The sequence below is a fragment of the Streptomyces sp. NPDC058086 genome (assembly GCF_042885015.1).
Classification (GTDB): Bacteria; Actinomycetota; Actinomycetes; order Streptomycetales; family Streptomycetaceae; genus Streptomyces.
In genome coordinates, this window is record NZ_JBHVST010000003.1 from 110309 (window position 1) to 223722 (window position 113414).

Consider the following 113414-nt stretch of genomic DNA (forward strand, 5'->3'; position numbering starts at 1 on the left):
GGAAAGAACCCGCTGGTCCTCGCGGCATACTCGGCGAACCCCGCACGGTCCGCCAAGTGCCGCTCCAGCAACGGCTTCCCGCTGCCGTTGATCAGCAGTCAGCTCATCACCAGCGGGGAGACGACGGACACCGCGGCCGACGCCACACCGTCCGCCGCCCGGACCTCCGCCACGAGCGACGGCATGAACAGCGGGGCGACGAGCAACGAGTCCTTCGGACCGGCCTGTTCGTCCGTGCCCAAGGAGGGCGCGGGGTCGTTCTCCGACATGGCCAAGGACCCGGTGGCCACCGCGGCCTCGAACAATCCCGCGCTGTCCACGCTGGTCACGGCGGTCAAGAAGGCCGGGCTCCTCGACACGCTCCACAACGCCCAGGCAACTCGGTAACGGCACCTTCCCGACGCTGGAGAAGGCGAGTTGAAGACGGCGGGCTCGGGCACCGCGTACACCGTGAACGACTCCGCCGAGGTCGTCTGCGGCAACGTCCCGACCGCCAACGCGACGGTCTACATCGTCGACACCGTCCTGATGCCGCCCGCGTAGCGCGCCAGTTCCCACGGGTCGTGCGCGCTGAAGACGTCCACCTCGTCACCGTGCAGCCGCACCAGTTCCCGCAGACGGGCGTGGTTGCCGAGGCGCAGCGGCCGGTCCACCTCGGTGAGCTGCTGGAGGACGTCCATGCCGGGGTGTCCCCGGGGGTGGTCGGGGTCGATCTCGTGGTGGAAGTAGTACGCGTCCCCGCAGTGCAGCAGCCGGCGGCCGCCGGCGGCGACGGCGATCGCACTGTGGCCGCGGGTGTGGCCGCCGAGCGGGACCAGCAGGATCTCGGCGTCCAGGCCCTCCAGCGGGCGCACGGCGTCGAATCCGAACCACGTCTCGCCGTGCGGCTGCGTGTACGTCACCCAGTGCGGCCGGTGCGCCCACTGGGCGGGGCGGTAGCGGACGCGGTCCTCGGGGTGAGCCCCGGGGGCCGCCATCGCCGCGCGGTGTTCGGCCTCGCTCAGATGGACCTTGGCCCACGGGAAGTCGGGCAGTCCCCCGGCATGGTCGAGGTCGAGGTGGCTGAGGACGACGTGCCGGACGTCCTCAGGACGGAAGCCGAGCGCGGTGACCTGGTGCAGCGCGGTCTCCGCGAGGTCGAGGACGGGCTGGGCCCGGCCGAGGAAGTCCGCGCCGAGGCTCTCCTCGGGCCGCGCCACGTCCTGCGTACCGATGCCGCTCTCGACGAGGACGAGCCCGTCCCGGTCGGTCTCCACGAGGAGACAGTGGCAGACCGCGGGAAGGCTCCCCTCCTCGGTGTCGATCGTCCGCATGGAACCGCAGTTCAGGTGATGGATCTTCACGGTGACTCCCTTCGGTGGGTCCGTTTCACACGCCCGGTACCGCCCGCTCACGACCCCGAGCAGATAGCTACCGAACGATCGTCAGCTAATCACGAACGGTCGTTAGGTTAAAGTGACCGCATGAGCCCCCGCAAGTCCGTTGCCGAAACTGCCGCCACGCGGAGCCGGATCATCGACAGCGCCCTGACACTGGCCTCCACGGAGGGCCTCGAAGGCCTCACCATCGGCCGCCTGGCGACCGATCTGGAGATGAGCAAGGCCGGGGTGATCGGCCACTTCGGCAGCAAGGAAGCGCTCCAACTCGCCGTTCTGGCCGCGGCCGTCGAGATGTTCCGGCTACGCGTGCCGGCCCGGGCCGTCGGCGCCAGACCCGGCACCGAACGGCTGACGCGCGCCTTCGACGAGTGGATCGACTACATGGCCGAGGGCGAGGGGCACGAGGGCTGCTTCCTCAGCTCGGTGGCGAGCGAGTTCGACGGCCGGCCCGGTCCGGTCCGCGACGCGGTGCTCGACGCGCTCGCCTCCTGGTCGGCGTATGTCGCGGCGGAGTTGGGCACGGCGGTCGAGGCCCGCGAACTGCCGCCGCGCACCGATGTGGAACAGCTCGTCTTCGAGCTCAACGGCGTGGCCCTGGCGGCCAATCAGTCCATCCAGCTCCATCGCGACCCACAGGCACCCACGCGGGCCCGCCGCGCCATCGCCCGCCTCCTCATCGCCCCCTGAGGATGGATCCCGCCCCGCTGGAGAGAAAAGCGACCTCTACACATAAAGAAGAAATAAGAGCACAATGAAAACAAGCGGCGCCAACCGCATACCACACCAGAAGCGGCCAGGCCTGCAGAGAACGAAGGAGACGACTCATGGCCAACGTCTCGCACCCCAGAGGTGACATCACGACCCACCCCGATGCATCCGAAATGCGGGAGCGGTATGACCGCATGCTCGGTGGCCGCGATGTGGCGCTCGTGGACGGACCGGTGTTCCTGCTCGGTCTGTACTGCGCCGTATCCCCGTGGATACTCCACTACACGACGAGCCAGCCCGCCCTGGCGACGCACAACCTCATCATGGGCATCGCCATAGGCCTGCTGGCCCTCGGATTCACCAGGGCCCCCGAAAGGATGTACGGCCTGAGCTGGGCCATCTGCGCGATGGGCGCGTGGCTGATCATCTCACCGTGGGTGGTCGGAACCAGCCCGGACACCGGCGTCGTGATCAACAGCATCATCATCGGCGCGTTGGCCGTGGTGCTGGGGGCGCTGTGCGCGCTCGCGACGACGAGGAGCACTCCTCGGGCGTAGGCCCGACGGACACCCTCCGGAGCGGTCCCGACGGACATCCCCGGGAGCGGCACCGGAGGCCCACACCCGGGCCCAGCCCCGCGAGTCGATGCCCGAGCTGGGCCCAGGCCCCACGAAAGGAACGAACAACCCCACAGGCCGGCCCGCCCACGCGGACCGGCCTCCCTCACGCCCGCACACATCCGGATCGAGGCAGTCGCCCGGCCACGGACAGTTGTGCAGGTGATTGCTTGCGTGTTGGCGGCCGAAGAGCCTCAGGTCTCTAGATACCCGCGCCGTGCGACCAGCTCGGGGTGCTGCCCGCGAGGCGGCAGGTGAGGAAGTACAGCGGGATCGGCGGCGTGTACGGCGAGTCGCCCTCGGGCCGGTGGATCAGACGGGGGCGAGCGGACCGTGAGTGCAGCAGGGACCGTGTCCAGGACGGGTCGGCCAGCCGCGCGCCCACCGCGTAGCTGGTGGCGGCCGGCCAGGTGACGCCTATGTGGGAGCCGGAGGGGACGATCCACCACCACCGCTCGTCGTCGGCGAAGACACAACCGACGCGGGGCAGACAGTCCATGATCCGCTGCCCGTGTTCCGGGGAGGTGCCCACCGCGTCGTATCCCAGACCGGCGGACAACTCGGCGGGTATCGCCAGTCGTGCCGGGGACTCGTGCGGCGGCGCGGTGGGGATGTACATGCGCAGGCCGAAAACGGCGGGGTACGGGCGCGGATCGACGGCGTCGGTGTGATCGCGGCCGTCGGGGGCGGGGAGACGGTCTCGGCCGTCGAGGGCGGAAAGGTAGTCGCCCGGGTGGCCGGCGAGCTGGTGATCACGCAGGTCAGGAATGTGCTGTCGTTCCATCAGTTAAAGATCCTTCGGCCGAGTGGGGGATGGGCCGGGCCATGGTCACGGTCGCCGGCGAGCCGGTCGACACGGTGTCTCCTCCCTTCGACGGCAGTACGGCCCAGACGATGCGTCCGGAGCCGTCGGCGGTGTCTCTGACGCCCCAGTCGCTGCTCAGGGCGCCGACCAGCAGGAGTCCACGTCCACCCTGGTCGTCGGGCCCCGGCCGGCGCTGGGCCGGAAGGCTCCAGCCACGGTGCTGGTCCTCGACCTCGATGTGGAGCCGCTCCTCGGCGATGTGGACTCTGCACACGATCCACTCGCTCGCCGTGTGCGTCAGCGCGTTGGTGACGAGCTCGGAGGTCACCAGGATCGCGTTGTCGCGGGTCTCGGGGTCGATGCCCCACTCGGTGAGCGACTCACGGACGTCTCTTCGGGCCATACCCACCGAGGCGGGCGCCGCGGGCAGGGCGAACACACCTGCCCGACGGGGATATTCGTCCCCTGGTGGTAGGCCTAAAGGCTGGGGGAGGGAGGGCGGGGTCATCGCCGTTCGCCTTTCGTCTGCCTTCGCACCACAAGCGGTGCCAATGCCGTCCCCCGTGGCCCCGCACTGCCGCGAGATGCGCACAACTCACCGTGCAAGGCGTCACGTCGCAGCCCCGTCTCCCCCAACTGGGCCGCACAGCCTCTCCCTTCACCGGGCCAGGGACGATAGGACCACTGTTGCAGCTGCCAACAACACCTCGCAACCGACAAGTTGAAAATTGCAATGTGCCAGGTGCATGCTTCCCCCGTCGACGGATGATCGTGACAGACTGCGACCTCGAAGCCCGCTGTGAGGGGGTAAGGCGTGTCCACGGAGACCGACTGGGGCGGCGCCCCTTCCGTCCTGCGCATGATTCTCGGCAAGCAGCTGGAGGAGCTGCGTACCCAGGCCGGGCTGACATACGAGCAGGCGGGCGAGGCGCTCGGCGTCAGCCACTCCACCATCCGCCGGATGGAGGCCGCCAAGGTGGCCCGGCTCCGGCTCACCGACGCCGAGAAGCTCCTCCAGACGTACGGCGTGACGGACCAGCAGGAGATCGACACCTTCCTGAAGTCGGTCCGCGAGGCCAACAAACGCGGCTGGTGGCACACATACCGTGATGTCCTGCCGGACTGGTTCGCGGCGTATCTGAGCCTGGAGCAGGCGGCCCTCCAGATCCGTGCGTACGAGGCGGAGTTCGTACACGGGCTGCTGCAGACGGAGGCGTACGCGCGCGCCCTGCTCGGTGCGGGCAATCCGCACGCCTCGGCCGAGGCGACCGAGCGCCGGGTCGCGCTGCGCATGCGCCGTCAGGAGCTGCTGTCCCGGCCCGCTCCACCGCGCGTCTGGGTGGTGATGGACGAGACCGTGCTGAGGTGGCCGGTCGGCGGGGCCGAGGTGATGCGCGCGCAGATCGACCATCTGATCGCGGCCAACGCGCTCCCCCATGTGACCCTGCAGATCATGCCGTTCAGGAACGGCCCGCATCCGGCCATGCGGGCCGGCGCGTTCCATCTCTTCCGGTTCAGGGCACGCGAGTTGCCGGACATCGTCTATCTGAGCGGTCTGGTGGGCGCCGTCTACCTCGACAAGGACGACGACGTCGTGGTGTACCGCGAGGCCCTGGACCGGCTGGGCGCACAGTCGACGCCCGCCAGGAAGACCGAGGAACTTCTCGGTGCGATTCGCAAGGAGCTATGAGTGCACCACCACATACGCAACGGCATGCCGTCCCGGGAACTGGGCACGCAGGGCTGGTCCAAGCCATGGAGCGACGACGCGGGCGGCGCCTGCGTCGAGGCGAAGAAACTGGGCGACGGGCGGATCGCGCTGCGTCAGTCCACCGATCCCGAAGGGCCCGCCCTGGTTTTCACGCCCCGTGAAATGACGAGCTTTCTTGCGGGCGTCAAGGCGGGGGAGGCCGACTTCCTCCTCTGACAACCTTGTCTGATTCCTATGCCCTGCTCTTTCCCCCACGAAGTTCTCGTTCCCCACGAAGTTCTTGTTCCCTACGAAGTTCTTGTTCCCTACGAAGTTCTTGTTCCCTACGAAGTTCTCTTTCCCCCACGAACACCAGCTGTGCACCGACGACTTGATGGGAGGGGCGGCGTTGCCCGACAACGGATGGCCTGCCGACCGTATCGACACCGAGAGCGCACACTCCGCGCGCATCTACGACTACATCCTGGGCGGTAAGGACTACTACCCCGCCGACAAGGAGGCGGGCGACGCGATGGCGCGGGAGTGGCCCGCCCTCCCGATCCACATGAAGGCCAACCGCGACTGGATGAACCGCGCGGTGGCCTATCTGGCCAAGGAGGCGGGGATACGCCAGTTCCTCGACATCGGCACCGGCATCCCCACCTCCCCCAACCTCCATGAGATCGCCCAGTCGGTGGCCCCCGACTCGCGGGTCGTCTACGTGGACAACGACCCCATCGTCCTCACCCTGTCGCAGGGTTTACTGTCGAGCACCCCCGAGGGCAAGACCGCGTACGTCGAGGCGGACATGCTCGACCCGGCGACGATCCTGGGCGCGGCGGAACTGCGTGACACCCTCGACCTCACCCAGCCGGTCGCCCTCACGGTGATCGCCATCGTCCACTTCGTCCTGGACGAGGACGACGCTGTCGGCATCGTCCGGCGCCTCCTGGAGCCCCTTCCCTCGGGCAGCTACCTGGCGATGTCCATCGGCACCGCCGAGTTCGCGCCCGCCGAGGTGGCCCGCGTCGCCCGTGAGTACGCGGCCCGCAACATGCCCATGCGGCTTCGCACCCACGCGGAGGCCGAGGAGTTCTTCGAGGGCCTCGAACTCGTCGAGCCCGGCGTCGTCCAGGTCCACAAGTGGCACCCGGACGGCACGGAGACGGGCATCCGCGACGAGGACATCGCGATGTACGGGGTGGTGGCCCGCAAGCCGTAGCCCGTCCGCTCCACACCATTCGTGCCGCCGGCCCCACCCGAAAGGGGCCCGGCGGCACGAGTGTCCCTACGTCCCCTGATCCGCCGGACAGGCGCTAGGCGTCCGCCGTGGAGTCCAGCAGCGCCGCGCACTCGATCGCGAGGGCCGCCATTCCGTACGCCCGGGCCACGCGCAGCGCCTCCCGCAGCAGACCGGAGGCGTGGGCGCCGGCGCCGGGGCGGCCGGACCTGCGAAGCGCGCGGGCCTGGGCCAGCCGGAGGCGGGCCAGCTGAGGCTGGGAGGAGCGGACCGGTTCGGTCGCGGTGCGGAAATGGGCGAGGGCGGTGTCCGGCTCTCCGGCGGCCAGGGCCAGCAGTCCGCGGGCCCGGGCGGTCGGCCCGATCAGCACGGTGGGCCAGCCCGCGAGGGCGATCTGCTCGCCGTCGTGGGCGGCCAGCCGCTCACGCAGTACCGGCAGGACCTGGCGCAGCTCGGCCTCGAATCCGCCCCGGGCGTCGAGCGCGGCGCTCACCTCGGCGAGCAGCACCAGGGTGGGCACCGCCCATCCGGACGGCGGGAACCGGCTGAAGTCGTCGGTGTCGTGGGCGAATCCCACGAGCCGGTCCGCCCCTTCGGCGTACTGACCCGTCTCGCACAGCGCGAGCGCGAGCCCGGCCCGCCAGACGGGGAAGTAACCGTGCCGTTCGACGGTGTCCGCCAGACCGGAGGCGAACAGATCCGCCATCCGTCCCTGTTCGCGCAGCAGCCAGTAGGCCTGGCCGAGGCGGGTCTGGTGCAGGTTGTCGGCGGGGACGGCCAGATCGGCGGGTAATCGCTCGACGAACGTCAGCGCGTCGCCGAAGATCCAGCCCGCGGCCTTGTCGAACCGGCCGTGCCACAGGTCGAGCAGGGCGTCCAGGGTGTGCTGCTGCCAAGTGGTCAGCACACCGCGGGTGTCCGCGGCGTGCTTGCGGTACTGGTTGGCCGTGGCCAGCGCGCTGTACACCTTGCCGGCCCGCAACTGGTCGAGGGCGACGGCCATGAGCGCCTCGCCGCGGAAGTAGGCCGAGCCGTGCCGGGCCGCGGCGTCCCGCAGGCGTTCGGAGAGCGTCAGGGACTCCGCGGTGGACATGAAGTCGTACAGTCCCCACCGGCATTCGGTGAGCACCTCGCAGGCCACCTCGTCGTCCTTGCCGTCCACGGACAGCCTGCGCAGCGTGCTGCGCGCCAGCCGTGCGCCCTGCTCCGGGCCCGCCTGGCCGGCGGCGGTGTCCTGGCTGACCGCCATGGAGAGCTTCTTCGCCAGGTGCGCGTTGAGCCTGAGGCGCAGTCCGGCGGCCTCGACGCTCCCGTCGTCGCCCAGCGCGGCCAGGCTCTCCCTGATCAGCTGGAGCAGTTCGTGGTCGACCTGCCCGGGATCCGACCATCGGCGGGCCATCCTGATGACGGCCTCCGCCCGGGCCGGGGGATCCCCCTCGGCGCTCGCGTACGCCGCCCGGTAGAGCCGGTCCGCCTCGCGCATGGCCCCGGCGGTGTGGCTGAGGTCGCCGCGCCGTAGCAGCCGGTCGAACTCGTCCCGTTGCCGAGCGGCGGCCGAACCACTCCTGCCCGCACCGGACTTCACCAGTTTGGCCGCCCGCTCCCCCGGGCCCGGGCCGATCGTCTTCGAGATCCGCTCGGTGGACGGATCGGGAACCAGGGCGAGCAGCGCGCCCCTCGCTTCCAGCCGCTCGTCGCACAGCTGCGCGAGCTCGTGCGTGACACGTCGCTGGCCCGTCTCGATCCTGCTCAGAAAGCTGCGGCTGCAGTGCACCTCTTCGGCCAGCTCGCTCAGTGACTTGCCGGCCGCCGTCCGACGTCGGCGCAACTCTGCGCCGAACGCGTTCTCTTCGATCGCCATCCTCCCAACGGCCCGCTCCCCGCCCTGTGTTGCCAGAAAGCATTGGCAACAGCCGACCGCTCCACGCTGCCGCGGAAACCCACCACTCTGTCTGGGAGCGAGCTTACAGCGAGCAAGGGTGCGAGCACCGGCAGACAGGAGCACTGGTCATGGGATCGGACGAAGCCAAGGTGGTGGCGGCCGTCGACTTCGGCACGCACGGCACCGGCTTCGCCTGGACGGTGCGAACGCCGCTCAACGACGATCCGCTGACCAGGCGGGTGCAGTTCTTCACCCGGTTCCCGGGTCGGCAGCTGGACAGTCCGAAGAACCTGACCGCGATCCTGGTGACGGACGGCGGGGACACTGTCGCCTGGGGCCACGAGGCGCGCGCTCGGTGGGTCGAGGCCCTGACGAAGGGGGAGTCCGAAGGGCTCGGCTATGCCTACGCCTTCAAGACGGCGCTGAAGAGCGGCGGTTCGATGGCGGACCTGCCGATCACGGGCGGCTTCGTCGACCGCACCGACCGCGGTCTGATACGGGAACTGGTCACCGCCTACCTCAAGGAGATCCGCGAACTGGCGACCGCGGAGATCAAGAGGATGACGTACACGGAACGAGAGGTCCGCTGGTGCATCACCGTCCCCGCGATCTGGGACGACGAGGACAAGGCGGTGCTGCGGCGACTTGCCGTGGACGCGGGGTTCCCCGGTGATCCGGAGCGGCTGCTGCTGGCCATCGAGCCGGAGGCGGCGGCCCTGTACTGCCATCTGCGGATGCCCGACGCCGCCTCGGATCCGCACCGGCGGGCCCGGTTGCCCCTGCACCTCGACGGCTTCCGGTCCGTAGTGGTCGACTGCGGCGGCGGCACGGTCGACATCACGGCGTACGAGTCACACGGTGACGCCGGTCCGTCCATCGCGCTGCGCGAGATCGGCCTCGCCACCGGTGGGTGGCTCGGTTCGGAATACGTCAACCAGGCCTTCCTGGACAAGACGCTCGGCGACCGCTTCGGCCCGGCGGCCTTGAAGCGGATCGAACGGGACCACCCCGGCGAGCTGCTCGAGCTGTCCGGGCAGTGGGAGCGGGCCAAGGCGACGGTGGAACCGGACCGGGAAGCGGCTGCGGTCGCCCATGTGCTGGACCCGGTGCGGATCGAGGTTCCGGTCACCGTGTGGGACCTCCTGGACGAGCCGGTGCGGGTGCGGCTGACACGCGATGCCGCCGGCCTGCCGCGGCAGATCGTGCTGCCTCCCGAGGAAGTGAAGGGGCTGCTCGACGAGAGGGTGGACGGCATCCTGGACAAGGTCGCGGAGCAGCTCGCGACCATCGGCCGGACCAGCGGCGCGGGCGCGGAGCCGGAGACCCTGGTCCTTGTCGGCGGATTCGCCCGCTCCCCGTGGCTGCGCGAGCGGATGCGGGCCCGCTTCGGCGAGCGGCACCGCATCCTCGTCCCGCCGGACCCGGCCCTCGCGGTCCTGGAGGGCGCCGTCCACTTCGCCTACCGGCCGGACGTGTTCGTCTCCCGGCAGGCGAAGTACACCTACGGCTTCGAGACGGCCAAGCCCTTCGAGGAGGGGGTCGATTCCACGATGCGCATGTACCGCGACGACGAGGGCGACCTCCTGTGCGTCGGCCGTTTCGGTGTCGCGGTCCGGCGCATGGACAGCGTGCGGGTGAACGACGCCCACCCCTTCCGGATCGTGCCGGTCCGCGAGGACCAGGACGAACTCGACGTACGCCTGTACCGCTCCGCGAAGGCCGATCCCCGGTACGTCGACGAGGAGGGGTGCGAGGAGATCGGCCGGCTGACCGTCGACCTGTCCGGCACCGTGGGCAGACCGCTGCGCGAGCGCCCGATCATGCTGCTGTTCTACTTCGGCGCCGCCGAACTGCGGGTCGAGGTGTTCGACCCCGAAACCGGGGAGACCCGCCAGGTCTCCGTCGACTTCGACCGCGTATAGCCATGGCCTACCGCCCCGAAGGAGGAGACGTGCTGTTCAACCGCGACAAGGGCAAGCGGCCGCAGGAAGTGAGCATCGGGCTGGACGGCTTGGACACCCTGGAGTCGCGGATCCGGAAGCTGGAGGCCGCCGCGGACGACCAGCGGGCCGCGCTGGCCGCGCTCGACCCGCTGGGTGACCGGCTGATCGAGTTGAGGATGCGCCAAGAACGCGCGGAGGAACGGGCCCGGACGCTGGAGACGGCCGTCGCGGACACCCGCCGTGTGCTCGAGGAGCAGAGCGAGGTACTGGACCTGGTGCGGGTCACCCAGGTCACGGAACGGGCCGATCTCACCCGTGAGGACTTTCTCGTCCACTACGAACTCGCCCAGCGGCTCCGGGCGTTGTACACCCAGCGGATGCCCGACCTGATCCAGCCGCGGCTGACGGCGGAGCGGCCCCGTGACGTCGTACGGCGCCAGGCGCAGTTGATCAGCCGGCTGTGTGTGGTGCTGTTCGGCCCCGACGAGCAGGGTGGGCTCGGCGAACCCGACCTCGCCGAACTGGCCCGCATCGCCACCGACGCCGGGGTGGTGGGGCTCGACGCGCGCCACCAGCGGCTGTTGGAGCGGGTCGGCACGGAGGCCGCCCATCTGTTCCGGGCCATGACCGTCAGTGGTCATGCCAGCCGCTTCGACTTCGCGGTGGAACCCGGAGCCCCGGCGGATCCGGAGGAACACGCCCTCTGGCCCTCGTGCGAGGCCGGGCGACCCGTCGCCTTCGTGGTGTGTCCGGGATACCGGGCGGCGGACCGCCGGCTGCTGGAGACCTTCGTCTACACCGAGGCCGAGGGCTGACTTCCGGGGGTTCGGTTCGATGTGCTGTCCCGCCCTCGGGCCGGGGTCGGACAGAAGGATTTCGGTCCGGGGCGCGCGGGGGGCGCTCCGGCCCGGAAGGCCACAGGGCCCGCGGGGGGGGACCGGGTTGGGGGACCCGGGGGAAGGGGAGCGGAGTCGCCGCATCGGCTCCGCTCCCCTTCCGATGCGCGCGTCCCGGCCGCCGATAATCGCTGGCCGGGAGCGCGTCCGGTCGTTCACACTCGCGCGGTGACAAGAACTGTGAGTGCGTGGGTGACTTCGGGTGACGAGTTCCTCGGGAGCGCGGGGCCGTTCGCCGTGGACGTTCCCTGGTGGTCCGAAGTGGGGCCGGTCGTCGAGTGGTTGGAGGGACTGCTCGGGGTGCCCGTGCTGGTACTGCGTCTGCTGGACGTGGAGGGGGGTGCGCGCGGGCGGGACGGCCATGTGACGTACCACGTCGAGGTGTTGGAGCGTCCGGCGAGTGGTCTGCTGGATCAACGTCCCGTCGAGACCGTGGTGTTGGACGGTGCGGAGGCGCTCAGATCGCCGTGGGCCCGGGCGGAGGGGCTGCGCGAACTCCTCGAATGGGCGGCCGGGGAGCTGGCTTCGGCGGGGCGGCCGGTGAGCGGTCCGGTCGTGCAGCGGCGTACCTGGAATCTGTCCGGGCTCTTTCGTCTGCCCACCGCGCGCGGTCCGGTCTGGCTCAAGGCGACACCGCACTTCGCGGCGGACGAGTCCGCCGTCATCGCCGTGTTCGCGGGGGTCGACCCGGGGCTCGTTCCTCCGCTCCTCGGCGTGGGTGAGCGGCGCGTCCTGATGGAGCACATTCCCGGTGAGGACTGCTGGGGGGCCACGCCGGAGACGGTCGGTGCGGCGGTGGAGCGGTTCGTTGCCGCGCAGTCCGCGGTCGCCTCCGGGGGTTCGGGCGAGTACGGCGTGGTGGCGGGGGTGCGGGATTGGCGTGCGCCGGTTCTTGAGGTGGCGGTTCGTGATCTGCTCGACGGGCCCCTCGCCGAGGAGTTGACCGAGCGGGAGGTGCGGGGAGCTCGGGAGTTGGCCGGGCGGTGGGAGCTTCTGTCGGAGTGTGGGCTGCCCGACACGCTGGTGCACGGTGACTTCCACCCCGGGAACTGGCGAAGCGACGGTGGGGCGCCTGTCGTGGTGGACTTCGCCGATGCCTATTGGGGCAATCCCGTGCTTGACGGGCTGCGCGTCCAGGGCTTCCTTCCCGAGCCGGGTCGTGCGGCGGCCGCCCGGGACTGGGTGGCGGCCTGGAAGTCGCGGGTGCCCGGCAGTGACCCGGCCCGGGCGCTCGATGTCGCCGGGCCGCTGGCCCATCTCACGTACGCCGTCCGGTATCAGGAGTTCCTGGACGGCATCGAGCCTTCGGAGCGGCCCTACCACCGGGGGGATCCGGCGGACGAGGTCCGGGCGGCGTTGCGTTGCGCGGGGATCGGGGGGTGACGGGCGCCGACGCGGTCGTGGGTGGGGCGGGCGCCGACGCGGCCGTGGGTGGGGCAGGCGCCTGCGCGGTCGTGGGTGGCGCGGGGCCGTGGCGGTACGTCGAACCCGTCGCCGCCGGATCAGGCGTTGCCCTGTAGGGAGCCGTTTCCAGATCCGAACGTAAGCGACGGGCTTGCGACGTACCGCCACGGCCCCTTCCGTGCGTTGGCGGGTGCGGGTCGTCGATCTCTCACGTTCCGGCGGGCGCTGTGTCCGGGGTCGGGGTGGTCAAGTACTCCTCGTTGATCTCCTTCGGGCCGAAGGGCCACACCTTTTCCAGGTTCGCCCAGACGACGAAGGCGACGCAGCCCAGGGCCACCCAGGCCAGGGACCATTCGATGGGGTGGCGGCCCGGGGAGTTCTTGTCGGCGTAACCGTAGATCGTGAGCCAGCCGACGAGGGCGAGAAGGCTGGGGATCGGGTAGAGCCACATCTTGTAGGGGCGGTGGAGGGTGGGCCGGCGCTTGCGCAGGACGGAGAGGGCGACGATCTGGGCCAGGGCCTGGACGATCACCATGACGGTGGTGAGGAGTTGGATCAGGGTGGTCAGGTCGGTGTGGCGGCCGATGAGGAAGCCGATCGCCGTGATGACACCCATGGTCGCCAGGCCCAGCATCGGGAAGCGGTGCTTGGGGTGCAGCTTGGCGTACGGGCGGAAGAAGACGCGGTCGCGGGCGGCGTCGTAGGGGACGCGCGAGCCGCCGAGGAGTCCGGTGAAGACCGAGGCGAACGCGGTGATGAGGATGAGGACCGTGACCGTGTCGGCGGCTCCCTTGCCCCAGGTCTTTTCGAGGACGGCCGAGGCGACGGAGGTGGAGGCGATGTCCGTCGGATCGGTCATGCGGTGCCAGTCGATGACGCCGAGGGTGCCGATCTGGAGGAGGAGGTAGATCGCCATGATGCCGAGGATGGAGAAGATGATGGAGCGGGGCAGGGTCCGGCCCGGATCCTTGATCTCGGCGCCCATGTACGCGGTGGTGTTGTAGCCCAGGTAGTCGTAGATGCCGATGGTCAGGCCCGCGGCGAAGCCGATCCAGAAGTGGCTGCTGGACAGTTCGAAGGCGTGCGCCGGATAGGTGAAGGCCAGGTGGGCGCTGAAGTCGGTGGCCGCGGCGATGATCACCAGGAGGACCGAGGTGATCATGACCGCCCACATGACCGCCGTGATGCGGGCGATGTGTTCGATTCCGCGCCACAGGAGCAGCACCACGAGGGCGACGACGGCCAGGCCGATGAGGTCCCCCGTCGTCTTGCCCATGTCGGGAGCCAGGTAGCCGAGGTACTGGACGAAGCCGACCACGCCGGTGGACATGATCAGGGGAATGAAGAGCATGGCCGTCCAGACGAACAGGAACGGCATGAGGCGTCCGGTGCGGTACTGGAAGGCCTGGCGGAGATACACGTAACTGCCGCCGGAGCCGGGCATGGACGCGCCCAGCTCGGCCCAGATCAGGCCGTCTGCGAGGGCCAGGATCGCACCCGCGACGAACCCGATGATCGCCTGCGGGCCGCCGAACGCGGCAACCATCAGCGGGATCGTCACGAACGGGCCGATGCCGCACATCTGGCTCATGTTGATGGCGGTGGCCTGGAACAGGCCGACTCGGCGGACGAAACCGCCGGTGGGTGGCGGGCTACCGGACATAGGGGTCTCCTGATATCGGGACGCGGGGAGGCGGGCTCCCGTTCGGCCGGCCCGGCGAGGCTGACTGGGCGATAAAGTTAAGGAGACTTACTAGATGCGTCAAGAGGGTGTCAGGCATGCGTGAGAATGGTGCGATGCCCGCCAGCGACGCCATAGCGCAGCCCGAACAGCCCTGGAACCGGCAGCGGCTGCGCAGCACCAATGAGCGGCTGCTGCTCGACCGGCTGCGCACGGGCGGTGCCGCCTCGCGGGCTCAGCTCGCGCGGGAGACGGGGCTGTCGAAGCCGACGGTCTCCAGCGCGCTCGCGGCGCTGGAGGAGGCGGGGCTGGTGCGTGAGGCGGGCACGCATGCACCCGAGCGCGGCCGGGTGGCGGTGCTCTACGCCCCGGATCCCGCGGCCGGGTACGCGCTCGGCATCGACATCGGGCGCAGCTGGCTGCGGGTGGCGGTCGCCGATCTGGACGGCGGTGTGGTCGCCCGCGCCGACGTGCGCAATCGGGCGCGCAGTTCGGGCGCCATGGCCGACCTCGTCGTTTCCACCGCCCACCAGGTCGTCGCCAACTCCGGCGTGGGAGCGCACGAGGTGGCGCACGCGGTGGTGGGCACGCCGGGCGTGTACGACGAGGAACGGCGCCGGGTGCGGTACGCGATGCATCTGCCCGGGTGGGGCCGCGCGGGCCTGTTCGACCGGATGCACGAGGAGTTGGGCATCCCGCTGGAGGTGCACAACGACGCGAACCTCGCGGCGCTCGGCGAGTACACGTACGGCGTCGGCGCGGGCAGCCGGCTGTTCACGTACATCCTGATCGGCACCGGTCTCGGCATGGGCGTGGTGAGCGAGGGACGGCTGTTCACGGGGGCGCGCGGCGGGGCCGGGGAGATCGGGTTCCTGCCGTGGCCGGGGCGGCAGAAGCCGGAGACGCTGGAGGACGCGGTGTCGGGGGAGGCCGTCGTCGAGGCCGCGCGGCAGTTCGGTATGACCGGCCAGCTCACGGCCAAGGCCGTGTTCGACGCGGCGCGCGAAGGAGACCCCGCCGCGGTGCGGGCGGTACGGCTGGAGGGTGAGCGGATCGCCTATACGGTGGCCGCGGCCGCCGCGGTGCTCGATCCCGATCTGGTCGTGCTCGGCGGCGGCGTGGGCCACAGCATCGACCTGCTGCTGCGGCCCGTGCGCGAGACCCTGCGTACGCTCACACCCCTGCGTCCGAAGATCGTGCCGAGTCGGCTGGGCGAGGACGCGGTTCTGCTGGGCGCGGTGGCGACGGCCCTCGGGACCGCGAGGGACGTGGTGTTCGAGCGACGCTCGGCGTCCTGAGCGGGGCACTCGCCTTGGGTGATTGACACCGATTGCTCGGCCGCCTAGCTTGTGCGCCAGTTAGTAAAGTTTCCTAACTTGCGGGCCCGGCTCGCAACTTCTTGCCCCTGCCTCGCTCATGCCTCGCAGTGCCGACATGCAGTCCCGTAGCGCGGATGCTCCCCACCCCCAAGGAGACCACCGTGTTCCATCGCCCTGCCCCAAGACGGCGTTCCGCCACGGCCGCCGTCGCCCTGTGCCTCCTGTGCACCCTCTCGACCAGCGCGTGGGGCGAGTCCCGGAGCGCCGGGCCCGACGCGGCCGCACGCTCACCGGTCACCCCGGTGCCCGCCACCGCGGGCAGCAGCACCGCGCTGTCCGGGTACGCGATCCAGTCGACAGCCGAGGTCACGGACGCGGCGTCCGACGTCTCGAGCCCGGGCTATCCGGCGCGCGGCTGGTACCGCGCGGGTTCCCGCTCCACCGTCCTCGCGGCGCTGCTCGCGGACGGGAAGTACGCCGACCCGTTCTACTCGACCAACCAGCAGAAGATCCCGAAGGCCGACTTCCAGGTCCCCTGGTGGTACCGCTCGGACTTCACGGTCACCGACACCACCGAGCGCAGCTACCTGGACTTCAGCGGGGTGATCTCGGCGGCGGACGTCTACGTCAACGGCCAGCAGGTCGCCACCGCCGCCGATGTCGCGGGCGCCTACACGCGGCACGAACTCGACATCACCTCGCTGGTGCGATCGGGCACGAACACGGTCGCCTTCCGCATCCGGCCCAACCAGCCCACCAAGAACCTGACCATGGGCTGGTTGGACTGGCTCCAGCCTCCGCCCGACCAGAACATGGGCATCGTGCGTGACGTTCTCGTCCGCCGGGGCGGTCCGGTCGCACTGCGCGACGCGCACGTCGTCACCGAGCTCGCCGTCCCCTCGCTCGCCTCCGCGAACCTGACGGTCAAGGCACAGGCCCGCAACGAGACGAGCGCTCCCGTCACGGCGACGGTGTCCGGCAGTGTCGGCTCGGACGCCTCCTTCAGCAAGACCGTTTCCCTCGCCGCACACGAGACGAAGACCGTCACCTTCTCCCCCACCGACACCCCCGGCCTGCATCTGAGCGCACCAAAGGTGTGGTGGCCCGCGGGCATGGGCGGACAGCCCTTGTACGGCCTCGACCTGACGGCCTCCGTCGGCGGCACCGCCTCGGACACCGCGCACGAGAACTTCGGCATCCGCGAGGTGAAGGCGCCCCTCAACTCCGACGGCGCCCGGCAGTACAGCGTCAACGGCCACAGGCTGCTCATCAAGGGCGGCGGCTGGTCCCCGGACGAGTTCCTGCGCTGGGACCGGACGTATACCGAGGACCGGCTGAAGTACGCGCTCGACCTCGGCCTCAACACCATCCGCCTCGAAGGCCATATCGAGCCGGACGAGTTCTTCGACCTCGCCGACCGGTACGGCATCCTCACGCTGCCCGGCTGGGAGTGCTGCGACAAGTGGGAGGGGAACGTCAACGGCAGCGAGGCCGGCGAGAAGTGGACCGCGGCCGACTATCCCGTCGCCAAGGCGTCGATGGCCGCCGAGGCCGCCCGGCTGCGCGACCACCCGAGCGTCATCTCCTTCCTCATCGGCAGCGACTTCGCGCCGGACGCGACGATCGAGAAGAACTACCTCGACGCGCTGGACGCCGCCGACTGGCCGAACCCCGTGGTCGCCGCCGCCTCCGACAAGTCCTCGCCGATCAGCGGCAGTTCGGGCATGAAGATGACCGGGCCCTACGACTGGATCCCGCCGAACTACTGGTACGCCAAGCGCGAGGGCGGCGCCACCGGCTTCAACTCCGAGACCAGCGCGGGCCCCGACATCCCCACCCTCGACACCCTGCGCCGCATGATGTCCCCCGCCGAGCTGGACACCCTGTGGAAGAGCCCGGCCACCAAGCAGTACCACCGCTCACCGTCGTCGACCTTCGGCACGCTCAAGCTGTACGACGACGCGCTCGCGGGACGGTACGGAGCGCCGAGCGGCCTGACCGACTACGTACGCAAGGCACAGCTCGCCCAGTACGAGAACGTGCGTGCGCAGTACGAGGCGTACGGGCGCAACGCCACCGACTCCGCCAAGCCCGCGACCGGGGTCGTCTACTGGATGTTCAACAGCGGATGGACGTCGCTGCACTGGCAGTTGATGGATCGTTACCTGGACCAGGGTGGTGCCTACTTCGGGGCCAGGAAGGCGAACGAGCCGCTGCACATCCAGTACTCCTACGACACCCGTTCGGTCGTCGTCGTGAACAACCGGCACGACTCCGCGTCCGGGCTCACGGCCCGGGTCACGCTCTTCAACACCGACGGCACACAGAAGTACGACAGGACGGCGACCGGGGTGGACGTGGACGGGGACGGCGCCCACAGCACTCCCCTCACCGTGCCGTCCTCCGTGAGCGGTCTGTCGACGACCTACCTGGCACGCCTCGTCCTCACCGACGCCGAGGGCAAGGAGGTCAGCCGCAACGTCTACTGGCTGTCCACCAAGCCCGACACCCTCGACTGGGCCAAGACCGACTGGTACTACACGCCGACGACGAGCTACGCGGACCTCAAAGGGCTCAGCTCCATGGCACAGGCGCCGGTCTCGGCGACGGCTTCGACCTCGGCCGGTATGGACGGCGCTTCTACGACGACGGTCACGCTGCGGAACACCGGGACGGGGCGGACGCCGTCGCTGCTGACCGACGTGCACCTCGTGGACTCGGCCGGGAAGCCCGTCCTGCCCGTTCAGTGGTCCGACAACCAGGTCAGCCTGTGGCCCGGCGAGTCGGCGACACTCACCGCCACCTACCGGACGGCCGATCTGCACGGTTCGGCGCCCCGAGTACGGGTCTCGGGATGGAACACGCCAGAGACGACCGTCCCGGCGGCCGACACCCGATCCACCCGACACGGAGGGTGACCCTCGCGCAGCATAAGACCTCGCTCAACGCCGACGGCGTCAAGACGCATCACGTCGCCTGACTCGGCGAACGCCCCGAACTCCGGTGCGCGACGGGCGGGCCCGTTCCCGGGCCCGCCCTCTCGCTCGTTCGCGCTCAACTCACGTTGAGCGCCGTGTCGTCGAGGACGAACGACGTCTGGAGGGTGGAGCCCTCGGTGCCGGTGAACTTGACGGTGACCGTCTGCCCGGCGTAGCCGGACAGGTCGAAGCTGCGCAGCGTGTAGCCCGACGCGGCGTTCAGGTTCGAGTACGTGGCGAGCGTCGACAGGACCGTGCCGCTGCTGTTCAGCACTTGGGCCTTGAGGGTGTCGTACGCCGTGCTGGTGGTCGTCTCGGCCGTGTCCACGTGGAGATAGAAGTTCAGGGTGGCCGCGCAGCCGGACGGGATGGTGACCGACTGGGAGAGCGTGTCCGTGTTGGCCGAACCGTAGCCGTTCAGCCAGGCCTTGTAGGAGCCCGTACGGGCCGCCTCGCCGGAGCTGTTGGTGATGACACCGCTGGTCGCCGTCCATGACGTGCTGCCGGACTCGAAGCCGGGGTTGGCGAGCAACTGGGCGGCCGTGCAGGTGCCGCCGCCCCCTCCACCGCCACCGCCGCTGCTGCTGGCGCCCGCGAGCCACTCGGTGGCGTTCAGGGCGAGGGCCGCGTTGGTGGCGCCGGTGTCGTTCCAGCCGTCGTACAGGGTGTTGCCGGACTGGCCGGTGCCGTCGTCGATCGGGGAGCTGTCGCCCCAGAACGCCACACGGCCGCTGCCGAAGGTGCTGGTGGCGAAGAAGGCGCCGGTGTTGCCGGAGTATCCGGTGCGGTAGAGCAGGCCCTTGACGGCCGAGTTGTCGGCGGGCTTGAGCGTGGCCGTCGTACCACTGGCGATCAGGCTCTTGGTGACCGTACCGAACGAGCCGTGCAGGACCGCGTTGCTGCTGTCGCTGATGGCGCTCGGGTAGTCGGAGCTGATGCTCAGCGAGTCGATGGAGAAGCCGAACGGGTCGGTGGAGTCGACGCTGTTGTTGGTCATCAGGTCGTTGAGGATCTCGACCGCGTCCTCACCGTCGTTGTTGCGGTCGGCGCCGGTGTGGTCGGAGATCATGAACAGACCGCCGCCGTTCTTCACGAACGTCATGATCGCGGTCTTCTCCGCGGTCGTGAAGAGCGTGTTGGGCTCGGGCAGCACCAGCGTGTCGAAGTTCGACAGGTCGGTGGCCGTCGAGCCGCCGTAGGCCAGGCTGGAGCCCGAAGGCAGCGTCTTCAGGCTGTAGTCGCCGGTCTTCTGCAGGGCCACACCCCAGGAGGAGAGGGCTCCGGTCCAGTCGGTCTCCGAGGACGGCGAGGAGTCCTGGCCGAGCGGGTCGGGCTGGCTGGTGGAGATGATCCAGTCGGCGTTGCCCGCGGTCTCGGCGTGGGCGTTGTCGAACAGGATGCGGTGCGGGGTCGCGGCGGCGGCCGGAGCGGCCGCGGACGCCTGGACGGCCGCACCCGCGACGAGCAGTCCGAACACGGCCGTGGCCGTGGTGAGTCTGTGGCGGGATCTTCTGAATCCGAGCATCCGGCGAACCTCCATGAGGGGTGGGGAGAGGCGGTGCGGGCGCCAAGTCTGCGCGCGTAGAACGGTGGTTGGCCGTCTACCGCGCAACAGATTATTGAACGGTACATGGCAGGAACGCGACTGAACAGGAGCCCGCCGGACCGGACACGGGACGGCCGGAAAGCCGAACGGACTGTCTTCGCCCGCAGGGGGAACACACCTAACTACGTGGGTCCTGACAAAAAGGGGCGGAGATGGAGATCTCAGGCATCATCAGTGCCATTCTCATCGGCATCATCATCGGCGTACTGGGCCGGCTCGTGGTCCCGGGACGCCAGCGCATCGGCATCCTGTGGACGATCCTCGTCGGCATCGCGGCCGCGTTCATCGGCTCGGGGATCGCCGCCGCGTTCGGCGTGGCGAACACGAAGGGCATCGACTGGATCGAGTGGATCATTCAGATCGGACTCGCGGCGGTGGGTGTCGCGGCGCTCGACCGGGTGAAGGTGCGCCGCTGACGGGGCCGTCCATCGGGCCGAGCGGCGCCGGGTGGTAGGCGGCCGTCTCCTGGACGCGGCCGTCTCGGCGGTGCGGGAGGAGGGGCGGCGGTCGCTCGCCGATGCCGATCTCGGGCAGATCGATCGGTTCGCCGAACGGCGGTATGCCGGGTGCGCATGGAAGTGCCGGATGCCGGCGACGAGTTGAAGGGCCGGGCCGGCCTACAGCCGCCTCGGCCGACCGGCGGTCAGTGACGCCATCTCCGCCCGGATGGCGTCCGGTGTCACCCGTACACGTACGGCGTTGTGGTGGTCAGGGGTTCGAAGCCCAGGCGGGCGAGGACCGGGCGGCTCTGGCTGGTGGCGTCGACCTGGACGTAGCGGTAGCCGCGCTCGGCGGCGACGCGGGCGCGATGGGCGACGAGCGCGCGGTAGATGCCGCGGCGGCGCCAGGAGTCGACGGTGCCGCCGCCCCAGAGGCCGGCGAAGCGGGTGCCGGGGACCATCTCCATGCGGGCGGCGCTGACCGGGACGTCACCGGCGAGGGCCACCACCGCGACGACGTTGTCCTCGTCGCCGGTGAGCTGGGCGAGGAGTTGGTGGCGCATCCGGGTGCTGTCCGTGCCGAAGGCCTGTTCGTGGACGTCCGCGACGAGGTCGACGCCCGCGCGGTCGGTGACGGGCAGCAGCCGTACACCCTCGGGCGGCTGGGCGTCGAGCGCGAGGTCGCCCAGCTCGGCGATCATCAGGGTCTCTTCGGGCTGGGCGACGAACCCGGCGGCGCGCAGCCGCTTCCCCAGGTCCTCGGGCTTGTCGTGCCCGTACAGCTTCCACTCGAACTCGCGGCCGAGTTCGCCGAAGTAGCGCATCTGCTCGGCGATCGCGGCGTCGGCGATCGATTCGTCAAGGTCCGACCAGATCACCCCGTTCCAGCCCTGCTCGGTGCCGACCTGGCGCACCACCTTGTCGATGCGCTCGACCCGGGCTCCTGGGCTGTCGGGCCGCGCGTCCTCCCGCATGTCCCGGTCGAACAGAGCCAGTACCGCAACGTGATCCATGGGGTCACTCCAGCACCCCGGCGCGCATAGGGCAACGGCCTTGCACCGGGGCGGAGGCGATCAGGCCACCCCGCCCCGGTGTTTCGTCCCTGGTCAGACGCGGTTCAGTTGCGGGTCCACTGCTGGTTGGATCCGCCGTTGCACGACCAGAGGTCGATCAGGGTTCCGCCCGCCGTCGCGGCGCCCAGCGCGTCCAGGCACAGGCCCGAGACGTTGTTGGTGACGGTTCCGTTGGAGTTGAAGGTCCACTTCTGGTTGGTGCCGCCGTTGCAGTCCCACAGGACGACCTTGGTGCCGTTGGCGGTGCCGCTGTTGTAGGCGTCGAGGCACTTGTTTCCGTAGACCACCAGTTCACTGCGCGAGGTGTAGGTGAACGTCTGGTTCTGGCCACCGCCGCAGTCCCACAGTTCGGCCTGGCTGTTGTTGGTGATCGTGTTCTTGAAGAAGTCCAGGCACCGTCCGGATCCGGTACCGACGACCGCCGTCCCGTTGGTGCCCGGGACGGCGCGCACGGCCACGGCGTCGATGTCGGGCGCGGTGCCCGAGGCTCCGAAGGTCAGCGTGTTGGAGCCCTTCGCCAGGGACGCGAGGACGGAGACGGTCCGGTAGGTGGTCGCCGAGCCGGTGGGCGGGAAGGCCAGCGTCTGCGCGTACTGGCCGCCCACCTGAAGCGTCGCCTTGCGGTCCGCGGCACCGCCGTTGGCGTAGGTGATGTCGATCAGCTTGGTGCCCGCGGCGGACGCCGTGACTCCGGTGAAGGCCGGGGTCGTCGCGGAGGTGGTGTCCTCGTACGTCGTCCCGGACGCCTCGGTGCCGGAGACGGTGAGCAGCACGCCCTCGCCCGCGGGGACGCTGGTGGTGTAACTCGTCGCGTACGAACCGGCGTTGGACGCCGCCCAGACGTTGCGTACGGCGGCGGAGGCGGTGGTCAGACCCATGTCCTGCCAGCGGGCGGAGATGTTCGCCGCGGCGGACGTACGGTTCAGCAGCAGGACCGCGCGCTTTCCGGTGCCGGAGAGGATCTTGCTGTAGACCTGCAGGCCGGTGCTGTCCTCGGCGACCTTGACGCCCTGGAGGCCGCGCGGGTCCTGGTCGATCGCGATGACCTCGGAGTTGGTGAGGATCGAGGCGGTCGTCGCACTCATGGTGGCCAGGTTGTTGCCCGCGAGCAGCGGGGCGCCGGAGATCGCCCACAGGCCCATGTGAGTGCGGTTCTGGGCGGCGCTCAGGCCGTTCATGCCGACCGTCATCATGTCCGGGTCGTTGTAGTAGCCGGTGTGCTGGGCGGCGGGGTGCAGCGACTTGTCGAAGTTGGCCAGGATGTTGGTCATCGTCGGGTTGTCGGGGTAGTAGACGATGTCGGTGCTGGTGCGCCACATCGCACCCGTGCCGGCGGCCCAGTTCCACGGGTTGCCCGTGCCCCACTCGCACAGTGACAGCACGAGTGAGTGGCCGGTGACGGCGGTCGCGGCGGTGTTGGCGTCACGGATCGCCTTGTATGTCGTCTCCTGGTCGAGTCCCTCGGCGTCACCGCCGCACCAGTCGATCTTCAGGAAGTCGAAGCCCCAGTTCTGGAAGGTCTCCAGGTCCTGCTGATTGTGCCCTTCCATGCCGGTGTTGGGGGCGGCGGGCGTGCCCGAGGGGGTCGGGTAGTAGTAGCCGCAGCCGTTCTTGCCCGCGTCGGTGTAGATACCGGCCTTGAGGCCCTTGCTGTGGATGTAGTCGACGATGGCCTTCATCCCGCCGGGCCACTTGGCGGTGTCGACGGTGATGTTGCCGCTGCTGTCGCGGGTGCCCAGCCACCAGCCCTCGTCGATGTTGACGTATTTGTAGCCCGCGGCGGCCATGCCGGACGACACGAGGGCGTCGGCCTGGGCCTTGATGGTGTTGTAGTCGACGACGCTGGCGAAGGTGTTCCAGGACGCCCAGCCCATCGGCGCCGGGGCGACGCCGATCTGGTTGGTGCTGACGGCGGTCGGCTCGGCGGTGAGCGGAGTGGCGGAGCGTCCGACTCCGGCCAATCCGGCGACGGCCAGGCCCAGGACGGCGCCATGAACGGCTGCGCGCTTCAGGAGGCCCCTGAGGCGCGTGGTGTGCGAATGGGGGGACATGCGGCTCTCCCTCGAGCGGTTTGTTCGCAGACTCGAACAAAAGTCAACGAGACTCGCCATATGGGAGCCGCCATTCCGCGGACGCGTCAAGTCCCTTGCCGACAGGGCCCGTTCACGTTCGGCCACGCCGCCGGTGAACGCGTCCGTGCCCCGGTGGCCGCCCGTCGCGTTGCCGCCCGCACGCGATACCTTCTGTTCGACCCGGCCCGACCCGGCCGGGAAAGATCTCAAGCATCGGGATGGTCATGCGCGAGGACGCGATCGTCGAGGTAGCGGCCGGAATCCATCTGGTTCACGGCAGCAACACCAACTGGGTGATCCTGGCCGAGGGGGACGCCGTCACCCTGATCGACACCGGATATCCGGGCGACCGCCCGGACGTCCTCGCCTCCCTCGACGCGCTCGGCCACTCCCCCGAGGCCATCAGCGCCGTACTCATCACCCACGCGCACAACGACCATGTCGGGTCGGCCGAGTACCTGAGCAGCGCCTACGGCGTCCCGGTCCATCTGCACGAGGAGGAGGTGGCGCACGCGCGCCGCGATTTCCTCCAGCAGGTGAGCGTGGGCGAGGTGATGCGCCAGGCCTGGCGCCCCGGCGTGCTGCCCTGGGCGGTGCACGCGCTCCGGTCCGGCGGCACGGCGGACGTCCGGATGACCCGGCCCTCGCCGTTCCCCGGCGAGGGGGCGCTCGATCTTCCCGGCGGTCCGGTGCCGGTGCACACCCCCGGGCACACCGCCGGACACTGCGTCTATCACCTGCCGGACGCCGGCATCGTGATCTCCGGCGACGCCCTGGTCAGCGGTCACCCCACCTCGCGGATACGGGGACCGCAACTGCTGCCCGACATGTTCCACGCCGAGCGCGCGAACGCCCTCGCGTCGTTGAAGCTCATCGAGGCACTCTCGGCGGACGTCCTGCTGCCCGGGCACGGCCCGGTGCACCACGGATCCGTGAGCGAGGCGGCCCAGCGCGCCCGGGCGCTCGCCAACTGACGGCTGCCGTGCGCCGGCCTCACGGCCGCAGTGCCTCCGGCTGAACCACGTCGAGATAGGCCCGCAGCGCGTCCCGGTTGCGGGCCAGGCAGTCGATACGGCTCTGGATGCGGTCGATCTCGCCCCGCAGGAGTGCGGCGGTCTCCTGGGTCAGGCACTCGGGATGGAGATGGATCTCGCCGGGGTCGGACAGGAACGGCAGGATGACACGGATGATCTCGGTGGTGAGCCCGGAGTCGAGCAGCCCGCGGATCTGCCGTACGCACGGGACGGCCCCCTCGCCGTACGAGCGATAGCCGTTGGCGGCCCGCTCGGGGCGCAGCAGGCCCTGTTCCTCGTAGTAGCGCAGCATCCGGGTGGGGACGCCGGTGCGGCGCGACAGCTCACCGATCCTCATGTCTCCGCCCTCCGGGGCAGGCGCGCTTGCCTTCACACTGATGTGAAGGTTTCAGCATGGTCGCATGTCGCTCGCACCGCCCGCCAACGGCACCGCCCTGCCCGTCTCCGGGCTGCCGCTCTCGGGGCTGCTCGCCCTGTCCACGGCCGCCTTCACCGCCGTACTGACCGAACTGCTGCCCGCCGGTCTGCTGCCGCGGATGGCTCCGGCCCTGGGGGTGTCCGAGGGACGGGTCGGTTTCCTGGTGACCGGTTACGCGCTCGCGTCCTTCCTCGCCGCGGTGCCCCTCACGACAGCGCTGCGCGGACTGCCGCGCCGCCGGGTACTGACCGGCACCCTCCTGGGTTTCGCCTTCTGCAACGCCGTCACCGCGGTGTCGTCCTGGTACGCGCTCACCTTCGCGGCCCGGCTCGGGGCCGGGGTCATGGGTGGCACGCTGTGGGCGATGCTCGTCGGGTACGCGGCCCGGATGGTGCCCGCCGAGCGGCGCGGCCGTGCGATCGCGATCGTCCTCGGGGGCATCACCCTCGCCCTGTCGCTGGGCGTGCCCGCGGGCACCGCGCTGGCGGACGCCGTCGGCTGGCGCGCGGCCTTCGGCGTCCTGTCCGTACTCGCCGCGCTGCTCGTTCTCTGGGTGCGGTGGCGGGTGCCGGGCCTGCCCGGCGAGCCGGCGGGCGCGCGGGTGCCCCTGCGCCGGGTCGCCGCACTCCCCGGCATCGTGACCGTCCTTTCCGTGACCCTGCTCCTGCTGCTGGGGCACCAGGTGATGTACACGTACGTCGCCCCCTTCGCCGAGCACACCGGTTTCGGCCGCACCGGTCTCGTCCTGCTGGTGTTCGGGGTGGCCACGGTCGTGGGGATCTGGATCGTCGGCGCCCTGGTGGACGCGCACCTGCGCCGCACACTGCTGACGGCCCTGGCCCTGATCGGCTGCGCGATGGCGGCGCTGGCCGTGTCCGCGGGCGACCCCCTCGTGCTCCTCGTCTCGGTCGCCCTGTGGGGCGCCGCGTTCGGCGGAGCGCCGACGCTGATCCAGACCGCGCTGGTCGACGCCTCCGGCCCCGCCCACGCCGACGTGGCCACCTCTCTGCAGACCACCGTCTACAACGCCGGCATCGCGGCCGGTTCCCTCACCGGAGGACTCGTCCTGGAGAGCGCGGGAGCCATGGCTCTTCCCTGGACGTCACTCCCGCTGATCGCCGCCGCGGTCGGTGTGGTGGCCGTGGGGCGGCGGCGGGCGTTCCCCGCGCGGCGCCCCGTCTGACACCCCGCCCGCAGAGCACCCGGACCTGTCCGGACGCCCGACCTTCAGCGGGTTTCCCGGGTGGGGGCGCCGTAGCGGAGTCCGTCGACGAGCAGGGCGATCATGCGTGGGGTGTGGCCGTTGTCGTCTTCCTGGGCGGGCAGGGTCAGATTGCGTGTGGCGACCAGGAGGTCTTCGGGGTCGACGTCGGAGCGGATCTCGCCGGCCTTCGCCGCGGTGTCGAGGAGCGCGCCGAGGACGGGCATGAAGCGCTGCTGGAAGTAGGAGGGCAGGGTGTCGTAGGCCGGGTCCCCCGAGTGCAGGGCCGCACTGAGTCCGCGTTTCGTGGCGATGAAGCCGGCGAAGCGCTGGAGCCACTTGGCGAGCGCTTCGGCCGGTTCGTATCGCGCCGCCAGGGAGGGTGCGGCGTCGGCGCAGGCGTCGACTTCGTGGCGGAAGACCGCGGCGATGAGGTCCGAGCGTTGCGGGAAGTGGCGGTAGAGGGTGCCGGCTCCCACACCCGCCTTGGCGGTGATCTCACGCACGGGTGCGTCCACTCCCGAGGTGGCGAAGACTTCCGCGGCCGCCGTGAGCAGGGCGTCGGTGCTGCGTTGCGCGTCGGCACGCAGCCGCTTACGGGGCTGCCCTTGCGCCGCGACGGCGCCGGCTTCCCGAGCCGTTTCCTCGCTCACGATAGTTCTCCTTGCTAACCGGAACACTGTTCCGTATCGTCTAGGCTGAACACTGTTCCGTTTCTGCCAGCCTAACGCGCCGCGACGGACACCGGCCGACGCACAAGGAGACTCATGAAGTACCGCACACTAGGCCGAACCGGCATCAAGGTCAGTCCGTACTGTCTGGGCGCGATGATGTTCGGCGCCATCGGCAACCCCGACCACGACGACTCCGTCCGGATCATCCACAAGGCGCTGGACGCGGGCATCAACTTCGTCGACACCGCGGACGCCTACTCACGCGGCGAGTCCGAGGAAATCGTCGGCAAGGCCCTCAAGGGCCGCCGGGACGATGTCGTGCTCGCCACCAAGGCCCACCTCCCCATGGGTGACGACCCCAACCAGCAGGGCAACTCGCGGCGCTGGCTGGTCCGCGCGCTGGAGGACTCCCTGCGCCGGCTCGGAACCGACCACGTCGACCTGTTCCAGATCCACCGGCCCGCCCCGGACACCGACGTGGAAGAGACCCTCTCGGCCCTCACCGACCTGGTGCGCGCGGGCAAGGTGCGGGCCATCGGCACCTCCTCCCTCCCCGCCTCGGACATCGTCGAGGCACAGTGGGTCGCCGAGCGGCGCGGCCTGATGCGGTTCCGCAGCGAGCAGCCGACGTACTCGATCCTCAACCGCGGCATCGAGCGCGAGGTGCTGCCCGTCTGCGAGCGCTACGGCATGGGCGCCCTGGTCTACAGCCCGCTCGCGGGCGGCCTGCTGACCGGCCGCTACCGCAAGGGCCGGCAGGCCGACAGCCACCGTGCCGCCTTCGGCTTCAAGCACCTCAGCGACGAGCGCCGGCTCGACGCCGTCGAACAGCTCATTCCCCTGGCAGAGAAGGCGGGGATGCCGCTGACACACCTGGCCGTCGCGTTCGCGATCGCCCACCCCGGCGTCACCTCCGCGATCATCGGACCGCGCACGATGGCCCACTTGGACGACCTCCTCGCAGGCGCGGAGACCACTCTGCCCGACGAGATCCTCGACCAGATCGACGCGATCGTGCCGCCCGGCACCGACATCGGGACGCTCGACATGGCCTACAACCCACCCGCCATCCAGCAGACCGCCCTGCGCCGCCGCCTGCCCGACGAACGCTCCGCCGCCTGACCCAGGGCCTGTCCGCCGGACAGGTCCTAGGCCCTGTCGTCACATTCCCGTCTGTCCCTCGACGCCATGCACGCGCCCCCAAGTTCTCGGCTTCGCTCGAACAGGGAGGGACCCCCTTGACGCCGCAGGGCCCGACCTCCGGGCGGACGACGGGAATGTGACGACAGGACCTAGCCCAGCTCCAGCGTGGTGACCCCGTAGACGCGCTCGCCGCTGAACGGCCTGACCGGGCCGGTGTACATCCGGGCCGTTTCGAAGGAGGGGGTGAGTCCGAAGTCCTCGGCGAGGGCGACGCCCGGCGCGTTCGACTCGGGGATGTCGATGGCGACCTCGCCGCCAGGAGCGTCGGCGGCCAGCGCCAGCAGGAGGGCGCGGGCGTCCTCGGCGGTGTCGGCGAACAGCGGGCCGACGCGCGGGCGGTCGAGGGCGGGCCGGATCACCGCGTAGCCGGTGAGGTGGCCGTCGGCGACGCGGACGAAGGTGCGGTGGCCGGGACCGGTGAGCCACCGCTCCAGGAAGCGGGGGCGGTCGGCCGGGCAGCAGGCGCTGTCGTACGCCGCGATGGACGCGAAGTCGGCCGCTTCCGCGGGCCGCACCCCCGGTGGCGTCTGCCCCGCCGGCACGGTTCCGGTGAACCGGACGGTGCGGTGGGCGAGTTCGAAGCCGGACTTGCGGTAGTTGTCCTGCTGCGCCACCACACCGTCCAGACCGACGGTCCGGCCGCCGGCGTGGGCGAGGGCCGTCTTCCAGGTGGTGAGGCCGTGGCCGCGGCCGCGCAGATCCGGTCGTACGAGGTAAAAGCCCAGGAAGGCGTAGTCGGCGTCGTACGTCACGACCGAGACGGCCGAGACCGGCTGCCCGTCGATCCTGCCGATGAAGAAGCCCTCGGGATCCTGGGCGAAGAAGCTCGGTGCGTCGGACAGCCCCGGATTCCATCCCTCGTCCCCCGCCCACCCGCTGATCACCGACCAGTCGTCGAGCGAGGCCCGGGCGACGACGAGATCCGCGGGACCCGGAGAAGTCATGTGTGCGCTCCATTCGCTTGCGGCCAGGGCGGGCGGCGGTCGCCCGCTCCCGCAGCATCTTTCCCGATCTCCACGGGGATTTCAGCGGGATCTGGCGCGAAACACCGGGCGTCGTTCACGCCCGGGAGGAAGCGCTTCTCTGGACTGCTCTGACCCGCAAGTTCCCACGGGTCCGCACGGTTGACCTCAGCCGGGACGCTTCTGGTTCTCGATGTACTCCTTGATGATCGACGGCTCTCAACGAACCTAATTCGTTGCTAACGGGTCCAGCATCACCCAGGTGGTTCTGCCGGGTTTGTTTGATTCCTGGGACCGTGACGTCTTCTGCCACTCCGGCCGTGGAAGGCCTCCGGTTAGACAGGTGCACGGTCCTGGTGCTTGTGGTGGTGGCGGTCACGTGGGCGCCGGGCGGATGCCTACAGCGAACCGGGCCTCGATGCCTCCGACTAGAGAGGTGGCGTCCGGCGTCCTCGGGCCGCCATCACCAGGGGTGATGGCGTGCGTCGGTCCGGGCGGATGCCTTTGTTGGGCCCGGCCTCGGAGCCTTCCGTTAGAGCGGTGTCGTCTGGGGCTGGCGAGCGTCAACACCGGTGCCTTGATCCCTCGTTGGTGTTGGTGGGGCGAGCCCACCGCACGGTGACCTCTCGTTACGCCCGAGCCTTCTGAGCTCTCGCACAGACCGAGGCCCGTGGGGTGCGCTGGTGCCACGAACACGGCTGGTGAGGTGTCGGTCCGATCCTTGTGGTCGAGACCTTGAATTAGGGAGCCGCGTGGCCCGCATGCGCTCGTGACCAGCGCAAACACCGGCACACGGAAAGAGAGCACAGTCATCTACTGCGGAATCGACTGGGCGGAGAAGACGCACGCCGTCGCCCTGGTCAACGACACCGGGGAGTTACTGGCCAAGCGGCGCATCACCGATGACGCCGCTGGCTACACCATCCTGTTGGACCTGCTCGCCGAGTTCGGCGACACCGAAGACAACCCGATCCCTATCGCCATCGAGACCTCCCGCGGCCTGCTTGTCGCAGTGCTGCGGACCGGCATACGACAGGTCTACGCGATCAATCCGATGGCCGCCGCTCGCTACCGCGACCGCACGTCCGTCTCCCGGGTGGTTCGACTTCGTCATCTGAGGTGAGCGGCGGTGTTCAGCCGGCCCAGCCCGCAGTGTGCGAATACGGCTCATAGGAGTAAAGGGTATTGCGGTCCCATTTCTCGCCCGTGATGCGCTCGTATGCATGGTCCGGTGTGTAGAGCAGGCTCTCAGCCCAGATGTTGCCGGTGGCGTACGGGACAAGATCCGCAGGGTCTCGCATGACCCTTTCGAACGCGGTGCGGCCCGCGGCAACGACCCCGCAGCGTGTGTAGCGGTCTCCGGCTTCACGCCGGCAGAGCTCGAATATGTCAGTGAGAACTGACATCGGTGCAGCAGGGCCCGTCACATCGGGAGGGAGAACAGACGCACTGGCTCTGAAGGCCAGTACGCATTGTCGCGCAGCGGCGTCACCATGGTCCGCAGTGGCATGGTCACCAAGCGGGTTTCTGGTTGTTCGACGAGGACGTCCTTGTCGAGCGGGTGCCATCCGAGGCGCTGGTAGAGCGGCACGAGGGGAGGTCGGCAGAACAGGAGCGCGTGCTGAGGACCCATCGTGCGAGCGTGGTCGAGTGCTGCTGTGACCACGAGCCGAGCCAGCCCCTGGCCTTGCATGTCGGGTGCGACGGCCACTCCACCGACGCCCACCACCTCTGTCCGGGTGTCGCCGATTGCAACGGGCAGCCGTAGCAGGCCGGCGTGTGCCACAAGCCGGTCGCCGTGGCTGATACCGAAGTGTTCTGCTTTGGGTAGCCAGGTCAGACCGGTCGCGGCAACACCGAAGGGATCATCGCCGTCACCGAGGATCTCGTCCTGCTCCGTCTTCGTGTACCGAGGGAGCCGCACTACAGTCGGTGCTGCAAAGGATTGGTTCTCGGGCATCCCCACATGATGATCTCTCCTCCGAGGACTGGCCAAGTGATTGCTCAGCCGATCATCAAAAAGGGCCTCGCACTCCAGCCGTGGACCGTGATCTTGTTGCTGGAGTGGTGCGGAGAGGGGGCTGTCGTCGGTCATCGACGAGATCGAGCTGGGCAGCAGAGGCGTCCGCTACTCGTCTCGTCCTCCAAGACGGCGGGCATCTTTGATTTCGTGGAGTCTGGCAGCCGTCATCGGGGTCCACTCCCTCCTCTGTCCAGCGGCATGGAGGGCTTCTCCAACCTCGCTGAGCTTCGCGGAGGACAACCCGCCCGCCCGCTCGATCAGGTCGTCCCGGGCCACGGTGGTCAGCCATGTGCAAGGAGTAAAGCCGGGACGCGAGAACGCGAACCGCAGCACGCCTTCGAAGGGCAGTCCTTCCAGGGTGCCTACGGCCACTTCAACGCCGAGGTCGCTCATGTCGACGCCCGCTGGAGCGACGACCTGCATCGCCTGGAACCCGGATGCCCCCTCGTCCGACAGCAGCACGACCGGGCGTCGCTCGTCGAAGTCGACCCACCAGATTTCGCCGCGTTGCATATGTCCTCCTGGCACGAGCCGGCGGGCGAACGCTGCGTGTGCCCCGAGCGGGACACGGACGGGATGCGGCCCGTCCTCGCACGTTGTGACCGAGGGGCGGTGAAGATGGGCGGCCACCGGCGATCATCGGTGTGTGAAGACTGAAGATCATGCGGTGGCCGCAGGTCACAGCGTAGACCCTGCCTGCCGGCAGGAGGCGTTCGAGGTCCTGATGTCCCGGACAGCGGGCCGGTTCGCGAAGGTTGAACCCCGGCGTCGGGTACGGGACCTGGTGATGGGGCTGCTGTCGGACCTGCCGCCACCTTCTCGAATGCCACCCCGAATACCACCTCGAGCGTGGCGCCGGCATTGCCCGCTTCCGCGTCATCGCCCACACCGAACACGGCCGCAGAAGCGTCGGGCTCGCCCTCGTGCGGCTCGACGGCGACGTGGCTGACTTCTCGTGGAACGCCTGCCTGACCCCGCTCAGCCGCCGCACCCAGGTGCTTGCCGCACTGCGGCACGCAATCGCCGATCAGGCGGCAGGCTCACGGAACGCGGCGCTCAACTCCAGACAGCCGCTCGTCTGCTCCGTCACGGGCTCGCCGGTCCGGTCCGCTACCGAGCTGCACATCGACCATGCGACCCCGACGTTCCTCGCCTTGGCCGAGGAGTTCATCACTGGCAACGGTGGCGCGGACGCCTTCCGGATTCTGCCCGACTCGGGTGCTGGGGTCAGCTATGTCGAGCTGGAGGACAAGGTGCTTGAGGAGCGCCGTCAGGACCACCATCAGGAGCGTGCCGTGCTGCGGCCGGTGCTGAAGCGGGTCATGCGGCGGGCGGATGGGCCCGGCACCGCAGCTCCATGAACGGCTGTTTTCAGTGCCACAGGTACTCCCGGCCGGAACGGCCCGGGCCGTCCGTCGGCACTCTTTCACCAAAGGCTTCAGGGGCTGTTGGGCTACTAGTGCCCTATCAGGCAACGTTCGCCTCGCTGTTGGGGGGCGTCGTCGGTGGCTTCGGCTCACTGCTGTCCGCCAGAATCGGCGCATGCTGAGAGCCGGTTCCGTTGTGCTGGGTGTCTCGGATGTGCCGCGTGCGGCCGCGTTCTGGATGGAGGCCCTGGCATACGTCCCGCGCAAGGACAGGGAAGACGACTGGGTGGTGCTGGTGCGGGCGGAAGGGGCCGGAGTGCGGCTCGCACTCTACGACCGGGCACGCACCTCGTTCGCGTGGCTGACGACAGTCCGGCCCGCATAGTCCCGAAGCCACCGGGTGCGGCGGACACGCTGCTGGAGGCGGGCGAGGAACCCACCGACCTCTCCCCCACGCCGCTCGCCGGGCTACACGGCGGGCCCGGCCTCCATCCTGATCAGGGCTGAGCGGCGGCGGCTCAGCGGTGAGGGATGCCGCCCAGCGCCGAGGGTGACTCCCTGGGGGGGCGCCCCCGGGGCCGGTGGGGCGCGAAAGAAGCGGAAGCTCATGTTCTATGACGTCGGTCACAGCGCCCCGCCAACAAACCGGGGCACTTAGTAGACGCGGCATGGCAGACATCTGAGGATTTATCCGTCTTGGCCCGGATGCGGACCCTGCCGCGTGCCCCGGGATTCCGCCCGGCTGGCCCGCACGCCCGTTGCCCCGTGCTGTAAGGCTTCTGACGCCGCGACAGCTTTCCCTTGTGTCGCCATGTGCGGACCGGAGACCCGTGCACTGCCCTGGCGAGGTCCCGGGACCTACGAGGCGACGTAGTGGCGGGACCCTTTGCGCTCCCTGTCGAGCCGTCCTAAGAATGACGACCCACAGGACGTCGCCGCAGTTCGGAACCGGTGTTCACGCGGAGTCGACAGCGCACCGTGCGCTCGGCGTCACCGAGTGAGTAGGAGCCCCCCACATGAAGTCGTCCCGAACGTCCGCGAGACTCCTCGCAGTCTCTCTCGGCCTGGGTCTGGCCTCCAGCGCGCTGGGCGCGGCGGTGCCGGCGAGCGCCCAGACGGCCGCCACCCCGTCCGCTGCCGCCGGTACCTCCGTGGCACGGTACGCCGGGTCGACCGAGGAGGCCGCGAACAACAAGGCGTTCTTCGAGGCCGTGCTCAAGTCCGTCGCCGAGAAGCGCGCCGCCCAGCCGAACGCGCAGGCGGTGACTGTGTACTACAACGCCTCCCAGGCACCGAGCTTCCGTTCGCAGATATCGAGCGCGGCCTCGATCTGGAACAGCTCCGAGTCCAACGTCAAGCTCCAGGAGGCGTCGAGCGGTGCCGACTTCTCCTACTACGAGGGCAACGACCCGCGCGGGTCCTACGCCTCCACCAACGGCCACGGAAGTGGCTACGTCTTCCTCGACTACACCCAGAGCCAGCAGTACGACTCGGTCCGCGTCGCCACCCACGAGACCGGGCACGTGCTGGGCCTGCCGGACGACTACGGCGGGCCGTGCAGTGAGCTGATGTCGGGCGGCAGCGCCGGCCCGTCCTGCACCAACCGCTACCCGAACGCCACCGAGCGTTCGCGTGTCGACCAGCTGTGGGCCACCGGACTCGCGCAGGCCCCGGGCACGGTGACCGGGCCCGCTGGCCACCTGAGCGCTGCGCCGCCGGTACGGACCGTGGCTCCGCGCCGCGGCCCGGGGCATCCGCTCCACAGCACGCCCTGGAGGTGAGAGCGTTCCCAAGCGGGAAGCGGCTCGCTGTCGAGGGTGGCTTCAGTCACATGCTCAAGACGGTCGTCTGAGCACTCCTACAGGCCGGCCGACAGACGCTGGTGCTTTGTATGGCTGTCCCGGGAGGGCGGAGCCGGGAGGCGAAGCCGCTCGCACAGCGCAGGCAAGTCCTGGTGACGGTGCCTCTCGTACAGGTCGACGACAACTCCGTCGATCAGACTTCGCAACCGTGGCAGGTCCATCAGCTCAGTCATCACACGATGATGGGGCCAGACGAGGACTGTATTCCAGGGCGCTCGTTGGTTGATGCGGCGCTAGGTGGTCCTTGGCTGGTTGAGCCGGTCCCAGTGGTTGTTCCGTGGACGCGGCACGGGAATGCCGGGCGCCTGGTCCTTGCCCGGTTTGCCTTGGGGGTGTTCGTTGATCCAGGAGAGTCCACCGATGTCGAGTTGGTGGCGGGCTCGCGTGACAGCGACGTAGGCGAGACGGGCTTCGCTGCGGGAGATTCGTCCGGGGCGTCCTAGTTCACCTTCTGCGGGCTGAGTGAAGTCTTCCCCGATACGGACGGCGGGCCATGCGCGGCCTTTGGCCTTGTGGACGGTGGAGACGGTGATGTCGGCGCTGGTTTCGGGACCTGGTCGGTCCACGGCCTTAAGGACGTCCTCAGCTCCCATCTCGTCGACGAGTTCTACCCAGGGGAGCAGGTCTGCCCCTGCGGGGTCGTTCTCGGCGTAGTCCCGTACCTCGCCCCAGGGTCCGGAAGAGATAGAGCTCGGGATGCCGGGTTCCCCGGCCGCTCTTGAGGTCTCGGGCAGCGGTGGCCAGACTCCGCAGAGCGCCGCCCCCACCGGCCATGGCGACGTGCCGACCGCCCTCCATCTGGTGGAGAACTTCGGCCATGACCCCGCCGTTGGTGCGGCACAGGACCGCGTCGGAGTGTTCCACGTCTCCAGCCGGGTCGTGGTCGCCGGGTGGCCGCAAAGACGCAACGGTGAGCGTGTGAGAGAGCCAGCGGTTGGCTTCGGTGGCGAGGGGCCGGGCCGAAGCGGAAGGACTGGGTGAGCGTGAGGTGGGCGCCGTCGCAGTCGCTCATGGTGTCCCGGGCTCCGCGCCAGCCGTAGATCTGCTGAGCGCTGCCTCCTACCAGGACCAATTGAGCGTGGTCGCGTTGGAGGTTGAGAACGTACTCGACGGCGGGACTGGTGTCCTGGGCTTCGTCGAGCAGGATGTAGCCGGTGTCGATGCGTGGGTCGGTGAGCTGCCAGACCTTCAGGTAGTGGTCGTGCTCGACCTTGAGTTTGTCTCCGGCCGGGTCTTGAACGTCTTTCCACACGCGCAGCGCGTAGGGAAGGACGGTGGTGGCCAGTACCTGATGGACAGCGGATCAGGGAAGTTGGCCCGCAGAGCCTGGCAGATCTGCTCGGGGCTCCACCGTAGGTCCAGGCGGTCCTGGATGAACTTCCGCAAGGCGGGGTTCTGTCCGATCTTCCCGGGCTTGGGCCGGGGCCGGCGGGCATCCGCGCGGTCCCGGGCGGCATAGGGACGGTACTGGCCGTTGACCGGGTGCCGGTTGCGGCGGATCTCGCGGCTGACCGTGGACGGGCTGCGGCCCAGCTCTGCCGCGATGGCCCGAATCGTGGCCTTCTCCCGGAGCCGGTCGGCTATGTGGATGCGGTCGGCCTCACACAGATACCGGGACGGACCCGAAGGCGGTACCACCGCAGTGACCGGAGGTACGGCCTTCCGCCCGCCAGAGGCATGACGGCCGTTTCGCCGGCGCTTCCCTGTACGCAGGTTGATGCCAACGATCCGGCTGGCCTCCGAGAAGCTCGTTCCTTGATCCACAAGCCGAAGTATTCCTCCCGCTTGTGGATCAAGGGAGCATGCCTCCGATACTTCCGTTCCCTGCGGCTCTCGATGTCCATCGCACCCCTTGAACTGGGGTGTTGCGACGACCGCCAGAACCCAAGGAGTTCAGCAGGGCCCCACGGTGTAGAGAGCTGCGGAAGGCCGGGATCTGCCCTCGATGAGCGGCATGTCGGCCGACATCAGCTACCGTCCGCTGCCGGTCTGACGGCCCGGCCTCACTTCAGATGCCGGGTGAAGAACCGGGCTGCGGCGTCCCCCGCGAACTGCGGGACGCCGGTGTGGCCGCCCATATTGGCGTGAAGGGACTTCTCGTTGGAGCCGAAGGCGTCGAACAGGTCCAGGGCCGCCTGCCGGTCGTTCCCTTCGTCGTCCCACTGCAGCAGGACGTGCAGTGGAATGGTGACCTGGCGGGCCTCCTCGAACATGGCGCGAGGCACGAAACTCCCGGCGAAGAAACCGGCGGCCACGATACGCGGCTCGACCACCGCCAGCCGGGTCCCGATGGAGATCACTCCGCCCGAGTACCCGACCGGGCCGCCGATCTCGGGCAGCGACAGGAGGGCGTCCAGGGCGGCCTGCCATTCCGGGACCGCCTTGTCGACCAGCGGGAGGATGAGGGCGTCGACGATCTCGTCGCTGACCGGCTCGCCGGCCTCCATCGCCCGGCGCAGGTCGGCGCGGGCCTGCTCGGCGGCGGGCCAACGGGGCCGGTCGCCGCTTCCGGGGAGCTCGATGGTGGCCGTGGCGAAGCCCTCCGCCGCGGAGTGCCGGGCCCGGGCCACCAGTCGGGGGTACATCTTGTGCAGTCCGCCGGGGTGGCCGAGCAGGATCAGCGGCGCCGGTGCGGATGCCGATGCCGATGCGGGCGTCCACAGGATGCCGGGGATCTCGCCGAGGGTGAATTCGCGTTCGAAGACGCCGTCGTCGAGGCGCTGTTCAGAAGTGAATTGCATGGTCGTGCCTTTCGGGAGGGCTCAGAGACGGCGCTCCCGGACGACGACCTATCGCCCGACCGTGACCCCAGAGGAGAGCACCCATGTGAATACGTTCACGGGTACCACCTCCTCGATCTCTCGCACGGCTTCCGGAAACGTAGCAGTGATCGCCCTCGTCCCCAAACGGGTTTTTGCGGAGTCTCCGTGACCGAGTGCCACGAAGACTCTACGCAGAGCTACTTGGGGTGTCGTCGCGACTTCCCGAGTGGCGGCTCTGCGACAGAGGGGTGCAGTGGCGCTGTCGTTTCTCATGAACATCGAACACGACGCACCGCCGACGCCTCCCAAACTCGTCTACAAGTGCTGTCGCTTCTCGGTGAACGAAGCCACTCGACGAACCAAGTCCACGCGTCTCACCCAATCCAGTCCACGCAGGTCGGCGGCGTGCGGACGCCGCCCAGCACGTCATCGAGAAGGCCCGCGACACCTACACGACGCTCAAGGCCAACATCAAGGCCGGGAACCTGGGGAAGCCGGGATCGAAGCGTCGCGTCAGGGCCGGGACGAAGCCCATCACCTTCCGGCGCAAGGCCGCGAGCGGCAACTCGACCTGCGCAAGAAAATCCAGGCCAAGGGCACCAAGTCCGCGAAGCGGCTCCTCAAGAAGCGCAACCGGCGCGAGCAGCGCCACACCGCCAGCACCAACCACATCATCGCCAAGACGATCGTGACCGAGGCCGAACGCACCTCGGCCGGGATCTCCCTGGAAGAACTCCATGGAATCCGGCAGAGGGTACGGCTCCGCAAGCCCCGACGGGTCGCACTCCACTCCTGGGCCTTCGCCCAACTCACAGACTTCATCGTCTGCAAGGCCCGCAGGGCTGGCGACGACCACGGCCGCCGCCCGTGGTCTTCGTCGATCTCGCCTACACCTCGCAGCAGTGCTTCGAGTGCGGCCACATCGACAAGAAGAACCGGGCGAGCCAGGCCCCCTTCACCTGCCGGAACTGCGGGGCGTGAGTCACGCGTCCCTGCCACCCCATAAGGGTGTCTGGACGGAGGAGCCCACCCAGCAGCCAGTTGGGCGCCACCTCCAAACCCGGTCCTCTAGGGCCGGGTCAAGTTGACCGTGCGTCACTCATAGGCTTGTCGTCCATGACTGTCGATCACGTGACCCTGCGTCCGGTGGCCGAGGACGACCTGCCCGTCATGGAGCGGTTCCTGACGGAACCCGAGACCGCCACACCCTTCCAGTGGTTCGGCTGGCGGGACCCGGACCGCTGGCGGCGCAAGTGGGCGGAGAACCGCATGCTCGGCGACGACGCGGGCCATCTGATGGTCGTCCGCGGCGAGGAACGGTTGGGCTTCGTCGGGTGGCGGAAGATCCGGCCCACCCCGAGCACGTACTACTGGAACATGGGCATCGGCCTGCTGCCGGAGGCGCGCGGCAAGGGCTGGGGCACGGAAGCCCAGCGGCAGTTGGTCCGTTATCTGTTCGCGCACACGACCGTGATGCGGATCGAGGCGGACACCGAGGCGGAGAACATCGCCGAGCAACGCGCCCTGGAGAAGGTCGGGTTCACCCGCGAGGGCGTGCTGCGCAGTGTGGGGTTCCGGGACGGACGGTGGCGCGACGGCGTGCGCTACAGCATCCTGCGCGACGATCTTCCCGATATGCGCTGACCCCGCCCGGGGACTGCTCGCGGAAGCCACCCGAACGGGGCCCCACCGGTCGTGGCACGGTGGGGCCTTGCGCGTCAGCGGACCCCCGTGGGCCGGAACCGCCGGTACAGCATGGCCCCGCCCAGCAGCAGGGCGGCGCTCGCGGCGACCGCCGGCATCGTCTGGTCGGCGCCCGTGTGGGCGAGGGAGGCCATGGGCCGCGGCGGGGCCTGGTACGGCGTCCTCTGCGGCACGTACGCCCTGGGCGGCGTGTGCGGCTTCGGAGCGGGCTTCACCGGCTGGGGGTGGTCGCCGGAGGTGTTCGTGGACGTGTTCCCCACGGACGCGTTGCCGAGGCCGACCACGGTCGCGGAGTTGCCGCTGACGTTCACCGGGAGGTGTACCGGGAGCTGCAGGCCGTTGCCCGAGAGCACGCCCGGAGAATCCTTTCCGCTCCCGACCGCGACAGCACCGCCGCGCGTGACGGCACCCCCATGGGCCACGCCACCAGCGCTTTCGCCACCCCTGCCGTGGCTCCTCCCGCCGACGCCGGGGCCCCGGCCCTCGCTCACGTTCGCGCAGCTGTTGCCCGCGGCGGGGTTCAGGAGCCCGGCCACGTTCACGGTGTTCCCGCACACGTTCACGGGGACGTGCACCGGGAGCTGGAGGGTGTTGCCGGAGATCAGCCCGGGCGAAGCCGCCGTGCCACCGTCCGCCGTGGCGTCGGCGTGGGCCGGCATCGTCACGGCCAGCGCTCCCGAAGCGGCGGCCGCGGCGATCAAACCATTTCGGGTAACCCGTTTCATAGGTTCCCTGCCTTCCAGACATGGACGCGGGCACTCGCCCGCACCGCGTAAAACGCGGGAGAACCATCCGACGTTATGGCTGATCGTGTTTTCACCCTATCGAGGGTCACGTGTATCGAACGCCCGCCCAGAGGCGCGCACCCGGACACCCGCTTATCGTGATCGAGGAGCTATCCCCTGGCGCCCGGTACGACGCCGGGCGTCCCTGGAGGCATCCATGCTGTCCGCGCACCAACGCTGGGCGTACGCCGGAGCCGGCGTCGTGACACTGGCCATGCTGGCGGCGGGTCTGCCCTCGGCGGTGGCGACGGCCGCCGAGGGCCCCGACCTGTCCCGCTTCTACCACCAGCAGATCAAGTGGGGCGCCTGCAAGGGCGACGCGATGCCCGCGGATCTGCGGTGCGGGCAGGTGACCGTCCCGCTGGACTACGCGCACCCGGAGGCCGGGACGCTCGACCTCGCGCTGGCCCGCTATCGCGCCACCGGCTCGTCGAGGGGATCCGTACTGCTGAACTTCGGCGGCCCCGGCGTCCCCGGAATCCCGCAGCTCGCCGCCGACGGCGGCAAGGACTTCATGCCGCTCACCAACGGTTACGACGTGGTGACCTTCGACCCCCGCGGTGTCGGCCAGTCCTCTCCCGTCAGCTGCGGCGGCGGTGCCGCCCAGACTTCCGACACGGCGGGCTCCGCCCCCAACGACAGCAGCCCGGAGGCACTCCTCAAACAGGTACGGAAGGACGCCGACGAGTGCGCCAAGCACTCCACCCCCGTACTGGCTCACATCGGCACGGTCAACGCCTCCCGGGACCTGGACGTGATGCGCCAGGCCCTCGGCGACAAGAAACTCAACTACCTGGGATTCTCGTACGGAACGCGCCTGGGCGCGGTGTACGCGAGCCAGTTCCCCGACAAGACGGGCCGCATGGTGCTCGACGGCGTGGACACGCTCACCGAGCCGCTGTCCGAGTCGGGCCTGGTGAGCGCCGAGGGGCAGCAGACCGCTCTGGAGGACTTCCTCACCTGGTGCACCCAGGACACGTCGTGCCCGTTCGGGCAGGATCCGCGCGATGCCCGTCAGCGGGTCGTCCGGCTCGTCGACTCGCTGGACAAGAATCCGGTGCCGACGAGCTTCGGGCAGCAGTTCTCCGGCCAGGACCTGGTGGCGACCATGGGTCTTGAACTCTTCGACCGCAAGGGGTGGCCGCAGCTCGAACGGTCCCTCGCCTCACTCGTCCAGGACGGCGACCCGAGCGGACTGTTGCAGGCGGCCGGGGGCGCCACCCTGCCCCACGTCACGTACAGCGGGCTGGTCGACCCCGCGAAGGTGCCCCCGGACAACCTGGAGACCGCGCTGCTGGCGATCAACTGCGCGGACGACCCCGATCGGCCCAGCGCCGCGCAGCTCACCAAGGAGATCGACGAACTGAGGGCCGCCTACCTGGAGGCGTCGCCGATCTTCGGCCCTCTCCGTCTCAACGAGCTGCTGATGTGCTACGGCCGACCCAAGGGCAGCGACTACATCCGCGAGAAGGTACGTGATGTCCAGACGCCGAAGATGCTCCTCGTCGGCACCCGCGGGGACCCGGCGACCCCCTACCGCTGGACCGAGGAGACCGCCGCACGGCTCGGCCCCTCGGCCGTCGTGCTCGACAACAAGGGCGAGGGCCACACCGGTTACGCGACTTCCAAGTGCGTGCGCCAGAAGGTCACCGACTTCCTGCTGTACGGCTCGCTGCCGGACAACGGCAGCTCCTGCGGCCCGGAGGATGCGACGACCCCTTGAGCGGACCTCGCGACGGCGTGTCACAGAACGGACGCGGACGGGTTGCACCGACAAGTCGGATACAACCCGAAGCGCACCTCGGCCGTCACACTGAGCAGCCGTCGCTCACCGTTCATGACACTGTTCGTGACCGAAACTGGGGGAACCCACCGATGCGCATCCGACCCGTTCTCGCCCTCCCGGCCGTCGCCGCGGCGCTGCTCCTGGCCGTGCCCCAGAGCGGCTCGGCCGCCGCGCGGCCCGCCAAGTGCACCGAGAAGGCCGTCACCGTCCACGCCCACCGCTCCGCCGACCCCACCCTGCTGCACCTCGGCGTCACCAACCGCTCCACCCGGGCGTGCACCGTCGATCGCATCCCGACCGTCGTCTTCGGTGACCTCGACGGCGCCGCCCTGCCGGTTCCCGCCGGGCAGAACGGGCCGTACCTGCTCGAGGCGGGCCGGACGGCGTACGCGGCCCTGCGGACCATCGCCGACCCGGCGGATCCGGAGGCCCGCCGGGCGGACTCGATCGGCGTCTCGCCGGACCCTTCGCGCTTCGGACGTACGTTCACCGCGCGTGAGCTGGGCGTCGGTCGTGTCGTCCTGGTGTGGGAGCCGGTGACCTCGTGGTGGAAGTCCTCGCAGGCGGCCGCCGACCGGGCGCTCAGGTAAGGAGCACGTCCGGGGCGTACAGGTCCAGCCACAGCGCCAGGTCCAGGGTGCGTTCCAGGCCTCGCCGCGACGCCTGGGTGATCTGCGGGCTGTCGCGGTGGGCGGCCCGATGGACCCGCTCCCGGTCGACGAGGTCGAAGACCGGGTGCGCGGGCCGGGCCAGGAGGTCCTTGGCGTGTTCCTGGAGCGCGATCGCGTATTTGGGGTCCTGGGTGGACGGATAGGGGCTCTTGACCCTGTCGTACACGGACTTGGGGATCAGGTCGGCGGTCGCCTCTCGCAGCAGGCTCTTCTCCCGGCCGTCGAAGGACTTCAGGGACCAGGGCGTGTTGTAGACGTACTCGACGAGCCGGTGGTCGCAGTACGGCACCCGCACCTCCAGGCCGACGGCCATGCTCGCGCGGTCCTTGCGGTCGAGCAGGACGCGGACGAAGCGGGTCAGGTGGAGGTGGCAGATCCGCCGCATCCGGTACTCGAAGTCGCTCTCGCCGTCCAGCCGCCGGATGCCCGCGACGGCCGTACGGTAGGCGTCGGCGACGTACGACTCCAGGTCCAGCGCCTCGGTGAGGTCCGGGCGCAGTACGTCGGCGTCGTCGCCGAAGTCCCGGCTGAACCGGACGAGCCAGGGGAAGGTCTCGGCGCTGCGGGCCTCCTCGTCGAAGAACTGCAGGTAGCCGCCGAAGACCTCGTCCGCCGACTCCCCGGAGAGCGCGACCGTGGAGTGCTCGCGGATGGCCTGGAAGAGCAGGTACAGGGAGGCGTCCATGTCGCCGAAGCCCATGGGGAGGTCGCGGGCCCTGATCACCTTCGCGCGGACGTCGAGGTCGGCCAGGGCGTGCGCGTCGAGGACGATGTCCTGGTGGTCGGTGGCCGAGGCGCGGGCCACGTCGTGCACGAAGGGGGTGTCGGGGGTGCCCCGCAGCTCGTCGGCGACGAAGTGGTCGGCCTGGCCGACGAAGTCGACGGCGAAGCTGCGGACCTTCTCGCCGTACTCGCCGAGCTGCCGGGCGGCCAGCGCGGTCATGGCGGAGGAGTCGAGGCCGCCGGAGAGCAGGGTGCAGCGCGGCACGTCGGCGACGAGCTGGCGGCGCACGATGTCCTCGAGGAGCGAGCGGACGGTGGCGATGGAGGTGTCACGGTCGTCGGTGTGCGGCCGTGTCTCCAGTTGCCAGTAGACGCGGCGGCGCAGCCCGGCGCGCTCGACGGTGACGACGGTGCCGGGCTCCACTTCGCGCATGCCGTCCCAGATCGCGTGTCCGGGCGTCTTGACGAAGGTGAACAGCTCGCGCAGTCCGTCGAGGCGGACCCGGGCCGGGGCCAGCGGGTTGGCGAGGATCGCCTTGGGTTCGGAACCGAAGAGGACGCCGTCGGGGGTCGGGTAGTAGTAGAAGGGCTTGATGCCCATGCGGTCGCGGATCATCACGAGCTTGTCGTGGCGGGCGTCCCAGACGGCGAAGGCGTACATCCCGTTGAGCCGCTCGGCGAGCGCCTCGCCCCATTCGAGGTAGCCGCGCAGGACCACCTCGGTGTCGGAGTCGGTCGAGAAACGGTGCCCGCGGTCGGTCAGCTCGCGGCGCAGCTCGGTGAAGTTGTAGGTCTCCCCCGAATAGACGAGCGCGACCGTGCCGTCCGGGGTCTCGGCGGTCATGGGCTGGCGTCCGCCGGGCAGGTCGATGATCGCGAGCCGGCGGTGCCCGAGGGCCGCGGGCCCCTCGGTCCAGGTGCCGCGGTCGTCGGGGCCCCGGCAGGACATCGTCTCCGTCATTGCATCCAATATCTCTGCCTCGGCGCGCAGGTCGCGGTCGAAGGAGACCCAGCCGGTGATGCCGCACATGCGTTACCTCCCGCGTCCGGTTTCACCGGGAACACCGCGCCTGCCTGCGGTTTCATGGGCGGGCCGACGCTTCCGCAAAACCAGTTGTATTGAGCAGGTATATGACGAGGTTGTGTCATGTGCGCGAGTGGCGTCAACACGTACGTAACCTGACCGGCCCAGTCACCCCGACGGTTTCGGCCGCGCTTTGCACCCCGCGGACGGGCGGATCGGGCCGCTGCCGGGCGTCTGCGAACGGGAATCGGCCACGGGCAAAGTCTTCCTCAACATCTGCCGGGGCGCCCGGGGGGGGATCTTCGGGGAACCCGAGCGCCATGCCCGCTTTCGCCCCTTTCCGTCTCATGGGTTTGACTCGTGGTGTGCGCCGGATGCTCTTGCCGCTGTTCGTCGCCCTGGGTGCGGCCGGGGCACTGGTCCTGGCATGGGCCGTCTCGCCCTGGTGGTGGTGGGCGGCCGCCGTACTGCTCGCCCTGACCGCGCTCGCCGTCCGGGACCTGACCCAGCGCCGCCACGCGGTCCTGCGGAACTACCCCCTGCTCGGTCATCTCCGCCTCCTCCCGCGGCCCGACGACCGTGATGTACGCGGCATCGTGTACGAGCGCGCCGAGGGCGTCGAGGCCGAGGAGCCCTTCGGCACCGGGCTGGACGTGTACGGGGACGGGTACGAGTACCTGGAATCGTCGATACGCCCGGTCGAGGTGCCGGACGAGCCGCCCGTGGTGCGCGTCGGCGGCCCGGACTGCACCCAGCCGTACGACATGGCCCTGCTGAACGTCTCCGCGATGAGCTTCGGGTCGCTGTCCTCGCACGCGATCCTGGCACTCAGCAGGGGCGCGGCGCTCGGCGGTTTCGCGCACGACACCGGCGAGGGCGGTCTTTCGGACCACCACCTGCGGGGCGGCGGCGACCTGATCTGGGAGATCGGCAGCGGGTACTTCGGCTGCCGCACCCCGGAAGGGGGCTTCGAGGCACGGGAGTTCGCGGACAAGGCCGCGCTGCCGGAGGTCAAGTGCGTGTCGCTGAAGCTCTCCCAGGGGGCGCAGCCGGGCATCGGCGGGGTGCTGCCCGGCGCCAAGGTGAGCGCCGAGATCGCCCGGGCGCGCGGCGTCCCGGAGGGCGAGACGGTGGTCTCACCGCCGTACCACCAGGTGTTCTCGACCCCGCGCGAGCTGGTGTGCTTCCTCGCCCGGATGCGGGAGCTGGCGGGCGGCAAGCCGACCGGCTTCAAGCTCTGCGTCGGCTCGCGCCGCCAGTTCCTCGCCGTCTGCAAGGCGATGCTCGCCGAGGGGGTCTCGCCCGACTTCATCGTGGTCGACGGCGCCGAGGGCGGTACGGGGGCCGCGCCGCCGGAGTTCGCCGCCTGCCTCGGTACGCCCCTGACCGAAGGGCTGATCACGGTGCACAACGCGCTGGTCGGCACCGGGCTGCGCGACCGTGTGCGGATCGGCGCGAGCGGCAAGGTCGCCACCGGCTCGGACATCGTGAAACGGCTGGCGCAGGGCGCCGACTACACGAACGCGGCCCGCGCGATGATGTTCGCGCTCGGCTGCCTCCAGGCCCGGCGCTGCCACACCAACACCTGTCCGGTCGGGGTCGCGACCCAGGACCCGCGCCGGGTACGCGCCCTGGACGTGGCCGACAGGTCGGCGCGCGTGCACCGCTACCAGCGGGCCACGGTCCGCAGCGCGAGCCGGATCATGGCCGCCATGGGGGTACGGGATCCGGCCGAGCTCGGACCGCGTCAGCTGCTCCGGCGTACGGACCCGGCGACCGTTCGGTCGTACGCAGAGCTCTACGAGTGGCTGGAGCCCGGGGTGCTGCTCGCGGAGCCGCCCGCGTCCTGGGAGGCCGACTGGAAGGCGGCGGATCCGGACGCGTTCTGAAGGGCCGGAGCTCCACCGGGCCGGTGGTTCAGAATTCCACCGGGTCCCTGATGATGGGGCAGGTCATGCAGTGGCCGCCGCCCCGTCCACGCCCGAGCTCGGCGCCGACGATGGTGATGACCTCGATCCCGGCCTTGCGCAGCAGGGTGTTGGTCTGGGTGTTGCGGTCGTAGGTGACCACCACGCCCGGTTCCAGCGCGACCGCGTTGTTGCCGCTGTCCCACTGCTGCCGCTCGGAGGCGTACACGTCCCCGCCCGTCTCCACGATCCGCAGTTCGGGCAGCCCGAGGGCCTTGGCGACGACCTCGGTGAAGGATCGTGCGCCCTCGTCGGTGAGTTCGATGCCGGGGGCCTTGTCGCTCGGGCGCAGGGAGAAGGTGCGGACGGCGTCCATGATGGTCGGGTAGAGAGTGACCAGGTCGCGGTCGGCGAAGGTGAAGACCGTGTCGAGGTGCATCGCGGAGCGCAGCTTCGGCAGTCCTGCGACGATCACGTGCTCGGCGGCGCCGTTCTCGAACAGGGCCGCCGCGACCTGGGTGATGGCCTGGCGTGAGGTGCGCTCGCTCATGCCCATGAGCACGACGCCGTTGCCGACCGGCATGATGTCCCCGCCCTCGAACGTGGCCTCCCGCCAGTCCCGTTCGGGGTCGCCCCACCACACGGTGGAGCCCGCGAAGTCGGGGTGGAAGGTGTAGATCGCCTTCATCAGGAGCGTCTCGTCGTGCCGGGCCGGCCAGTACAGCGGGTTGAGCGTGACGCCCTCGTACAGCCAGCAGGTCGTGTCGCGGGTGTAGAGGGTGTTGGGCAGCGGTGGCATCAGGTACTCGCGTACACCCGTGGACTCGCGGGCCAGTGCGAGGTAGGCGGAGCGGTGGTCCTCGGGCAGGTCTGCGGTGGCGAGACCGCCGATCAGGAACGTGGCGAGCCGGGCCGGTTCCAGCGTCTCCAGGAAGGCGCGGGTGTCGTCGACGAGCCCGATGCCGACCTCGTTCGGGGTGATCTTCCGGTCCAGGAGCCAGTCCCTGGCGACCGGGAGCGCCATGGTCCGTGTGAGCAGATCGTGCAGTTCGACGACGTCGACGCCGCGTTCGCGCAGCTTGTTGACGAAGTCGGCGTGGTCGCGCTGAGCGTTCTCGACCCACATGACGTCGTCGAAGAGCAGGTCGTCGGAGTTGGTGGGGGTGAGCCGGCGGTGCGCGAGACCGGGTGCGCAGACGAGTACCTTGCGCAGTCTGCCGACCTCGGAGTGGACGCCGTATGCCGGGCGGCCGGTGGTGTGTTGACTGGTCACGGTGTGCCTTTCTCCGGGGCGGGGACGGGCGGGTCACAGACTGATCCAGCCCAGCGCCAGGGCGACGAGCCCCAGGACCGCGCCGGCGATCGAGACGAGGAGGATGACGAGTTCCCGGGGTGAGAAGAGCCGTCTGCCCTGCTCGCGCCGGGCCATCACGAACAGCACCGTGGCGGGCGCGTAGACGATGAAGGAGACGAGGAGGTACTTCGGCCCGGCCGCGTAGAGCAGGAACGCGGTGTAGAGGGTGGCGAGGGCGGGGACGGCCAGGTCACCGCCGGGCCTTCCCCGTGCGGTCTTCAGGGCGAAGGCCGCCGCCAGCAGGAACGGGATCAGGGTCAGCGCGCTGGTCAGGTCGAGGGCGAAGCTGAACGCGTCGTCCGAGAAGAGCGTGACGACCAGCACGACCTGGGTGAGCAGTGTCGTCATCAGCAGCGCGGGCACGGGCACGTCGGCGGCGGTGGAGCGGCCGAGGAAGCGGGGCATGTCCTCGTCCTCGGCCGCGACGAAGAGCACCTCGGCCGCCATCAACGTCCAGGCGAGATAGGCGCCGAGCACCGAGACGATCAGGCCGACGCTCACGAAGACCTTGCCCCAGGTGCCGACCGCGCTCTCCAGGACCCCGGCCATGGAGGGCTGTCGCAGCTCGGCGATCTGGCTCATCGGCAGCAGTCCGTACGACACGATGGTGACGGAGGCGAAGATGGCGAAGACGCTCAGGAAGCCGAGGACGGTCGCCCGGCCGACGTCCTCGCGGCGCCGGGCGTGCCGCGAGTACACACTCGCGCCCTCCACGCCGAGGAACACGAAGACGGTGGCCAGCATGGTGCCCTTGACCTGGTTGAACAGCGAACCGGCATAGTCGGCGCCGGCGAAGTTCTCGGCGAAGACATGGGGTTTGAGGTAGAAGAGCGCCAGGACGACGAAGACGAGGATCGGCACCACCTTGGCGACGGTGACGATCCGGTTGATGGCCGCGGCCTCCTTCACCCCTCTGCGGATGAGGAAGAAGAAGCACCACAGGCCCACCGAGGACAGGGCGACGGCGAGCACGGTGTCACCGTCGCCGAGCGCAGGGGCGACGGCCCCGATCGTCGACATGATGAGCACCCAGTACGTCACGTTGCCGACGCAGGCGCTGGCCCAGTAGCCGAACGCCGAGAAGAAGCCCAGGTACTCGCCGAAACCGGCCTTGGCGTACGCGTACACGCCCGCGTCGAGGTCGGGCCTGCGGATCGCGAGCCGCTGGAAGACGAAGGCGAGCATCAGCATTCCGGTGCCCGCGACGGCCCAGGCGATCAGGGCGCCCGCCACGCCCGTCTCCTGGGCGAAGAGGCGGGGCAGGGAGAAGACCCCGGCGCCGACCATGGAGCCGACGACCATCGTGGTGAGGGTCGGCAGCGTCAGTTTGGCGGCCGGGGGCGCATGGGTTTCGGTGTCGGCCTGCGTCATGGGCGTCCTGCGAGGGCGGGCGTCGTCGTGCGACGACGACGCGGGGGAACGTCATCTGGCGACCCGAGCGACACTAACAATCAAATGCCCCAAATGCCCGATAACTGAATCGGCTCTATCGTGCTGTTATGGAGCACGCACTCAGCCCAGCGACCCTCACCATGCTGCGCAGGCCGCGGCCTTATCCCGCGGTGTCGGTGCTGACGCCCACGCACCGCCGCGAACCCGACAACGCCCAGGATCCGGTCCGGCTGCGCAATGTCGTGGCCGAGGCCAAGAAACAGATCGAGTCCGATCCGGCGGTCACCCGCGAACGGCGCACCGACCTCGTCCAGCAGCTCGACCAGGCCCTCGCTGAGGTCGACCTGGCGCACGCGGAGGAGGGCCTCGCGATCTTCGCGGCGCCCGGCGAGCACCAGGTGTGGTCGCTGGCCCGCACGGTGCCCGAGCGCGTGGTGCTCTCGGACACCTTCCTGACCCGCAACCTCGTCGCCGCGCAGGTCTCGGAGCGGCCGTTCTGGGTGCTCGCGGTGTCTGCCGACCGGGTGACGCTGTGGAACGGCGGCGCCGAGCGGGTCACCGAGGAGCGTATCGGCGGTTTCCCGCGGACCCGCAGCCTCGAGGACCCGAACGCCGAGCGCAAGGAGCGCATCGGAGACCTGCCCAGCACCTTCCGCGACGAGCGGACCAAGCACTTCGTGCGGGACGCCGACACCGCGATGAGCGCCGTACTGCGCGAGGATCCGCGTCCGCTGTACGTCACCGGCGAGACCGCCGCGCTCTCCCTCCTCGACGAGGTCGGCACGGTCACCAAGGACGCCATGCACATCCCGCACGGCGGACTCGCGCACGGGACCCCCGAAGCCGTGTGGCAGGCGGTCCGTCCGCTGATCAGCGCGGAGGAGCGCAGGGACACCGACGCGGTGGCCCGGGAGCTCGAGTCGGCCCGTGGCCGCAAGGAGTTCGCGGCCGGAGTCGACGAGGTGTGGCAGAACGCCTCCCAGGCCCGGATCCGGCTGCTGGCCGTCGAGGAGAACTACCGCGTGACCGTACGCGACGACGGCGGCGACCATCTGGTCCCGGCCGACAGCGGTGATCTGGACGCCCGCGAGGACATCGTCGACGAGATCGTCGAACAGTGTCTGGATACCGGAGCGGAGGTCCGTTTCGTCCCCGACGGCAGTCTCGGTGACGCGAAAGGCATCGCCGGGGTGCTGCGCTACTGATCATTCCGGCAGACAATCGCCTCCAGAGCTGTCTGCCGGAGAGGTGAGCGTGTGAGTGAGCTGTTGGGTGTCGCGGTCCTGGGTGCGGGCCACATGGGGGCCGACCATGTACGGCGGATCGATCGGGTGGTGAACGGCGCCCGGGTCGCGGCGGTGGCCGATCCCGACACCGGGCGCGCCAAGGACGCCGTCGCCGGCATCGACGGTGTCTCGGTGCACACCGAGGTGGCGGCGGCCCTCGACGCGCCCGGCGTACAGGCGGTGTTGATCGCCTCCCCCGGGCCCGCGCACGAGGAGGCGCTGCTCGCGGCCTTCGAGCGCGGTCTGCCGGTGCTTTGCGAGAAGCCGATGGTGCCGGAGTCGGCCGGGGCGCTGCGGGTGGTGGAGGCGGAGGCGCGGCTCGGCCGGAGACTGGTGCAGGTCGGGTTCATGCGCCGGTACGACGCCGAATACCAGCGCCTGAAGTCGCTGCTGGACAGTCGGCGGCTGGGCCGTCCGCTGATGCTGCACTGCACGCACCGCAATGTGTCCTCCCCGCCCGGCTTCACCTCGGCGATGCTGGTCAACAGCTCCGTCTCGCACGAGATCGACGCGGCGCGCTGGCTGCTCGACCAGGAGCTCACCGCCGTGACCGTGCTGCGCCCCCGGCCGTCCGCGGGTGCCCCCGAGGGCCTTCTCGACCCCCAGTTCGTGGTGTTCGAGACGGCCGACGGCGCTCTCGTCGACGTCGAGGTCTTCGTCAACTCCGGCTTCGGCTACCAGGTGCGCTGCGAGGCGGTCTGCGAGTCCGGGAGCGCGCGGATCGGGGACGAGCACACCATGGTGGTGACGACGGCGGGCGGTGCCCGCGAGGAGGTGGCGCAGGACTACCTCGTACGGTTCGCCGACGCCTACGACCGCGAGGTGCAGGCCTGGGTGGACGCCACCCGGGAGGGGAAGGTGACCGGGCCCAGCGCCTGGGACGGGTACGCGGCTTCGGCCGTCGCCGAGGCCGGAGTCCGGGCGCTGGAGAGCGGCGGCCGGGTGACCGTCGAGCTCGCCCCGCGCCCGGACCTGTACGCGTGATCAGCCGCTGACGCTCGCCGTGCCCGTCTCGATGTGCCCGGTGAACCGGCGCGACCAGCTCGCGTCGGAGTCGACGGTGATCGTGAAGTCGTACCAGCCGTTCTGGTACGCGACGGCGTTGAAGTAGTCCTCGGCCGAACCGCCCGCGGCGACGGTGTACGTCCACGGCCCGTCGCCGCGGTACTGGTTCGCGGTGATCGTGAACTTCACCGCGGCGGCCGAGGAGTTGGTCATCTTGAAGTAGAGGGCGGTCTTGCCGGTGCCGGGTTCGGTGGCGTAACGGGTGCTCACCTCGGCCGACTTGCCCGCCTGTGTCGCGTCGCCCTTGAAGCGGCGCAGGAAGCGGTTGGGGCCGGCCATGGTGAGGTCGTACTTGCCGTTGCCGTACCCCGAGCCGATGCTGAAGGAGTCGGAGGCGGTGGCGCCGGCGTCGACGGTGTACTGCCAGGGCGTGGTGTCGCGGTAGGCGTTCGGGTGGATCGAGAAGTGCGCGGCGCGGCTCGCCGGGGTGCCCTGGTTGGCCATGGTGAACCAGGCGAGGATCTTGCCGCCCGCCCCGAACTCCAGGTGGTCCAGGTAGCCGTTCGGCTGGTAGGGCAGGGCGCGGGCGGGCCGGGTGCCGGGCTCCTGGACGGGCAGGGCGTTGGTGGTGGGCACCGGGTTGGGCAGGGGGCCGCAGGTGGCGATCCCGATGACGCTCGTGGCGGGCAGCGCGACCGTCCCGTAGACCGGGCCGGTGAAGTCGAAGACTCCGGTGAGGTCACCGGTGACCTTGCGGCGCCAGGCGCTGATGTTGGGACAGGCGGCGGGCTTGCCGAGCGCCGTCGTCCATGTCTCCAGGAAGCGCAGGACCGAGGTGTGGTCGAAGACCTCCGAGGAGACCCAGCCGCCGCGTGTCCAGGGTGAGATGACGAGCATCGGGACACGGAAGCCGAGACCGTACGGGGCGCCGTTGAGGAACTCCCCCGCCGTGTTCGCGGGCGGGGCCGGGGGCGGCACGTGGTCGAAGAAGCCGTCGTTCTCGTCGTAGTTGAGGAACAGGACGGTGGAGTCGAAGACGTCCGGGTCGGCGGCGAGGGCCTTGTACACCAGGTCGACGAAGTGGGCGCCGTCGCCGGGCGGGGCGTAGGGGTGCTCGGAGAAGGCCTGGTTGGCGACCACCCAGGAGACCTGGGGCAGGGTGCCCGCGAGGACGTCGGCCCTGATGGCGGCGGCGATGTCGTCGGGGGTGGAGCCGGTGACCTTCGGCACGGAGGCCATGCCGCGGTCGTAGAGCGGGTCGCCCGCCTTGGCGGAAGCGAACTTCTTGAAGTAGGCGCAGCCGTTGTCGCCGTAGTTGTCCTTCGCGTTCTGGTAGACCTTCCAGGTCACTCCGGCCGCCTGGAGCGCCTCGGCGTAGTTCTGCCAGGTCAGTCCGGACTCGTCGCCGCCGTCGTAGCTGGACCCGTCGACCTTGCCGCTCCACAGGAAGGTGCGGTTGGGGCCGGTCGCGCTGAGTGCGGAGCAGAAGTAGGCGTCGCAGATCGTGTAGTTGTCGGCGAGCGCGTAGTGGAAGGGGATGTCGGAGCGGTCGAGGTAGCCGAGCGAGCGGACGTTGCCGACGCCGGCGATCCAGTTGTCGAGGCGGCCCTTGTTCCAGGCGGAGTGCTGCGAGGACCAGGAGTGCGGGAGCTCGCCGTTGCACTGGGCGAGGGTCTCGCCGTCCTTGCCGCCCGCGGCGGGCGTGGAGCTGAGCTTCCACGGGTACTGCCGTCCGCCGCCGTTCGACTGGTTGAAGACGGAGTAGCCGCCGGACAGGGTGATGCCGCTGCGGTCGTCGAAGCCGCGGACGCCCTTGAGGCGGCCGAAGTAGTGGTCGAAGCTGCGGTTCTCCTGCATGAGGACGACGACGTGCCGTACGTCCTGGATGGTGCCGGTCGTCGCGTCGGCGGCCGCCGCCGGACGCGAGCCGACGCCCAGCGCGGCGCTCGCCGCCACGGATGCGCCGAATCCCACGAAGCCCCTTCGGCCGATCGGTGTCATTCGCCCGCCCCTCGTCACCGGAGTGCCCCTGCGGCACACCGCGCGCCAGCGTGCACGCGGTGATCGCCGAGGGCCATACCGATGCGGTGAGAGACGGATGAACAGCGGCCGAACGCCGCCGCCGAACGCTATCGGCTCATGCGTTCGCCATAGGATCAAACGAAGGCATGCTCCTCTGTGCCGCATACGTCAGGGAGCGACCCCCGCGGACAGACGAAGAGGGCGATGACATGGCGGAGAGCCGGACGGGACCCGGACCGCGCGATCGGTTCCGCGCGCAGGTACGGGAGGAGGTCAAGGCCGCGGCACTGCGGCAACTGGCCGACGGCGGTCCGGAGGCACTGTCGCTCAACGCCATCGCCCCGCAGTTGGGCATGACCGGGCCCGCCCTCTACCGCTACTTCGCCAACCGGGACAGCCTGCTGACCGAACTGGTCATCGACGCCTACGGCGACCTGGCGTCCGCACTCGCCCGCGCGGCCGACGCCTCCGCGAGCGACGCGGCCGCACGCCTGGCCGCGGTCGCCCGGGCCTACCGCGAGTGGGCGCGCGGCGAGCCGCACCGCTACCGACTGCTGTTCCGGGCGCCCCTGCCGGGGTACGACGCCCAGTCCACGCGGCTGGTCGAGGCCTCCCAGCCGGCCATGAACGTCGTACTGAACGTGGCGAGCGCCCTGGCGGCGCCGGACACGACGGCTCCGGAGGGCTCGGAGGGCCAGTTCGGGGAGTGGATGAAGCTCCGCGGAGTCGAGGACGTCCGGGCGGCGGTCGCCGCGCGGACCACGATGCTCTGGGCCCATCTGCACGGTCTGGTGAGTCTGGAGATCGAGCAGAACTTCGCCTCGATGGGCGTCGATCCCACACCCCTCTACGAGGAGGAGGTACGGGATTTCGTCCGTTCACTGTGAACGTGGGGCACTTCGCTCCCGAGCATGGACACGGCGCGTACATATGACCGTCGAACAAAGAAATGAAAGAGGGTTCCGGCTACCCCTGGAACCCCTCAAGTAACGTACGCTTTCTACGACTTGGGCGCGCGACCCGCGTACCGAATCCATGCCGGTCGGACCGTCCGCCTGGACTGCGGCATATGCCAGAAGCACCACCGGATCGTGTGTTGCCAAATCCCTTACAGGGCGTCGCAGGCTGTGCAACAGTCGTAACGGTCCTTCCGCCCAGCCTTGGTCGTACCGTCCCCCATCGGAGTGCGTCATGCCGTCCCATCTCTCTGCGGACCGCCCCGCCGCCCAGCCGCCCCAGCGCGGCTCGGTCGACGCGCTCATTTCGCAGACGCGACGGCTGCGCGGCGAGGTGGACGCCGTACGGCGGGACGCGCCCTTCGACGGCACGGACCCGCAAGGACGCTGGCAGCGCGCACTGTGCGATCTGGCGATGCACCAACTCAACGACCTCGACGAGCACTTGGCACAGTTGCGGGACGGACCACCGCCCGCGCCCACGGGGCCGGCCGACTCGCCCCCCGCACCGGCCGTGCCGGCCGCGCCCCGGCGCGGCTCGCTGCTCAGCCGGGTGGGCAGTGCCGAGTGGAACCTGCTCACGGACGAGGCCAGTTGGTCCGGAGAGCTCTACGACATCCTGGGCCGCGACCTCGGCGCTCCCCCGCTCACCCTCGACGAACTGCCGTCGCTGATGCTCGACGAGGACCGGCCGATGCTGACGGCGATGGTCACCGACTGCCTCATCGACGCGAAGCCCATCGACGGCGAGTTCCGTATCGTGCGCCCCGACGGCGGGGTGCGGACCGTGCACATGATGGGCGAGCCCGTGCTCGACACCGACGGCAGCACCGCCGCGATGTGGGCCGTGCTGCGTGACGTCAGCGAACTGCGCCTCAGCCAGCGGACGGTGAGCGAGACCCGCGAGTCGCTTCAGCTGCACCGGCACCACGCGCAGAGCGAGCGCCGACTCGCGGTCCAGCTGCAGGAGGCCGTGCTGCCGCCTTGGCGCGGCTCCCTGCGGTTCCCGCAGCGGGGCCCCGAGGCCCTGGACCTCGCCGCCCGCCATCTGCCCTCCTCGAACAGCGCGCTGATCGGCGGCGACTGGTACGACGCGATGGAACTGCCCGACGGAGCGACGCTGTTGAGTGTCGGTGACCTCACCGGGCAGGGCGTCACCGTCGCCTCGGGCATGGCGATGCTCCTCGGCGCCCTGCGCGGCATGGCCGTCGCGGGCACCCAGCCCGGGCAACTCATGTCCTGGCTCAACCAGTTGCTCGACGCCTCGGTGCAGCCGTCCCTCGGCAGCGCGGTCTGCTGCCGCTACCGGCCCGAGACCCGCACCCTCACCTGGGCGCAGGCAGGACACCCCGCCCCGCTGCTGTTCCGCAACGGGACGGGGCGCATGCTGACAGCGCCGGACGGCGTGCTGCTCGGCGCGACCTCGGGGGCCGTCTACGGGCAGGCCGAAGAGACCCTCGAAGACGGCGACCTGCTGCTCCTGCACACCGACGGACTGGTCCCCGGGCACTATGGAGCGCAAGCCGTCCAGAGGCTGCTCGACCTGGCCCCGCGCTTCCACGGAGCCCGCACAGCCCAGGACTGCGTACGGACGGTTGTAGAGGAATTCGGCGAGAGTGAGCGCGAGGACGACGCCTGCGTGCTCATCGCCAGGATCGGCTCATAGACCTCACCGGGATCAGACCTCGCCGGGATCGGCTCGAAGACCCCGACCTGGAACCCTTTGACCTGGAACTCTTTCTGTTCACACAGGCAGGAGTGCTCACGCCTGTGTGGTGGTGCCCCCGCGCTTCGGCCTGAGCGAGCTCTTGGGGAGGGCGAGTTGGATCTCCTCACGCAGTTCGTGGATCTTCGGGTAGCCGGAGTACTCGGCGGTGAGCCGGTACATCTCGCGCAGTCGGTCCCAGGTGCGGTGGGAGGAGTTCGCCCCCATCGACACCAGGGCCAGCCGGGCATAGCGGTCCGCCTGCTCGGGGTCGTCCGCGATGAAGCACGCCGAGGCCAGCGACAGCCAGTCAAAGATCTGTGACCGCTGCCGCCCGTTCTCCCGCAGATGCAACGCTTCCTTGGCGTGGCGCTGCGCCGTGGTCGCCGCGGCCGGGTCGTGCTCCGCGAGCGTCCGGTAGGCCAGGGCCTGCATGCCGTGCATGTCCGCCTCGTCGAACATCTGCATCCAGCTCGGCGGTGGCACATCACCTTTGTCGGAGACGAAGAGGTCCTCCGCCTCCCCCAGGGTGCGCCGCATGGCCTGGCCCTTGCCCATCGACGCCTGAGCCCAGGCCTCGATCGTGTAGAGCATGGCCCGGGTGCGCGGCAACATCTCGGAACCCGAGCCCGACTTGGCGAGCTTCATCAGGTCCAGAGCGTCGTCGGGCCGGCCCAGGTGCACCATCTGACGGGCGGCGCGGGAGAGCGCCTCCCCGGCGCGTGGCCGGTCGCCGCCTTCTCTTGCCGCGTGCGCGGCGATGACGAAGTACTTCTGGGCCGTGGGCTCCAGGCCGACGTCGTGCGACATCCAGCCCGCGAGGACGGCGAGATTGGCGGCGACGCCCCACAGGCGCCGCTGCAGATGGTCAGGGTGTCGGTAGGAGAGCATGCCTCCCACTTCGTTGAGCTGGCCCACCACGGCCTTGCGTTGCAACCCGCCGCCGCGGGCCGCGTCCCAGGCCCGGAACACCTCGACCGAGCGCTCCAGTTCCTCGATCTCCTGCGACCCGATGGGGGCGGCCTCGTAACGGTCGAACCCAGCGGGGTCGGCGTGCAGGGGATTGTCGACTACAGGGGCGTCGGCCACGAGGGCCGGATCGGTGTGGAGCCAATCGTGCATGGCACTGCTGAGTGCGGATCCCGCGGCGAGCGCGGCGCCCGCGCCCACCAAGCCGCGTCGGTTGAGCATGAGGTCCATTCCCGTGAATTCGGTGAGGACCGCAGCGGTTCGCTCGGGCGCCCACGGCACACCGTCGGGATGTTCCACATTCCCGCCGCCCGGCCGTTTCCCCACACGCCCGTGCCGCACCAGACCGAGGTCCTCGATGGTCACGACACGGCCGAGACGCTCGGTGAAAAGAGCCGCCAACACTCGCGGAACCGGATCGCGCGGGATCTCTCCCATGTCGATCCAACGCCGCACCCGTGAGGTGTCGGTCGCCAGCTGGGGGTGGCCCATGGCCGCCGCCTGCTTGTTGACCAGCCTCGCGAGTTCGCCCTTGGACCAGCCGGCCAGGCCGAACAGATCCGACAGACGAGTGTTGGGTTGTCCGTTCACGTCAAGCCCCCAGGTTCTCGGCTGAGTTGACAGTAACCGTCTGTCAGTTGCTGAGCGACTATTCGCCAGGGTTCGCCAGGGTGCGCCAGATGGTCTGCCACTGGGCATCCGGTGTCAGGTAGGAAAGCGCCACCCCGACCCGGTTGCCGAGGGACATTCCCCAGGGTGCACCAGGGCGGCCGGGGCGGGTAGCGCAGCAACTTGCAGGCACACGAAGGGATCTGTTTCGCCCATGTACACAGCATCGTCCTCCGTGTCCGCTCCGCCCCGGTCGCTTCACCCCCGCCCGGCGGCGGCGGGCAGCGGCCCCTACCTCGACCCCGCTCGACCGGCGGCCCCCGTGCTCGGCGCCGGCAGGACGCGGCGCGTTCCGGGGCTCGGCACCCAACCGCTCAGCGGGAGAATCGACTTGTCCGGCCCCCAGGGCGCGCAGCTGCGCACGGCGATCGCGTCGGTGCACCGGATCTGTCCGGAGTTCGCTCCGGTCCAGGTACTGCGCCGCAGCGGGCGCTCCGTGCTCCTCGTCGGCACGACGGGGCGCAGCACGGCGGTCGCCAAGTGTTTACTGGACCACTCCCCGATCTGGGCAGAGCGGATCAGGCACGAAATAGCGGCATACCGGTCGTTCGTGCGGCATCGGCCGCCGGTCCGGGTGCCCCGGCTGATCGCGGCGGACCCGGACAACTGCACCCTCGTGATCGAGCGGATGCCGGGACGGGTGGCCGCGCTGCAGCGGCACCCGGCGGAGGCGCCGCCCCGCGCGGACATCCGGGCGGCACTGGGTGCGATCTGCCGACTGAACGCGTGGCGGCCGCCGGCGGGGACGTTCGACGCCCCGCTGGACTACGCGGAGCGGATCTCCCGTTTCCATGAGCTGGGTCTGCTCACGGACCGGGACATGGGCGACCTGCAGAAGCTGGTGCACGGCATCGCGCACTCGGCGGGCCGACAGGGCATGGGCCAGTTCTGTCACGGGGACGCGTTGCTGTCGAACATCCTGCTCTCACCGGCCGGTCCAGTACTGGTGGACTGGGAGCACGCGGGCTGGTACCTGCCGGGCTACGACCTGGCGACGCTGTGGGCGGTCCTCGGTGACGCTCCCGTGGCGCGCCGTCAGATCAGTCAGCTCGCGCAGTCCGCCGGTCCCGCGGCGCGTGACGCCTTCCTGGTGAACCTGATGCTCGTACTGACCCGGGAGATCCGTACGTACGAGACGGCCGTGCAGCGTTCGATGCACGACGCGACCCCGGCGGCACCGGGACCGGCCCATCCGGGTGCTGCGCCGTCCGGCGAGGAACAGCGGCTGCTGCTGCGGCGGCTGCACGACGACTGCCAGATGGCCCGTCGGGCCGTTCGAGCGGCGGTCGGCACTCGTTGACGGGGACGAAGGTCCGCGGTGCGCCTGAACGGCGGCGCGCCGCGGACCTTCGTCATGCGGGGGCACTGCCATGCGGCGCCGATGCACGGCGAGCGGCGCGTCCCCGCCGGAATCCCTTCCGGGGCATCTTCACCCGTTCGCGCCACCGGTCCACTCCACTGACGCCTTGCAGGCCGTCCCACTGCCGCCACGAAAACCTGTTCATCCCTCGTTGACATGGGAAATCGCCTACTCCTGGGCATGATTGACGGATCGTCGGAGAGCCGATACCACTGACCCACGATCGGCCCCGCACGCCCCACCGCGCTCGACCGTCCCAGGAGGCTGCATTGCGAGGATCCTTCACCGACCCCGAGGCCACCGCCGGGCACAGACGCGCGCGCCGTACCGCGGGCGCCGTCGCCTCGGCGGCGCTGATGTTGCCGCTGCTCGGCGCGGCCCCGTCGAGCAGCCCCGCGCAGGCGTCCGCCGCGGAGCTCCAGCGGGCCTTCGCCGGCGCTGCCGCCGAGTACCACGTGCCGCTGAGCGTCCTGCTCGGCGTCTCCTACCTCCAGTCCCGCTGGGACGCGCACGCCGGCGCGCCGAGCGTCAGCGGCGGCTACGGCCCCATGCACCTCACCGACGCGCGGACTGCGATCGCGAAGGCCCCGCACCACAGCGAGGGCACGGAGGACGCCCGTGGCGACAGCTCGCGCCCGCCCCTGCTGCCCACCACCCAGGTGCCGGAGAACTCCCAACTCCCGGACCGGCTGAAGACGTTGCCGAAGGCGGCCCGGCTCACCGGCCTGCCCGAGGAGCGGCTGCGTACCGACGCCGCCGCGAACGTGGCGGGCGGGGCCGCGCTCCTCGCCGCCGCGCAGAAGGACCTCGGCGAGCCGCTGAGCAACGACGCGGCCGACTGGTACGGCGCGGTGGCACGCTTCTCCGGCGCGGACGACACCGCGACCGCGGCCACCTACGCCAATGACGTCTACGAGGTGATCCGCCAGGGCGAGGAGCGCACCACGGACGCCGGTCAGCAGGTCGCGCTCGCCGGCCGGCCCGGACTGAGCCCCGACACCGCGCAGCTGCGGCGGGCCGGGCTGCGTACCGTCTCCGCCACGAACACGGAGTGCCCCACGTCCGTGTCCTGCGAGTGGATCCCGGCCCCGTACTCGGAGTTCGGCAACAGTGACTACGGAAACCACGACCTCGGTGACCGGCCCGCGTCGCAGAGCATCAAGTACATCGTGATCCATGACACGGAGGGCACCTGGGACGGCGTTCTGAAGCTGGTCCAGGACCCGACCTACGTGTCGTGGAACTACACCCTGCGCTCGACCGACGGTCACATCGCCCAGCATGTGAAGGCGAAGGACGTGGCCTGGCACGCGGGCAACTGGTACATCAACGCCAAGTCGATCGGCCTGGAACACGAGGGATTCCTCGCCTCGCCGGACGCCTGGTACACGGAGGAGATGTACCGCGCCTCGGCGCGGCTGGTGAAGTACCTCGCCGACAAGTACCGCGTTCCGCTGGACCGCCAGCACATCCTGGGCCATGACAACGTGCCCGGCCCGACCACGTCGACCATCCCCGGCATGCACACGGACCCGGGCCCGTACTGGGACTGGCAGCACTACTTCACCCTGCTCGGCCACCCCTTCCAGCCTGCGAAGAAGAAAAGGACGAGTGGCGGTCTGGTCACCGTGCTGCCGGAATTCGCGAAGAACCAGCCCCAGTACACGGGCTGTGTCACCAGCGGTGAGCCCTGCGCGGCGCACGGCTCCAGCGAGGTGCGGCTCTACTCCCGGCCGGACGAGACCTCGCCCCTGATCAAGGACATCGGGCTGCGTCCCAAGGGCGGCGACTCTACGATCGACGTGAACGACGTGGGTTCACGGGTCTCCACCGGACAGCGGTACGCGGTCGCGGACCGTGACGGCGACTGGACGGCGATCTGGTATCTGGGCCAGGAGGCCTGGTTCAAGAACCCGCAGGGCCGGCCGACGGCGGTGAACGCCTCGGGTGAGGTCGTGACCCCCAAGGCCGGCGTCACGGAGATCCCCGTGTACGGGCGTGCCTACCCGGAGGCGGCGGCGTACCCCGCGGGCGTGCCCGTCCAGGCCGTCTCGCCGCTGCCGTACAAGATCCTGGCGGGCCAGAAGTACGCGGTCGGTGACAAGGTGCCGGGCGAGTACTTCTACTCGCCGACGTTCGACACGACCCCGCACAGGGTCGTGATCGGCAAGGACATGTACTACGAGATCCAGTTCGGCCACCGGGTGGCGTTCGTGCGGGCGGCGGACGTGAACCTGACGCGCTCGCGCGCCTAGGTGCAGGGGGACGGGGGGCGGGGGCCGGGGGCCGCTCCCCGGCCCCGGCTCCCGTACCGTCGTCACTCCGACCAGTCGAGCTGGTGTTCCGGCACCCCGAAGGTCCAGCCCACCGCCCGGGCCTCGGCCCGGGCCGCGCGGTCGCCCCGCGCATAACGCAGAACGCGCCCCGGGAACACCACGAACGTCTCGTCGGCGGACCGCAGATCCGCGTACCAGCCGGGCTGGTCCAAGGCCTCCGATATCGCCTCGGCGACCTCCGCCGCGCGCACCGCCGCCACGCTGAACTCGATGACCGTCCAGACGTCCGGTTGCCCGGGCCCGACGTTCTGCGGACGGAACCGATAGATCTCCCGGGCTTCTATCCGCAGGTCCTTCAGGTGCGTACCGACCTTCAGGCTTTCCACGATGAGTGAACCGTCGGTCATGGGGACTCCTATCGGTGGCGGGCGTACTGACCGGAGACGGGCGCCGGGCCCATCTCCGCTACACCCAGTCCCGGCGAGCGGCCTGCCAGGCCAGTTGCATACGGGTGGCCGCCCCGGCGAACGTCATCAGTTGCTGGATATGACGTTGGACCGTACGCCTGCTCAGGCCCAGTTGCGAAGCGATCGCCTTGTCCGTGACGCCCGCGACGAGCAGGGAGAGCAGCCGTCGGTCCGTGGTGGAGAGGGACTCGGCGCCGGATGTCCCGTCGGTGCCGCTGACCGTTCCGGTGTCGTCGACGTGCAGGGGGACGGCGTCGTCCCAGTAGCGTTCGAAGAGCGCGATGAGCGCGGCGAGGAGGCTGCTGTCGCGCACCAGGGCCGCGGTGGGTTCCTCGGGGCTGCCGAAGGGACCACCGGGTACGAGGGGGCAGATGGCGGTGGCGCGGTCGGACACCGCGAGCCGCAGGGGCAGATGGGGTACCGCGCGGGCGACCTCACCCGCCCGTACGCCCTCGATAACGTTGTCCACGGCTCCCTCGTCGTCGAAGAACGCCTTCTCGTAGAGGACCCGATAACGCACCCCGCGGGCCAGCGCGTCGAACTCCGCCTCGTTGCTGCCCGAGGGCATGGCGACGTACTGGGCCTTGCAGAACCACAGCATCTCGTCGTGGGTGTCCGCCTGGATGCGGCGGAGGTGCTGGCGCAGCGCGTCCGCCCCGGTGATCACCTCGATGAGCTCACCGGCGTCACCCCGGCGCATGGTGTCCCGGTAGGTCGCCAGCAGGGCGGTGGCCGTGGCGCGGGCCTGGTCGAGGGCGTCGGCGTTGCGTTTGAGCCGGGGCATGAGGGCCACATCGGGTGGCGTGGCCCGGTAGAGCCGTGGGGATCCGTCGGTGTGACTGGCCAGTCCCCTGGCGGTGAGCGCCTCGAGGGTCCGTGCGGCGTCCGCGGTGGTGGCACCCGAGCGGATCGCGAAGTCGCCCGCCGAGGCGTTGCTCATCGTCACCAGGATCCGGTAGGCGGACTCCTCGGCATCGGTGACCCCGGCGGCTTCCAGTGTCACGGCGCTCTCCTTGGTCCCACCCCGTCCAACGGTTGAACACCGTACTGCATCCGTGTGGACGGGCGGCGGGTGCACGGCCGCGTCGCTCCGCCGTGCACCCGCCGTGCGCGCTGTGCGCAGCCGCGTCTACCCCCGTTGCAGGTAGGCGCGTTGCACCGTCTGTCGGACGCTGTTGCCGAGCCGGTCCCGCGCCGTGACCCGCAGGGTCACATACGCGTCGCCGTGGCCGGAGGGCCGGGTGACGGTGGCCCGGAACGCGTTGTGCCCGCGGTCCTGGACCGCCGCACCGCCCCAGTGCCTGCCGTCGTCGTAGGACACCTCCACGCGCAGGGACACTCCGCGCGGGGCGGGCTGCCCGTCCTGGGCGCGGACGGCCAGGCCGATGGTGTGCGTCCGCCCGGCTCCCACCGCGTTGTGTGCGTCGACCGGTACGTCGTAGTCGAGTTGCAGCAGGGACAGCGGTGTCGCCGTGGCCGTGGTCGCGGACCGGAAGGACCAGGAGGTGTCGGTACGGGCGGCGAACGCCCACTCGTCGTCCACGCGCGTGGTCGTCAGGTCCAGCCGGTAGTCGGCCGCGCCCGGGGTGACCTCGAAATCGGTCCAGGCGCTGTCGGCGTCGGCGACCTTCACCCCGTCGCGGTAGAGCGCCGCGGCGGCCGTGTCACCGCCCGGCGCGTCGGTGGTGGCCGTGGCGAGTCCGCCCACCCCGCCGCCGTCCCCGCCGAGCAGCCGTGACCAGTGACCCGCCGTGGAGTCGGTGAACTCCGGAATGCGCAGGGCCAGTACGTCTCCGGTCCGTACCGAGGGCGTCGTGGCGCCCCGGGGGATCGAGGGGCGCACCACGGCCCCCTGCCAGCGCTCGTCGAGGTGCTCGCCGGGCCGGTAAGTACGGGGCGCGTCGTTCATACCCACGGCCAGCGGCATGTCGACGTCGAACGTAGTCGTGTGATGCACCCGGTGCAGCCAGGCCGTGCCGTTCGCGCTGACGTACTCGGTGCGTACGAAGCCCGTCGGCACATAGCGGGTGTACTGCAACCAGGCGGTGTCCTGGTAGGGGCGCCGGGCGAACCGCTGTTCACTGGCCCAGGGCGCTCCTCCGTTGTCGGCGTACGTGGTCCGCAGCACCGCGCTGTTGCGCTCGGACACGGTGTACACGACCTGCCGGGGTATCTGTTGGGACGACGTCTGCATGACGTCGTAGAGGTACGGGCTCTTCGCCGTTCCGGTGAATCTGACGGTGGTGCTCGGGTGCTTCTTCAGCCGGTCGAGCAGGGCGGCGCCCGCCGCCTTGCCGATGCGGACGGCCGGCACGGCGTCGCGTTCGCCGTCGGGGCTCCAGCGCGTCCAGGCGATGTCGGCGAAGTGGGTCATCAGCAGTCCGCGTACGCCCGCCGCGGACGCCTGTCGGGTCAACTCCCGCTCGTTGGTGCCCTCTTCGTTGCGGACGATCGCGAGTTTGCCGCGGGCCCGGCTGAAGTCGGGCTTGGCAAAGGTGCCCGCGTCCACGGCGGTCAGGGTGATACCGCCGGCGGCGAACAGCGGTGAATTCGGCATGTAGTACGGATTCAGGGCGAGGTCGCTGCCCGACACCTTGGCCTCGAGCAGCGGGGCGACCAGCTGCCAGCGCGAGGCGAACTCGAAGGTGCCGTCGGTGACGGCCGCGGTGGGGCTGACGTAGAGCCGCTTGGCCAGGTCGAAGTACATCGTGCCCTGGAGGAGGCTGTGTCCGTCGATCTGCCGGTAGGTCTGGTAGTCGAGGATGCCGCGCTGTTCGGCGGGCCGGGGCGTGCGGATGTCGACCTTGGTGGTCCTGCGGGCGTCCAGGGTGACGGCCGTGTCCTTGGTGACCTTCACCTCCGGCAGGACGACCTGGCGCAGTTCCTGTCCGTCGTCGGCCGTGTCCAGGCTGGAGTAGTCGAGTTGATAGGTGCCTTCCTCGACTTCGGCGACGGCCGGCTCGGTGCTGACGTAGTCGACGAATCCGTCCGTGCCCCAGATGGTGGGCAGTGCCTGGACGCGGTTCCCGTCGTGGTCGTAGGTGGTGACGGTGAGCCTGTGGATGGGGCCGTGCACCACGACGCTCACCGTGGTGTGGACCTTGACCGCGCCATCGGTCGTGGTGGCGGTGACATAGCCGTAGTAGTCGCCCCGGCCGGCCCGGGAGGGATCCACCGTCAGTGGCACGTCCACGGTGGCACCGGCGGCGATCCGCACGGCGTCGGAGCCGAGTCGCAGCGCACCGGTCGTGAGTTCCCGGCCGCCGGTGGTGGCCAGGTGGGCGGCGAGCGCGAGGGTGACGTCCTTGTCCGAGGTGTTGGTGTAGCGGACGGTGGCCGTGCGCGGGGCGCCGTTGTCGTCGCCGGTTCCGTACGGTCCCAGGGCCACGCTCCCGGTGGCGGTGACCGGTCCGAGCGCCGCCGCGGCCACGTCTACGCGGCCGCCGCCCTCCTCGGTCACCTGCTGTCCCCCGACGGTGTGCGCCGTGCTGATGAGCGCGTCCTTGAGGCGCTGTCCGCTCCAGGTGGGATGCGCCTGGGCGAGCAGGGCGGCGGCGCCCGCCACGTGCGGGGTGGCCATCGACGTACCGGAAGCGGCCACGTAGTACTGGTCCACCGGTTCGCCCATGGTGGTGCCCGCCGCGCGGGCCGCGACGATGCCCACGCCCGGCGCGGTGACGTCGGGCTTGACCGCGCGGTCGCCGTGGCGCGGACCGCGGCTGGAGAACGGGGCGAGTGAGTCGTCGCGGTCCACCGCGCCCACGGTCAGTGCGGCGTCCGCGGCGCCGGGTGAGCCGATGGTCTCCTGGCCCTGCTCTCCGCTGTTGCCGGCCGCCACCACGAACAGGGCACCGCTGGTGCCGCTGAGTTCGTCGACGGCGAGGCTCATCGGGTCGGTGCCGTCGCTCACCTCGTCCGAGCCCAGGCTCATGTTGACGACCTTGGCGCCCTCGGCGGCGGCCCACTCCATGCCGTCGATGACCTGCGACTCGGTTCCGTAGCCGTCGTCCCCGAGGACCTTGCCGATCAGCAGGTCGGCGCCCGGTGCCACCCCTTTGCGGGTGCCGCCGGACGCGGCGCCGCTCCCGCCGACCGTGGAGGCGACGTGGGTGCCGTGACCGAAGACGTCACCGGTCCCGGAGCTGCCCGAGAAGTCCTTCGCCTGGCTGATGCGTCCGGCCAGGTCCGGATGGGTCTGATCGACACCGGTGTCGAGTACCGCGACCTTGACGGAGGTGCCGTCGTACCCGGCCTTCCAGACCGCCGGGGCGTTGATCTGTCCGGTGCTGCGGTCGAGGGCGGCGTCCACCCGGCCGTCCAGCCAGATCCTGGGCGTGGCGGCCACGCCCGCGGCGCTCACACGGTTCGGGGCGGGGGCGAGTTGTTTCCAGAACCGGCCCAGGTCGTCGGCGGAGATCCGGACCGCCTGTGCGTCGATGCTGTCCAACGTGCGGGCGGGCGCGTCGTCCTCGGTCAGCGTGGTGAGCCTGCGCACCGCGGCGGCCGGGACACCGTTCGGCCGGCCGATGATCAGGGGAAGGGTGTCGGTGTGCGCGGCGTCGTACTTCTGTTTGATGAGTGCGCTGACGTTGAACAACTGCCGGTCCAGGCGCCCGGCGGAGACCAGGTCCTGGGCGTCGGAGGGCAGCACCGTCAGGTCGCCGTCCTGTTCGACGGTACGGAACAGGATGCCGCGCCTGCCGCTGCCGGGCTCGACGGCGGCGATCCGCTTGCCGTCGCCGTCCGTCGTGACGGTCACACGGTCGCCCGTGATCAGCCGCACGGTGGCGCTGCCGCCGGGCGAGCCCCCCGCCGAGGCAGCCGTTGCCGTCGTGGCTGCCGTTGCCGTCGTGGTCGCCCCGGCCGTACTGGACACACCAGCCGCGCCGGCCGCCGATGGCATGCCGCCGGCGGTCAGCGCCAGGCCGGCCGATATCACCGCCGCGAGGCGGATGCGTCTCATCTGATCAGCACCTTTCCGTGCATGGTTGTGCACGCGAGGAGACCTTCATTCGGGTGCTGCACAGAATCCGCCGCCGCCGGACGCGATGTCACCGTTTCCCCGTGGCGCGGATGGGACATGTCGCAACCGCGCCATCCCGCGGACTCCGCGGACGTCGGGGCGTAAGCGCGGAAACCGCCTGCCACCCTGGGCATAGCCGCCGTGGCGCTGACGTTCGACTGTTCAACAGAGATCATCTGTTGAACAGAGATCGTCGCGAACGTTGGAGGAGCCTCGTGCCACTGCCCTCACACCCCTTGCGGAAGCTGGGCTTCTTGACCATCGGACTGTTCGATGAGGCCGACCCGCGGCGGGGTCACGAGTCGACGCTGGAGATCATCGAGCTCGGTGAGCGGCTGGGATTCGACAGCGCGTGGGTGCGACACCGTCATCTCCAGTACGGGATCTCCTCCCCCGTGGCCGTGCTGACGGCGGCCTCGCAGCGCACCAGCCGGATCGAGCTGGGGACGGCGGTCATCCCGGTCGGGTGGGAGAACCCGCTGCGGCTGGCCGAGGACCTTGCCACGGTCGACATCCTGTCCGGGGGCCGCCTCAACCCGGGCGTCAGCGTCGGCCCGCCGATGCACTACGACCAGGTCAAGCAGGCCCTCTACCCCGACACCGGTGACGCCGAGGACTTCAGTTACGCCCGCGTGGAACGGCTGCTGGATTTCGTGCGCGGCAAGCGGGCGACCGACTTCAGCGGCATCGAGGGCTTCGAGGTGTTCTCCGACCGCGTCCAGCCGCACGCCGCGGGCCTCGGCCGGCGCATGTGGTACGGCGGTGGCAGCCTGCGCTCCGCGCAGTGGGCGGGCGAGCACGGGATGAACCTGCTGACCAGCAGTGTCGTCAAGGCGGAGGAGTCCGAGGACTTCGCCGAGATCCAGCGTTCGCACATCCGGACGTTCCGCGCCCACCACCCCGACGGCGACCGTGCCCGGGTCTCCCAGGGCCTCGTCGCCATCCCCACCGACAACGCCTCACCCGAGCAGCGCGAGAAGTACGAGGAGTACGCCCTGAAGCGCACTCCTCGTACCGCGACTCCGCAGGGCCCGGCCCGGATGATGTTCGCGCCCGATCTCGTCGGCACCTCCGAGGAGATCGCCGAACGGCTGTACGCCCACGCCGCGTTCCGGGAGGTCGACGAGGTCGCGTTCGCGCTGCCGTTCACCTTCGGGCACGAGGACTACGTGCAGATCCTCACCGACATCGCCACCCGGCTCGGTCCGGCACTCGGGTGGCAGCCGGCCGCCTGAGCGCGGCGCCGGGGCCTCAGCCCTGCTGGAACAGCTCCGGGGGCAGGGGCTTGAGCAGGGCATACAGGTCGTCGGTGATGGGACGGTCCCAGGCGGCGATGGTCACCAGGACGTTGTCGTCGCGGTCGAACTGCACGCAGGAGATGCGGGTCTCGGAGAGCTTGAGACGGCGCACGATGAGGAGACCGTCACCCTGCATCACCGGGATGTCCTCGGTCCCGGTGACGGTGACCTCCTCGTCGTTCTCCAGCGCCAGCAGCAGTTGGGCCACCTCGAAGGGGATCTCGTCCTCGGCGACCTCGCGGGCCGGGGAGCCCTCGGGCAGATTGCCGATGATCATCGCGGGGCCGCGGCCGCCGAACAGGTCGTAGCGCAGGAAGACACCCTGGCAACTGCCGTCGGGGGCGGGCAGCAGACCCGCACCGAGATTGCCCGGCCAGTCACCCGGATCCATGGCCAGAACGTCGAAGTCGGGCCCGGCGGGCGTGGCGCTGCGGCGGCGGAGGAAGGACATGCCGCAATGGTACGTGCCCGCGCGTGAACCGGGCCTTGGGGGCGTCCCGCGTGCGTGGCTTCCGGACCGGTTGTACATGGTTGCCGGACCGGTTGTACGCGGTTGCCGGACCGGGCCGCATGGTTTACGGACCGGTCGCGCCTCGCTACCGGACCGTTTGCTGGCCCAGTGCCGCCGCCAGTCCCGTACGGTCCGTGCCCACCTTCCGGTAGACCGCCGAGAGCAGGCGGACGACGGCCGGTTCGTCGGTCCCCAGCTCCCCGGCGACCTCGGTCGTGGTGCGGCCCCGGGCGGTGAGCGCGGCGGCCGTGCGTTCACGTGCGGTGAGGGTGTCCGTCTCGGTGCTGTGCAGGCGGCGCGGGCGCAGTCCGGCGGCGGCAAGCTCGGCGCGGGCCTCGTCGCCGAGGCCGTCGGCGCCGCACTGCATGGCCGCGTCCAGTCCTCGGTAGAGGTGTTCCGCGGCCTCCTTGGGAGAGCCCGAGCGGCGCAGTTCGGTGCCCAGGGCGACCAGCGCGCAGGCCAGTTCGTAGGCGGCCGGGGAGCGCTCCAGATGGCTGACGGACTCTTCGAGGAGCTTGACTCGGGTCGAGCCGGAGGAGACATCGGCGGCGGCCCGCAGCGCCTGTCCGACGGCCGAGGGGGCACCGAACTGGCGGGCGCGGTGCACCGCTTCGAGTGCCGTGGCGACGGCGCGTTCCGGCGCGTCGTGGCTTTCGGCGCGGGCGAGGTGGAGCTGCCAGGGGCACCAGGAGGGGTTGCGCATGCCGCGCGGGTCCAGGCGGCGCCCGGCCGCTTCGAGCTCGGCGGCGGCGTCCTTGGTGAGGCCGCGGGCGAGCAGCAGTTCGCCGTGCACGGTCTGGACGTCGGGGAAGGTGACGGCGGCCGGGAAGGGCGCGCCGAACGCGTGGTCCTCGCCGATCTGGGCGGCCTCGGTGACGCGGCCGCGGGCGAGCAGGATCTCGATGATGACGCCGACGGCGTACCAGTGGACGGGGGTGCCGGCGCCGACGCGTTCGGCGAGCCTGAGGCCCGCGCGGGCGAAGTCCTCGGCCTCGGCGAGTCGGCCTCGGCGGTAGCGGACGTATCCGAGGAGGGTGTAGCCGAAGGAGAGGTGGGCGCCGTGCCAGCCCTGGGACTCGAAGTCGGCGATCCCGGCGGCGAACAGTTCCTCGGTGCGGCCCGGGCGGTCGGCGTACATGAAGGTGAGGGCGACCAGGACGGGCACCTCGAAGCCGCGGTCGGCCTCGGCCCAGCGGATCCCTCCGGCGAGGGCGCGTTCGGCGTGGTGGAGCGCGACGTGGGCGGGCTCGCCGCGCAGGGTGGCGTCCCAGGCGCGCAGCCCGATGACATAGCGCTCGGTGAGGTCACGGCCGGTGAGCCGGTCGGCGAGGCGGGCCAGGCGGCGGGAACGGGCCGGGGAGTCGGGTTCGTCGGCGCGGAAGGCGTCCCACATGAACTGTTCGGACTGCATGCGCAGCCGCACGCGGGCGTCGCCGGTCACGCGGATCTCACGGGCGAGCGTCTCGGAGGCCTCGGCGAGCCGGTCGCTGTGGGCGAGGACCTGGGAGAGCCGGTAGACGATGTTGTGGCGCAGCTCCGGGTCGGTGATGGGCTCTTCCAGGGCGGCCCGGAGGTGGTTGACGGTGGTCGCCGGTTCGGTGAGCAGGGAGGCGCAACCCAGTTCGTGGAGGACCGCGGCCCGCTCCTTGAGGGGCGGCGGTTCGCGCAGGGCCCGGGCCAGGTAGCGGCGGGCGGCGTCGGGGGCTCCGGCGCGCTGGGTCTCGCGGGCGGCGGCGCGCAGTTGCTGGACGACCCAGTTGTCACCCTCGGGGTGGGTCTCCATGAGGTGGCGGGCGGCGGAGGAGGGGCCGAGCCCTTCGTCGATGACGCACCAGGCGGCCTGACCGTGCAGGGCCACGCGGACGCCGCTGGGGATGGCGCGGTAGACGGCGGTGGCGATGAGGGGGTGGACGAACTCCAGGGTGTCGGCGCCGGCGAGGATTCGGGCGCCGCGCAGGGCGTCCGCGGCGTCGGCGGCCTCCTCGGAGCCGAGTCCGGCGACGGCGGCGGCCAGGGTCGGCGGGATCTCGGTACCGAGGACGGCGCAGGCCCAGGCGAAGCGGACGGTGGAGGTGCCCAGGCGTTCGAGGCGGGCGATCAGGCCACTGCCCTTGACGGCGGCGGCGAGGTCGCGCAGCAGGTGCGCCCCTTCCTCGGTCGGGACCAGTCCGCGGTCGCGGACCTTCGCGGTCAACTCCACCGCCTCGAAGGGGTTGCCCGCGGTGACCGCCCAGCATTCGCGGCAGAACACGTCGTCCGCCCCGGTGCCGAGGTCCTCGCGGACGAGTCCGGCGACGGCGGCGGCGCTGAGCGGTTCGAGGTCGAGGGGGCGCTGGCCGGCGCGTCCGGGAAGGCCCCTGAACGCCTCGGCGTGGTCGGGGAGTTCGTCGGGCCGGTAGGCGACGGTCAACAGCAGCGGCAGTTCCTCCGCGCGCGGCGCGAAGGCGGCGAGCCAGCTCAGTGACTCGGGGTCGGCCCAGTGCGCGTCGTCGAGGACGAGCACCATCGGGGCGCGCTGCACCGCGAGGTGGGTGAGCACCCAGTCGAGGCCGTCGCGCAGGCCCTGCTGGTCGGGCGCGGCTCCCTCGGATGGGGCGCACAGGCCGAGCGCGGGACCGACGATCGCGAACCAACTCCCCAGCTGGGCGCGGATTTCCGCCTCCGGGGACCCGGCGAACTGCGGTTGCAGGAGCTGGCGGGCGACGTGGAAGGCGACGCCCTGTTCCTGGTCGCCGCCGCGCGCGGACAGGACGGTGCAACCCCGGGCGGCGGCGCGGCGGCGCACCTCGGCAAGGAGGGTGGTCTTGCCGATTCCGGCACGTCCGGCGAAGGCGAGGAGCGCGCCACGGGGACGCTGGGGTGCTTCGGTTCCGTCCTCGCGCAGACCGGTGAGCTCGTTCAACGCCTCCTCGGCGGCGGCGAGTTCACCCTCCCGTTCGAAAAGTGTCCTTCTATTGCGTACACCGCGCTGTCCCATGATCCACCCCCTGGCCACGGCGGTGTGGTCCGCGCGGGGAGCGGATGCGTACCGTGACCTCCAGGGACCTCAGCGTACGCTCGTAGCGCCGCGTGGGGAGCCCTTCCGCCGCTACCGGCGCGGGCTTCGGCCGACCGACCGGTTTCTTCGGTCAATCCCCCACGGCCTGCGCGGATTTCCTGTGCCGTTCGTGATGGCGGGCGACCCGGGCGCGGTTCCCGCACGAGGGTTTGCACCACTCCTGTCGCGGATGTTCCTTGATGAAGTAGCGCACGCAGCGCGGCGCGTGGCAGGCGTGCAGCCGCGACCGGTCCGGGCTCGCGAGGAAGGCGAGGGCGGCGCGGGCGAGCAGTGCCGGGAGGGGAACGGCGCCGCCCAAGGGCTGCTGGCGCACGACGGGTTCAGCGCCGTCGTCCCAGGTGAGGACGGGGACGGTCGGCGCGAGGGCGGCGGCGGTGTTGAGGCGCAGTACCGCTTGCGGTACGGGCAGCAGCCGGGCGGCGTCGGCCGGGCTGGGGTCGCCGGGGCGCACGGCGCGGGCGAACAGGGCGCGGACCGCGGCGCGCAGGTCGCGTACGGCGGCGAGCGCGGCGGCGTCGGCGATGAAGGCGTCGGCTCCGGGCAGCAGGTCGGTGTGTCCCCGCACCCAGGTGGTGAGTCCGCCGGGTTCCGTGAGGTCGTCGGCCACTCGGCCCTGTCCGTCGTGCCGGATGGTGAGGGCGAGGTCCAGGGCGAGCCGGGTGTCCGCGTCGTTCGATTCCGCCATGGCATTAATGATAGGTACACGTGCACCCATTAGCCGCACGCGGCGACCGCCCCGTTCAGTCGCCCGGGGCCGCCGTGCCGTTCAGTCGCCCGGGGGCCACCGCGCCGTTCACGGATCGCCCGCCCCCAAAAAGCAGCCTCGTCCTGGGACCGGACCCCGGATGGGGCACCGGCCCCGGGACGGGACCCACGTCGCGTATCCCCTCCTTGCACGGGGCGTCGGCTCGAAGTCTCGACGTCAGGTCGGGTCGGGTCGGCTCAGGTCAGGTCGAACTCTCCCTCGCGGGCGCCCGACACGAACGCGCCCCACTCGGCCGGTGTGAAGATCAAGGAAGGGCTCGCGGGACGGCCACTGTTGCGCATCGCGATGAAGCCCTCGACAAAAGCGATCTGGACGTCTCCCCGCCCTCGGCTGCTGGACTGCCATTCGGCGTTGCTGAGGTCCAGCTCAGGCTTGTCCCACCCCGCCAGCGGGTGCTGCTCGATGGTGCTCTCGGCCACGTCCGTGCTCCTCCCGGTTCGTCGTCCGCCGCCAGCCTAGCGATCGGTTCCGGCGGCGGACAGGCCACGTGAGGGGGACGCTGTCAGGAGGTGGGCGGCTCGGCCCCGACCAGCCACATCGAGAAGAACTGGGATCCTCCTCCATAGGCGTGCCCCAGCACCCTGCGAGCCCCTTCCACCTGGTGTTCTCCCGCCTGACCGCGCACCTGAAGTGCCGCTTCGGCGAAGCGGATCATGCCGGAGGCGCCGATCGGATTGGTGGAGAGGACACCGCCCGACATGTTGACGGGCAGGTCCCCGTCAAGCTCGGTCACACCGGATTCGGTGAGCTTCCAGCCCTCGCCCTCCTCGGCGAAACCGAGGTTCTCCAGCCACATGGGCTCGTACCAGGAGAAGGGCACGTACATCTCCACGGCGTCGATGTCACGGCGCGGTTCCGCGATGCCCGCCTGCCGGTACACGTCGGCCGCGCAGTCCTTGCCGGCCTGCGGCGACACACAGTCCTTGCCCGCGAACAGGGTGGGCTCACTGCGCATCGCGCCGCCGTGCAGCCACGCGGGCGGCCTCGGCGAGCGGGCCGCCCCCGCCCGGTCGGTGAGGATCATCGCGCAGGCGCCGTCCGAGGACGGGCAGGTCTCCGAGTAGCGGATCGGGTCCCACAGCATGGGCGAGGCCTGCACCTTCTCCAGCGTGATGTCGTGCTCGTGGAGATGGGCGTACGGGTTCTTCAGCGCGTTGCGCCGGTCCTTGTAGGCGACCAGCGAGCCGACGGTGTCGGGCGCGCCGGTGCGCCTCATGTACGCCCGTACGTGCGGCGCGAAGAAGCCGCCCGCGCCGGCCAGCAGCGGCTGCTGGAAGGGGATCGGCAGGGACAGGCCCCACATGGCGTTCGACTCGGACTGCTTCTCGTAGGCCAGGGTCAGGACGGTGCCGTGGACGCGGCCCGCGATCAGGTTCGTCGCGACCAGGGCCGTGGATCCGCCGACGGAACCCGCCGTGTGCACCCGCAGCATGGGCTTGCCGACCGCGCCGAGCGCGTCGGCGAGGTACAGCTCCGGCATCATGACGCCCTCGAAGAAGTCGGGCGCCTTGCCGATGACCACGGCGTCGATGTCGGCCCACGTCAACTCGGCGTCGGCGAGCGCCCGCCCGGCGGCCTCGCGGACGAGTCCCGCGATGGACACGTCCCGTCGGGCCGCCACGTGCTTGGTCTGGCCGATGCCTACGACGGCCACGGGCTCCTTGCTCATCGGGGATCCCCTTCGAGTACGGCGACCAGGTTCTGTTGGAGGCAGGGCCCGGAGGTGGCGTGGGCGAGCGCCCGGTCGGACTCGCCCCGGTGGACGCGGGCGGCGGCCTCACCGATGCGGATGAGCCCGGCGGCCATGATCGGATTGGCGGCGAGCGCTCCGCCGGACGGGTTGACGCGCACCTCCTCACCGAGCCTCAGCGCCTTGCGCAGGACCACCTCCTGGGAGGTGAACGGCGCGTGCAACTCGGCCGTGTCGACGGGCCGCTCGAAGGCTCCGGCCCGCTCGGCGGCGAGGCGGGTCGACGGCGAGTGAGTCAGGTCGCGCACGCCGAGGCCGTGCGCCTCGATGCGGTGGTCGATGCCCCGGATCCAGGCGGGCCGCTCGCACAGCTCGCGGGCCCGCTCCCCCGCCGCGAGGATCACGGCGGCGGCACCGTCGCCGACGGGCGGGCAGTCGCCGACGCGCAGGGGCCGTACGAGGTACTCACCCTGGTCCACCGAACCCCGAAGCTGCGCATGGGAGTTGGTGACGGCCGAAGCGCGGCTGCGGGACGCCACCTCCGCGAGCGCGGGCTCGTCGGTCTCGCCCGCGTCGATGAGCGCCTGCGCCTGAAGGGCCGCGAGGGCGACGGAGTCGGGCCACAGGGGCGCGACGTAGTACGGGTCGAGCTGCCGGGTCAGAACGTCCCGTACGGATCCGGGTGACGACTTCCCGTACCCGTACACCAGCGCGGTGTCGGCGTCCCCGGTGAGCAGTTTCGTCCACGCCTCGTACAGCGCCCAGGCCCCGTCCATCTCCACGTGCGACTCGGAGATCGGCGGCCAGGCGCCCACCCCGTCGAGGGCCATGGTGAAGGAGAAGGCGCGGCCCGCGAGGTAGTCGGTCGAACCGGAGCAGGTGAAACCGATGTCGCTGGTCTTCAGCCCGGTCTGGTCGAGGACGGCGTGCAGGACCGGGATGAGCATCTCCACCTCGGAGAGCTCGTCGGTGGTGCGCAGATGGTCGCTCTGCGCGAAGGCGACGACGGCGATGTCCCTGATGGGCGGCATCTACAACAGCTCCTTGTACGTGTCGTACTCGGCGTCCGGTTCGCCGGTGGGCCGGTAGTGGTCGGGATGGCGGCCGCCCTCCGTCCACACCGGCTCCACCCGCAGCCCCATGCGCACCTGGTCGTAGGGGATGCCGCCGATCCGGCCGTGCAGCGCGAGGTCGGCGCCGTCGAGGGCGATGTGCGCGTAGACGTACGGCACTTCGATGTCGAGGTTCCTGGCCTTGATGTTGACGATGCAGTACGTGGTCACGGTGCCGCGCGGGCCCACCTCCACCTGCTCCGACGTGACGACACCGCAGGTGGGGCACGCGCCCCTCGGCGGGACGTACACCTTGCGGCAGGACGGGCAGCGCTCGCCCACGCTGCGCCGCGAGGAGAGGCTGTCGATGTAGGCGGACTGGGCGCGGCCGGGCGAGTAGACGTAGTCGAGGCGCGCGGGGGCGACGATGCCGGTGACCATGTCCTCGAACCGCCCGTCGTGACCCGCGATCTCCGGGCGGTCTCCGTCGTACGGCTCGAAACAGGCGATGTCGGTGATGGCGCCGGCGCGCTGCGCCGCCCAGCGGACACGCACGCGCATACCGGTGCGTACGGCGTCGGGGTCCGGTGCGTCCAGGGCGTGCAGGAGGGCGGTGTCGGCGCCGTCGAGCCGGACCAGGACCCAGGCGAAGGGGGTGTCGAGGGGCTGGCCCCGACGGGGTTGGTGGTTCCAGGCCCAGGTGGTGACGGTGCCGGTGGGGGCGACCTCGACGAGCTCGCCCAGGTCCTCCGCGGTGACGGGGTCGTACTCGACGGGCGGGACGAGCGTGCGGCCGTCGGCGGTCTTCACACCAAGGACGACACGCTCACGCAGCCCGGTGAGAAACGCGCTCTGGACGGGGCCGAGCGAACGGGTGAAGGGGAACTCGACGACGAGGGGGGCTTTGAGGACTTCGGGCATCCCGGTTGTCTCCTTAGGGGAGGGGGATCGTGCGCGTCACGACTCCGTCGGGGGGAGGGGGAGGGTCGAGCACGTGGTGACTCCGTCGGGGGAAGGAGAGGGTCGAGCACGCCCCCGAAGGCGGAACCCAGGCCCTCGGGTCTCCCCTCCCGGCCGCAGAAGGCCGCTGTCACGCCCGCCCCGGCCCCGCGCACCGTCACGACCCCGGACGTCACGCGCGCCGATAGACGGGTGGGCGTTTCTCGGTGAAGGCTCGGGAGCCTTCCTTCGCGTCGGCGGTGTCGAAGATCGGCCAGCCGCGGGTCAGCTCGGCCGCGAGGCCCTCCGTCTCCGTCATCTCGGCGGTCTCGTACACGGACGCCTTGACCGCCTCGACGGCCAGGGGCCCGCAGGCGTTGATCTGTTCGGCGATCTCGAGTGCCTTCCGCCGCGCCGTCCCGTCGGGCACGACGTGTCCGACCAGGCCGATCCCTGCGGCCTCCCGGGCCGAGTACGGACGCCCCGTGAGAAGCATCTCCAGGGCGTGCGTGCGTGGGATCTGGCGTTGCAGACGGACCGTGGAGCCGCCGATCGGGAACAGCCCGCGCTTGACCTCGAAGAGCCCGAAGGTCGCCGACTCGCCCGCGACCCGGATGTCGGTGCCCTGGAGGATCTCGGTACCGCCCGCGACACAGTGGCCCTCGACGGCGGCGATCACCGGTTTGCGGGGGCGGTGGTGGCGCAGCATCGCCTTCCAGTGCAGATCGGGGTCGGCCTTCAGCCGGTCCCGGTACTGCTGGCCCTCCATGCCCCGCCCCGCCAGCGCCTTGAGGTCCATGCCGGCGCAGAAGGCGTCCCCCGCACCGGTGAGCACGATCGAGCGGATCGCGTCGTCCTCGTCGGCCTCGATCCAGCCGTCGTACAGACCGACGAGCATCGGCAGCGAGAGCGCGTTCTTGGCCTCTGGCCTGTTGAGCGTGAGCACCAGTGTGGCGCCTTCGCGCTGCACGGTGAGGTGTTCCGTACCACCCATTGCCGTCCTCCCGTCAGACAGGCTCTCTGGAACGAGAACAGGTTGCAGTAGGCGCGGGACCAGTACAAGAGTTTTCTGACAGACAGTCAGATTTCTTCTGTGCGAGCCCTTCCCACTTGTGGCGGGCTTTGCTCTGATGGCCGTCGAGCCGAGGGGCGGACCCGGACGCACGACGTCAGGAGGAGCGGTGGAGTACAACCTTGCCGACCTGTTCGAGTCGGTCGTCGACGTGGTTCCGGGCCGCGAGGCGCTCGTGTACATCGACCATCCGGGCACGGGCGCCGAGCGCCGTCTGACGTACGCGCAACTCGACTCGGCGGCGAATCGCATCGCCCATCACCTGATCGACAGCGGCATCCGCCCCGGCGAGCACCTCGGACTGCACCTCTACAACGGCGTCGAGTACGTGCAGACCGTGCTGGGCTGCCTGAAGGCACGGATCGTGCCGGTCAACGTCAACTACCGCTACGTGGAAGAGGAGTTGGTCTACCTCTACCGGGACGCGGATCTCGTGGCACTGGTCTTCGACACGGAGTTCACCGACCGGGTGGCGGCGGCACTGCCGCGGGCCTCGGCGCTGCGGCACCTCCTGCGGGTGGGGAGCGCGGCGACCGACAGGGCCTCCTTGCCCGCCGTGGACTTCGCCGAGGCCGAGGCGGCCGGATCCCCCGAACGGGGTTTCCCATCGCGCTCGGCGGACGACCAGTTCATCATCTACACCGGCGGCACCACGGGCATGCCCAAGGGTGTGATGTGGCGTCAGGAGGACCTGTTCTTCTCCGGGCTGGGCGGCGGCGCCCCGACGGGCGAGCCGGTCAAGAAGCCGGAGGAGCTCGCCGCGCGGGTGGCGGCCGGCGGTGAGGGCATCACCTTCTTCCCCACTCCCCCGCTGATGCACGGCACCTCGACCCTGACGGCGTTCATCGGGTTCAACTTCGGCCAACGGGTGGTGATCCACCGCAAGTTCGTGCCCGAAGAGGTCCTGCGGACGGTGGAGAAGGAGAAGATCACCAGCATGTCGCTGGTCGGCGACGCGATGCTGCGCCCGTTGATCGACGCGCTGCGGGGGCCGATGAAGGGCACGGACTGCTCTTCGATGTTCAGCGTGTCCTCGTCCGGCGCGATCATGTCGGAGACGGTGCGTGAGCAGTTCCAGTCACTGGTCCCGAACGTGATGCTGCTCAACAACTACGGCTCCTCGGAGTCCGGCTTCAACGGCACCGCGACCGCGGACTCGGGGGCCGGCAAGGGTTTCCGGCTGCGGGTCAACTCCCGTACACAGGTGGTGGATCCGGCCACGTACGAGCCGGTCGCCGTCGGCGAGCCCGGCCGGGTCGCGCAGCGCGGCCATGTGCCCCTCGGCTACTACAACGACCCGAAGAAGACCGCCGAGACCTTCTTCCAGAAGGACGGCGAGCGGTGGGTGCTGCTCGGTGACATGGCGACGGTCGACGAGGAGGGCATCGTCACCGTCCTCGGCCGCGGCTCCCAGTGCATCAACACCGGTGGCGAGAAGGTCTATCCGGAGGAGGTCGAGCAGGCCCTGAAGTCCCATCCGGACGTGTACGACGCGCTGGTCGCCGGGGTGCCGGACGAGAAGTGGGGCAACCACGTGGCGGCGGTCGTCCAGCTCCGCGAGGGCGCGGGCAGGCCCTCGCTGGAGGACATCCAGACCCACTGCCGGGGCCACCTGGCGGGCTACAAGATCCCCCGCCAGCTCGTCATCACCGACACCATCCAGCGCTCGCCCAGCGGCAAGGCGGACTACCGGTGGGCGCGCGCGGTGGCGACGCAGACAGCCCGCTGACGCACGCGCCACGACCGCCGCCGCACGCCGAGCCCGTCCCGGGGCGGCCGGTGACCGTCGAACGCGACGGCCGTCGGCCGTCGGCCGTCATCGCCAGGGCGCTCTACCCCTGGACGGTTTCGGCCCGTGCGTCCGTGAAGCGGTCCCTCAGCTCGCGTTTGAGGATCTTTCCGCTGGCGTTGCGTGGCAGTTCGTCCACGAAGAGGACCTGCTTGGGCGCCTTGAAGGCGGCGAGCTTCACGCGTGCGTGGGCGAGGAGTTCGGCCTCGGTGACCTCGGTACGGGCGAGGACGACCGCCGTGACCGCCTCGATCCACCGCTCGTCGGGGAGCCCGATCACGGCCACCTCGGCGACGGCGTCGTGGGTGTAGAGCGCGTCCTCGACCTGGCGTGAGGCGACCAGTACGCCACCGGAGTTGATGACGTCCTTCACCCGGTCGACGACGGTGTAGTAGCCCTCCTCGTCGCGCACGGCGAGGTCCCCGGAGTGGAACCAGCCGTCGCGGAAGGCCTCCGCGGTCTCCTCCGGCTTGTCCCAGTAGCCCTCGCACAACTGCGGTGAGCGGTAGACGATCTCACCCCGCTCCCCGTCGGGCACGTCCTTGCCGGACCCGTCGACGACCCGCGCCTCGACGAACAGCACCGGCCGCCCACAGGAGTCCATCCGCCCCTTGTGCTCGTGGGGTCCGAGGACCATGGCCAGCGGTCCGATCTCGCTCTGGCCGAAGCAGTTGTAGAACGCCAGCTTCGGCAGCCGCTCCCGCAGCCGTTCCAGAACCGGCACCGGCATGATCGACGCCCCGTAGTACGCCTTGCGCAGTCCGCTCAGGTCTCGGGTGGCGAAGTCGGGACGGTTGGACAGTCCGATCCAGACGGTGGGCGGCGCGAACAGGCTGTCCGCGTGTCCGGCCTCGACCAGGTCGAGGATCTGCCCGGCGTCGGGCGCGTCGAGGATGACGTTCACGGCGCCGACCGCGAGATAGGGCAGCAAAAACACATGCATCTGCGCCGAGTGGTAGAGCGGCAGCGAGTGCACGGGCAGATCACCGGCCTGCAGATCGAGGGCGGTGATCGCACTGAGGTACTCGTGCACCAGCGCACGGTGGGTCAGCATGGCGCCCTTGGGCAGCGCGGTGGTGCCCGAGGTGTAGAGGAGCTGCGTCAGGTCCTCGCCGCGGGGCTCCGGACCGTCGTACGGCGTGGTCGTGTCGAGCCGCGCGAGCAGCGAGTCGTCGCTGTCGCGCAGGGCGAGAACGCGGGTTCCCCCGGGGAGGTTCCCGGCCAGGTCCGGGTCGGCCAGGACCAGCCCGCAGCCCGCCTGTCCGACGATGTACGCGAGGTCGTCACCGGTCAGGTTCTGGTTGACCGGCACGTGCACCAGCCCGCCGCGCGCACACGCGAGGAAGCCGATCAGGTACGCGTCCGAGTTGTGGCCGTAGGCACCGACACGGTCGCCCGGTGCCAGTCCCGAGGCGCGCAGCACCTGGGCGGCGCGGGAGACGGCCTCGTCGAGTTCGGCGTAGGTCCAGGACCGGTCGCGGTAGTGGACCGCGACGCGTTCGGGGGTCCGCCGGGCGCTGCGCCGCAGCACCCCGTCGACCGTGACGCTCCGCCCCGCCGCCACCGTGGGGTTCTGACCCGCCGTCATGACCTGCTCCTTCGTCCGGCTGCTCTGCCGCGATCCTCGTTCCGGCCCGCGAGCGCGGTCAAGCGTCCCGCGCCCTTGGCGCGAAAAGGATCAACCCTGCCGTGGAACGTACTGACACCAGGTCACACGTCTGTGACCGTTGTTACGCTCAACCGCCCCTTCCCTCAATGATGTCGGGAGGCACGATGCGCATCCGCCCCAGACGGTTCGCCGTCCTGGCCGTCGCACTGCTCACCGCCTCGGCCGCACTGCCCGCGACCGCCGCGAACGGCCAGGAGCGTCACAACTCTCCGTCCCACCCGTCCGCCGGCGGTCTGTCCGCCGTGATCCGCTACACCGAGTACGGCATTCCGCACATCCTTGCGAAGAACTACTCTGACCTCGGCTTCGGCACCGGCTGGGCGCAGGCCGCCGACCAGGTGTGCACCCTCGCCGACGGGTTCGTGACCGTACGCGGCGAACGCTCCCGCTTCTTCGGTCCCGACGCGGAGCCGGACGGTTCGCTGTCCTCGGCGGCCGAGAACCTCTCCAGCGACCTCTACTTCCGTGGCGTGCGTGCGACGGGCACCGTGGAGAAGCTGCTCACGGAGCCCGCGCCACGGGGTCCGAGCCGGGATTCCAAGGATCTGATGCGGGGCTGGGCGGCCGGCTACAACGCCTGGCTCGCCCAGAACCGGATCACCGATCCGGCCTGCCGGGGCGCCTCCTGGGTCCGGCCCGTGACCGCGGTGGACGTGGCCGCGCGTACCTTCGCGCTGGCGGTGCTCGGCGGTCAGGGCCGCGCGGTCGACGGCATCACGGCCGCACAGCCGCCCGCGACGGCCGCCGCGCGGACGGCCGCCGACACGCCCGACGCGCAGAGTGCCGCGCGCGCCGCCCGAATACTCTTCGACACCGCCGACATGGGGTCCAACGCGGTCGCCTTCAGCGGTGCCACCACGGCGAACGGCCGCGGGCTGCTGCTCGGCAACCCGCACTACCCGTGGCAGGGCGGCCGTCGTTTCTGGCAGTCACAGCAGACGATCCCCGGCGAGCTGAACGTCTCGGGCGGCGCGCTGCTCGGCTCCACCACGGTCTCCATCGGGCACAACGCACGGATGGCCTGGAGCCATACCGTCGCCACCGGCGTCACGCTCAACCTCCACCAGCTGACGCTGGATCCGGCCGACCCGACGACATACCTGGTGGACGGGAAGCCGGAGCGGATGACGAGGCGGACCGTCACCGTCGAGGCGCGGGGTGGCCCGCCCGTCACCCGCACCCAGTGGTGGACCCGCTACGGCCCGGTCGTCACCTCGCTCGGCGCGGGACTCCCGCTGCCCTGGACGTCCACGACGGCGTACGCCCTGAACGACCCCAACTCCGAGAACCTGCGCGCCCCCGACACCGCCCTCGGCTTCGGCCGGGCCCGCAGCACGGCCGACGTCCTCACGACGCTGAGGCGCACACAGGGGCTGCCCTGGATCAACACGGTCGCCGCCGACTCGGGCGGCCACTCGCTGTTCACACAGTCGCAGGTACTCCCGCGTATCACCGACGAGTTGGCCCAGCGCTGCTCGACGGCGCTCGGCAAGGCCCTCTATCCGTCGTCCGGTATCGCGGTCCTCGACGGCTCCCGCGGCGACTGCGCGCTGGGCAGCGACCCCGACGCCGTACAGCCCGGGATCTTCGGGCCCGCGAAAATGCCGGTCCTCAAGGACGCGCCGTACGCGGAGAACTCCAACGACAGCGCCTGGCTGGCCAACACGGACCGGCCGCTCACCGGGTACGAACGGGTCTTCGGGCCGATCGGCTCGCCGCTGTCGACCCGTGCGCGCGGTGCGAAGGCGGCCGTGTCCGCGATGGCCGCCAAGGGGGAGCTGACCGTACGGGACCTGCAGGCACAGCAGTTCGCGAACCGGGCGACCTCGGGTGACCTCATCGCCGACGACACGGCCCGTGCCTGTGCCGCGCTGCCCGGTGGGACGGCGACGGGCAGCGACGGCAAGGCCGTCGACGTGAGCGAGGCGTGCGGTGTGCTGAGGGCGTGGGACCACTCCATGAAGACCGGCAGCCGGGGCGCACTGCTCTTCGACCGGTTCTGGCGGCGACTGACCGCCGCGACCCCGCCCGCGCAGCTCTGGAAGGTCCCGTTCTCGGCGGCGGACCCCGTCCACACGCCGAACACGCTCAACACCGCGGCGCCCGGCCTGTCCACGGCCCTCGCCGACGCGGTGAGCGAGCTGCGGGCGGCGGGCATCGCGTTGGACGCGACGCTCGGCGCGCACCAGGTCGTCGTCCGGGGCGATCAGCGCATCCCCGTGCCGGGCGGCACGGAGTCGCTCGGCGTGTGGAACAAGGTCGAGCCGGTGTGGGACGCGGCGGCCGGCGGCTACACCGAGGTCACCACGGGGTCCTCGTACATCCAGGCCGTCGGGTGGGACGGCGGCCGCTGCCCGGTCGCCCGTACGCTGCTGACCTACTCCCAGTCGTCGAACCCGAACTCGCCGCACTTCAGCGACCAGACACGGCTGTTCTCCGAGGGCAAGTGGGTCACCTCCCGGTTCTGCGAGAAGGACATCGCGTCCTCACCCGGGCTGCGGGTGATCCGCGTGGGCGAGCACCGCTGACGGCAGCGGGGTGGCCCCTGCCCGCACGGGCGGGGACCACCCCGGTCACACCCCGCTCCGATGTCATACCGCTCGCGTACGGCCCTCCCAGTAGGGATCCCGCAGCCGCCGCTTGTACAGCTTCCCGTTCGGGTCGCGCGGCATCGACTCGATGAAGTCGACGCTCTTGGGGCGCTTGTACCCGGCGAGCAGGCGCTCGCAGTGGCGGAGGATGTCGGCGGCGAGGGCCGGGCCGGGCTCGTGGCCCGGGGCGGGCTCGACGACGGCCTTGACCTCCTCGCCCCAGTCGTCGTGCGGGATGCCGAAGGCGGCCGCGTCGGCGACGGCGGGGTGGGAGAGCAGCGCGGCCTCGATCTCGGCCGGGTAGATGTTGACCCCACCCGAGATGATCATGTCGATCTTGCGGTCGCGGAGGAAGAGATAACCGTCCTCGTCGAGGCAGCCGAGGTCACCGACGGTGAAGAAGTCGCCGATGCGGTTCTTCCTCGTCTTGCTCTCGTCCTTGTGGTAAGAGAATCCGCCGGTGCTCATCTTCATGTAGACGGTGCCGAGTTCACCGGGCGGCAGCCGGTTGCCGTCGTCGTCGAAGACCGCGAGTTCGCTGATGGGCCAGGCCTTGCCGACCGTGCCGGGCTTCTTCAGCCAGTCCTCGGTGGTCGCGAAGGCGCCGCCGCCCTCGCTGGCCGCGTAGTACTCCTCGACGCTGTGGCCCCACCACTCGATCATGGCCCGTTTCACATGGTCCGGGCACGGGGCGGCGCCGTGGATGGCGTGCCGCATCGAGGAGACGTCGTAGCGCGCCTTCACCTCGTCGGGGAGTGCCAGCAGCCGGTGGAACTGGGTCGGGACCATGTGGGTGTGGGTGCAGGCGTGGGCGTCGATGACGCGGAGCATCTCCTCGGGCGTCCACTTGTCCATCAGCACCAGACGGTGACCGATGTGCAGGGAAGCGCCCGCGAACTGGAGTACCGCGGTGTGGTAGAGCGGCGAGCAGACCAGATGCACGTTGTCGTCGTACGGCCTGATGCCGAAGATGCCGAGGAAGCCGCCGAGGTACGACTCCTCGGGGAGCTTGCCGGGCAGCGGGCGCCGGATGCCGCGGGGGCGGCCCGTGGTTCCCGAGGTGTAGTTCATGACCCAGCCGAGGGTGCGGTCGTCGGGCGCCGAGTCGGGCTGTCCGTCGAGGAGTTCGGCGTACGCCCGGAAGCCCGCCACCGTGCCCACCGCGTACCGCTGCGTCGCCGGAAGCTTCGCCTCGTCGGCGGCGTGGCGGGCGGCGTCGGCGAACCGTTCGTGGGCGATCAGCACCTTGGCGCCCGAGTCGGAGACGATCCAGGCGATCTCGGGGCCGACGAGGTGGTGGTTGACCGGCACCAGGTAGAGGCCCGCCTGGGAGGCGGCGAGGTAGGCGACGAAGAACTCGACGCCGTTGGGCAGGACGACCGCGAAGGCGTCGCCGCGTTCGAGTCCAGCGGCGCGCAGACCGTGGACGAGTTGGTTGGCCGCGGCGTGCAGCCGGCCGGCGGTCCACTCGTCCCCGTCCGGGGTGACGAGGACCGTCCGCCCGGGGTCGGCGGTGGCCTGGGCCCAGAAGCCGTTCGGTGAGGTGCTCATGACTGTTCGCCCCTTCCCGCGATCCGGTTGACGCGGTCGACGGCTCGCTCGAAGCCGCTCGTCAGGTCGTCGAAGACGGCCTGGACAGTGCGCTCGCTGTTCATCCGGCCGACGATCTGCCCGACCGGTGTCCCGAGCAGCGGTTCCACCTCGTACTTCTGGATCCGGGAGACCGCCTCAGCCACCAGCAGCCCCTGGAGCGGCATGGGGAGCGTGCCGGGGCCGTTCGGGTCGTCCCAGGCGTCGGTCCACTCGGTGCGCAGCTGGCGGGCGGGCTTGCCGGTCAGCGCGCGCGAGCGGACGGTGTCGCCGGACCCGGCGGCGAGCAGCTTGCGGGTCACGGCGGGCGAGTGCATGTCGGCTTCCGTGACGGTCAGCCACAGCGAGCCGAGCCACACGCCCTGGGCGCCGAGGCTGAGGGCGGCGGCCACCTGCTGTCCGCTGCCGATGCCGCCCGCCGCCAGTACGGGCAGCGGATCGACGGCGTCGACGACTTCGGGGGTGAGCACCATCGAGGCGATCTCGCCGGTGTGGCCGCCGGCCTCATAGCCCTGTGCGACGACGACGTCGATGCCCGCCTCGGCGTGTTTGCGCGCGTGCCGGGCGCTGCCCGCGAGGGCCGCGACGAGCACCCCGCGCTCATGGGCGCGGTCGACGACGTCGGCGGGCGGTGAGCCCAGCGCGTTGGCGAGCAGTTTGATCGGGTAGTCGAAGGCGACGTCGAGCTGGGTGCGGGCGACCTGTTCCATCCAGCCGGTGATGCGCCAGCCGGACGCCTCGCCCTCGGCGAGTTCGGGCACGCCGTACTTGGCGAGGGTGTCCGTGACGTACTGCCGGTGCCCCTCGGGGATCATCGCCTCGACGTCGGCCTCCGTCACCCCCTCGACCTTCTTCGCGGGCATGACGACGTCCAGGCCGTACGGTTTGCCGTCGACGTTCGCCTCGATCCAGTCGAGGTCGCGTTTGAGGTCGTCGGGGTCGGTGTAGCGGACCGCGCCGAGCACACCGAACCCGCCCGCGCGACTGATGGCCGCGGCGACGGCGGGAAACGGCGTGAAGCCGAAAATGGCGTGCTCGACTCCCAGTCTCTTGCTCAGCTCCGTCTGCATGGCCGCAGAATGCCGCAGTCCTCCGAACGAGGGAAGGCCTTTTCTGATGCTCCGTCAGATTTCTGGCCGGTCCTTCGGCGGAGATCCGGGCCAAGCCCCGCTCACCAGCGTCGATGAGGCACCGCCCGTTTCCTGCGACCTGATCCGCCGGACAGGCCCCCTAGTCGTCCCCGCCCTCCAGTACGGCCATGGCCGCGTTGTGCCCGGGCACTCCGCTCACGCCCCCGCCGCGCACCGCGCCCGCCCCGCACAGCAGGACGTTCGCGTGCCGGGTCTCGACGCCCCAGCGGCCCGTGCCCTCCTGGGCGTAGGGGAAGGCGAGGTCGCGGTGGAAGATGTTGCCGCCGGGCAGCCGCAGGTCGCGCTCCAGGTCGAGCGGGGTCTTCGCCTCGATGCAGGGGCGGCCGTCCGCGTCGGTGGCCAGGCAGTCGGCGAGCGGTTCGGCGAGGTGTGCCTCCAGCTGCGCCAGCGTCGACTTCAGCAGCTCCGCCCGTACGGCGTCGTTGTCCCGCTCGAACAGCCGGGCGGGCGTGTGGAGGCCGAAGAGGGTGAGGGTCTGGTAGCCCTGCTCGACCAGGTCCTGGCCGAGGATGCTCGGGTCGGTGAGGGAGTGACAGTAGATCTCGGAGGGCGGCGCGGTGGGCAGCTCGCCGGACGCGGCCTGCGCGTGGGCGGTCGCCAACTGCTCGTAGCCCTCCGCGATGTGGAAGGTGCCGGCGAACGCCTCGCGCGGGTCGACGGAGGTGTCGCGCAGCCTCGGCAGCCGCTTGAGCAGCATGTTGACCTTCAGCTGGGCGCCCTCGGCGGGGGTGGGCGGTTCGTCGCCGGTGAGGTGCGCGAGTTCCTGCGGCGAGGCGTTCACGAGGACGTGCCGGGCCGGAACGACGCCCTCGCCGTCCGCGGTGCGGTAGGTGACCTCGGCGGCCCGCCCGTCGGTCTCGATGCGCACCGCCTCGTGGCCGGTGACGATCACCGCGCCCGCGGCGCGCGCCGCCGCGGCGATCGCGTCGGTGAGAGCGCCCATGCCGCCGACCGGCACGTCCCAGGCGCCGGTGCCGCCGCCGATCACGTGGTACAGGAAGCAGCGGTTCTGGCGCAGGGACGGGTCGTGGGCGTCCGCGAAGGTCCCGATGAGCGCGTCGGTGAGGACGACACCGCGCACGAGGTCGTCGGCGAAGTTCTCCTCCACGGCGACACCGACCGGCTCCTCGAAGAGGACTCGCCAGGCCTCCTCGTCGTCGATGCGGGCACGGAGTTCCTCGCGGGTGGGGAGCGGGTCGGTGAGCGTCGGGAAGACCTGCTGGGCGACATGGCCGGTCATGCCGTAGAAGCGCTGCCAGGCCTCGTACTCGCGGTCCGAGCCGGTCAGACGCGCGAAGGCCTCGCGCGTGCGGCGCTCGCCACCACCGACGAGCAGGCCGGTGGGCCGCCCGTCGCGTTCGACCGGCGTGTACGAGGACACGGTGCGGCCACGCACACGGAAGTCGAGGCTCAGATCCCGCACGATCTTCCGGGGCAGCAGGCTGACCAGGTAGGAGTAGCGCGACAGCCGCGCGTCGACTCCGGCGAACGGCCGGGTGGACACGGCGGCGCCGCCGGTGCTCCCCAGGCGCTCGAGCACCAGCACGGACCGGCCGGCCCGGGCCAGGTAGGCGGCGGCGACGAGACCGTTGTGGCCCCCGCCGACGATCACGACGTCGTATCCCTCGTGTGCAGGCATGGTTCTTCGTAGCACGCGATGATCTAGAACGGCCAGAGGTACGCGGCACCCGGCGGGCATCCGGACGGGGCGTGGGCGCCCACCCCTGCGCGGCGGCGCGGGCGGGGCCGCCCGGAAGCCGTCCGCCGTATGGCCGGTACCGCCGCTCGAACCGGGCGAGCGCAACCCTGCACGAGAGCCCCTCAGCCTCCCCCTGCCGCCCGCTGCTGGCGTAACGCCGCCACCCTCCGGTACAACTCCACCGCTTCCTGGCCCCGGCCCAGTTGCTCCAGGCAGTGTGCCTCGTCGTTGCGGCTGGCCAGGGCGTCGGGGTGGTCGGGGCCGAGGACGCGTGCGCGGGCGGTGGCGACGCCCCGGTACTCGGTGAGGGCGTCGGACCAGCGGCCCAGCCAGCCGAGGCCGACCGCGACCTCGCGGCGGCTGACGAGGGTGTCCGGGTGGTCGGGGCCGAGGACGCGCTCGCGGATCGCCCACACGTCGCGGGACTCGGCGAGCGCCTCCTCCCAGCGCCCCATCCGGCCCAGGTTGACGCCGAGACCGTGCCGGGCGCGCAGGGTCTCGGGGTGGGCGGGGCCGTGCACCCGGGTGCGGTCGTCGATCAGGTCCCGGTACAGCTCCAGGGCCTGCGCGCTGCGGCCGAGCCGGCCGAGGCTGATGCCGACCTCGTAGCGGGCGGAGAGGGTGTCCGGGTGGTCGGGGCCAAGGGCCTGGGCCCGTGCCTCGGCCACTTCCCGGTAGGTCCCCAACGCCTCGGGCCAGTGTCCCAACTGACCGAGCGCGTACGCGACTTCGTACCGTGTCACGAGCGTGTCGGGGTGGTTCGCACCGAGCACCCGGGTCCGCGCGGCGGCGACCTCGCTCGCCATTCGGTACGAGTCCTCCAGCCGGCCCAGCCTGCTCAGGTTGAAGGCGAGGTTGTGGCGGCAGCGCAGGGTGTCGGGATGGTCGGGGCCCATGGCGCGCTCCCGGGCGGCGAGCACCTCGATGTACGCCTGGTGTGCCTCGAAGTGGCGGCCCAACTGGCCCAGCACGTACGCCATTTCCTGGCGTGCGGCCAGGGTGTCGGGATGGTCGGGGCCGAGCGCCCGCTCCCTGCCCTGGGCGACCCGCGCGTACTCGCGCAGCGCTTCGGCGGCGCGTCCGGTGCGGCTGAGGGTGAAGCCGACCTCGTAGCGGCTGGCGAGGGTGTCGGGGTGGTCGGGGCCGAGGACGTGCTCGCGTTCGGCGGCGACCGCGCGGTGCACCTCGCCCGCCTCGGTCCACCGGCCGAGCCGCCCGAGGCTCAGTCCGGCGTTGTGCCGGCCCGTCAGGGTGATGAGCAACTCCGGCGAGGGGGTCGGGCGTTCGACGCGCTCCGGCGCCTCCGGTACGGACGTGGCCGGGCGCGCCGTCCATTCGCCGGTCAGGCCCGCCGCCGCGTCCGGCAGGGCGCCGCCCAGTCCGGCACCGGTCGCCTTGTGGCCGGTGGTCATGCCCCGGGTCCAGGAGGGCAGCCGGGGTTCACGCGAGGCAGAGGGCGAGGAAGCCCTCCTCGACGGCTCCAGCATCCGCTGCTCGTGGGCGGGACGGCTCACCGCGGGGGACACGACCGTCGGCACGTACACCGGAGTCGTACGCCCCGTGCCGATCCGCCGGCCGAGCTCGCGCGCGTCCTGAGGGCGCCGCTCCGGCTCCTTGGCCAGCAGATCCAGGATGATCCGCTCGAAGTACTCGGGGAGCTCGGCGCGGTGGTGGCGCGGCGGCTCCGGAGGGGTGTCACGGTGGCCGACGAGGATCGCCCACGCGTCGTCCAGGTCGAACGGCGGTGCCCCGGTGGCGATTTCGTAGAGCACACATCCGAAGGAGTACAGATCACTGCGCTGGTCGACCTGGGCACCGCTGATCTGCTCCGGCGACATGTAGTGCGGGGTTCCCATCGCGATGCCGGTGCCGGTCAGCCGGGCCGTGAAGCCGATGTCGTGGCCCAGGCGCGCGATGCCGAAGTCGCAGATCTTCACCGTGCCGTCGGCCAGCCGCATGATGTTCGCGGGCTTCAGGTCGCGGTGCACGATGCCCTGTTGGTGGGTGTAGGCGAGGGCGCCGGACACCTGGTCGGCGATGTCGACGACATCGGCGACGGGGAGCGGATGCTGCTTGTTGTCCTCCAGGAGCTGGCTGAGGTTGCGGCCCTCCAGCAGCTCCATGACCAGGTACAGCACGCCCTCCGACTCGCCGAAGTCGTGCACCACGGTCACCCCGCGGTGTTGCAGCGCGGCAGCCACCCGGGCCTCGCGCCGGAATCTCTCCCGCAGCACTCGGGTGAACGACTGATCGTGGTGCGGGCCGAGCGGTTTGAGGCACTTCACGGCCACCTGTCGCCCCAGTGACTCGTCGCGGGCGCGCCACACCTCACCCATACCTCCCCGCCCGATCAGATCGAGCAGTCGGTACCGGCTCTGGATCAGCCTGGTCTCCACCATCTCGTGCGATCGCCCCCGTCGCTGCTCGCCGCGCCCTCCCCTGGCTCGTCCAGTATGGCGAGTTATCTGCCGACTTTGTACGGCGCCGGTCGGGAGCCGGGGCCGAGCCGCGCCATGGCCCGCAGAATGTGTTTGGGCGGGAGTAGCCAGCGCAGACGTGCGGGAACACAGCGCAGCACGGTGCCCGTGACACGCAGGCGCCGGGTCACCGCGGAGGGGGCTGGTGCGGGTCTGCCGTACAGCTCGTGGGCGTACGGCGGCAGAGCGGCGTACGCCAGATGCGCCACGCGCCGCCACAGCAGGGCGCGCGCCGGGACGAGCAGCGGGTGGGTCGGCGGGCGCGACAGGAAGTCGTCCACGTCCCGCGCCTCGGACCCGGCGGCGAGCTCCGGCAGCACCTTCTCGAAGTAGGCGGCCAACTCCGCCCGATTCGCCGGTACGTCGGCGGGGTCGAGGCCCACCAGGCGTGCGCTGACCCGGTGTTCGTCGATGTACCGGTCGGCGTGCGCGTCCGTCATCGGGAACCCCGAGCGGCGCAGGACGTGCAGATAGGAGTCGATCTCGGCGCAGTGCACCCACAGCAGCAGCTCGGGCTCGTCGATCCGATACCGCTCCCCCGTGTCCGGGTCGGTGGCCTTGAGCAGGGTGTGGATCTTCCGGACCCGGGCGCCGGCCTTCTCGGCGGCGTCGGTCGTACCGTACGTCGCCGTGCCGACGAAGTTCGCGGTGCGCATCAGGCGGCCCCAGGCGTCGCGCCGGAAGTCGGAATTCTGCATGACGCCCCGGACCGCGCGGGGGTGCAGGGCCTGGAGGTAGAGCGCGCGGATCCCGGCGACCCACATCATGGGGTCACCGTGCATCTGCCAGGTCACCGAGGAGGGGCCGAACAGTCCCTGGTCACCCGTGCGAAGCGCGTCCATCCTGTCAGTGTGACTCCTGGAGCTGCGGGAAACCATGCCGCACTCCGACCGGAGTGGGCCGCCGCCCACCCACCCGGCGGGAAGGGTGTTCCTGGTTCAGGCCTCGGCGACGACGAGGAGGTCGTCGATCGTGCCGGCCGGACGCTCGGATCCGGTTTTCACGACCACCCGCCATACTCCGGGGGCCAGGGACAGCTGGTTGAAGTAGCTGCCCCTGTTGTCCGGCAGGAGGCGAACAACAGGACCGAGCGCACCTCCGTCGGCTCCGAAGAACTCGGCACCCAGAACCAGGTCAGGCTGCTTCGCATCACTGACCAGCCTCCCGGCCCAGGCGAGAGACGCATCACCCAGCGCGCCGACAGACGGACCATCAGCTACGCCATCCGCAAACTCGACACCGCGCACGCCAGCGGGACCATCGGCGAGGTTCTGGACCTCATCGTCGTGATCAACGACTCCGTCTGGACCATGTACAGCATCGGCAACATGCTCGCCGGCACCGACAAACCCGACCGCGCCCAACGGTCACCCGACCCCTTCCGCGTCTGCTGCTCACGAGCCCAACGCGGCCTGCCCGTCGTCTTCCTCAACGACCTCCCGGGCGGAGCCGAACCCACAGCTCGCGGCTGGTTCACTTCGGGTACAGCGCATCCGTGAACCACCCCGGGCGCCGTCCGTCTCAACCACCTGGCTACGACGCGACCTCAGCCGCCGCATGGTCGAAGCCCCTCTCGTGTGACGGTCCCAGGGTGTCCCTCCCTGCACTCGATCGGCAGGGATTCCCACCGGCCGCGCGTAACGCCCCCATGAACGCCCCTCTCAAGCCGCGTGTTCCTGCGGCTTCCACCCCTTCTCGGTCGTGACCAGCACCCGCTGCCCGGCGAGGCCGCGGTCGCCGACGATCTCGACGAGGGCGCGCGCGACGTTCGCGAACGGGAGCGTGGGCAGGCCGGGGACCCTGGCGACCCGATCGAGGAGCTTGACCGTGGCGGCGGGTGCGGCAGGGGCCTCCTTGAGGTTGACCGGGTGGACGATCGTCCAGTTCAGGCCGCTCACGGGCAGACTCTTCTCCGAGAGCTCCTTGTCCTTGAAGATCGCGGCGACGACCGTGCGGTAGACCAGCCGCGCGAGGAACGACGCCTTCGTCGCCGTGTCCCCGACCCCGAACGCGGAGACGAGCACGAACCTCTCGACACCGGCGTCCTGCGCCGCGGCGGTGACGACCGGCAGGGTGCGCCGCATCAGGTCGATGGGCTTCTTCGCACGCAGGGCGACCCCGATGGCCGAGATCACGGCGTCGCTGCCGGCGAATGCCTTCGCCATCGCGGCCCGGTCGTCGAGGGAACCCCGCACGACGGTCAGCCCCGACCGCGGCTGCACCGCGTCGGGGTTGCGGACGTAGGCCACGACCTCATGCCCCTGGGACAGCCCCTCCTTCACGACGTGTGAGCCGATGTTGCCGGTGGCACCCAGTACGACGATCTTCATGATTCTTCTCCTCCTCGGCGGACCTACTCGCATGACCGATCGCTCCGACCTCGCTCGATCCTTGACAGACTTACGCCATAAGCATTCTGCTGAACCAACCTTACGGCATAAGTCATCGCCTTCGGGTCGGAGCCCCTCCTCACCGGCACGGCACCCGAAGACCGCAACTTCAACACCCGCGCGATGGAGGTCGCCGCCCACTGACCAAAGCTCCCGGTGGCGGGTTACTCCGTCGCCCCTCCCGGACCGACCGACCCTGGCGGCCTCTTCCTACGGGGCTGCGGATTCGGTTCCGCAGGGGCCGCGGCCATCCGGCCGGACGGATACGTCGGCCGGCGGTCGGCCGGCGCGACGACGAATCCCGGCAAGGAGCCCACGTTGGCGATCGAGCAGATCATCGGCCACGGTGAGTACCGGCAGGACATCATCTACATTGTCCGGCCGGTCACTTGAGCGAGGAAGGCGAGGGAGAGGCATGGAGATAGACACCAAACGCCGCAAACCGGGCGTGATGGCTGTGCTGCAAGGCCTTCGCGCACCCGGCCTCGCCCCCTGGACGCACCTGTACGAGCCACCGGCGCCGCTGCGACCGGGGACGCCGCACACCGTGTTCCTCGGCGTGTCCACGATCCTGATCGGCGACGGTGACACCGCGATCCTCACCGACGGGTTCTTCAGCCGTCCCGGACTGCTGCGCGTGCGGTTCGGCCGGGTGCGACCCGACCGCGCCCGCATCACCGCGGCCCTGCGCCGGGCCGGTATCGATCGCCTCGACGCCGTGTTCGTCGTCCACTCGCACTACGACCACGCCCTGGACGCCCCCGAGGTGGCCGCGGCCACCGGCGCCCGTCTCATCGGCTCCGCCTCGACCCGCAACATCGCCGCCGGGCACGGCTTCCCCGACGATCGCTTCCAACTGGCCGTCACCGGCGAGCCGTTCACGATCGGGCGCTTCACACTCACCGCCCTGCCCGCCCGGCACAGCCCGGGCGACCTGGCCCCCGGCCGGATCGACCGCCCCCTGAGCCCTCCAGCCCGCGCCACGGACTATCGGACCGGCGACTGCTACACCCTCCATGTCCGCCACGGCGAACGCGAACTCCTCGTCCACGCCAGCGCCCACAGCCTGCCCGGCGCTCTCGGCGGCCGTCGCGCCGACACCGTGTTCCTGGGGATCGGCGCGCTCGGCAAGCAGGACGAGGCATTCCGGGAGGAGTACTGGGACCGGCTGGTCACGAGTACGGGCGCCCGGCGCGTCGTGCCCGTTCACTGGGACGACTTCACCCGCCCCCTCGACCGGCCGCTGCGGCCCTTCCCCGCCTTCTTCGACGACTTCACGGCCACCATGAGCTTCCTGACCCGCAAGGCCGAACGCACGGGAGTCGCCCTGGCCCTGCCCGTGGTGGGTCAACGGGCCGACCCCTGGCCGTCCTGACCCGGACGCTCCGGTGGCTCAACCCGCCGCGTCGACGCGGCGGCGCACCCCGTCGACGAAGAGTTCCAGCCCGAACTCCATCTCGGCCTCGTGATCGCAGAACGCCAGGTCGGCCGCCACGGCCGCCACGGCTGCCACTGCTGCCACTGCTGCCACTGCTGCCACTGCGGGCAACCCGCTCTTGACGAGGTCCCGCTCCCGACCGGCGACGACACCCGGGATGGCACCGGCGTAGGTAGGCGCCGAGCCGACCTCACGGGCGAGGGTCCCGTTCAGGAAGGCGATGAAGGCCCGCAGGACGTGCACGGCGGCGGCTCCCTCCAGGCCGGCCCGGACCGGCACGCGCAGCGCGGCCTCGGCGACCGGCATGGCGACGGAGGCGTTCAGACGCCGAGGCAGAACCAGGGTCGCGGAGTGCGGATACTTCAGGGCGGCGACGCGGAAGGCGCAGCGAGCCCGCGCAGTCCGTCCTGCCAGGACATGGCGTCCATGTCGGGAATCTCGATGCCCTGCCGGATCACGTGCGCCTTGGCGTCGAGCACATCGGTCTTGTCGTCGACCTTGTCGTCGACGTAGTTGTACAGCGACATGGTCCGCACCCCGACCGCCACCGCGATCTTGTGGAGCGACTGCTTCTCGAAGCGTATGCCCGAGCGGAGAACCGTCCCATCTGCGGTTGGCGCATTGACAGAACTTATATCGTAAGTCTAACTTGAGGGAAGGTGAACATACGACGTAAGTGTCGGTCGGCGTCCACGCGCGACCGCGGCCGGGCCGATCAGCAGCCACCCGCCCTCGCACCTCCAAGGAAACCCGCCATGAAAGTCCACCACCTCAACTGCGGCACCATGCAGCCGCCCGGCGCCCGCCTCGTCTGCCACGTCCTGCTGATCGAGACCGCGAACGGCCTGGTCCTCGTCGACTCCGGCTACGGCCTCGACGACATCGCCGACCCCAAGCGGCGCGTCGGACCGGCACGCCACTTCGTCCGGCCGGTGTTCGACCCCGACGAAACCGCCGCCCGGCAGGTCGAGAAGCTCGGATTCCGGCGGGACGACGTCCGCCACATCGTGCTCACCCACTTCGACGCCGACCACATCGGCGGCCTCTCCGACTTCCCTCACGCCCAGGTCCACCTCACTGCGGACGAGGCGCGCGGAGCCGTCCATTCCCCCTCCTGGCGGGAGCGGATCCGCTACAGCTCAGCGCAGTGGGCACACGGCCCAAAGCTCGTCGAGCACCGTCCCGACGGTGAGAATTGGCGCGGGTTCGCAGCGGCCAAGGAACTCGACACGATCGCTCCCGGCATCGTCCTGATCGCTCTCCCCGGCCACACGCGCGGCCACGCCGCCGTGGCTGTCGACGCCGGTACGCGCTGGGTGCTGCACGCCGGTGACGCCTTCTACCACCACGGCACCCTCGACGGCCGCTCCCCCGTCCCCGTCTCCCTGCGCGGCATGGAGACCGTCGTCGGCTTCGACCTGAAGAAGGTCCGCGACAACCACGCCCGCCTCGCCGAGCTGTACCGGCGCGCCGATCCCGAACTCACGATCATCAGCGCCCACGACCCGATCCTGTACGAGAAGGCGCGCACGAGCGCGTAGCGAGGAGGAGTCGGCGTGACGAGCATGCGGGCGGTACGACTGCACTTCCCGAGCCGTGAGCTGCGGGTGGAGAAGGTTCCCCGGCCCGTCCCCGGCCCGGGAGAGGTCCTGGTCAAGGTGGAGGCGGCGGGCGTGTGCGTGTCCGACGTGCACCTGCTCTCGGGAGAGTTCGGATGACTGCTGGGGCAGCACACCGAGCCATCGGTCCTGGAACACGAGGTGGCCAGCAGCATCGCCGGACCCAGCCCGGCCGGGGACCGCATCGTGCTCCAGACGGCAGAGCAGCGCGACGGGCTTCGAGTTCGCCTTCGACTTCGCCGGCGTCGACGCCGTACGCGAGCAGGCGCTGTCCGTGCTCGGCCGGTCCGGGAAGCTGGTCCTGGTCGGGCTGAGCGGCACCCCGGTCACCATCGTCGACAGCACCGCGTTCAGCGCCCGCGAGCTGCAGATCCTGGGCCCCTACGGCTCCGACGAGGCCGCGGTGCCCCAGCTCATCCGTCCGATGGAGGCGGGCCGGCTGGACTTCGCTCCCGCCTCCTCGGCAAGCAGGTAGTCCGCGTCGGGCGCGTCGCAGCCGAAGTAGCAGAGCGCCGGGGCGAGTCGGGCTCCCGACTCGGCGAGCCCAAGGCGGTCGGCGATCGCTCCGCGGAACGGAGCGAGCCCGGTACCGGCGGCGATCACGATCACCGGGGTGCGGTCGTCATGCGTGATGCGGAAGGCCTCGCGGCAGGGCTGGCGACGGGCCAGTACGACATCACCGACGCGTACGGTGTTCAGGTGCCTGGAGCCGGTGCCCGGGTGGGTTCCGCGTCCCGAGCGGGCCGGTGCCTCCAGCAACGAGACAATCAGGTCCACGTGGCCCGAGGCGGTGGACTGCGAGGAGGAGACCGAGTAGGTACGCGGACGGATCGGCGGGAGCAGGTCGAGGACGAAACCGTCCGGACGGGGGCGTGTGGACGCGATGTTGAGGACGGTGTCGAGGTCGGCGTCCAGCAGCTTGGCGGCCCGCTCGACCAGGGCCGGATCGTTGGCGGGCAGCACAGCCAGGTGGTCCGCGGTCCGGTAGGTCTGCCCCGGCGGGAGCACCACCCGCACGAACCGCTTGACGCGCGGGTAGGAGGGCTCGCTCAGGCTCCTGGCCTCAGTGACGTTCAGCTCGGTCACGCCGTGGCGGGCGGCCAAGGCGTCCAGCGGGCCGCCGATCACCTCGGTCACGAGATATCCGGAGCTCTCCACGGCAGCGGCAGCCGCCCCGACGGACACCGAGTCCCCCGGCGCACTTCAGGAGGGCGGTGCACATCCGGTCCGTGAACTGCCTTACGGCACCCGCGAGATCACCGGACGCGTCGCCCTCGGCGCGCTCCAGCAACCGGGTGCCGCCGAGTTCGGCGAGCCGTCGGTCGATGAGGGTGGGGATGTGCTGGTAGGAGGCTGCCCAGTTGCGGTCGCCGATGCCCAGGACGGCGTAGGTGACGCCGTCCGCCGTGTCGGGTTCGGCGGTCTCCAGCCGCCGTACGAAGGCGGCCGCGTCGTCGGTGAGCTGCCCGTTGCAGGAGGCGGCCGTGACGATCAGGGGAGGGCCGACGGGCAGTGCGCCGACGTACGCGTCGAGCGGGGCAATCTCGGTGTGGCGGCGCCCAACTCCCCTGCGGCGAAGGCCAGTCGGCCCGCGAAGTCGCGGCAGGCACCGTTTCTGGGACACCGCCGCCCAGCAGCTCCTGGTCGGCGAGATCCCCACGACCGGCGACGAGATCCTTTCCGTTTTCCTTCAGCCGGGACAACGGCACGTTGTACGTCTCCGGTCCGCACGTCCCGCTGGCGAGCCATCCCATCTCCTCGGAACAGGCGGTGAAGCGTCTCTGCACACGCATGGGCTTCGGCGGCCTTTCACGGGCCGACTGGAAGGCGTACGTGCCGGACGTGCCGTACCGACCGGTCTGCGGCCGGCCGCTCGTCGCGACCGGCGACGGACGGTCGAGTCGTAGAACTGGTTGGGCAATACGTACGACGGCACGGTCAACAACAACGCCTGTCGGCCCGTGAAGCAGATGGGAATCCGTGAAGCGTGCGGTCAGCCCTTGCCGAGCAGCCGCCAGATCTGGTTCTTCTTGGTGCTCAGCGCGCTAGGGCGTGTGGCGAAAGTGGATCTTGGTCGTGAGATGATCTTGGTTCGTGGCGCGTGGAGATCTGACAGACGAGCAATGGGCAGTGCTGGAGCCGCTGTTGCCCAAGGGCAAGAAGCCCGGCCGACCGCCGATATGGACAAGACGGCAGCTGATCGACGGCATACGGTTCCGGGTCCGCACCGGCGTCCCGTGGCGGGACATGCCGCAGCAGTACGGGCCGTGGGGCCGGGTGTACGACTTGTTCCGGCGCTGGCAGCGGGACGGCACCTGGCATCGGATCTTCACCGAATTGCAGGCCCGCGCCGACGCCGAAGACCTGATTACCTGGGACCTCAGCGTCGACTCGACAATCGTCCGAGCCCACCAGCATGCCGCCGGGGCTCGGAAAGGGGGGCTCTGCAGAAGGAGCCGCCCGGAGGCGTCGCGGTCGAACCGGCCGACCACGGACTCGGCCGGTCGCGCGGCGGCCTGACCACCAAGCTGCACCTGGCTGTGGAGCAGCGGCAAAAGCCCATGGCGGTCGTCATCACGGCCGGGCAGCGGGGTGACTCCCCCCAGTTCGAAGTCGTCCTGGGCCTCGTGCGGGTTCCTCGCCTCGGTCCTGGCAGGCCCCGCACCCGGCCGAGGCGGGTCCGCGCGGACAGGGCGTACGCCTCCCGTGCAAACCGCTCCTACCTGCGGCGACGCGGCATCCGCTGCACCATCCCGGACAAGGCTGACCAGGCACGCAACCGTAAGAAGCGCGGCTCGTCCGGTGGCCGGCCGCCGAAGTTCGACCCCGTCGACTACCGCGAGCGGCACGCGGTCGAGTGCGGCATCAATCGCCTCAAGAGGCACCGGGCCGTGGCCACGAGGTACGACAAGTTGGCGGTCCGCTACGAGGCGACCGTCCTCGTAGCGGCCATCAATGAGTGGCTGTAACCATCTGCGCGGCGTGATGGTCGGTGGTCCTCGTGCTGGGCTGCGGCTACTGCGAGAGCACCGGCAACTCTGTGTGTGGAACGGGCTGGGACGGCCACTGCCGGCCACCGCCACGGCCAGCGGAGGCGGGCCGTGCCAGGCGTGGTTGCAGGCCGTTTCCTTGAGGGCCAGTCCGGATCCACTCGTGACTGGGCCTTTCAGGGGCCATCAAGCTCGGATACTGCGTCCTCAAGCATGCCGGGCAGGACGTAGCCCTCGTCCTCGTCCCACGGGATCTCAACGTCCTCTATGTGCACGTGCCACTCGGCTCCTGGCAGAGCACGGCGCAACTCGGTCACAGAGTCCAGTACATGGCCGATCACGGGCAGCACTCGGCTTTCGATGAGCGGCAATTTGGTGGACCCGGCCACAATCTCGTCCGGCTCGCTCCAATCGCCCCTGTCGTATAGGCAGAGGTCTTCCTCGTCCTGGTACGGGAAGGACGACATGCGGGCCGCAGCGATGCGCTCGACGGCGGCTGTCTCAGCCTCCGTCAGTGGCACCGCCCTGCTCGCGCGGTAGTAGAGAGAGATGCTCATGGCCCCGAGCTTACAGAGGGCATGTGACAAGTCTGCCGAGCGGTGCACTCGGCCAGCCGTCAGCCGCCCTGCGGTGTGGCTGACGAGGCCTCCAGCAGTCACTACGTCGTCGGGGACTGTGCTGGGCGCATGTCGACGGACGCCACCTCGCAGTCGCAACGCGGTGCGACGCGTTCGCTGCCCGACATGAAGCCACCGTACTCGTCGCTGCCTACAACGAGTGGGTGAGGCCCGCGCTTTCGCAACAGACCCTAGCCGCGTCGCAGGTCCACTGGTGGATCTTCGCGCCGGCGGTGGTCGACACATTGCTGACGTCGACGCATTTGTCGCTGTGGACAGCGACGAGTTGGTAGTCCTGGCTGTTGCCGAGCGCGGTGACGGGGTTGAGCATGAACTGCTGGTTGGTGGCGCCGTTGCAGGTGTACTGGATGACGGCTGCGCCGTTGTCGATGGAGGCACCGGAGACGTCCAGGCACTTGCCGCTGGTCTCGTTGACGACCGTATAGGTGTTTGTCTTGCCGCTGACCGGCTTGAAGTCGAGCATCTGCTGGTAGCCGCCCTCGCAGTAGTACTGCTGGTACTGGGTGCCGTTGGCGGTGCTGAGGTTGGTGTCGTCCAGGCACTGCCCGCTGTTCTGGCTGACGGCGACCGTGGAGAGGGCGGTGTTGGACGGGGGCAGCAGGGTGACGGTGTAGCCGTCCTTGGCGTTCGTCCACGGAAGGCTCACCGAGGCGGCGTTGCCGCTGACCGTGAGGGTGGTGTCGGCGATGGTCTGCGGACCGGTCACGGCGGCCCCGCTGTTGTACGGGATGCGCTGGACGACGGCGCGGACCTGGCTGTTCTCCACGACGGAGGTGGTGTTGAGCCCCGTCAGGTTGACGGTGACAGTGCCCGTGTTGCCGCTGCTGCCCAGCAGCACCTTGGCGTTGCCCGCGGAGTTGTCCTTGGTGGCCAGGCCGTCGGTGCCGCTGCCGGGCGTGAGCTTGACGATGTTGCCGGTCTGGGAGCCGTAGTAGCGGTACATGAACCACTCGCCGAGCGGCAGGTACTGGCCGGCGCTGTTCTTGGTGAGGAGGTTGGCCTCGTTGTCGTGCAGGCCGGTGCCGGAGGCCCAGTTGCCGCGCAGGCCGTCGGCGCCGGCCCGTTCAAGGCGGCCGATGAACCAGGCGCCGCCGCCCGGGGACTGCATGGACAGGGTGGCGTACTCATTGATCTGGTAGGCACGGGTGTTGGTCAACCCGGCTGCGGCGAGGGTGGAGTTGGCGCGGCCGACGTCGGTGGCGGGGTCGCCGGGTTCGTCGTGCCAGCTGTAGATGTCAGGGGCGACGTTGTTGGCCTTGACGTAGGTCAGATAGGTCGTCCACCAGCTGTTGGAGGAGTTGGGCTGGCCGGCGATGCTGGGGCCGACGATGAGCTGGGAGGGGAAAGCGGCGCGTACCTTGGCGTAGAAGCGCGACCGCATCTGCAGGTACTGCGTCTGCGACGCGCCCCAGAAGCCGCTGCCGTCGGGTTCGTTCCACAGGTCCCACTGGACGGTCATGTTGTTGGCCTTGACGTCACCGATGAGCTGGGTGACGAAGGCGTCGAATTGCGTCCAGTCGCCGTTGTCGCCGGGCCAGCCCTGGCTGGTGGTGCCGTCGGCGCCCCACAGGTCGTGCGGGAGGAGGACGAAGGTGCCGCCGAGGGCGGCGGTGCGCTTGTACTGGGCGAGGGTGGAGGCCCAGCGGGTCTGGTAGTCGGCGAGGCTGGTGGCGTAGCCGCCGCTGTTGAGCTGGGCGCCCCCGGCTCGCATGAAGTGCCACTTGATGTCCGTGAAGAAGTGGTCCTGGGGCAGCGAGCCGTCCGGGGTCATCCCGTAGATCATCCCCGAGGCGTGGTACGTGGGGGCGCCCCCGGCTGTGGAGAAGTCGACGGTGACGGAGGTGTCGGCGGCGTGGGCCGCGGTCCCGGGGAGGGTGACGGCGGCGAACGAGGCGAGCAGGGCCGTGATCACCGCGGTCCTGCGGCGACGGCCTCCCCAGGGGCCTGGTCTGCCGGTACGTCGGGGCGAGGATGCGTTGCGAGATATGCGCATGGTGCGGGTCTCCCGAAGGGGGTGCTGCCTGGGCGCGAGTCGCCCAGGTGGTCTGTCAGCCGCCGACGGCCTCGGCGGTCTCGGCGCGCCGGAGTTCGTGGGCCTCGGCGAGGAGGAGGTAGCTGCTGGCGGTCCAGGTGTAGGCGCGGTCGCGCAGGCCCGTGCCGGTCAGCGCGTCGAAGTTCTCCGCGAAACCCGAGGTCTCGCACAGGGCCCGGAAGCGGGCGCTGATCTCGTCCGCCAGTCGCTGGTGACCGGCGCGGCGCAGGCCGTCCTCGATCAGGACGGTGGCCGGGGCCCATATCGGGCCGCGCCAGTAGCCGTCGTCGCGGTAGTGCGGTGAGGCGGGCAGTTCGGTGGCCAGGCCGTAATCGGTCAGGTGTGTATCGATCCGGTCGGCCAGCGCCGCCGCCACGTCCTGCGGTAGGTGCTCGCCCAGCGCGATGGGCACCAGGTCGAGCAGGCTGGAACTGCTCCAGGTGTCGCCGCTGTGAACACCACGGGCGACGAACCGGTCGCCGGTCCACAACTGGTCGAGCATCGCCGCCTGGGTCGCGTCGGCCGTGCGCGTCCAGCGACGGGCGTCGTCGAATTGCCCCAACTCAGTTGCTACGTGTGCGAGTTCACGAAGCTGGAGAACGAGGAACGCGGCGAGATCGGCGCTGACGACGACACGCTCGGGGTCGAAGGTGGTGGCGTTGTCCCAGCCGCTGTCGTTGCCGTGCTGGTAGTGGGGAAGGGTGGCGCCGGGGGCTCGCCGCGCGGTGAGCCAGAAGTCGGTCCACCGTTCCAACCTGCGGTATGTCTCAGTCAGTTCAGCCCCGTCGAGCGGCTCGGGGAGTCGTCTGCGCAGATGACCGAGGGCCCAGCCGTGGATGGGCGGTTTGACGAAGTTGTAGAGGACCTCGGAGTGGGTGACCGAGTCGGGCAGGGCCCCGCTGGCGTCCTGGTGGTCGAACGGCAGCGCGAACTGGTCCCGGGCCAGCTCGGGCGAACCGGGGGCCAGGGCAAGGGCGTTGAAGCAGTGGTCCCAGCTCCAGACCTTGTCCATCCAGTGCTTGGACATCAGTACGGCGGGCCGGGTGACCAGGCCCGCCGGGCGCACAGTCGCGGACCACACCACATACGCGGCGAGTTCGGCGGCCGGGGTGTCCGGCGAACGCCAGGGCGCCACCGTGTCGACGAACGCCGCGAAGGAGCGCCGCGCGGTGGTGACCACCTCGTCGAACCTCGCCGAGGAGACGTACGGCGGTCGCGCCGTGTCGAGTTCCTCGACGGCGGCCTCCCAGGCTCCGTCGGCCGCTGCGGTGATCGTGACACCGCGGTCGGAGCCGCCCAGGGTCTGGGCGCCGGAGGCGTCGGCCAAGGCGCCGGACAGCACGGTGATCCGGTAGCGGCGCCCGGTCTCGTACGAGGTGAACACGTGCGCGTCGGCCGCCGGGTCGTGGAAGAAGTAGGTGCCGCTGAACGGAGTCAGAACCTGCGCTGCCGCACTGATGCTCAGGCCGAGACCGGTGCCGCGCAGCCGCACGGTGTCCGGCGACTCGTAGGCAAGGTCGACGCGCCCGCCGTCACCGGTCCAGCTGAGCAGACTCGGTGTCGCCTTTACGCGGGCCTCGGCCCTCTCGCCCGTCACCGGGTCGAGGGGGACGAGGCGCAGGACGGCGTGCATGCCGTTCTGGTGCGAGACGAGGTGGAGGTCCTCGGCGCGGGTCTTCTCCGCGAGCACGGGAGAGATGCCGAACCAGGATCCGTGCGTGCTGAACGGGATGTCGAGGACTGAGAAGGCCGGGCCGGAGGAGGCGGCGGTCATGGAAGCGGGACTCGTTTCTCAATAGGGTTGCCACGGCAGAAATGTGACGGAAGGTCAGTCCTTGACGGCGCCGGCCGTGACACCCGCGGCGACATACCGCTGGGCGAGGACGAGGATCACCGCGGTCGGCAGCGAGGCCACGACGGCGGTGGCCATGATGGCGTTCCACTCCTGGTTGTTGTTGCCGATGTAGTGGTAGATGCCGAGGGTGATGGGTTCGTGTGCGCCGCCGTTGGCGAGGGTGCTGGCGAAGACGAAGTCGGACCAGGACCACAGGAACGCGAAGAGCGACACCGTGACGATCGCGTTGCGGCTCATCGGCAGGACGATGGACCAGAAGGTGCGCAGGGTCCCGGCGCCGTCAGTCCTCGCGGCCTGGAGCAGTTCGCCGGGGATACCGGACATGAAGGCGGTGAAGATCAGTACGGCGAAGGGGACGGCCAGGGTCGAGTCCGCGACGATCAGACCGGGCACGGACTGGAGGAGGCCGAGGCTGAGGTAGATGGCGTAGAAGCCCATCGCCATGATGATCCCGGGGATCATCTGGGCGGCCAGGAGGACGAAGTTCAGGATTCCGCCGCCGCGCGGGCGCAGCTTGGCCAGTGCGAAACCGGCGGGCGCGGCCAGTGCCACGGTCAGCACGACGGTGCCCAGACCGATGACGAGGCTGGTGCCGAGGTAGGGCAACTGCTGGTCCAGGACGGCGCGGTAGCCCTCCAGGGTGCCGTTGACCGGGAACAGGTCCGGGGGCGACTTACGCATGTCCTGGTCGCGGGTGAAGGACACGTTCAGCATCCAGTAGACCGGGAAGAGCATGATCGCGGTCAGCAGCAGGCCGAGGCCGGTCTTCCACCACGTACGAGTGCGGCGGTTCATGACGTCCTCTGCTTTCGCTCGACCCGGACGTACACCAGGCCGAAGACCAGCGCCGCGACGACGAGCAGGTTACCGATGGCCGCGCCCGGGCCGAAGGCGGGGAGCAGATTGCCGAAGCCGAGCTGGTAGGACCAGGTGGCGAAGGTGGTGGACGAGTCCGCCGGGCCGCCCTTGGTCATGATCCAGATGATGTCGAAGACCTTGAGTGTGTAGACCAGGCCCAGGAGGAGAGTGATGGCGGAGACCGGGCGCAGCAGCGGGAAGGTGATGTGCCAGAACCGCTGCCAGGCGCCCGCACCGTCGAGGGCGGCGGCCTCGTACAGGCCGGCGGGGATGGACTGCAGACCGCTGTAGAGGACTACGAGGTTGAAGGGGACGCCGATCCAGGTGTTCGCGATGATCACTGACGTCAGCGACCAGTCCGGCGAGGTCAGCCAGTTCACCGGCCCGATGCCGACGGTGTGCAGGGCGGCGTTGACGACCCCGGAGTCGCTGTTGAGCATCCACGACCAGGTGGATGCCGACACGATGAGCGGCAGCAGCCAGGGCACCAGGAACAGGGCACGCAGTGTCGCGGAGAGCCGGAAGTGCTGGTTGAAGAAGACCGCGAGAGCCAGGCCGATGGCGTACTGGAAGAGCAGGCACACGGCGGTGAACACCACGGTGTGCACGAGTGCGGGGGCGAAGGTCGGGTCGTCGAAGACGGTCCGGTAGTTGCTCAGGCCCGTGAACGGGGCGTCGCCCTGGACGAAGGAACGGACCGTGTAGTTGCGCAGGCTCAGATCGAGGTTGCGATAGAGCGGATAGGCGTAGAAGAGGACGAGGTAGAGGATCACCGGGGCGAGGAACGCCCAGGCGGCCCACTGCGGGGAGACCTGGCGACGGCGTGCCGGGGACAGGGTGGCCGCCTCGTTCCGTTCGCGCACCGTCGGTCGGTCGGGCAGCTGTGTCGGGTGGTTCATCAACGAGTCTCGGCGGACTGTCACTTGACGGCAGCCTGGGCTGCGGCCAGCGCGTCCTTCGGCGACTTCGAGCCGCTGAGAGCGGACTGGACCGCCTTCCACAACTGCTCGGAGATCTTCGGGTATTTGGTGCCCAGGTCGTCGCTGGTGCGTCCCTTGGCCGCCTTGACCGCGTCGACCCAGGGCTTCAGCTCGGCGTTCGTCGTGGTCTGCTTGTCCTGGACCTCGGTGGTGGGTGCCACGTAGGACAGCGTTGTGTCGGTGTTGAGGAGGTTGTCGGTGCTGGTCAGGCAGGTCACGATCTTCTGAGACGTCGCGTAGCGGTCGGTCTCGCCCTGGACCGGGATGGTGACGAACTCACCGCCGGTCGGGGCGGCCGCGTTGCCGCCGTCGGCGGCGGGAACGGGGATGACCCCGTACTCGAAGCCGGCCTTCGCGGCGTTGGCGAGCTGCCAGGTGCCGTTCTCGCTGAACGCGTAGTCGCCGCTCGCGAACTCCTGCCAGCTGGTCGTCTGCGTGTTGTTGAGGACCGAGTTCGGGGCGTAGCCGCTCTTCAGCCAGTCCTTCCACAGCGACAGCGCGGAAACGGCCTGCCCGGAGTCGAGCACGGTCAGCTGGGCCCCCGATCCCCAGTACCAGGGCAGGAACTGGAAGGTGCCCTCCTCCGTGCCGATCGCTGAGAACGTAATGCCCTTCTTGCCCGCCTTCTTGACCTTCGCGAGCGCCGCCGTCAACGACTTCCAGTCCTTGACCGAGGCTATGTCCACCCCGGCCTGCTTCAGCACCTTCTTGTTGTAGTAGAGGGCCAGGGTGTTGGCACCGATCGGCGTGCCGTACGTCTTGCCGCCCGACTGTCCGGCCGCAAGGAGGTTGGAGTCCGCCTTCGAGGTGTCCAGCTTGTTGTCCTCGGTCGTGGTGAGGACGCCGGCCTCGGCCAGGGTCGACACCACCGGGTTGTCGACGATGAGGACGTCCGCGGAGTTGTCCTGCTGGGCAGCCAGCAGCGCCTTGTTCGCCAGGTCGCTGGTGTCGAACGCGGTCCGCTTGATCTTCACCCCGGCCTTGGTACCGCAGGCGTCGAGCAGCTTCGCCCACGCGGAGCTCTTGTCGAACTGCGGGTACGGGTCCCAGATGGTGTACGTGCCGCTGTCCTCCGCCTGCGAGGAGCCGCTTCCGCCGGAGGAGCACGCCGTGGTGCCCGTGGCGATGGCGACGACGGTCAGGGCCACGGCAGTGAAGCGCCGTCTGGCGGATGCGTTCGCGGATGTGTTCGCGGATGTGTTCATGGCGCGGTCCTCTTCGTTTTTGGCACAGGTGTGCCCGGGGAGGGGTGGCGTGAGGGTGTCGGGGCCTGCCGAGCGGGGCCGCCGAGTTGTCCGGGCGGCCCTGCTGGATGGGGGAGAGAGGTGACGTGCGGGATGTGGCGGGGTGTGGAGGATCAGTGGGTCAGGGGGTCGTGTCGAGGCCCGCGTCCGGTACCGCACCGCCGAGTGAGGGACCGACAGGCCCCGTGCTGGAGCGCAACGAGATCGGCGGTGCGAGCAGCCGGTGCCGGGGCGGCGCGTCGGGGTGGTCGAGCCGCTCGACGAGCAGGTCGACGGCGAGTCGGCCCATTTCCGCCGCGGGCACGTCCGCCGCGGTGAGCTGCGGAGTCACCGTCTCCGCCCACCGGCCGGCCACGACCCCCGTGACGGAGAAGTCGCGCGGTACATGGCGGCCGGCCTGCGTCAGCCCCCGGTACAGGCCGCCGAGCGCGGCCTCGTTCAGCGTGACCAGGCCCGTGGTGGCCGGGTCGTCGTACAGGATCCGCTCCAGACAGGCCTGGCCCGAGGCCGCGTCGTCCCCGCAGCAGTACGTCCGGACGGTGAGCCCGCGCTCCGCCGCGGCCTTGGTGAACCCGTCCAGCCCTCGTTGGGCGGACTCGTACCCGGCCCGCAGGAGCTGCTCGGGCCGGTTGACGAAGGCGACCCGGCGGTGGCCGAGGTCGGCGAGGTGGTGGACGCACGCCTCCGCCAGCGCGGTGTGGTCCAGGCCGACCCACCAGCCACGTTCCGGCTGTGCGGTACGGCCGATGGCCACTGAGGGGAAGTCCAGCGCGTCAAGGTGGTCGACCCGGTCGTCCTCCAGCCTGATCTCCATCAGGATCGCGCCGTCGACCCGGCGCTCGCCCAGCAGTCGCTGGAACGAGCGGTCGCTGTCCACGCCGCTTGGGGAGAGCAGCACGTCGTAGTCGTAGGCCGCGGCGGCCTCCACCACGCTGCCGATGAAATCGAGCTGCATTCCTGTGTAGTGGTTTCCGGCCGGCGGGAAGACCAGGCCAATAGTGCTGGTCCGGCCGTTGGCCAGGGCTCGCGCACTGGCGTTGGGCCGGTAGCCCAGTTCGTCGATGACCCGCTGGATCTTCAGACGGGTGTCGTCCGACACGGGACGCTTGCCACTCAGCGCGTAGGACACGGTGCTCCGCGAGACACCGGCCCGCTTGGCGATCTCACCGATGTTCACGGGCTGACTCCTTGCTCGTACTGCTGGAACCGGTTCGATGCTCCCGGCGGACGAATGAAGGTCGGAACCGACTGTCGAACCGGTTCGCGTGAAGTGAAGCTAGGAGCAACCCGGACGGGTGTCAACGCTTCGTACCGAACTTTCGTAACGCCTCGGAAACCTGTTCAGAGGTATTGCTGGCCGTTTTCCCCGGTGCTAGCTTCCTCGAACCGGTTCGACATGACGCTCATGTACCGAGTGCCGACCACGACCGGCCGATCGTCGGTACGGCCAAGTCGTCACCCTCCAAATTCGAACCGGTTCGACGACTGGACCCACCCACAACGGCTGGCCCTCCCCTGGTCCCCGCACGCCCCTTCACACCCGCACGGACACCACGGAGACCTCAGTGCGACGAAGAAGTACGGCGGCCGCCGACGACACCGTGACGGCAGTGATGGCCACCTTGCTCGGCCTGCCCGCTGTCGGGCCGGCCGCGCGGCCGAACCGGAACGGCTGGTCATCGGTCTCGGCACGGACACCGGCGCCTTCCGCGACGGCGCGAGCGGCACCCTGTACGGGATCTACGGCGTCAGAGTGCCGAGCCGCAGCCTCGGCGAGGGCATGCACGTCCGCACGGTGTCCGCCAAGGCGCAGGATGGTCCGCAGCACCCGGGTGCGGACGCGCTGGAGGTCTTGCAACCCTCCTCGGCGCCGTGCATGAGATGCCAGACGGCGGCTCGCATCCGGCCCCGAAGGACCCCGGGACGGAGAGCGCGGCAGCGCCGCGCCGGTCGGCGCGGTCGCGCTGCACGGGCCGGCCACCTCCCCGCCTTGGCCGGCGCCGAGCGCAGCGCCGTACTCACCCTTGGAAAGATAGACCGGCCGCCTTCCACCAGGTTCCGTGGAAGCTCGACCACGGGCCGGACGGGGCGACCGACTACCAGGTGATGATCAGCAACGTCCGGGCCGAGGCCCGTGACAAGGCCGCGCCACGCGTGACCGCATCGTCGCCTCGGACGAGCAGCGGCACGCCGTCGACACCACCGACACCCGGCGGACCCAGGAGTTCGCCGACGTCGTCACGGCGACGACAGGCGGGTCGGTGTAGGCCGTGGTCCGGCTCAGCGACATGCACATCGTCCGGTTCTACTTCGTCCGGGGCGACGGCCGGGCGGTGGCGTACAACCTCACCCAGAACGTGCCGACCAGTTCCAGCACCCTGGTCGCGGGCAGTTTCCCCGAGGGATACGACGCCCTCTCCCGGCCGGCCGGTCTCTCACCGGAATCCCGCTCGGTACCGAAGCCTTCGACAACGCGGTGGGTGTGCTGCGCACCCCGTCCGACCACGGCAGGGACGAACAGGCGCGCGGGATGCTGTCCTTCATCCATCGTCCCCGTCTCGGAGGGAACCCGCTCCGGCCCGATCAGCACCAACACCTACCGGACCACCAGGAACTTCCAGCAGTACGCGCGGACCGACCACAACGTGACCAGGATGCGCAGTTGGTTCCGGGTGAGCGGCATCTACCGCAACAACGGGGGCGCCAGTGTGACGCTCTACGGCCAGGTCATCAACAGTGCCCGGGCCGCGGCCTCGCTGCTGTTGACCGCCCTCGGCGGCCAGGGCGGCGTCCCGAACGACGAGCTGTGACCCGCAGCTGAGGGGACGAACAGGGTGACCCCGGCTGAACCGCCCGAGGTCGGTTCAGCCGGCGTCGCCCCTCAGCGGGCGACCGGCCGTCGCTCCCGGCACCACTTCGGCTTCCGGCGCGGCAGGAAGCAGGGTGGCGGCCCCGGCCCGCAGGAATGCCATGGCCCCGTCGATGTCGGCGCTCTCGGGGTCGTGACACAGCTCGCCGACGATCGCCGCCGCGGTGGTCGCCACCATGCGCGGCCCGAAGGCGCCCGGCGCGCTGCCGCTCTCTTCGGCGAACAGGCGGGCGCCTTCCTGCACGACTTCCGCCAGGCGCCCGTTACTGACGGCCCTGATCTGCGGATTCAGCTCGAACATGCGCTCGGACAAATCGTCGAGGTCACTCCGGTTGGCGATCTCCTCGCGCAGCCAGTGCTCGAGCGCGTCGAGGGTCAGCCAGCCCTCCCGCCGCTCGCGCAGGGCCGTTCCGAGGCGTTCCGCGAGCGCGTCGGAACGGGCCAGCGCCAGTTCCAGCTTGGACGGGAAGTACAGCGTGACCGTGCGCGGTGAGACCTCCGCCGCCTCGGCGATGTCGGCGATCGTCGTCGCATCGAATCCACGCTCGGCAAAGAGCCGATACGCGGACCGGAGGATCGCTTCCCTGCGTCGCGCCTTGCTTCGCTCCCGGAGGCCGTCCCGTGCCCCGTCAGTCACCATATCCAAATATTACCACGCAGAGTCAATTTACAGTTGACTGCAATTATGCCTTAGGCTGCAGGCGCTTGGCCCCCTCATGTGTGCTCATCGCACCCAGGGGATCCACGCGTTCCACGGACATCGGAAGACGAAGGGAAGGCGGACATGGCGTCTCGCCTCTACGCATGGGCTCAGCTGGCGGTGACCCGCCGCGGTCGGGTCATCAGCGTCTGGCTGCTCCTGCTCGCCGCGATCGGCGGCCTCGGCATCACCATCCACGGCAAGGTGGCCTCGGACTTCACCGTCCCGGGAATCGAGTCCCAAAAGGCCCAGGACCTCCTGGAGAAGAAGTTCCCGGACGCCTCGGGAGGTGTGATCCGCGTCGTGTACGCCGCGCCGAAGGGCAGCACCCTGACCGAGGCGAAGACCGAAGCGGCCATCAAGACAGGGCTGGGGAAAGCCGCCAGGATCTCCGGGGTCATACAGGTCACCAACCCCTTCAAGACCGGGACGGTCTCTGCCGACAAACGGATCGGCTATGCCGACGTCCGCTTCCGGCAGGCCGCCGCCGACGTCTCCCCGCAGGCCAAGGACGCCCTGAGCAGCGCCATGGCCCGGGCGCGGAACGCGGGTCTGGAGGTCGAGTACGGCGGGACGGCCATGAAGCCTCAGACCAAGGTCGGCGGGCCGGCCGAACTCGTCGGCGTCGTGATCGCCCTCGTCATCCTGGCCCTCACCCTCGGCTCGCTGGTGGCAGCCGGACTGCCGCTGGTGACCGCCGTGGTGGGCGTGGCCATCGGGGTACTGGGCGTGAAGTTCGTCTCGACGTGGGTGGAGATCACCGGCACGTCCACCGTGCTCGCTCTCATGATCGGCCTGGCGGTGGGCATCGACTACGCGCTGTTCATCATCTCCCGCCACCGTGAACAGCTCGCAGATCCCGACATGGACGCCGAAGAGTCGATCGCGCGGGCCGTGGCGACGGCGGGCAGCGCGGTCGTCTTCGCCGGCGCGACGGTCATCATCGCCCTCGCCGCCCTGTCCGCCACCGGCATCCCCTTCCTGGCCGTCATGGGCCTGTCCGCCGCTGCCACCGTGCTGATCGCCGTCCTCATCGCGGTCAGCCTCGTGCCGGCCGTACTCGGCCTGTTCGGCGAGCGGCTGCGCCCTCGCGCCAAGCGCCCCCGTCCCGGCCGCCGCGAGCGCGTCCCCGGCGCCTGGGGCCTGGCCTGGGCGCGCATGGTCACCCGCCGACCCCTGATCGTCCTGCTGGTGGGTGTGGTCGCCCTGCTCGCACTCGCCCTGCCCGCGCGCAACCTGCGCCTCGGACTGCCCAGTTACGCCTCCGAGCCCACCGCCGGCACCCAGCACAAGAGCTACGATCTGCTGGCGAAGGGCTTCGGCCCGGGCTTCAACGCCACCCTCGTCGCCGTCGTCAAGACGAAGGACATACCCGCCGCGGACGTCACGGCCACGGTCACGGACCTGCGCTCTTCGCTGGCCAAGGACTCCGACGTGGCGGCCGTCTCCCGGCCGGTGCCCAACGCTGACAAGAGCCTCGTCGTCATGGCCGTCGTACCCAAGACCGGACCCGACGCCCAGCCCACCACCGACATGGTGCACCGGCTGCGCGACAACGCCCCGGCCGTCGCCAAGGCCGGCGGCACCCTCTACATCGCCGGCCAGACCGCGGCGGCCATCGACGTCGCACACAAGCTCTCCGGCGCCCTGCCCGGCTTCGTCGCGATCATCGTGATCCTGGCGCTGATCCTTCTCACCCTCGCGTTCCGTTCCCTGCTGGTCCCGCTCAAGGCGGCCGTCGGCTTCCTGCTCTCCGTGGCCGCCGCCCTGGGCACCACGGTCTGGGTGTTCCAGTACGGCCACCTCAACGGCCCGCTCGCCATTCCGTCGGCCGCTCCGATCGCCAGCTTCCTGCCCGTCCTGCTGATCGGCGTCCTGTTCGGACTCGCCATGGACTACGAGGTCTTCCTGGTCAGCCGCATGCGCGAGCACCACGAGAACACCCTTGACCCGCAGCAGGCCGTCGTCCACGGCGTCGCCCGCAGCGGACGCGTCGTGAGCGCCGCCGCGCTCATCATGGCCGCGGTGTTCGCCGGGTTCATCTTCAACGAGGACCCGGTCATCAAGTCGATCGGCTTCGCGCTCGCCGTCGGTGTCCTCATCGATGCCTTCGTCGTCCGGATGACCCTCGTGCCCGCCGCCATGGCCCTTCTCGGCCGCCGCGCCTGGAGCCTGCCCCGCCGGCTCGACCGCGCCCTGCCCGATGTCGACATCGAGGGTGCCAATCTCCCCGATCGCACTGCGGGGAAGGACGCCGAGCGGAGTGCGGCGCCTGTGGGGTGAGGCTCATGCCGCCGACGTGGGAAGAAGCCACCGGCCCGTTCAACCCAGCCGCCCGTACACCGTCGGGAGCCGAAGCCGTACGGCGCGGCTCCCGGCGGGTCGGGCGATGGGCCAGGCACGTCGGGGAAGTCCGTGCCGCGGGTAGGAACGGCTCGGGCCCACCGGGGTCAGGAAGGTGCTGCGGCGCGGCGGCGGACCGCGTCGAGGAGGAGCTCCAGGCCGAACTCCATCTCCGCTTCGTGGTCGATCACGGCCAGTTCGGCTGCCGCGGCGGCCACGGCGGACAGCCCGCTGTCGACGAGTTCCTGCTCGCGCATGGCGATCACACCCGGGATGGCGCCTGCGTACGTCGGCGCGAACCCGACTTCTCGCGAGAGCGTCCCGATCAGGAAGGCGATGAAGGCCCGCAGGACATGCACGGCGTCGGCGCCTTCCAGGCCGGCGCGGTTCAGGAAACGCAGCGCGGCCTCCACCACCGGCATGGCTGCGGGCGCGTTGAGGCGCCGGGTCAGTACCAGGGACGCGGAACGGGGATACTCCAGGGCGGCGGCACGGAAAGAGTGAGCGAGGGCTCGCAGCCCGTCCTCCCACGACATCTCGTCGGCCTCGGGGATCCGGATCCCGCTCAGGATCACGTCCGCCATGGCGTCCAGCACGTCGGCCTTGTCGTCGACATGGTTGTACAGCGACATGGTCCGCACCCCCACCGCCGCCGCGATCTTGTGCAGCGACAGCTTCTCCATGCCCTCCGTCTCGGCCACCACCAAGGCCTGACGCACAATCTCCTCCCTGGTCAGCGGCCCACGGCGGGTCATCCTCTGCGCCATCACCCATCCCTTCGATCAGCGGTGCACATCTGCGCCACATACCAACTTATCTCATAAGTTTCAAGCGCTATGAGGAATCACGACACGTCGAGACCTGGAAAGCACCCAGAACCGCCGCCCGCGTCCACGCAAGCACGGCGATCCGGTCATCGACGACGTCACATCGGAGGGCGACCGCGACGCATTGCACGAGGAAGCATCCCTCTCGGACCCCCGTCGTACGGCACCCCCACCCGCACCGCCAGACCGGCGATCAGCAGTTCGATACCGTGCTCGAACTCGGCCTGGTGATCACTGACCGCGAGATAGGGAGCGGCGGCGGACAGGAGGGGATCACCCACGGCGGACATCTCGTCGATCCGCCCCTGGACCTGGTCCGGTTCGACCGTGCCCTCGGTGATGGCCGAGCCCAGTTCTCTCATGATCATGCCGACGATGAAACCGGCGAAGCTCCGCACCACGTGAACGAGTTCCTGGGGTGAGAGACCGAGTTCGGGAAATCCGGCCAGGGCGCAACGGACGTTTTCCAGGGCCGCCGGTGACTGCGTGGGCCGGGTGAGAACCAGAGTGAACGCCTTGGGATGCCGCAGAGCCGCGGCCCGTAAGGCGGCAGCATGCGCCCGAGCACGCTCCTGCCAGGTTCCCGCGTCGGCGCCGGACAGGTCGACCCCACCCAGCAGCGCCTCCGCGACACCGTCCAGCAGGGCGTCCTTGTTCGGTACGTGGTTGTAGAGCGACATCACTTCGACGTTCAGCTCACCCGCGAGTTTCCGCAGGGAGAAGGAGTCCGGGCCGTCCCGGTCGATCGCCGCGAGGGCGGCGTCGATGACCTTGTCCCGCGTCAGACCGAGCCGCCTGCCCCGGCCGCTGCCTCGGACCTTCATCCAGCCGCCCTTCCTGCCCTTGACACAACTTATTCCATAAGTCTAGCTTGAGGAAACGGCGCACATACACCGTAAGTATTGAGGGCTCGTTACCTGCGCATCACCAGGCGAGCGCACTCCCCTTCCCCGTCT

At 70.2% G+C, this 113414-nt stretch carries 94 protein-coding genes and 7 pseudogenes; 45 read left to right on the forward strand and 56 right to left on the reverse strand.

Annotated features, from left to right (window positions below; translation table 11 throughout):
* The first annotated feature begins 81 nt into the window (after nucleotides 1–81).
* A pseudogene (locus tag ACFVWD_RS03375) lies at nucleotides 82–543 on the forward strand (fasciclin domain-containing protein).
* On the opposite strand, the gene ACFVWD_RS03380 reads toward ACFVWD_RS03375, so the two are convergent.
* The gene (locus ACFVWD_RS03380) at nucleotides 507–1343 is read right to left on the reverse strand and encodes an MBL fold metallo-hydrolase (protein WP_389593696.1); all 837 of its coding nucleotides are present in this window, start codon (nucleotides 1341–1343) and stop codon (nucleotides 507–509) included. The pseudogene ACFVWD_RS03375 and the gene ACFVWD_RS03380 sit on opposite strands and share 37 nt — an antisense overlap.
* A gap of 120 nt (nucleotides 1344–1463) precedes the next feature.
* On the opposite strand from ACFVWD_RS03380, the gene ACFVWD_RS03385 reads away from it, so the two are divergent.
* A complete protein-coding gene (locus ACFVWD_RS03385; protein WP_389593698.1) occupies nucleotides 1464–2066 on the forward strand; it encodes a TetR/AcrR family transcriptional regulator in 603 nt (200 codons plus the stop codon).
* 137 nt (nucleotides 2067–2203) lie between these two features.
* Nucleotides 2204–2644 carry an SPW repeat protein gene (locus ACFVWD_RS03390; RefSeq protein WP_168505677.1) on the forward strand — a complete coding sequence of 147 codons (441 nt, stop codon included), beginning with the start codon at nucleotides 2204–2206 and terminating at the stop codon, nucleotides 2642–2644.
* Between the two features lie 262 nt (nucleotides 2645–2906).
* Here the strand turns inward: ACFVWD_RS03390 and ACFVWD_RS03395 are convergent, their stop codons facing one another.
* Both ACFVWD_RS03395 and ACFVWD_RS03400 read right to left on the reverse strand, forming a co-directional pair.
* Nucleotides 2907–3488: a hypothetical protein gene (locus ACFVWD_RS03395; protein WP_389593700.1), complete on the reverse strand. Its 582-nt coding sequence runs from the start codon at nucleotides 3486–3488 to the stop codon at nucleotides 2907–2909.
* Nucleotides 3466–4017 carry an ATP-binding protein gene (locus tag ACFVWD_RS03400; RefSeq protein WP_389593702.1) on the reverse strand — a complete coding sequence of 184 codons (552 nt, stop codon included), beginning with the start codon at nucleotides 4015–4017 and terminating at the stop codon, nucleotides 3466–3468. The genes ACFVWD_RS03395 and ACFVWD_RS03400 overlap by 23 nt, the downstream gene beginning before the upstream one ends.
* A gap of 306 nt (nucleotides 4018–4323) precedes the next feature.
* Here ACFVWD_RS03400 and ACFVWD_RS03405 point away from each other — a divergent pair, with 306 nt between their 5' ends.
* The 3 genes from ACFVWD_RS03405 (at nucleotide 4324) to ACFVWD_RS03415 (ending at nucleotide 6421) form a co-directional block, all read left to right on the forward strand.
* The gene (locus ACFVWD_RS03405) at nucleotides 4324–5199 is read left to right on the forward strand and encodes a helix-turn-helix domain-containing protein (RefSeq protein WP_389593703.1); all 876 of its coding nucleotides are present in this window, start codon (nucleotides 4324–4326) and stop codon (nucleotides 5197–5199) included.
* Between the two features lie 24 nt (nucleotides 5200–5223).
* Nucleotides 5224–5436 carry a DUF397 domain-containing protein gene (locus tag ACFVWD_RS03410; RefSeq protein ID WP_054233852.1) on the forward strand — a complete coding sequence of 71 codons (213 nt, stop codon included), beginning with the start codon at nucleotides 5224–5226 and terminating at the stop codon, nucleotides 5434–5436.
* Nucleotides 5437–5608: 172 nt separating this feature from the next.
* On the forward strand, nucleotides 5609–6421 hold the full coding sequence (locus ACFVWD_RS03415; RefSeq protein ID WP_360280151.1) for an SAM-dependent methyltransferase: 813 nt from the start codon (nucleotides 5609–5611) through the stop codon (nucleotides 6419–6421).
* Between the two features lie 94 nt (nucleotides 6422–6515).
* Here ACFVWD_RS03415 and ACFVWD_RS03420 read toward each other — a convergent pair whose 3' ends face one another.
* Nucleotides 6516–8300 (reverse strand): helix-turn-helix domain-containing protein, encoded by a 1785-nt coding sequence (locus ACFVWD_RS03420; protein ID WP_389593705.1) that lies wholly within the window; start codon nucleotides 8298–8300, stop codon nucleotides 6516–6518.
* A gap of 149 nt (nucleotides 8301–8449) precedes the next feature.
* Here ACFVWD_RS03420 and ACFVWD_RS03425 point away from each other — a divergent pair, with 149 nt between their 5' ends.
* The 3 genes from ACFVWD_RS03425 (at nucleotide 8450) to ACFVWD_RS03435 (ending at nucleotide 12543) form a co-directional block, all read left to right on the forward strand.
* The gene (locus ACFVWD_RS03425) at nucleotides 8450–10243 is read left to right on the forward strand and encodes an Hsp70 family protein (protein ID WP_389593707.1); all 1794 of its coding nucleotides are present in this window, start codon (nucleotides 8450–8452) and stop codon (nucleotides 10241–10243) included.
* Between the two features lie 29 nt (nucleotides 10244–10272).
* Nucleotides 10273–11079, forward strand: coding sequence for a hypothetical protein (locus ACFVWD_RS03430; protein WP_389593709.1), 807 nt, complete (start codon nucleotides 10273–10275; stop codon nucleotides 11077–11079).
* Nucleotides 11080–11328: 249 nt separating this feature from the next.
* On the forward strand, nucleotides 11329–12543 hold the full coding sequence (locus ACFVWD_RS03435; RefSeq protein WP_389593711.1) for an aminoglycoside phosphotransferase family protein: 1215 nt from the start codon (nucleotides 11329–11331) through the stop codon (nucleotides 12541–12543).
* A 229-nt stretch (nucleotides 12544–12772) separates the two neighbouring features.
* Here ACFVWD_RS03435 and ACFVWD_RS03440 read toward each other — a convergent pair whose 3' ends face one another.
* On the reverse strand, nucleotides 12773–14227 hold the full coding sequence (locus ACFVWD_RS03440) for an APC family permease (protein WP_389593713.1): 1455 nt from the start codon (nucleotides 14225–14227) through the stop codon (nucleotides 12773–12775).
* 116 nt (nucleotides 14228–14343) lie between these two features.
* Here ACFVWD_RS03440 and ACFVWD_RS03445 point away from each other — a divergent pair, with 116 nt between their 5' ends.
* Nucleotides 14344–15543 carry an ROK family protein gene (locus ACFVWD_RS03445; protein ID WP_389593715.1) on the forward strand — a complete coding sequence of 400 codons (1200 nt, stop codon included), beginning with the start codon at nucleotides 14344–14346 and terminating at the stop codon, nucleotides 15541–15543.
* 182 nt (nucleotides 15544–15725) lie between these two features.
* Entirely contained in the window at nucleotides 15726–18482 is a 2757-nt protein-coding gene (locus ACFVWD_RS03450) for a sugar-binding domain-containing protein (protein WP_389593717.1), read from the forward strand.
* A 136-nt stretch (nucleotides 18483–18618) separates the two neighbouring features.
* Here the strand turns inward: ACFVWD_RS03450 and ACFVWD_RS03455 are convergent, their stop codons facing one another.
* Nucleotides 18619–20067 carry a hydrolase gene (locus ACFVWD_RS03455; RefSeq protein ID WP_389593719.1) on the reverse strand — a complete coding sequence of 483 codons (1449 nt, stop codon included), beginning with the start codon at nucleotides 20065–20067 and terminating at the stop codon, nucleotides 18619–18621.
* A gap of 233 nt (nucleotides 20068–20300) precedes the next feature.
* Between ACFVWD_RS03455 and ACFVWD_RS03460 the strand changes: the two genes are divergently transcribed.
* Nucleotides 20301–20564 (forward strand): hypothetical protein, encoded by a 264-nt coding sequence (locus ACFVWD_RS03460; RefSeq protein ID WP_101407207.1) that lies wholly within the window; start codon nucleotides 20301–20303, stop codon nucleotides 20562–20564.
* Between the two features lie 263 nt (nucleotides 20565–20827).
* On the opposite strand, the gene ACFVWD_RS03465 is transcribed toward ACFVWD_RS03460, so the two are convergent.
* Both ACFVWD_RS03465 and ACFVWD_RS03470 read right to left on the reverse strand, forming a co-directional pair.
* Nucleotides 20828–21601: a GNAT family N-acetyltransferase gene (locus ACFVWD_RS03465; protein WP_389593721.1), complete on the reverse strand. Its 774-nt coding sequence runs from the start codon at nucleotides 21599–21601 to the stop codon at nucleotides 20828–20830.
* A 104-nt stretch (nucleotides 21602–21705) separates the two neighbouring features.
* Complete coding sequence (locus ACFVWD_RS03470; RefSeq protein WP_389593723.1) at nucleotides 21706–23712, reverse strand: ricin-type beta-trefoil lectin domain protein; 2007 nt, start codon at nucleotides 23710–23712, stop codon at nucleotides 21706–21708.
* A 245-nt stretch (nucleotides 23713–23957) separates the two neighbouring features.
* On the opposite strand from ACFVWD_RS03470, the gene ACFVWD_RS03475 reads away from it, so the two are divergent.
* Nucleotides 23958–24707 carry an MBL fold metallo-hydrolase gene (locus tag ACFVWD_RS03475; RefSeq protein WP_389593725.1) on the forward strand — a complete coding sequence of 250 codons (750 nt, stop codon included), beginning with the start codon at nucleotides 23958–23960 and terminating at the stop codon, nucleotides 24705–24707.
* A gap of 19 nt (nucleotides 24708–24726) precedes the next feature.
* On the opposite strand, the gene ACFVWD_RS03480 is transcribed toward ACFVWD_RS03475, so the two are convergent.
* The gene (locus tag ACFVWD_RS03480; protein ID WP_389593727.1) at nucleotides 24727–25104 is read right to left on the reverse strand and encodes a MerR family transcriptional regulator; all 378 of its coding nucleotides are present in this window, start codon (nucleotides 25102–25104) and stop codon (nucleotides 24727–24729) included.
* 64 nt (nucleotides 25105–25168) lie between these two features.
* Here ACFVWD_RS03480 and ACFVWD_RS03485 point away from each other — a divergent pair, with 64 nt between their 5' ends.
* Nucleotides 25169–26368, forward strand: coding sequence for an MFS transporter (locus tag ACFVWD_RS03485; RefSeq protein WP_389593729.1), 1200 nt, complete (start codon nucleotides 25169–25171; stop codon nucleotides 26366–26368).
* A gap of 44 nt (nucleotides 26369–26412) precedes the next feature.
* Here the strand turns inward: ACFVWD_RS03485 and ACFVWD_RS03490 are convergent, their stop codons facing one another.
* The gene (locus ACFVWD_RS03490) at nucleotides 26413–27039 is read right to left on the reverse strand and encodes a TetR/AcrR family transcriptional regulator (protein ID WP_389593731.1); all 627 of its coding nucleotides are present in this window, start codon (nucleotides 27037–27039) and stop codon (nucleotides 26413–26415) included.
* Nucleotides 27040–27153: 114 nt separating this feature from the next.
* Here ACFVWD_RS03490 and ACFVWD_RS03495 point away from each other — a divergent pair, with 114 nt between their 5' ends.
* Nucleotides 27154–28182, forward strand: coding sequence for an aldo/keto reductase (locus ACFVWD_RS03495; protein WP_389593733.1), 1029 nt, complete (start codon nucleotides 27154–27156; stop codon nucleotides 28180–28182).
* 170 nt (nucleotides 28183–28352) lie between these two features.
* Here the strand turns inward: ACFVWD_RS03495 and ACFVWD_RS03500 are convergent, their stop codons facing one another.
* The gene (locus ACFVWD_RS03500) at nucleotides 28353–29207 is read right to left on the reverse strand and encodes a GNAT family N-acetyltransferase (RefSeq protein ID WP_389593734.1); all 855 of its coding nucleotides are present in this window, start codon (nucleotides 29205–29207) and stop codon (nucleotides 28353–28355) included.
* An 829-nt stretch (nucleotides 29208–30036) separates the two neighbouring features.
* Here ACFVWD_RS03500 and ACFVWD_RS03505 point away from each other — a divergent pair.
* Nucleotides 30037–30321, forward strand: a pseudogene (locus ACFVWD_RS03505) (transposase); the annotation flags it as partial.
* A gap of 327 nt (nucleotides 30322–30648) precedes the next feature.
* Here the strand turns inward: ACFVWD_RS03505 and ACFVWD_RS03510 are convergent.
* The gene (locus tag ACFVWD_RS03510) at nucleotides 30649–31185 is read right to left on the reverse strand and encodes a GNAT family N-acetyltransferase (protein ID WP_389593735.1); all 537 of its coding nucleotides are present in this window, start codon (nucleotides 31183–31185) and stop codon (nucleotides 30649–30651) included.
* Between the two features lie 168 nt (nucleotides 31186–31353).
* The gene (locus ACFVWD_RS03515; RefSeq protein ID WP_389593736.1) at nucleotides 31354–31761 is read right to left on the reverse strand and encodes a type II toxin-antitoxin system PemK/MazF family toxin; all 408 of its coding nucleotides are present in this window, start codon (nucleotides 31759–31761) and stop codon (nucleotides 31354–31356) included.
* 154 nt (nucleotides 31762–31915) lie between these two features.
* Here ACFVWD_RS03515 and ACFVWD_RS03520 point away from each other — a divergent pair.
* The 5 genes and pseudogenes from ACFVWD_RS03520 to snpA all read left to right on the forward strand — a co-directional run.
* Nucleotides 31916–32059, forward strand: a pseudogene (locus tag ACFVWD_RS03520) (IS701 family transposase); the annotation flags it as partial.
* A gap of 13 nt (nucleotides 32060–32072) precedes the next feature.
* A pseudogene (locus ACFVWD_RS03525) lies at nucleotides 32073–32609 on the forward strand (DUF3223 domain-containing protein); the annotation flags it as partial.
* Between the two features lie 181 nt (nucleotides 32610–32790).
* Nucleotides 32791–33000 (forward strand): hypothetical protein, encoded by a 210-nt coding sequence (locus ACFVWD_RS03530; protein ID WP_389593737.1) that lies wholly within the window; start codon nucleotides 32791–32793, stop codon nucleotides 32998–33000.
* Nucleotides 33001–33014: 14 nt separating this feature from the next.
* Nucleotides 33015–33122, forward strand: a pseudogene (locus ACFVWD_RS03535) (polyphosphate kinase 2); the annotation flags it as partial.
* A 509-nt stretch (nucleotides 33123–33631) separates the two neighbouring features.
* Nucleotides 33632–34396: a snapalysin gene (gene snpA, locus ACFVWD_RS03540; protein WP_389593738.1), complete on the forward strand. Its 765-nt coding sequence runs from the start codon at nucleotides 33632–33634 to the stop codon at nucleotides 34394–34396.
* A 314-nt stretch (nucleotides 34397–34710) separates the two neighbouring features.
* Here snpA and ACFVWD_RS03545 read toward each other — a convergent pair whose 3' ends face one another.
* Entirely contained in the window at nucleotides 34711–35043 is a 333-nt protein-coding gene (locus ACFVWD_RS03545) for an ATP-binding domain-containing protein (protein ID WP_389593739.1), read from the reverse strand.
* A gap of 41 nt (nucleotides 35044–35084) precedes the next feature.
* On the reverse strand, nucleotides 35085–35669 hold the full coding sequence (locus tag ACFVWD_RS03550) for a UvrD-helicase domain-containing protein (RefSeq protein ID WP_389593845.1): 585 nt from the start codon (nucleotides 35667–35669) through the stop codon (nucleotides 35085–35087).
* Here ACFVWD_RS03550 and ACFVWD_RS03555 point away from each other — a divergent pair.
* Entirely contained in the window at nucleotides 35556–35936 is a 381-nt protein-coding gene (locus ACFVWD_RS03555; RefSeq protein ID WP_389593849.1) for a hypothetical protein, read from the forward strand. The genes ACFVWD_RS03550 and ACFVWD_RS03555 overlap by 114 nt on opposite strands.
* Nucleotides 35937–36019: 83 nt before the next feature.
* Here ACFVWD_RS03555 and ACFVWD_RS03560 read toward each other — a convergent pair.
* Nucleotides 36020–36241, reverse strand: a pseudogene (locus ACFVWD_RS03560) (IS30 family transposase); the annotation flags it as partial.
* A 239-nt stretch (nucleotides 36242–36480) separates the two neighbouring features.
* A complete protein-coding gene (locus ACFVWD_RS03565) occupies nucleotides 36481–37218 on the reverse strand; it encodes an alpha/beta hydrolase (protein ID WP_389593740.1) in 738 nt (245 codons plus the stop codon).
* 292 nt (nucleotides 37219–37510) lie between these two features.
* Here ACFVWD_RS03565 and ACFVWD_RS03570 point away from each other — a divergent pair.
* The 3 genes and pseudogenes from ACFVWD_RS03570 to ACFVWD_RS03580 form a co-directional block, all read left to right on the forward strand.
* Nucleotides 37511–38026 (forward strand): annotated as a pseudogene (locus ACFVWD_RS03570) (hypothetical protein); the annotation flags it as partial.
* An 80-nt stretch (nucleotides 38027–38106) separates the two neighbouring features.
* Entirely contained in the window at nucleotides 38107–38220 is a 114-nt protein-coding gene (locus ACFVWD_RS03575) for a zinc ribbon domain-containing protein (protein WP_389593741.1), read from the forward strand.
* Between the two features lie 135 nt (nucleotides 38221–38355).
* Nucleotides 38356–38883 (forward strand): GNAT family N-acetyltransferase, encoded by a 528-nt coding sequence (locus tag ACFVWD_RS03580; protein WP_389593742.1) that lies wholly within the window; start codon nucleotides 38356–38358, stop codon nucleotides 38881–38883.
* Between the two features lie 74 nt (nucleotides 38884–38957).
* Here ACFVWD_RS03580 and ACFVWD_RS03585 read toward each other — a convergent pair whose 3' ends face one another.
* Entirely contained in the window at nucleotides 38958–39668 is a 711-nt protein-coding gene (locus tag ACFVWD_RS03585; protein ID WP_389593743.1) for a chaplin, read from the reverse strand.
* A 217-nt stretch (nucleotides 39669–39885) separates the two neighbouring features.
* Between ACFVWD_RS03585 and ACFVWD_RS03590 the strand changes: the two genes are divergently transcribed.
* Both ACFVWD_RS03590 and ACFVWD_RS03595 read left to right on the forward strand, forming a co-directional pair.
* On the forward strand, nucleotides 39886–41451 hold the full coding sequence (locus ACFVWD_RS03590) for an alpha/beta hydrolase (RefSeq protein WP_389593744.1): 1566 nt from the start codon (nucleotides 39886–39888) through the stop codon (nucleotides 41449–41451).
* 152 nt (nucleotides 41452–41603) lie between these two features.
* Nucleotides 41604–42104 carry a DUF4232 domain-containing protein gene (locus tag ACFVWD_RS03595; RefSeq protein ID WP_389593745.1) on the forward strand — a complete coding sequence of 167 codons (501 nt, stop codon included), beginning with the start codon at nucleotides 41604–41606 and terminating at the stop codon, nucleotides 42102–42104.
* Here the strand turns inward: ACFVWD_RS03595 and asnB are convergent.
* The gene (gene asnB / locus ACFVWD_RS03600) at nucleotides 42097–43938 is read right to left on the reverse strand and encodes an asparagine synthase (glutamine-hydrolyzing) (RefSeq protein ID WP_389593746.1); all 1842 of its coding nucleotides are present in this window, start codon (nucleotides 43936–43938) and stop codon (nucleotides 42097–42099) included. The two genes, ACFVWD_RS03595 and asnB, sit on opposite strands and share 8 nt — an antisense overlap.
* Nucleotides 43939–44306: 368 nt before the next feature.
* On the opposite strand from asnB, the gene ACFVWD_RS03605 reads away from it, so the two are divergent.
* Nucleotides 44307–45821, forward strand: a complete 1515-nt coding sequence (locus ACFVWD_RS03605; protein ID WP_389593747.1) for an FMN-binding glutamate synthase family protein — start codon at nucleotides 44307–44309, stop codon at nucleotides 45819–45821.
* A gap of 28 nt (nucleotides 45822–45849) precedes the next feature.
* On the opposite strand, the gene arcA is transcribed toward ACFVWD_RS03605, so the two are convergent.
* Both arcA and ACFVWD_RS03615 read right to left on the reverse strand, forming a co-directional pair.
* Nucleotides 45850–47112, reverse strand: a complete 1263-nt coding sequence (gene arcA / locus ACFVWD_RS03610; protein WP_389593748.1) for an arginine deiminase — start codon at nucleotides 47110–47112, stop codon at nucleotides 45850–45852.
* 33 nt (nucleotides 47113–47145) lie between these two features.
* A complete protein-coding gene (locus ACFVWD_RS03615) occupies nucleotides 47146–48564 on the reverse strand; it encodes a basic amino acid/polyamine antiporter (RefSeq protein ID WP_389593749.1) in 1419 nt (472 codons plus the stop codon).
* A 128-nt stretch (nucleotides 48565–48692) separates the two neighbouring features.
* On the opposite strand from ACFVWD_RS03615, the gene ACFVWD_RS03620 reads away from it, so the two are divergent.
* Together ACFVWD_RS03620 and ACFVWD_RS03625 are read left to right on the forward strand one after the other, a co-directional pair.
* Nucleotides 48693–49790 (forward strand): chemotaxis protein, encoded by a 1098-nt coding sequence (locus tag ACFVWD_RS03620; RefSeq protein ID WP_389593750.1) that lies wholly within the window; start codon nucleotides 48693–48695, stop codon nucleotides 49788–49790.
* A gap of 51 nt (nucleotides 49791–49841) precedes the next feature.
* Entirely contained in the window at nucleotides 49842–50855 is a 1014-nt protein-coding gene (locus ACFVWD_RS03625) for a Gfo/Idh/MocA family protein (protein ID WP_389593751.1), read from the forward strand.
* On the opposite strand, the gene ACFVWD_RS03630 is transcribed toward ACFVWD_RS03625, so the two are convergent.
* The gene (locus tag ACFVWD_RS03630; RefSeq protein ID WP_389593752.1) at nucleotides 50856–52877 is read right to left on the reverse strand and encodes a phosphocholine-specific phospholipase C; all 2022 of its coding nucleotides are present in this window, start codon (nucleotides 52875–52877) and stop codon (nucleotides 50856–50858) included.
* 230 nt (nucleotides 52878–53107) lie between these two features.
* Between ACFVWD_RS03630 and ACFVWD_RS03635 the strand changes: the two genes are divergently transcribed.
* Nucleotides 53108–53785 carry a TetR/AcrR family transcriptional regulator gene (locus ACFVWD_RS03635; RefSeq protein WP_389593753.1) on the forward strand — a complete coding sequence of 226 codons (678 nt, stop codon included), beginning with the start codon at nucleotides 53108–53110 and terminating at the stop codon, nucleotides 53783–53785.
* 304 nt (nucleotides 53786–54089) lie between these two features.
* Nucleotides 54090–55520: a PP2C family protein-serine/threonine phosphatase gene (locus tag ACFVWD_RS03640; protein WP_389593754.1), complete on the forward strand. Its 1431-nt coding sequence runs from the start codon at nucleotides 54090–54092 to the stop codon at nucleotides 55518–55520.
* A gap of 96 nt (nucleotides 55521–55616) precedes the next feature.
* On the opposite strand, the gene ACFVWD_RS03645 is transcribed toward ACFVWD_RS03640, so the two are convergent.
* A complete protein-coding gene (locus ACFVWD_RS03645) occupies nucleotides 55617–57119 on the reverse strand; it encodes a hypothetical protein (RefSeq protein WP_382115071.1) in 1503 nt (500 codons plus the stop codon).
* A 232-nt stretch (nucleotides 57120–57351) separates the two neighbouring features.
* Here ACFVWD_RS03645 and ACFVWD_RS03650 point away from each other — a divergent pair, with 232 nt between their 5' ends.
* Nucleotides 57352–58497: an aminoglycoside phosphotransferase family protein gene (locus ACFVWD_RS03650; protein WP_099939603.1), complete on the forward strand. Its 1146-nt coding sequence runs from the start codon at nucleotides 57352–57354 to the stop codon at nucleotides 58495–58497.
* A 329-nt stretch (nucleotides 58498–58826) separates the two neighbouring features.
* Complete coding sequence (locus ACFVWD_RS03655) at nucleotides 58827–60812, forward strand: N-acetylmuramoyl-L-alanine amidase (protein ID WP_389593755.1); 1986 nt, start codon at nucleotides 58827–58829, stop codon at nucleotides 60810–60812.
* Nucleotides 60813–60874: 62 nt separating this feature from the next.
* Here ACFVWD_RS03655 and ACFVWD_RS03660 read toward each other — a convergent pair whose 3' ends face one another.
* From ACFVWD_RS03660 to ACFVWD_RS03670, 3 genes are all read right to left on the reverse strand, one after another.
* Complete coding sequence (locus tag ACFVWD_RS03660) at nucleotides 60875–61240, reverse strand: hypothetical protein (protein WP_389593756.1); 366 nt, start codon at nucleotides 61238–61240, stop codon at nucleotides 60875–60877.
* Between the two features lie 58 nt (nucleotides 61241–61298).
* Nucleotides 61299–62303, reverse strand: a complete 1005-nt coding sequence (locus ACFVWD_RS03665) for a helix-turn-helix domain-containing protein (RefSeq protein WP_389593757.1) — start codon at nucleotides 62301–62303, stop codon at nucleotides 61299–61301.
* Between the two features lie 126 nt (nucleotides 62304–62429).
* On the reverse strand, nucleotides 62430–66263 hold the full coding sequence (locus ACFVWD_RS03670; RefSeq protein ID WP_389593758.1) for a S8 family serine peptidase: 3834 nt from the start codon (nucleotides 66261–66263) through the stop codon (nucleotides 62430–62432).
* Between the two features lie 275 nt (nucleotides 66264–66538).
* Between ACFVWD_RS03670 and ACFVWD_RS03675 the strand changes: the two genes are divergently transcribed.
* Nucleotides 66539–67558 carry an LLM class flavin-dependent oxidoreductase gene (locus ACFVWD_RS03675; protein WP_389593759.1) on the forward strand — a complete coding sequence of 340 codons (1020 nt, stop codon included), beginning with the start codon at nucleotides 66539–66541 and terminating at the stop codon, nucleotides 67556–67558.
* A 16-nt stretch (nucleotides 67559–67574) separates the two neighbouring features.
* Here the strand turns inward: ACFVWD_RS03675 and ACFVWD_RS03680 are convergent, their stop codons facing one another.
* The 8 genes from ACFVWD_RS03680 to ACFVWD_RS03715 form a co-directional block, all read right to left on the reverse strand.
* Nucleotides 67575–68072, reverse strand: a complete 498-nt coding sequence (locus ACFVWD_RS03680) for a hypothetical protein (protein ID WP_060898022.1) — start codon at nucleotides 68070–68072, stop codon at nucleotides 67575–67577.
* Nucleotides 68073–68217: 145 nt separating this feature from the next.
* Nucleotides 68218–71109, reverse strand: coding sequence for an AAA family ATPase (locus ACFVWD_RS03685; RefSeq protein ID WP_389593760.1), 2892 nt, complete (start codon nucleotides 71107–71109; stop codon nucleotides 68218–68220).
* Between the two features lie 151 nt (nucleotides 71110–71260).
* Complete coding sequence (locus tag ACFVWD_RS03690; protein WP_389593761.1) at nucleotides 71261–71875, reverse strand: CGNR zinc finger domain-containing protein; 615 nt, start codon at nucleotides 71873–71875, stop codon at nucleotides 71261–71263.
* A 257-nt stretch (nucleotides 71876–72132) separates the two neighbouring features.
* Nucleotides 72133–72375, reverse strand: a complete 243-nt coding sequence (locus tag ACFVWD_RS03695; RefSeq protein ID WP_054232930.1) for a DUF397 domain-containing protein — start codon at nucleotides 72373–72375, stop codon at nucleotides 72133–72135.
* Nucleotides 72376–72458: 83 nt separating this feature from the next.
* Nucleotides 72459–73625, reverse strand: a complete 1167-nt coding sequence (locus ACFVWD_RS03700; RefSeq protein WP_389593762.1) for a thiolase domain-containing protein — start codon at nucleotides 73623–73625, stop codon at nucleotides 72459–72461.
* Nucleotides 73622–74677: a thiolase domain-containing protein gene (locus tag ACFVWD_RS03705; protein WP_389593763.1), complete on the reverse strand. Its 1056-nt coding sequence runs from the start codon at nucleotides 74675–74677 to the stop codon at nucleotides 73622–73624. The genes ACFVWD_RS03700 and ACFVWD_RS03705 overlap by 4 nt, the downstream gene beginning before the upstream one ends.
* Entirely contained in the window at nucleotides 74678–75619 is a 942-nt protein-coding gene (locus ACFVWD_RS03710) for a Zn-ribbon domain-containing OB-fold protein (protein ID WP_389593764.1), read from the reverse strand.
* A 211-nt stretch (nucleotides 75620–75830) separates the two neighbouring features.
* Nucleotides 75831–76631, reverse strand: a complete 801-nt coding sequence (locus tag ACFVWD_RS03715) for a crotonase/enoyl-CoA hydratase family protein (protein WP_389593765.1) — start codon at nucleotides 76629–76631, stop codon at nucleotides 75831–75833.
* A gap of 187 nt (nucleotides 76632–76818) precedes the next feature.
* Between ACFVWD_RS03715 and ACFVWD_RS03720 the strand changes: the two genes are divergently transcribed.
* Nucleotides 76819–78438 carry an acyl-CoA synthetase gene (locus tag ACFVWD_RS03720; protein WP_389593766.1) on the forward strand — a complete coding sequence of 540 codons (1620 nt, stop codon included), beginning with the start codon at nucleotides 76819–76821 and terminating at the stop codon, nucleotides 78436–78438.
* Between the two features lie 103 nt (nucleotides 78439–78541).
* Here the strand turns inward: ACFVWD_RS03720 and ACFVWD_RS03725 are convergent, their stop codons facing one another.
* Nucleotides 78542–80086, reverse strand: a complete 1545-nt coding sequence (locus ACFVWD_RS03725; RefSeq protein WP_389593767.1) for an acyl-CoA synthetase — start codon at nucleotides 80084–80086, stop codon at nucleotides 78542–78544.
* A 185-nt stretch (nucleotides 80087–80271) separates the two neighbouring features.
* On the opposite strand from ACFVWD_RS03725, the gene ACFVWD_RS03730 reads away from it, so the two are divergent.
* Nucleotides 80272–82695 carry a penicillin acylase family protein gene (locus ACFVWD_RS03730; RefSeq protein ID WP_389593768.1) on the forward strand — a complete coding sequence of 808 codons (2424 nt, stop codon included), beginning with the start codon at nucleotides 80272–80274 and terminating at the stop codon, nucleotides 82693–82695.
* A gap of 63 nt (nucleotides 82696–82758) precedes the next feature.
* Here ACFVWD_RS03730 and ACFVWD_RS03735 read toward each other — a convergent pair whose 3' ends face one another.
* From ACFVWD_RS03735 to ACFVWD_RS03755, 5 genes are all read right to left on the reverse strand, one after another.
* Nucleotides 82759–84309 (reverse strand): acyl-CoA synthetase, encoded by a 1551-nt coding sequence (locus ACFVWD_RS03735; protein WP_389593769.1) that lies wholly within the window; start codon nucleotides 84307–84309, stop codon nucleotides 82759–82761.
* Nucleotides 84306–85418 carry an NAD(P)H-dependent flavin oxidoreductase gene (locus ACFVWD_RS03740; RefSeq protein ID WP_389593770.1) on the reverse strand — a complete coding sequence of 371 codons (1113 nt, stop codon included), beginning with the start codon at nucleotides 85416–85418 and terminating at the stop codon, nucleotides 84306–84308. The genes ACFVWD_RS03735 and ACFVWD_RS03740 overlap by 4 nt, the downstream gene beginning before the upstream one ends.
* A 160-nt stretch (nucleotides 85419–85578) precedes the next feature.
* Entirely contained in the window at nucleotides 85579–87138 is a 1560-nt protein-coding gene (locus ACFVWD_RS03745) for a phytoene desaturase family protein (protein ID WP_389593771.1), read from the reverse strand.
* A 182-nt stretch (nucleotides 87139–87320) separates the two neighbouring features.
* A complete protein-coding gene (locus tag ACFVWD_RS03750) occupies nucleotides 87321–89597 on the reverse strand; it encodes a tetratricopeptide repeat protein (RefSeq protein WP_389593772.1) in 2277 nt (758 codons plus the stop codon).
* 62 nt (nucleotides 89598–89659) lie between these two features.
* Nucleotides 89660–90517, reverse strand: coding sequence for an oxygenase MpaB family protein (locus ACFVWD_RS03755; protein ID WP_389593773.1), 858 nt, complete (start codon nucleotides 90515–90517; stop codon nucleotides 89660–89662).
* A 9-nt stretch (nucleotides 90518–90526) separates the two neighbouring features.
* On the opposite strand from ACFVWD_RS03755, the gene ACFVWD_RS03760 reads away from it, so the two are divergent.
* Entirely contained in the window at nucleotides 90527–91174 is a 648-nt protein-coding gene (locus ACFVWD_RS03760; RefSeq protein ID WP_389593774.1) for a hypothetical protein, read from the forward strand.
* A 162-nt stretch (nucleotides 91175–91336) separates the two neighbouring features.
* Here the strand turns inward: ACFVWD_RS03760 and ACFVWD_RS03765 are convergent, their stop codons facing one another.
* The gene (locus ACFVWD_RS03765; protein WP_389593775.1) at nucleotides 91337–92005 is read right to left on the reverse strand and encodes an NAD(P)-dependent oxidoreductase; all 669 of its coding nucleotides are present in this window, start codon (nucleotides 92003–92005) and stop codon (nucleotides 91337–91339) included.
* 216 nt (nucleotides 92006–92221) lie between these two features.
* On the opposite strand from ACFVWD_RS03765, the gene ACFVWD_RS03770 reads away from it, so the two are divergent.
* Together ACFVWD_RS03770 and ACFVWD_RS03775 are read left to right on the forward strand one after the other, a co-directional pair.
* Entirely contained in the window at nucleotides 92222–92458 is a 237-nt protein-coding gene (locus tag ACFVWD_RS03770) for a hypothetical protein (RefSeq protein ID WP_389593776.1), read from the forward strand.
* A 22-nt stretch (nucleotides 92459–92480) separates the two neighbouring features.
* Nucleotides 92481–93440 (forward strand): MBL fold metallo-hydrolase, encoded by a 960-nt coding sequence (locus tag ACFVWD_RS03775; RefSeq protein ID WP_389593777.1) that lies wholly within the window; start codon nucleotides 92481–92483, stop codon nucleotides 93438–93440.
* 18 nt (nucleotides 93441–93458) lie between these two features.
* Here ACFVWD_RS03775 and ACFVWD_RS03780 read toward each other — a convergent pair whose 3' ends face one another.
* Together ACFVWD_RS03780 and ACFVWD_RS03785 are read right to left on the reverse strand one after the other, a co-directional pair.
* Nucleotides 93459–93917 (reverse strand): TetR/AcrR family transcriptional regulator C-terminal domain-containing protein, encoded by a 459-nt coding sequence (locus ACFVWD_RS03780; RefSeq protein WP_389593846.1) that lies wholly within the window; start codon nucleotides 93915–93917, stop codon nucleotides 93459–93461.
* Complete coding sequence (locus tag ACFVWD_RS03785; RefSeq protein WP_389593850.1) at nucleotides 93866–94030, reverse strand: hypothetical protein; 165 nt, start codon at nucleotides 94028–94030, stop codon at nucleotides 93866–93868. The genes ACFVWD_RS03780 and ACFVWD_RS03785 overlap by 52 nt, the downstream gene beginning before the upstream one ends.
* Before the next feature lie 228 nt (nucleotides 94031–94258).
* Between ACFVWD_RS03785 and ACFVWD_RS03790 the strand changes: the two genes are divergently transcribed.
* Together ACFVWD_RS03790 and ACFVWD_RS03795 are read left to right on the forward strand one after the other, a co-directional pair.
* Nucleotides 94259–95044 carry an MBL fold metallo-hydrolase gene (locus ACFVWD_RS03790; protein WP_389593778.1) on the forward strand — a complete coding sequence of 262 codons (786 nt, stop codon included), beginning with the start codon at nucleotides 94259–94261 and terminating at the stop codon, nucleotides 95042–95044.
* A 24-nt stretch (nucleotides 95045–95068) separates the two neighbouring features.
* Entirely contained in the window at nucleotides 95069–95221 is a 153-nt protein-coding gene (locus ACFVWD_RS03795; protein ID WP_389593847.1) for an alcohol dehydrogenase catalytic domain-containing protein, read from the forward strand.
* A 282-nt stretch (nucleotides 95222–95503) separates the two neighbouring features.
* Here the strand turns inward: ACFVWD_RS03795 and ACFVWD_RS03800 are convergent, their stop codons facing one another.
* Both ACFVWD_RS03800 and ACFVWD_RS03805 read right to left on the reverse strand, forming a co-directional pair.
* Nucleotides 95504–96259, reverse strand: a complete 756-nt coding sequence (locus ACFVWD_RS03800) for a hypothetical protein (RefSeq protein ID WP_389593779.1) — start codon at nucleotides 96257–96259, stop codon at nucleotides 95504–95506.
* The gene (locus ACFVWD_RS03805) at nucleotides 96186–96746 is read right to left on the reverse strand and encodes a flavodoxin domain-containing protein (RefSeq protein ID WP_389593780.1); all 561 of its coding nucleotides are present in this window, start codon (nucleotides 96744–96746) and stop codon (nucleotides 96186–96188) included. The genes ACFVWD_RS03800 and ACFVWD_RS03805 overlap by 74 nt, the downstream gene beginning before the upstream one ends.
* A 470-nt stretch (nucleotides 96747–97216) precedes the next feature.
* Between ACFVWD_RS03805 and ACFVWD_RS03810 the strand changes: the two genes are divergently transcribed.
* Nucleotides 97217–98091, forward strand: a protein-coding gene (locus ACFVWD_RS03810) for an IS5 family transposase (protein WP_389593781.1) whose coding sequence is annotated in 2 segments (ribosomal slippage) — nucleotides 97217–97610 and nucleotides 97610–98091 — 876 coding nt in all. Because the reading frame shifts where the segments join, the coding sequence is not laid out codon by codon here.
* Between the two features lie 197 nt (nucleotides 98092–98288).
* Here ACFVWD_RS03810 and ACFVWD_RS03815 read toward each other — a convergent pair.
* The 8 genes from ACFVWD_RS03815 to ACFVWD_RS03850 all read right to left on the reverse strand — a co-directional run bounded on the left by ACFVWD_RS03815 (nucleotide 98289) and on the right by ACFVWD_RS03850 (nucleotide 107577).
* Entirely contained in the window at nucleotides 98289–98669 is a 381-nt protein-coding gene (locus ACFVWD_RS03815; RefSeq protein WP_389593782.1) for a hypothetical protein, read from the reverse strand.
* A 211-nt stretch (nucleotides 98670–98880) separates the two neighbouring features.
* Nucleotides 98881–100662 carry an RICIN domain-containing protein gene (locus ACFVWD_RS03820; protein WP_389593783.1) on the reverse strand — a complete coding sequence of 594 codons (1782 nt, stop codon included), beginning with the start codon at nucleotides 100660–100662 and terminating at the stop codon, nucleotides 98881–98883.
* 136 nt (nucleotides 100663–100798) lie between these two features.
* Complete coding sequence (locus tag ACFVWD_RS03825; protein WP_389593784.1) at nucleotides 100799–102556, reverse strand: amylo-alpha-1,6-glucosidase; 1758 nt, start codon at nucleotides 102554–102556, stop codon at nucleotides 100799–100801.
* 54 nt (nucleotides 102557–102610) lie between these two features.
* On the reverse strand, nucleotides 102611–103432 hold the full coding sequence (locus tag ACFVWD_RS03830; RefSeq protein ID WP_389593785.1) for a carbohydrate ABC transporter permease: 822 nt from the start codon (nucleotides 103430–103432) through the stop codon (nucleotides 102611–102613).
* A complete protein-coding gene (locus tag ACFVWD_RS03835) occupies nucleotides 103429–104394 on the reverse strand; it encodes a carbohydrate ABC transporter permease (RefSeq protein WP_389593786.1) in 966 nt (321 codons plus the stop codon). Before ACFVWD_RS03835 ends, ACFVWD_RS03830 begins: the two co-directional genes overlap by 4 nt.
* Before the next feature lie 20 nt (nucleotides 104395–104414).
* Nucleotides 104415–105680 (reverse strand): extracellular solute-binding protein, encoded by a 1266-nt coding sequence (locus ACFVWD_RS03840; protein WP_389593787.1) that lies wholly within the window; start codon nucleotides 105678–105680, stop codon nucleotides 104415–104417.
* Nucleotides 105681–105840: 160 nt separating this feature from the next.
* Complete coding sequence (locus tag ACFVWD_RS03845; RefSeq protein WP_389593788.1) at nucleotides 105841–106896, reverse strand: LacI family DNA-binding transcriptional regulator; 1056 nt, start codon at nucleotides 106894–106896, stop codon at nucleotides 105841–105843.
* Between the two features lie 357 nt (nucleotides 106897–107253).
* Nucleotides 107254–107577: a hypothetical protein gene (locus ACFVWD_RS03850; RefSeq protein WP_389593789.1), complete on the reverse strand. Its 324-nt coding sequence runs from the start codon at nucleotides 107575–107577 to the stop codon at nucleotides 107254–107256.
* 430 nt (nucleotides 107578–108007) lie between these two features.
* Here ACFVWD_RS03850 and ACFVWD_RS03855 point away from each other — a divergent pair, with 430 nt between their 5' ends.
* Complete coding sequence (locus ACFVWD_RS03855) at nucleotides 108008–108529, forward strand: hypothetical protein (protein ID WP_389593790.1); 522 nt, start codon at nucleotides 108008–108010, stop codon at nucleotides 108527–108529.
* 54 nt (nucleotides 108530–108583) lie between these two features.
* Here the strand turns inward: ACFVWD_RS03855 and ACFVWD_RS03860 are convergent, their stop codons facing one another.
* Nucleotides 108584–109228 carry a TetR/AcrR family transcriptional regulator gene (locus tag ACFVWD_RS03860; protein WP_389593791.1) on the reverse strand — a complete coding sequence of 215 codons (645 nt, stop codon included), beginning with the start codon at nucleotides 109226–109228 and terminating at the stop codon, nucleotides 108584–108586.
* Nucleotides 109229–109372: 144 nt separating this feature from the next.
* Between ACFVWD_RS03860 and ACFVWD_RS03865 the strand changes: the two genes are divergently transcribed.
* Nucleotides 109373–111571 (forward strand): MMPL family transporter, encoded by a 2199-nt coding sequence (locus tag ACFVWD_RS03865; protein ID WP_389593792.1) that lies wholly within the window; start codon nucleotides 109373–109375, stop codon nucleotides 111569–111571.
* 167 nt (nucleotides 111572–111738) lie between these two features.
* Here ACFVWD_RS03865 and ACFVWD_RS03870 read toward each other — a convergent pair whose 3' ends face one another.
* Both ACFVWD_RS03870 and ACFVWD_RS03875 read right to left on the reverse strand, forming a co-directional pair.
* Nucleotides 111739–112350 (reverse strand): TetR/AcrR family transcriptional regulator C-terminal domain-containing protein, encoded by a 612-nt coding sequence (locus ACFVWD_RS03870; RefSeq protein WP_389593793.1) that lies wholly within the window; start codon nucleotides 112348–112350, stop codon nucleotides 111739–111741.
* Between the two features lie 206 nt (nucleotides 112351–112556).
* Entirely contained in the window at nucleotides 112557–113282 is a 726-nt protein-coding gene (locus ACFVWD_RS03875; protein WP_389593794.1) for a TetR/AcrR family transcriptional regulator C-terminal domain-containing protein, read from the reverse strand.
* Nucleotides 113283–113414: the final 132 nt, after the last annotated feature.

Excerpts from the sequence above, each read along its gene's own strand:
- ACFVWD_RS03385 (WP_389593698.1), top strand. The coding sequence starts at position 1,464 with ATGAGCCCCCGCAAGTCCGTTGCCGAAACTGCCGCCACGCGGAGCCGG.
- ACFVWD_RS03390 (WP_168505677.1), top strand. The coding sequence starts at position 2,204 with ATGGCCAACGTCTCGCACCCCAGAGGTGACATCACGACCCACCCCGAT.
- ACFVWD_RS03395 (WP_389593700.1), bottom strand. The coding sequence starts at position 3,488 with ATGGAACGACAGCACATTCCTGACCTGCGTGATCACCAGCTCGCCGGC.
- ACFVWD_RS03400 (WP_389593702.1), bottom strand. The coding sequence starts at position 4,017 with ATGACCCCGCCCTCCCTCCCCCAGCCTTTAGGCCTACCACCAGGGGAC.
- ACFVWD_RS03410 (WP_054233852.1), top strand. The coding sequence starts at position 5,224 with ATGCCGTCCCGGGAACTGGGCACGCAGGGCTGGTCCAAGCCATGGAGC.
- ACFVWD_RS03420 (WP_389593705.1), bottom strand. The coding sequence starts at position 8,300 with ATGGCGATCGAAGAGAACGCGTTCGGCGCAGAGTTGCGCCGACGTCGG.
- ACFVWD_RS03425 (WP_389593707.1), top strand. The coding sequence starts at position 8,450 with ATGGGATCGGACGAAGCCAAGGTGGTGGCGGCCGTCGACTTCGGCACG.
- ACFVWD_RS03440 (WP_389593713.1), bottom strand. The coding sequence starts at position 14,227 with ATGTCCGGTAGCCCGCCACCCACCGGCGGTTTCGTCCGCCGAGTCGGC.
- ACFVWD_RS03445 (WP_389593715.1), top strand. The coding sequence starts at position 14,344 with ATGCGTGAGAATGGTGCGATGCCCGCCAGCGACGCCATAGCGCAGCCC.
- ACFVWD_RS03455 (WP_389593719.1), bottom strand. The coding sequence starts at position 20,067 with ATGCTCGGATTCAGAAGATCCCGCCACAGACTCACCACGGCCACGGCC.
- ACFVWD_RS03460 (WP_101407207.1), top strand. The coding sequence starts at position 20,301 with ATGGAGATCTCAGGCATCATCAGTGCCATTCTCATCGGCATCATCATC.
- ACFVWD_RS03465 (WP_389593721.1), bottom strand. The coding sequence starts at position 21,601 with ATGGATCACGTTGCGGTACTGGCTCTGTTCGACCGGGACATGCGGGAG.
- ACFVWD_RS03470 (WP_389593723.1), bottom strand. The coding sequence starts at position 23,712 with ATGTCCCCCCATTCGCACACCACGCGCCTCAGGGGCCTCCTGAAGCGC.
- ACFVWD_RS03475 (WP_389593725.1), top strand. The coding sequence starts at position 23,958 with ATGCGCGAGGACGCGATCGTCGAGGTAGCGGCCGGAATCCATCTGGTT.
- ACFVWD_RS03480 (WP_389593727.1), bottom strand. The coding sequence starts at position 25,104 with ATGAGGATCGGTGAGCTGTCGCGCCGCACCGGCGTCCCCACCCGGATG.
- ACFVWD_RS03485 (WP_389593729.1), top strand. The coding sequence starts at position 25,169 with ATGTCGCTCGCACCGCCCGCCAACGGCACCGCCCTGCCCGTCTCCGGG.
- ACFVWD_RS03495 (WP_389593733.1), top strand. The coding sequence starts at position 27,154 with ATGAAGTACCGCACACTAGGCCGAACCGGCATCAAGGTCAGTCCGTAC.
- ACFVWD_RS03500 (WP_389593734.1), bottom strand. The coding sequence starts at position 29,207 with ATGACTTCTCCGGGTCCCGCGGATCTCGTCGTCGCCCGGGCCTCGCTC.
- ACFVWD_RS03510 (WP_389593735.1), bottom strand. The coding sequence starts at position 31,185 with ATGCCCGAGAACCAATCCTTTGCAGCACCGACTGTAGTGCGGCTCCCT.
- ACFVWD_RS03515 (WP_389593736.1), bottom strand. The coding sequence starts at position 31,761 with ATGCAACGCGGCGAAATCTGGTGGGTCGACTTCGACGAGCGACGCCCG.
- ACFVWD_RS03530 (WP_389593737.1), top strand. The coding sequence starts at position 32,791 with ATGCTGAGAGCCGGTTCCGTTGTGCTGGGTGTCTCGGATGTGCCGCGT.
- snpA (WP_389593738.1), top strand. The coding sequence starts at position 33,632 with ATGAAGTCGTCCCGAACGTCCGCGAGACTCCTCGCAGTCTCTCTCGGC.
- ACFVWD_RS03565 (WP_389593740.1), bottom strand. The coding sequence starts at position 37,218 with ATGCAATTCACTTCTGAACAGCGCCTCGACGACGGCGTCTTCGAACGC.
- ACFVWD_RS03580 (WP_389593742.1), top strand. The coding sequence starts at position 38,356 with ATGACTGTCGATCACGTGACCCTGCGTCCGGTGGCCGAGGACGACCTG.
- ACFVWD_RS03585 (WP_389593743.1), bottom strand. The coding sequence starts at position 39,668 with ATGAAACGGGTTACCCGAAATGGTTTGATCGCCGCGGCCGCCGCTTCG.
- ACFVWD_RS03590 (WP_389593744.1), top strand. The coding sequence starts at position 39,886 with ATGCTGTCCGCGCACCAACGCTGGGCGTACGCCGGAGCCGGCGTCGTG.
- ACFVWD_RS03595 (WP_389593745.1), top strand. The coding sequence starts at position 41,604 with ATGCGCATCCGACCCGTTCTCGCCCTCCCGGCCGTCGCCGCGGCGCTG.
- asnB (WP_389593746.1), bottom strand. The coding sequence starts at position 43,938 with ATGTGCGGCATCACCGGCTGGGTCTCCTTCGACCGCGACCTGCGCGCC.
- ACFVWD_RS03605 (WP_389593747.1), top strand. The coding sequence starts at position 44,307 with ATGCTCTTGCCGCTGTTCGTCGCCCTGGGTGCGGCCGGGGCACTGGTC.
- ACFVWD_RS03615 (WP_389593749.1), bottom strand. The coding sequence starts at position 48,564 with ATGACGCAGGCCGACACCGAAACCCATGCGCCCCCGGCCGCCAAACTG.
- ACFVWD_RS03620 (WP_389593750.1), top strand. The coding sequence starts at position 48,693 with ATGGAGCACGCACTCAGCCCAGCGACCCTCACCATGCTGCGCAGGCCG.
- ACFVWD_RS03630 (WP_389593752.1), bottom strand. The coding sequence starts at position 52,877 with ATGACACCGATCGGCCGAAGGGGCTTCGTGGGATTCGGCGCATCCGTG.
- ACFVWD_RS03635 (WP_389593753.1), top strand. The coding sequence starts at position 53,108 with ATGGCGGAGAGCCGGACGGGACCCGGACCGCGCGATCGGTTCCGCGCG.
- ACFVWD_RS03640 (WP_389593754.1), top strand. The coding sequence starts at position 54,090 with ATGCCGTCCCATCTCTCTGCGGACCGCCCCGCCGCCCAGCCGCCCCAG.
- ACFVWD_RS03650 (WP_099939603.1), top strand. The coding sequence starts at position 57,352 with ATGTACACAGCATCGTCCTCCGTGTCCGCTCCGCCCCGGTCGCTTCAC.
- ACFVWD_RS03660 (WP_389593756.1), bottom strand. The coding sequence starts at position 61,240 with ATGACCGACGGTTCACTCATCGTGGAAAGCCTGAAGGTCGGTACGCAC.
- ACFVWD_RS03670 (WP_389593758.1), bottom strand. The coding sequence starts at position 66,263 with ATGAGACGCATCCGCCTCGCGGCGGTGATATCGGCCGGCCTGGCGCTG.
- ACFVWD_RS03680 (WP_060898022.1), bottom strand. The coding sequence starts at position 68,072 with ATGTCCTTCCTCCGCCGCCGCAGCGCCACGCCCGCCGGGCCCGACTTC.
- ACFVWD_RS03685 (WP_389593760.1), bottom strand. The coding sequence starts at position 71,109 with ATGGGACAGCGCGGTGTACGCAATAGAAGGACACTTTTCGAACGGGAG.
- ACFVWD_RS03690 (WP_389593761.1), bottom strand. The coding sequence starts at position 71,875 with ATGGCGGAATCGAACGACGCGGACACCCGGCTCGCCCTGGACCTCGCC.
- ACFVWD_RS03700 (WP_389593762.1), bottom strand. The coding sequence starts at position 73,625 with ATGAGCAAGGAGCCCGTGGCCGTCGTAGGCATCGGCCAGACCAAGCAC.
- ACFVWD_RS03705 (WP_389593763.1), bottom strand. The coding sequence starts at position 74,677 with ATGCCGCCCATCAGGGACATCGCCGTCGTCGCCTTCGCGCAGAGCGAC.
- ACFVWD_RS03710 (WP_389593764.1), bottom strand. The coding sequence starts at position 75,619 with ATGCCCGAAGTCCTCAAAGCCCCCCTCGTCGTCGAGTTCCCCTTCACC.
- ACFVWD_RS03715 (WP_389593765.1), bottom strand. The coding sequence starts at position 76,631 with ATGGGTGGTACGGAACACCTCACCGTGCAGCGCGAAGGCGCCACACTG.
- ACFVWD_RS03725 (WP_389593767.1), bottom strand. The coding sequence starts at position 80,086 with ATGACGGCGGGTCAGAACCCCACGGTGGCGGCGGGGCGGAGCGTCACG.
- ACFVWD_RS03730 (WP_389593768.1), top strand. The coding sequence starts at position 80,272 with ATGCGCATCCGCCCCAGACGGTTCGCCGTCCTGGCCGTCGCACTGCTC.
- ACFVWD_RS03735 (WP_389593769.1), bottom strand. The coding sequence starts at position 84,309 with ATGAGCACCTCACCGAACGGCTTCTGGGCCCAGGCCACCGCCGACCCC.
- ACFVWD_RS03740 (WP_389593770.1), bottom strand. The coding sequence starts at position 85,418 with ATGCAGACGGAGCTGAGCAAGAGACTGGGAGTCGAGCACGCCATTTTC.
- ACFVWD_RS03745 (WP_389593771.1), bottom strand. The coding sequence starts at position 87,138 with ATGCCTGCACACGAGGGATACGACGTCGTGATCGTCGGCGGGGGCCAC.
- ACFVWD_RS03750 (WP_389593772.1), bottom strand. The coding sequence starts at position 89,597 with ATGGTGGAGACCAGGCTGATCCAGAGCCGGTACCGACTGCTCGATCTG.
- ACFVWD_RS03755 (WP_389593773.1), bottom strand. The coding sequence starts at position 90,517 with ATGGACGCGCTTCGCACGGGTGACCAGGGACTGTTCGGCCCCTCCTCG.
- ACFVWD_RS03765 (WP_389593775.1), bottom strand. The coding sequence starts at position 92,005 with ATGAAGATCGTCGTACTGGGTGCCACCGGCAACATCGGCTCACACGTC.
- ACFVWD_RS03775 (WP_389593777.1), top strand. The coding sequence starts at position 92,481 with ATGGAGATAGACACCAAACGCCGCAAACCGGGCGTGATGGCTGTGCTG.
- ACFVWD_RS03785 (WP_389593850.1), bottom strand. The coding sequence starts at position 94,030 with ATGTCGCTGTACAACTACGTCGACGACAAGGTCGACGACAAGACCGAT.
- ACFVWD_RS03790 (WP_389593778.1), top strand. The coding sequence starts at position 94,259 with ATGAAAGTCCACCACCTCAACTGCGGCACCATGCAGCCGCCCGGCGCC.
- ACFVWD_RS03795 (WP_389593847.1), top strand. The coding sequence starts at position 95,069 with ATGCGGGCGGTACGACTGCACTTCCCGAGCCGTGAGCTGCGGGTGGAG.
- ACFVWD_RS03815 (WP_389593782.1), bottom strand. The coding sequence starts at position 98,669 with ATGAGCATCTCTCTCTACTACCGCGCGAGCAGGGCGGTGCCACTGACG.
- ACFVWD_RS03825 (WP_389593784.1), bottom strand. The coding sequence starts at position 102,556 with ATGACCGCCGCCTCCTCCGGCCCGGCCTTCTCAGTCCTCGACATCCCG.
- ACFVWD_RS03830 (WP_389593785.1), bottom strand. The coding sequence starts at position 103,432 with ATGAACCGCCGCACTCGTACGTGGTGGAAGACCGGCCTCGGCCTGCTG.
- ACFVWD_RS03835 (WP_389593786.1), bottom strand. The coding sequence starts at position 104,394 with ATGAACCACCCGACACAGCTGCCCGACCGACCGACGGTGCGCGAACGG.
- ACFVWD_RS03840 (WP_389593787.1), bottom strand. The coding sequence starts at position 105,680 with ATGAACACATCCGCGAACACATCCGCGAACGCATCCGCCAGACGGCGC.
- ACFVWD_RS03855 (WP_389593790.1), top strand. The coding sequence starts at position 108,008 with ATGCACATCGTCCGGTTCTACTTCGTCCGGGGCGACGGCCGGGCGGTG.
- ACFVWD_RS03860 (WP_389593791.1), bottom strand. The coding sequence starts at position 109,228 with ATGGTGACTGACGGGGCACGGGACGGCCTCCGGGAGCGAAGCAAGGCG.
- ACFVWD_RS03865 (WP_389593792.1), top strand. The coding sequence starts at position 109,373 with ATGGCGTCTCGCCTCTACGCATGGGCTCAGCTGGCGGTGACCCGCCGC.
- ACFVWD_RS03875 (WP_389593794.1), bottom strand. The coding sequence starts at position 113,282 with ATGAAGGTCCGAGGCAGCGGCCGGGGCAGGCGGCTCGGTCTGACGCGG.